Source organism: Natrinema sp. CGMCC1.2065 (genome assembly GCF_051225675.1).
Lineage (GTDB): Archaea > Halobacteriota > Halobacteria > Halobacteriales > Natrialbaceae > Natrinema > Natrinema thermotolerans.
Genome location: NZ_JBPJSJ010000001.1, coordinates 504,177 through 614,517 on the forward strand (window position 1 = coordinate 504,177; position 110,341 = coordinate 614,517).

The 110,341-nt window shown below is 65.9% G+C and carries 107 protein-coding genes, 3 tRNA genes and 1 pseudogene (2 of these 111 only partly in view); 60 read left to right on the top strand and 51 right to left on the bottom strand.

The annotated features are described in order from the left end of the window. Positions 1-135 carry the 5' end (the start) of an IclR family transcriptional regulator gene (locus tag ACSBP4_RS02510; protein WP_049965485.1) on the bottom strand. The gene continues 639 nt to the left of window position 1, outside the view, so the window shows 135 of its 774 coding nt (coding positions 1-135); the start codon lies at positions 133-135; its stop codon lies beyond the left edge, outside the window. A gap of 195 nt (positions 136-330) precedes the next feature. Here ACSBP4_RS02510 and ACSBP4_RS02515 point away from each other — a divergent pair, with 195 nt between their 5' ends. Together ACSBP4_RS02515 and ACSBP4_RS02520 are read left to right on the top strand one after the other, a co-directional pair. Next, the gene (locus ACSBP4_RS02515; RefSeq protein ID WP_006649838.1) at positions 331-1,527 is read left to right on the top strand and encodes an acyl-CoA dehydrogenase family protein; all 1,197 of its coding nucleotides are present in this window, start codon (positions 331-333) and stop codon (positions 1,525-1,527) included. A 1-nt stretch (position 1,528) separates the two neighbouring features. After that, on the top strand, positions 1,529-2,527 hold the full coding sequence (locus tag ACSBP4_RS02520; protein ID WP_435551276.1) for an MBL fold metallo-hydrolase: 999 nt from the start codon (positions 1,529-1,531) through the stop codon (positions 2,525-2,527). Here the strand turns inward: ACSBP4_RS02520 and ACSBP4_RS02525 are convergent. The 3 genes from ACSBP4_RS02525 to ACSBP4_RS02535 form a co-directional block, all read right to left on the bottom strand. Beyond that, entirely contained in the window at positions 2,500-3,489 is a 990-nt protein-coding gene (locus tag ACSBP4_RS02525) for a TIGR03617 family F420-dependent LLM class oxidoreductase (protein WP_435551277.1), read from the bottom strand. The genes ACSBP4_RS02520 and ACSBP4_RS02525 overlap by 28 nt on opposite strands. 66 nt (positions 3,490-3,555) lie before the next feature. Next, the gene (locus ACSBP4_RS02530) at positions 3,556-4,494 is read right to left on the bottom strand and encodes a D-2-hydroxyacid dehydrogenase (RefSeq protein WP_435551278.1); all 939 of its coding nucleotides are present in this window, start codon (positions 4,492-4,494) and stop codon (positions 3,556-3,558) included. A 3-nt stretch (positions 4,495-4,497) separates the two neighbouring features. Beyond that, positions 4,498-6,078, bottom strand: coding sequence for a class I adenylate-forming enzyme family protein (locus ACSBP4_RS02535; RefSeq protein ID WP_049965489.1), 1,581 nt, complete (start codon positions 6,076-6,078; stop codon positions 4,498-4,500). A 177-nt stretch (positions 6,079-6,255) separates the two neighbouring features. On the opposite strand from ACSBP4_RS02535, the gene ACSBP4_RS02540 reads away from it, so the two are divergent. Together ACSBP4_RS02540 and ACSBP4_RS02545 are read left to right on the top strand one after the other, a co-directional pair. Continuing rightward, positions 6,256-7,404, top strand: coding sequence for an acetyl-CoA acetyltransferase (locus ACSBP4_RS02540; protein ID WP_435551279.1), 1,149 nt, complete (start codon positions 6,256-6,258; stop codon positions 7,402-7,404). Further along, positions 7,401-7,826: a Zn-ribbon domain-containing OB-fold protein gene (locus ACSBP4_RS02545; RefSeq protein ID WP_435551280.1), complete on the top strand. Its 426-nt coding sequence runs from the start codon at positions 7,401-7,403 to the stop codon at positions 7,824-7,826. The genes ACSBP4_RS02540 and ACSBP4_RS02545 overlap by 4 nt, the downstream gene beginning before the upstream one ends. An 18-nt stretch (positions 7,827-7,844) precedes the next feature. Here ACSBP4_RS02545 and ACSBP4_RS02550 read toward each other — a convergent pair whose 3' ends face one another. Beyond that, positions 7,845-8,864: an FAS1-like dehydratase domain-containing protein gene (locus ACSBP4_RS02550; protein WP_435551281.1), complete on the bottom strand. Its 1,020-nt coding sequence runs from the start codon at positions 8,862-8,864 to the stop codon at positions 7,845-7,847. Positions 8,865-9,128: 264 nt separating this feature from the next. Here ACSBP4_RS02550 and ACSBP4_RS02555 point away from each other — a divergent pair, with 264 nt between their 5' ends. The 8 genes from ACSBP4_RS02555 to ACSBP4_RS02590 all read left to right on the top strand — a co-directional run bounded on the left by ACSBP4_RS02555 (position 9,129) and on the right by ACSBP4_RS02590 (position 19,293). After that, complete coding sequence (locus tag ACSBP4_RS02555; RefSeq protein ID WP_049965493.1) at positions 9,129-9,902, top strand: SDR family NAD(P)-dependent oxidoreductase; 774 nt, start codon at positions 9,129-9,131, stop codon at positions 9,900-9,902. Between the two features lie 140 nt (positions 9,903-10,042). Next, positions 10,043-11,620, top strand: a complete 1,578-nt coding sequence (locus ACSBP4_RS02560; RefSeq protein ID WP_435551282.1) for a class I adenylate-forming enzyme family protein — start codon at positions 10,043-10,045, stop codon at positions 11,618-11,620. Positions 11,621-11,662: 42 nt separating this feature from the next. After that, positions 11,663-12,958, top strand: a complete 1,296-nt coding sequence (locus tag ACSBP4_RS02565; RefSeq protein WP_435551283.1) for an MFS transporter — start codon at positions 11,663-11,665, stop codon at positions 12,956-12,958. Between the two features lie 91 nt (positions 12,959-13,049). Next, positions 13,050-14,594 (top strand): molybdopterin-dependent oxidoreductase, encoded by a 1,545-nt coding sequence (locus tag ACSBP4_RS02570; protein ID WP_435551284.1) that lies wholly within the window; start codon positions 13,050-13,052, stop codon positions 14,592-14,594. A 223-nt stretch (positions 14,595-14,817) separates the two neighbouring features. Further along, on the top strand, positions 14,818-16,236 hold the full coding sequence (locus ACSBP4_RS02575) for an ABC transporter substrate-binding protein (RefSeq protein ID WP_233274332.1): 1,419 nt from the start codon (positions 14,818-14,820) through the stop codon (positions 16,234-16,236). Positions 16,237-16,340: 104 nt separating this feature from the next. After that, a complete protein-coding gene (locus ACSBP4_RS02580) occupies positions 16,341-17,294 on the top strand; it encodes a carbohydrate ABC transporter permease (RefSeq protein ID WP_006649851.1) in 954 nt (317 codons plus the stop codon). Then, positions 17,291-18,163, top strand: a complete 873-nt coding sequence (locus tag ACSBP4_RS02585) for a carbohydrate ABC transporter permease (RefSeq protein WP_006649852.1) — start codon at positions 17,291-17,293, stop codon at positions 18,161-18,163. The genes ACSBP4_RS02580 and ACSBP4_RS02585 overlap by 4 nt, the downstream gene beginning before the upstream one ends. A gap of 44 nt (positions 18,164-18,207) precedes the next feature. After that, the gene (locus ACSBP4_RS02590; RefSeq protein ID WP_006182791.1) at positions 18,208-19,293 is read left to right on the top strand and encodes an ABC transporter ATP-binding protein; all 1,086 of its coding nucleotides are present in this window, start codon (positions 18,208-18,210) and stop codon (positions 19,291-19,293) included. A 6-nt stretch (positions 19,294-19,299) separates the two neighbouring features. On the opposite strand, the gene ACSBP4_RS02595 is transcribed toward ACSBP4_RS02590, so the two are convergent. From ACSBP4_RS02595 to ACSBP4_RS02610, 4 genes are all read right to left on the bottom strand, one after another. Next, entirely contained in the window at positions 19,300-19,875 is a 576-nt protein-coding gene (locus ACSBP4_RS02595) for an RDD family protein (protein WP_435551285.1), read from the bottom strand. 74 nt (positions 19,876-19,949) lie between these two features. Continuing rightward, positions 19,950-20,231 carry a hypothetical protein gene (locus ACSBP4_RS02600; protein ID WP_006182789.1) on the bottom strand — a complete coding sequence of 94 codons (282 nt, stop codon included), beginning with the start codon at positions 20,229-20,231 and terminating at the stop codon, positions 19,950-19,952. 203 nt (positions 20,232-20,434) lie between these two features. Beyond that, the gene (locus tag ACSBP4_RS02605; RefSeq protein ID WP_435551286.1) at positions 20,435-21,685 is read right to left on the bottom strand and encodes an acyl-CoA dehydrogenase family protein; all 1,251 of its coding nucleotides are present in this window, start codon (positions 21,683-21,685) and stop codon (positions 20,435-20,437) included. A 136-nt stretch (positions 21,686-21,821) separates the two neighbouring features. Then, positions 21,822-22,970, bottom strand: coding sequence for a thiolase family protein (locus ACSBP4_RS02610; RefSeq protein WP_049905777.1), 1,149 nt, complete (start codon positions 22,968-22,970; stop codon positions 21,822-21,824). A 161-nt stretch (positions 22,971-23,131) separates the two neighbouring features. On the opposite strand from ACSBP4_RS02610, the gene ACSBP4_RS02615 reads away from it, so the two are divergent. After that, positions 23,132-23,917 (top strand): SDR family NAD(P)-dependent oxidoreductase, encoded by a 786-nt coding sequence (locus ACSBP4_RS02615; RefSeq protein WP_049965500.1) that lies wholly within the window; start codon positions 23,132-23,134, stop codon positions 23,915-23,917. A gap of 34 nt (positions 23,918-23,951) precedes the next feature. Here ACSBP4_RS02615 and ACSBP4_RS02620 read toward each other — a convergent pair whose 3' ends face one another. From ACSBP4_RS02620 to ACSBP4_RS02650, 7 genes are all read right to left on the bottom strand, one after another. Next, the gene (locus ACSBP4_RS02620; RefSeq protein ID WP_435551287.1) at positions 23,952-25,388 is read right to left on the bottom strand and encodes an amidase; all 1,437 of its coding nucleotides are present in this window, start codon (positions 25,386-25,388) and stop codon (positions 23,952-23,954) included. Between the two features lie 136 nt (positions 25,389-25,524). Continuing rightward, a complete protein-coding gene (locus tag ACSBP4_RS02625; RefSeq protein ID WP_435551288.1) occupies positions 25,525-26,745 on the bottom strand; it encodes an acyl-CoA dehydrogenase family protein in 1,221 nt (406 codons plus the stop codon). A gap of 20 nt (positions 26,746-26,765) precedes the next feature. Beyond that, positions 26,766-28,403: a long-chain fatty acid--CoA ligase gene (locus ACSBP4_RS02630; RefSeq protein WP_435551289.1), complete on the bottom strand. Its 1,638-nt coding sequence runs from the start codon at positions 28,401-28,403 to the stop codon at positions 26,766-26,768. Between the two features lie 75 nt (positions 28,404-28,478). Continuing rightward, positions 28,479-29,642 carry a CaiB/BaiF CoA transferase family protein gene (locus tag ACSBP4_RS02635; protein WP_435551290.1) on the bottom strand — a complete coding sequence of 388 codons (1,164 nt, stop codon included), beginning with the start codon at positions 29,640-29,642 and terminating at the stop codon, positions 28,479-28,481. A gap of 83 nt (positions 29,643-29,725) precedes the next feature. After that, positions 29,726-30,658 carry a ribonucleoside-diphosphate reductase subunit beta 2 gene (locus ACSBP4_RS02640; protein WP_006649861.1) on the bottom strand — a complete coding sequence of 311 codons (933 nt, stop codon included), beginning with the start codon at positions 30,656-30,658 and terminating at the stop codon, positions 29,726-29,728. An 88-nt stretch (positions 30,659-30,746) separates the two neighbouring features. Continuing rightward, positions 30,747-32,183, bottom strand: a complete 1,437-nt coding sequence (locus ACSBP4_RS02645; RefSeq protein WP_006649862.1) for an APC family permease — start codon at positions 32,181-32,183, stop codon at positions 30,747-30,749. Continuing rightward, positions 32,180-32,431, bottom strand: a complete 252-nt coding sequence (locus tag ACSBP4_RS02650; protein WP_006649863.1) for a hypothetical protein — start codon at positions 32,429-32,431, stop codon at positions 32,180-32,182. The genes ACSBP4_RS02645 and ACSBP4_RS02650 overlap by 4 nt, the downstream gene beginning before the upstream one ends. Before the next feature lie 211 nt (positions 32,432-32,642). Here ACSBP4_RS02650 and ACSBP4_RS02655 point away from each other — a divergent pair, with 211 nt between their 5' ends. Continuing rightward, complete coding sequence (locus tag ACSBP4_RS02655) at positions 32,643-33,380, top strand: 3-hydroxyacyl-CoA dehydrogenase family protein (protein ID WP_006649864.1); 738 nt, start codon at positions 32,643-32,645, stop codon at positions 33,378-33,380. 431 nt (positions 33,381-33,811) lie between these two features. Here the strand turns inward: ACSBP4_RS02655 and ACSBP4_RS02660 are convergent, their stop codons facing one another. Both ACSBP4_RS02660 and ACSBP4_RS02665 read right to left on the bottom strand, forming a co-directional pair. Continuing rightward, the gene (locus ACSBP4_RS02660; RefSeq protein ID WP_049965508.1) at positions 33,812-34,609 is read right to left on the bottom strand and encodes an enoyl-CoA hydratase/isomerase family protein; all 798 of its coding nucleotides are present in this window, start codon (positions 34,607-34,609) and stop codon (positions 33,812-33,814) included. Between the two features lie 335 nt (positions 34,610-34,944). Further along, positions 34,945-36,012 carry an anthranilate phosphoribosyltransferase gene (locus ACSBP4_RS02665; protein ID WP_435551291.1) on the bottom strand — a complete coding sequence of 356 codons (1,068 nt, stop codon included), beginning with the start codon at positions 36,010-36,012 and terminating at the stop codon, positions 34,945-34,947. Positions 36,013-36,185: 173 nt separating this feature from the next. On the opposite strand from ACSBP4_RS02665, the gene ahbB reads away from it, so the two are divergent. From ahbB to ACSBP4_RS02680, 3 genes are all read left to right on the top strand, one after another. After that, positions 36,186-37,226: a siroheme decarboxylase subunit beta gene (gene ahbB, locus ACSBP4_RS02670; RefSeq protein WP_435551292.1), complete on the top strand. Its 1,041-nt coding sequence runs from the start codon at positions 36,186-36,188 to the stop codon at positions 37,224-37,226. A 96-nt stretch (positions 37,227-37,322) separates the two neighbouring features. Beyond that, positions 37,323-37,922 (top strand): hypothetical protein, encoded by a 600-nt coding sequence (locus tag ACSBP4_RS02675; RefSeq protein WP_006649868.1) that lies wholly within the window; start codon positions 37,323-37,325, stop codon positions 37,920-37,922. A 56-nt stretch (positions 37,923-37,978) separates the two neighbouring features. Then, positions 37,979-38,542, top strand: coding sequence for a hypothetical protein (locus ACSBP4_RS02680; protein ID WP_006649869.1), 564 nt, complete (start codon positions 37,979-37,981; stop codon positions 38,540-38,542). A gap of 47 nt (positions 38,543-38,589) precedes the next feature. Here the strand turns inward: ACSBP4_RS02680 and ACSBP4_RS02685 are convergent, their stop codons facing one another. The 5 genes from ACSBP4_RS02685 to ACSBP4_RS02705 all read right to left on the bottom strand — a co-directional run bounded on the left by ACSBP4_RS02685 (position 38,590) and on the right by ACSBP4_RS02705 (position 47,740). Beyond that, positions 38,590-41,715 carry an FAD-linked oxidase C-terminal domain-containing protein gene (locus ACSBP4_RS02685; RefSeq protein WP_435551293.1) on the bottom strand — a complete coding sequence of 1,042 codons (3,126 nt, stop codon included), beginning with the start codon at positions 41,713-41,715 and terminating at the stop codon, positions 38,590-38,592. 338 nt (positions 41,716-42,053) lie between these two features. Then, positions 42,054-42,935, bottom strand: a complete 882-nt coding sequence (locus ACSBP4_RS02690) for a 3-hydroxyacyl-CoA dehydrogenase family protein (protein ID WP_435551294.1) — start codon at positions 42,933-42,935, stop codon at positions 42,054-42,056. An 884-nt stretch (positions 42,936-43,819) separates the two neighbouring features. Next, positions 43,820-44,806 (bottom strand): asparaginase, encoded by a 987-nt coding sequence (locus ACSBP4_RS02695; RefSeq protein WP_049965514.1) that lies wholly within the window; start codon positions 44,804-44,806, stop codon positions 43,820-43,822. A gap of 201 nt (positions 44,807-45,007) precedes the next feature. Continuing rightward, the gene (locus ACSBP4_RS02700) at positions 45,008-46,777 is read right to left on the bottom strand and encodes a Na+/H+ antiporter NhaC family protein (protein WP_435551295.1); all 1,770 of its coding nucleotides are present in this window, start codon (positions 46,775-46,777) and stop codon (positions 45,008-45,010) included. A gap of 198 nt (positions 46,778-46,975) precedes the next feature. Continuing rightward, entirely contained in the window at positions 46,976-47,740 is a 765-nt protein-coding gene (locus ACSBP4_RS02705) for an IclR family transcriptional regulator (RefSeq protein ID WP_006649873.1), read from the bottom strand. A 1,098-nt stretch (positions 47,741-48,838) separates the two neighbouring features. Between ACSBP4_RS02705 and ACSBP4_RS02710 the strand changes: the two genes are divergently transcribed. After that, on the top strand, positions 48,839-49,981 hold the full coding sequence (locus ACSBP4_RS02710) for a thiolase family protein (protein WP_006649874.1): 1,143 nt from the start codon (positions 48,839-48,841) through the stop codon (positions 49,979-49,981). A 154-nt stretch (positions 49,982-50,135) separates the two neighbouring features. Here ACSBP4_RS02710 and ACSBP4_RS02715 read toward each other — a convergent pair whose 3' ends face one another. From ACSBP4_RS02715 to ACSBP4_RS02730, 4 genes are all read right to left on the bottom strand, one after another. Then, the gene (locus tag ACSBP4_RS02715) at positions 50,136-51,275 is read right to left on the bottom strand and encodes an acyl-CoA dehydrogenase family protein (protein WP_006182760.1); all 1,140 of its coding nucleotides are present in this window, start codon (positions 51,273-51,275) and stop codon (positions 50,136-50,138) included. A gap of 155 nt (positions 51,276-51,430) precedes the next feature. After that, the gene (locus tag ACSBP4_RS02720; RefSeq protein WP_435551296.1) at positions 51,431-52,999 is read right to left on the bottom strand and encodes a long-chain-fatty-acid--CoA ligase; all 1,569 of its coding nucleotides are present in this window, start codon (positions 52,997-52,999) and stop codon (positions 51,431-51,433) included. 106 nt (positions 53,000-53,105) lie between these two features. Next, a complete protein-coding gene (locus ACSBP4_RS02725) occupies positions 53,106-55,304 on the bottom strand; it encodes a TRAP transporter permease (protein ID WP_049965518.1) in 2,199 nt (732 codons plus the stop codon). 5 nt (positions 55,305-55,309) lie between these two features. Continuing rightward, positions 55,310-56,347, bottom strand: a complete 1,038-nt coding sequence (locus ACSBP4_RS02730; RefSeq protein ID WP_049965519.1) for a TAXI family TRAP transporter solute-binding subunit — start codon at positions 56,345-56,347, stop codon at positions 55,310-55,312. Positions 56,348-56,573: 226 nt separating this feature from the next. Between ACSBP4_RS02730 and ACSBP4_RS02735 the strand changes: the two genes are divergently transcribed. The 4 genes from ACSBP4_RS02735 to ACSBP4_RS02750 all read left to right on the top strand — a co-directional run bounded on the left by ACSBP4_RS02735 (position 56,574) and on the right by ACSBP4_RS02750 (position 59,910). Next, complete coding sequence (locus ACSBP4_RS02735; RefSeq protein WP_435551297.1) at positions 56,574-57,737, top strand: acyl-CoA dehydrogenase family protein; 1,164 nt, start codon at positions 56,574-56,576, stop codon at positions 57,735-57,737. A 179-nt stretch (positions 57,738-57,916) separates the two neighbouring features. Then, positions 57,917-58,681: an IclR family transcriptional regulator gene (locus tag ACSBP4_RS02740; RefSeq protein ID WP_435551298.1), complete on the top strand. Its 765-nt coding sequence runs from the start codon at positions 57,917-57,919 to the stop codon at positions 58,679-58,681. Positions 58,682-58,991: 310 nt separating this feature from the next. Further along, positions 58,992-59,417: a hypothetical protein gene (locus ACSBP4_RS02745; RefSeq protein WP_006649880.1), complete on the top strand. Its 426-nt coding sequence runs from the start codon at positions 58,992-58,994 to the stop codon at positions 59,415-59,417. Between the two features lie 130 nt (positions 59,418-59,547). After that, a complete protein-coding gene (locus tag ACSBP4_RS02750) occupies positions 59,548-59,910 on the top strand; it encodes a hypothetical protein (protein ID WP_006182752.1) in 363 nt (120 codons plus the stop codon). A gap of 1,366 nt (positions 59,911-61,276) precedes the next feature. On the opposite strand, the gene ACSBP4_RS02755 is transcribed toward ACSBP4_RS02750, so the two are convergent. Beyond that, positions 61,277-61,350, bottom strand: a tRNA-Ile gene (locus tag ACSBP4_RS02755). A 75-nt stretch (positions 61,351-61,425) separates the two neighbouring features. Then, complete coding sequence (locus ACSBP4_RS02760; RefSeq protein WP_006649881.1) at positions 61,426-62,010, bottom strand: FxsA family protein; 585 nt, start codon at positions 62,008-62,010, stop codon at positions 61,426-61,428. 125 nt (positions 62,011-62,135) lie between these two features. Between ACSBP4_RS02760 and ACSBP4_RS02765 the strand changes: the two genes are divergently transcribed. Further along, entirely contained in the window at positions 62,136-63,782 is a 1,647-nt protein-coding gene (locus ACSBP4_RS02765; RefSeq protein ID WP_435551299.1) for a DUF255 domain-containing protein, read from the top strand. Positions 63,783-63,864: 82 nt separating this feature from the next. Further along, a complete protein-coding gene (locus ACSBP4_RS02770) occupies positions 63,865-64,668 on the top strand; it encodes a TrmB family transcriptional regulator (protein WP_435551300.1) in 804 nt (267 codons plus the stop codon). On the opposite strand, the gene mptA is transcribed toward ACSBP4_RS02770, so the two are convergent. After that, positions 64,665-65,591 (bottom strand): GTP cyclohydrolase MptA, encoded by a 927-nt coding sequence (mptA, locus tag ACSBP4_RS02775; RefSeq protein WP_435551301.1) that lies wholly within the window; start codon positions 65,589-65,591, stop codon positions 64,665-64,667. The two genes, ACSBP4_RS02770 and mptA, sit on opposite strands and share 4 nt — an antisense overlap. A gap of 212 nt (positions 65,592-65,803) precedes the next feature. Further along, the gene (locus ACSBP4_RS02780; RefSeq protein ID WP_435551302.1) at positions 65,804-66,007 is read right to left on the bottom strand and encodes a hypothetical protein; all 204 of its coding nucleotides are present in this window, start codon (positions 66,005-66,007) and stop codon (positions 65,804-65,806) included. Positions 66,008-66,326: 319 nt separating this feature from the next. Here ACSBP4_RS02780 and ACSBP4_RS02785 point away from each other — a divergent pair, with 319 nt between their 5' ends. From ACSBP4_RS02785 to ACSBP4_RS02795, 3 genes are all read left to right on the top strand, one after another. Further along, positions 66,327-67,244, top strand: a complete 918-nt coding sequence (locus tag ACSBP4_RS02785) for a nucleotidyltransferase domain-containing protein (RefSeq protein ID WP_435551303.1) — start codon at positions 66,327-66,329, stop codon at positions 67,242-67,244. A 233-nt stretch (positions 67,245-67,477) separates the two neighbouring features. Beyond that, positions 67,478-68,236 (top strand): DNA-directed RNA polymerase subunit epsilon, encoded by a 759-nt coding sequence (locus ACSBP4_RS02790; RefSeq protein ID WP_435551304.1) that lies wholly within the window; start codon positions 67,478-67,480, stop codon positions 68,234-68,236. Positions 68,237-68,344: 108 nt separating this feature from the next. Beyond that, entirely contained in the window at positions 68,345-68,995 is a 651-nt protein-coding gene (locus ACSBP4_RS02795) for a DsbA family oxidoreductase (protein WP_435551305.1), read from the top strand. Here the strand turns inward: ACSBP4_RS02795 and ACSBP4_RS02800 are convergent, their stop codons facing one another. Further along, positions 68,996-69,832 (bottom strand): NAD(+)/NADH kinase, encoded by an 837-nt coding sequence (locus tag ACSBP4_RS02800; protein WP_006649888.1) that lies wholly within the window; start codon positions 69,830-69,832, stop codon positions 68,996-68,998. Positions 69,833-70,037: 205 nt separating this feature from the next. Between ACSBP4_RS02800 and ACSBP4_RS02805 the strand changes: the two genes are divergently transcribed. The 6 genes from ACSBP4_RS02805 to ACSBP4_RS02830 all read left to right on the top strand — a co-directional run bounded on the left by ACSBP4_RS02805 (position 70,038) and on the right by ACSBP4_RS02830 (position 74,967). After that, entirely contained in the window at positions 70,038-71,060 is a 1,023-nt protein-coding gene (locus ACSBP4_RS02805; RefSeq protein WP_435551306.1) for a KaiC domain-containing protein, read from the top strand. Between the two features lie 120 nt (positions 71,061-71,180). Further along, positions 71,181-71,420 carry an amphi-Trp domain-containing protein gene (locus ACSBP4_RS02810; RefSeq protein ID WP_006182742.1) on the top strand — a complete coding sequence of 80 codons (240 nt, stop codon included), beginning with the start codon at positions 71,181-71,183 and terminating at the stop codon, positions 71,418-71,420. Position 71,421: 1 nt separating this feature from the next. Next, positions 71,422-71,784, top strand: a complete 363-nt coding sequence (locus ACSBP4_RS02815) for a hypothetical protein (protein WP_435551307.1) — start codon at positions 71,422-71,424, stop codon at positions 71,782-71,784. A gap of 91 nt (positions 71,785-71,875) precedes the next feature. Beyond that, positions 71,876-72,304 carry a universal stress protein gene (locus ACSBP4_RS02820; RefSeq protein ID WP_435551308.1) on the top strand — a complete coding sequence of 143 codons (429 nt, stop codon included), beginning with the start codon at positions 71,876-71,878 and terminating at the stop codon, positions 72,302-72,304. 105 nt (positions 72,305-72,409) lie between these two features. Next, positions 72,410-73,894: a hypothetical protein gene (locus ACSBP4_RS02825; protein WP_435551309.1), complete on the top strand. Its 1,485-nt coding sequence runs from the start codon at positions 72,410-72,412 to the stop codon at positions 73,892-73,894. 107 nt (positions 73,895-74,001) lie between these two features. Next, positions 74,002-74,967 (top strand): transcription initiation factor IIB, encoded by a 966-nt coding sequence (locus ACSBP4_RS02830; protein ID WP_006649893.1) that lies wholly within the window; start codon positions 74,002-74,004, stop codon positions 74,965-74,967. 76 nt (positions 74,968-75,043) lie between these two features. Here ACSBP4_RS02830 and ACSBP4_RS02835 read toward each other — a convergent pair. Next, positions 75,044-75,114 (bottom strand) — tRNA-Gly (locus ACSBP4_RS02835). 422 nt (positions 75,115-75,536) lie between these two features. Here ACSBP4_RS02835 and ACSBP4_RS02840 point away from each other — a divergent pair. After that, complete coding sequence (locus ACSBP4_RS02840; RefSeq protein WP_435551310.1) at positions 75,537-76,331, top strand: NAD+ synthase; 795 nt, start codon at positions 75,537-75,539, stop codon at positions 76,329-76,331. On the opposite strand, the gene ACSBP4_RS02845 is transcribed toward ACSBP4_RS02840, so the two are convergent. Together ACSBP4_RS02845 and ACSBP4_RS02850 are read right to left on the bottom strand one after the other, a co-directional pair. Beyond that, the gene (locus ACSBP4_RS02845) at positions 76,332-76,871 is read right to left on the bottom strand and encodes a GNAT family N-acetyltransferase (protein WP_049965533.1); all 540 of its coding nucleotides are present in this window, start codon (positions 76,869-76,871) and stop codon (positions 76,332-76,334) included. A 54-nt stretch (positions 76,872-76,925) separates the two neighbouring features. Continuing rightward, positions 76,926-77,630: an enoyl-CoA hydratase/isomerase family protein gene (locus tag ACSBP4_RS02850; RefSeq protein WP_049965534.1), complete on the bottom strand. Its 705-nt coding sequence runs from the start codon at positions 77,628-77,630 to the stop codon at positions 76,926-76,928. A gap of 60 nt (positions 77,631-77,690) precedes the next feature. Here ACSBP4_RS02850 and ACSBP4_RS02855 point away from each other — a divergent pair, with 60 nt between their 5' ends. The 3 genes from ACSBP4_RS02855 to ACSBP4_RS02865 all read left to right on the top strand — a co-directional run bounded on the left by ACSBP4_RS02855 (position 77,691) and on the right by ACSBP4_RS02865 (position 78,947). After that, complete coding sequence (locus ACSBP4_RS02855; RefSeq protein ID WP_435551311.1) at positions 77,691-78,464, top strand: DUF7114 family protein; 774 nt, start codon at positions 77,691-77,693, stop codon at positions 78,462-78,464. 99 nt (positions 78,465-78,563) lie between these two features. Then, positions 78,564-78,635, top strand: a tRNA-Thr gene (locus ACSBP4_RS02860). A 207-nt stretch (positions 78,636-78,842) separates the two neighbouring features. Then, positions 78,843-78,947 (top strand): DUF7563 family protein, encoded by a 105-nt coding sequence (locus ACSBP4_RS02865; RefSeq protein WP_419894490.1) that lies wholly within the window; start codon positions 78,843-78,845, stop codon positions 78,945-78,947. 22 nt (positions 78,948-78,969) lie between these two features. Here the strand turns inward: ACSBP4_RS02865 and ACSBP4_RS02870 are convergent, their stop codons facing one another. The 3 genes from ACSBP4_RS02870 to ACSBP4_RS02880 form a co-directional block, all read right to left on the bottom strand. Beyond that, positions 78,970-80,592, bottom strand: a complete 1,623-nt coding sequence (locus ACSBP4_RS02870) for a preprotein translocase subunit SecD (RefSeq protein ID WP_049965536.1) — start codon at positions 80,590-80,592, stop codon at positions 78,970-78,972. Next, positions 80,589-81,464 carry a protein translocase subunit SecF gene (secF, locus tag ACSBP4_RS02875; RefSeq protein WP_006649899.1) on the bottom strand — a complete coding sequence of 292 codons (876 nt, stop codon included), beginning with the start codon at positions 81,462-81,464 and terminating at the stop codon, positions 80,589-80,591. The genes ACSBP4_RS02870 and secF overlap by 4 nt, the downstream gene beginning before the upstream one ends. Positions 81,465-81,538: 74 nt before the next feature. Then, complete coding sequence (locus ACSBP4_RS02880) at positions 81,539-82,012, bottom strand: DUF5812 family protein (protein ID WP_373632556.1); 474 nt, start codon at positions 82,010-82,012, stop codon at positions 81,539-81,541. A 194-nt stretch (positions 82,013-82,206) separates the two neighbouring features. On the opposite strand from ACSBP4_RS02880, the gene ACSBP4_RS02885 reads away from it, so the two are divergent. From ACSBP4_RS02885 to ACSBP4_RS02905, 5 genes are all read left to right on the top strand, one after another. After that, on the top strand, positions 82,207-83,214 hold the full coding sequence (locus ACSBP4_RS02885) for a ribose 1,5-bisphosphate isomerase (RefSeq protein WP_435551312.1): 1,008 nt from the start codon (positions 82,207-82,209) through the stop codon (positions 83,212-83,214). 194 nt (positions 83,215-83,408) lie between these two features. Continuing rightward, entirely contained in the window at positions 83,409-84,230 is an 822-nt protein-coding gene (locus ACSBP4_RS02890) for a DUF63 family protein (RefSeq protein ID WP_435551313.1), read from the top strand. A gap of 101 nt (positions 84,231-84,331) precedes the next feature. Beyond that, a complete protein-coding gene (locus tag ACSBP4_RS02895) occupies positions 84,332-85,216 on the top strand; it encodes a carbohydrate kinase family protein (protein WP_435551314.1) in 885 nt (294 codons plus the stop codon). A gap of 133 nt (positions 85,217-85,349) precedes the next feature. Further along, the gene (locus tag ACSBP4_RS02900; RefSeq protein ID WP_006649904.1) at positions 85,350-85,652 is read left to right on the top strand and encodes a HalOD1 output domain-containing protein; all 303 of its coding nucleotides are present in this window, start codon (positions 85,350-85,352) and stop codon (positions 85,650-85,652) included. A 103-nt stretch (positions 85,653-85,755) separates the two neighbouring features. Then, a complete protein-coding gene (locus ACSBP4_RS02905) occupies positions 85,756-86,484 on the top strand; it encodes a nucleoside phosphorylase (protein WP_006649905.1) in 729 nt (242 codons plus the stop codon). Between the two features lie 14 nt (positions 86,485-86,498). Here the strand turns inward: ACSBP4_RS02905 and ACSBP4_RS02910 are convergent, their stop codons facing one another. Both ACSBP4_RS02910 and ACSBP4_RS02915 read right to left on the bottom strand, forming a co-directional pair. After that, the gene (locus ACSBP4_RS02910) at positions 86,499-87,386 is read right to left on the bottom strand and encodes a universal stress protein (protein WP_435551315.1); all 888 of its coding nucleotides are present in this window, start codon (positions 87,384-87,386) and stop codon (positions 86,499-86,501) included. 42 nt (positions 87,387-87,428) lie between these two features. Continuing rightward, a complete protein-coding gene (locus tag ACSBP4_RS02915; protein WP_435551316.1) occupies positions 87,429-88,232 on the bottom strand; it encodes an HNH endonuclease in 804 nt (267 codons plus the stop codon). Positions 88,233-88,340: 108 nt separating this feature from the next. Here ACSBP4_RS02915 and ACSBP4_RS02920 point away from each other — a divergent pair, with 108 nt between their 5' ends. Beyond that, the gene (locus tag ACSBP4_RS02920; RefSeq protein ID WP_435551317.1) at positions 88,341-88,997 is read left to right on the top strand and encodes an amphi-Trp domain-containing protein; all 657 of its coding nucleotides are present in this window, start codon (positions 88,341-88,343) and stop codon (positions 88,995-88,997) included. 46 nt (positions 88,998-89,043) lie between these two features. On the opposite strand, the gene ACSBP4_RS02925 is transcribed toward ACSBP4_RS02920, so the two are convergent. Continuing rightward, entirely contained in the window at positions 89,044-89,781 is a 738-nt protein-coding gene (locus ACSBP4_RS02925) for a DUF547 domain-containing protein (RefSeq protein ID WP_435551318.1), read from the bottom strand. 111 nt (positions 89,782-89,892) lie between these two features. On the opposite strand from ACSBP4_RS02925, the gene ACSBP4_RS02930 reads away from it, so the two are divergent. After that, a complete protein-coding gene (locus ACSBP4_RS02930; RefSeq protein ID WP_435551319.1) occupies positions 89,893-90,918 on the top strand; it encodes an AI-2E family transporter in 1,026 nt (341 codons plus the stop codon). Positions 90,919-90,942: 24 nt separating this feature from the next. On the opposite strand, the gene ACSBP4_RS02935 is transcribed toward ACSBP4_RS02930, so the two are convergent. Continuing rightward, complete coding sequence (locus ACSBP4_RS02935; RefSeq protein WP_006649910.1) at positions 90,943-91,470, bottom strand: winged helix-turn-helix transcriptional regulator; 528 nt, start codon at positions 91,468-91,470, stop codon at positions 90,943-90,945. 170 nt (positions 91,471-91,640) lie between these two features. On the opposite strand from ACSBP4_RS02935, the gene ACSBP4_RS02940 reads away from it, so the two are divergent. The 5 genes from ACSBP4_RS02940 (at position 91,641) to ACSBP4_RS02960 (ending at position 94,536) form a co-directional block, all read left to right on the top strand. After that, a complete protein-coding gene (locus tag ACSBP4_RS02940; RefSeq protein WP_006182717.1) occupies positions 91,641-91,835 on the top strand; it encodes a cold-shock protein in 195 nt (64 codons plus the stop codon). A gap of 180 nt (positions 91,836-92,015) precedes the next feature. Further along, positions 92,016-92,363, top strand: coding sequence for a DUF7471 family protein (locus ACSBP4_RS02945; RefSeq protein WP_049905769.1), 348 nt, complete (start codon positions 92,016-92,018; stop codon positions 92,361-92,363). Positions 92,364-92,389: 26 nt separating this feature from the next. Continuing rightward, positions 92,390-92,728, top strand: coding sequence for a hypothetical protein (locus tag ACSBP4_RS02950; protein ID WP_435551320.1), 339 nt, complete (start codon positions 92,390-92,392; stop codon positions 92,726-92,728). A 95-nt stretch (positions 92,729-92,823) separates the two neighbouring features. Next, on the top strand, positions 92,824-94,077 hold the full coding sequence (locus ACSBP4_RS02955) for a tRNA (N(6)-L-threonylcarbamoyladenosine(37)-C(2))-methylthiotransferase (protein WP_435551321.1): 1,254 nt from the start codon (positions 92,824-92,826) through the stop codon (positions 94,075-94,077). A gap of 93 nt (positions 94,078-94,170) precedes the next feature. Continuing rightward, positions 94,171-94,536, top strand: a complete 366-nt coding sequence (locus tag ACSBP4_RS02960) for a winged helix-turn-helix domain-containing protein (protein ID WP_006182713.1) — start codon at positions 94,171-94,173, stop codon at positions 94,534-94,536. Positions 94,537-94,618: 82 nt separating this feature from the next. Here the strand turns inward: ACSBP4_RS02960 and ACSBP4_RS02965 are convergent, their stop codons facing one another. Continuing rightward, positions 94,619-95,098 carry a redoxin domain-containing protein gene (locus tag ACSBP4_RS02965; protein WP_006649914.1) on the bottom strand — a complete coding sequence of 160 codons (480 nt, stop codon included), beginning with the start codon at positions 95,096-95,098 and terminating at the stop codon, positions 94,619-94,621. A gap of 102 nt (positions 95,099-95,200) precedes the next feature. Between ACSBP4_RS02965 and ACSBP4_RS02970 the strand changes: the two genes are divergently transcribed. Then, positions 95,201-95,437, top strand: coding sequence for a glutathione S-transferase N-terminal domain-containing protein (locus ACSBP4_RS02970; protein WP_006649915.1), 237 nt, complete (start codon positions 95,201-95,203; stop codon positions 95,435-95,437). Positions 95,438-95,532: 95 nt separating this feature from the next. Here ACSBP4_RS02970 and ACSBP4_RS02975 read toward each other — a convergent pair whose 3' ends face one another. Together ACSBP4_RS02975 and ACSBP4_RS02980 are read right to left on the bottom strand one after the other, a co-directional pair. Further along, on the bottom strand, positions 95,533-95,937 hold the full coding sequence (locus ACSBP4_RS02975; protein WP_006649916.1) for a cupin domain-containing protein: 405 nt from the start codon (positions 95,935-95,937) through the stop codon (positions 95,533-95,535). Between the two features lie 102 nt (positions 95,938-96,039). After that, entirely contained in the window at positions 96,040-96,579 is a 540-nt protein-coding gene (locus ACSBP4_RS02980) for an HIT family protein (RefSeq protein ID WP_435551322.1), read from the bottom strand. Between the two features lie 253 nt (positions 96,580-96,832). Here ACSBP4_RS02980 and ACSBP4_RS02985 point away from each other — a divergent pair, with 253 nt between their 5' ends. Then, positions 96,833-97,033 (top strand): hypothetical protein, encoded by a 201-nt coding sequence (locus ACSBP4_RS02985; RefSeq protein ID WP_006182708.1) that lies wholly within the window; start codon positions 96,833-96,835, stop codon positions 97,031-97,033. 100 nt (positions 97,034-97,133) lie between these two features. Here the strand turns inward: ACSBP4_RS02985 and map are convergent, their stop codons facing one another. Both map and ACSBP4_RS02995 read right to left on the bottom strand, forming a co-directional pair. After that, positions 97,134-98,030 carry a type II methionyl aminopeptidase gene (gene map, locus ACSBP4_RS02990; protein ID WP_006182707.1) on the bottom strand — a complete coding sequence of 299 codons (897 nt, stop codon included), beginning with the start codon at positions 98,028-98,030 and terminating at the stop codon, positions 97,134-97,136. A gap of 64 nt (positions 98,031-98,094) precedes the next feature. Further along, a complete protein-coding gene (locus ACSBP4_RS02995) occupies positions 98,095-98,229 on the bottom strand; it encodes a hypothetical protein (RefSeq protein WP_006649918.1) in 135 nt (44 codons plus the stop codon). Between the two features lie 615 nt (positions 98,230-98,844). On the opposite strand from ACSBP4_RS02995, the gene icd reads away from it, so the two are divergent. From icd to ACSBP4_RS03010, 3 genes are all read left to right on the top strand, one after another. Then, a complete protein-coding gene (gene icd / locus ACSBP4_RS03000; protein WP_049965551.1) occupies positions 98,845-100,107 on the top strand; it encodes an isocitrate dehydrogenase (NADP(+)) in 1,263 nt (420 codons plus the stop codon). A 225-nt stretch (positions 100,108-100,332) separates the two neighbouring features. Then, positions 100,333-100,776 carry a GNAT family N-acetyltransferase gene (locus ACSBP4_RS03005; protein ID WP_049965552.1) on the top strand — a complete coding sequence of 148 codons (444 nt, stop codon included), beginning with the start codon at positions 100,333-100,335 and terminating at the stop codon, positions 100,774-100,776. A gap of 110 nt (positions 100,777-100,886) precedes the next feature. Beyond that, on the top strand, positions 100,887-101,045 hold the full coding sequence (locus tag ACSBP4_RS03010; protein ID WP_015299215.1) for a hypothetical protein: 159 nt from the start codon (positions 100,887-100,889) through the stop codon (positions 101,043-101,045). 120 nt (positions 101,046-101,165) lie between these two features. Here the strand turns inward: ACSBP4_RS03010 and ACSBP4_RS03015 are convergent, their stop codons facing one another. Next, positions 101,166-101,525 carry a cupin domain-containing protein gene (locus ACSBP4_RS03015; protein ID WP_006649921.1) on the bottom strand — a complete coding sequence of 120 codons (360 nt, stop codon included), beginning with the start codon at positions 101,523-101,525 and terminating at the stop codon, positions 101,166-101,168. 145 nt (positions 101,526-101,670) lie between these two features. Between ACSBP4_RS03015 and ACSBP4_RS03020 the strand changes: the two genes are divergently transcribed. Both ACSBP4_RS03020 and ACSBP4_RS03025 read left to right on the top strand, forming a co-directional pair. After that, the gene (locus ACSBP4_RS03020) at positions 101,671-102,003 is read left to right on the top strand and encodes a DMT family transporter (RefSeq protein ID WP_006182703.1); all 333 of its coding nucleotides are present in this window, start codon (positions 101,671-101,673) and stop codon (positions 102,001-102,003) included. Between the two features lie 86 nt (positions 102,004-102,089). Beyond that, entirely contained in the window at positions 102,090-102,614 is a 525-nt protein-coding gene (locus tag ACSBP4_RS03025; protein WP_049965553.1) for a DUF5817 domain-containing protein, read from the top strand. Positions 102,615-102,635: 21 nt separating this feature from the next. Here the strand turns inward: ACSBP4_RS03025 and hmgA are convergent, their stop codons facing one another. Next, positions 102,636-103,862 (bottom strand): hydroxymethylglutaryl-CoA reductase (NADPH), encoded by a 1,227-nt coding sequence (hmgA, locus tag ACSBP4_RS03030; RefSeq protein WP_435551323.1) that lies wholly within the window; start codon positions 103,860-103,862, stop codon positions 102,636-102,638. Positions 103,863-103,913: 51 nt separating this feature from the next. Continuing rightward, on the bottom strand, positions 103,914-104,306 hold the full coding sequence (locus ACSBP4_RS03035; protein ID WP_435551324.1) for a hypothetical protein: 393 nt from the start codon (positions 104,304-104,306) through the stop codon (positions 103,914-103,916). 157 nt (positions 104,307-104,463) lie between these two features. On the opposite strand from ACSBP4_RS03035, the gene ACSBP4_RS03040 reads away from it, so the two are divergent. Continuing rightward, positions 104,464-105,447 carry an LLM class flavin-dependent oxidoreductase gene (locus ACSBP4_RS03040; RefSeq protein WP_435551325.1) on the top strand — a complete coding sequence of 328 codons (984 nt, stop codon included), beginning with the start codon at positions 104,464-104,466 and terminating at the stop codon, positions 105,445-105,447. 119 nt (positions 105,448-105,566) lie between these two features. On the opposite strand, the pseudogene ACSBP4_RS03045 reads toward ACSBP4_RS03040, so the two are convergent. Continuing rightward, positions 105,567-106,560, bottom strand: a pseudogene (locus ACSBP4_RS03045) (Gfo/Idh/MocA family protein). 204 nt (positions 106,561-106,764) lie between these two features. On the opposite strand from ACSBP4_RS03045, the gene nadA reads away from it, so the two are divergent. The 3 genes from nadA to ACSBP4_RS03060 all read left to right on the top strand — a co-directional run. Then, entirely contained in the window at positions 106,765-107,898 is a 1,134-nt protein-coding gene (gene nadA / locus ACSBP4_RS03050) for a quinolinate synthase NadA (RefSeq protein ID WP_435551326.1), read from the top strand. Position 107,899: 1 nt separating this feature from the next. Then, entirely contained in the window at positions 107,900-109,420 is a 1,521-nt protein-coding gene (locus ACSBP4_RS03055; protein ID WP_435551327.1) for an L-aspartate oxidase, read from the top strand. A 72-nt stretch (positions 109,421-109,492) separates the two neighbouring features. Continuing rightward, positions 109,493-110,341 carry the 5' portion of an MFS transporter gene (locus ACSBP4_RS03060; protein WP_435551328.1) on the top strand. It continues 309 nt past the right edge of the window, so the window shows 849 of its 1,158 coding nt (coding positions 1-849); the start codon lies at positions 109,493-109,495; its stop codon lies beyond the right edge, outside the window.

The following is a 110,341-nucleotide window of genomic DNA, read 5'->3' on the forward strand; positions in this document are numbered from 1 at the left end:
ACTCTTTGCCACCCCCGTTCGCTCGGTGAGTTCGGTGACGCCGGCCCCTTCGGCCTGCCACAGTGCCTCGAGAATATCGAGGGTCTTCACCACCGCTTCGACCCGATTCCCTCCATCTACGCCCGGTGTTGTCATACACCACGTTCAACGATGGGAGCCAAAACTGTTCCGCTCTGCTGAACGCCAGTTACGGGCGAAAAAATCGATTCGGCTCCGAACCGACGCGGTTTTGGGCCCGAACCGGCGGATTCACGGCGATCGGCCCACTGCATGTCGACTGAAAACGAGTGTCATGGTAACGTTTATGTAGGGCGTCATGTGACGTAGATTATGGACTTCAGCGAACCGTCCGAAGCCGTCCAGATCAAGAAGGCACTCGACGAGTTCATCGATCAGGAGGTCGCCCCGCTCGAGAACGAGTACGACGAGTTCCTCGGCGCGGACTACGAGAAGGAGATCGTCGACGACGAGCATCGGCAGGTCCCCGAGTACCGCAATATCGTCGAGGAGATCCGTCAGAAATCCGTCGAGGCGGGCTTCTACGGCATGACGATGCCCGAGGAGGTCGGCGGCGGCGATGTCGACATCCTCACTCGCGCCATCGTCGGCGAACACATGTCCAATCGGCCGCCGGGCTTCCACAGCTCGATCTTCGGCGGTGCGGGCGGTCCGACGCCCATCCTGCTCGCCTGTGACGACCGACAGCGCGAGGAGTACCTCGAGCCGCTGATGGACGGCGAGATCACGACCTGTTTCGCGCTGACAGAGCCGGGCCACGGCAGCGACGCGCACTACATGGATACCACTGCGGAGAAAGACGGCGACGAGTGGGTCATCAGCGGGCAGAAGTGTTACATCACGAACGGACCGTACGCCGACTTCGCGATGGTGTTCGCTCGCACGAGCGGAGAGGACGGCGATCTGGGCGGGATCACCTGCTTCCTCGTCGACAAGGACAACCCGGGCTTCGAGGTGGGCAAGATCCACCGCGCGATGGGGATGACCCCCGGAACGCACTCGGAGTTGTACTTCAACGACTGTCGCGTCGGCGAGGAGCAGGTGCTGGGCGAGGTTGACAAGGGGTTCCAGTCCGCGATGGACTGGATCGGCGGCGGCCGGATCAACATCGCTGCCGGCTCCGTCGGGACGGCGCAGTTCCTGCTCGACATGTCGGTCGAGTACGCCCGGGAACGGGAGACGTTCGAGAAAAAGATCGGCCACCGACAGGGGATCTCCTTCCAGCTGGCCGAACTCGCGACCGACATCGAACAGGTCCGCCAGCTCTACCGCTACGCCGCCTGGAAGATGGACAACGGCGAGCGCGCTCGGAAAGAGGAGTCGATGGCGAAGCTCCGTGGCGCGAAACTGGCCAACGACGCCGCCGACATCGCGATGCAGGTCCACGGCGGGGCCGGCTTCATGAAGGACCTCCCGATCGAACGCAACTACCGCTCGGCGCGGGTCTTCCGCATCTTCGAGGGGACCGACGAGATCCAGAAACGGACGATCGCTCGCGAACTCATCTGAGATGGGTGAGTCGACGGAGCGGGGCGCAAGCGCCGCCACGGGGCAGGTGTCGCGCATCGACTTCGACATCGAGTGGCCGCCGAAACACGCCGCGGCCTACCTCATCGAGGAGCCCGAACCGATCCTGATCGACACCGGGGACCCCGAAGCGCGCGCCGAGGCGACGATCCGCGACGGGCTGGCGGCGGCGGGGTACGACCTCGAGGACGTCGCTGCGGTGGTCGTCACGCATCCCCACAGCGATCACATCGGGCAGGTCCCGCTGTTGCGCGAGGCCGGTGCGACCGTCTACGCGCCCCGGCCCGTCCTCGAGCAACTCGAGCGCGATCCGGCCGACCTCGCGGCGGGGATCCGCGAGATCGGCCGGTCGGCCGGCTACCACGGCGAGGCCATCGAACGCGAGACCGAACGCGCGAAGTCGTCGCTCGAGCGCAATCGCCGGCTGCTCGAGCCAGAGGCGGCAGTGCCGTTCGCGTTCGACGAGCCGGTCACCGTCGCGGGACGGGCGTTCGACCCGATCCACACGCCCGGCCACCAGGTTCACCACGCCAGTCTGGCGACCGAGGTCAACGGCGAGCGCGTCCTCTTCTCGGGGGACGCGCTCATCGAACCGTTCCGTCCGGGCGCGATCAACGTCGGCCTCGACTACGGTGCCTACGACGCCGTCGACGACTTCCACCGCGCGATGGAGCGGCTCGAGGGCCGCGCGGTCGATCGGGTCTTCCCCGGGCACGGTCCGGTCTTTACCGACTACGAGGGCGCCATCGAGAACACGCGGTCGGCCCTGGAGTCGCTCACGGCCGAAACCCTCGAGGCGGTCAGCGCCGTCGGACCGGCGACGCCCCTGGAGATCACCCGGCATCGCAGCGGCGAGGTCCGGCATCCCGCCCAGTTGCTCGATACGCTCGGGGCGCTCGGTACGCTCGAGGGGCGGGGCAGAATCGAGTACGAGGACCGCGACGGCGCTCGCTACTACTCGTTCAGGAAGGCTTCCCCGTGATCGAGCGGGAGGACGACTCGGTCGGCGATCCCGCCGTAGACCGCCCGCGCCTCCGCGAGTAGTTCTTCGGGCGGCGCTTCGATCGCGAACGTCGACACCATCTCGTCGGTCACGAGGTCGGCCATCTCCTCCCACTCGCCGTCTTTGGAGAGTTCGTGTAACTCCTCGCCGACGGACTTCCAGCCGTGGTGTTCGAGGACGTCGTGATAGGTCCGGGTGCTGCCGTAGAAGGCGATTCGCCGGCGCACCTCCCGGCGAGACTGCTCGCGTTCGTCCTCGGTCTCGCCCGTCACGACGAACGGACTCGCGGAGAGGGCGACGTCCTCGAGGGACCGCTCCCCGCGATCGGCCCCCTCGGCGACGGTCGGCGCGATGACGTCGTCGGTGTAGCCGGGGGTATTGAAGACGTGCATGTCCAGTCCGTCGCAGAGTTCGCCCGCGAGTCGGATGTTGTACTCGTTGACACCGGCGATGTAGATCGGGACGTCGGGATGGTCGATCGGCCCCGGATTGAAGTTGTCCGTCATGAGCGAGAACGAGTAGTGGTCGCCCTCGTAGTCGAGGTCGGCCTCGCCCTGGAATACGTCGAAGATGTGACGCAACGACTCGACGACCTCGCGCAGTCGCGGGCCGGGCGACTCCCAGTCGATGCTGAAGCGGCGTTCGTTGTGGCCTTTGACCTGCGTGCCGAGGCCGAGGACGAACCGGCCGTCGGTGTACTGTGCGAGGTCCCAGGCGGTGTAGGCGAGCGCCATCGGGCTGCGGGTGAACGAGAGTGCGATTCGCGTCCCCTGCTGGATCTCCTCGGTTCGGTTGGCGATCACCGGGTGCGGCAGGAACGCGTCGTTGTCCATCTCGGGGGTCCAGACGCCGTCGAACCCGAGTTCCTCGGCGCGGGCGGCGGCCTCGCCCGAATCGTTCGCCAGCTTCGGCACCATCGCGTCGATGCGAAGGTCTGACATACCCGATGGTCGACGGGTCGACCCTTCAATCTATGGACGGGTGCAGCCGCGAGCGGAGTGGAAAAATCAGACGACGCGGTTCTCGAGCGCCTCGCCGTCGCGGAACCGATCGTAGTTCCGGAGGAAGACGTCGGCACAGCGCTCCCAGTAGTGGGGCGTGCTGCCGGCCATATGCGGCGTCACGAGGACGTCGTCGCGGTCCCACAGCGGCGATTCCTCGGGGAGGGGTTCCTCCTCGAAAACGTCAAGCGCCGCGCCGCCGAGGTCCCCGGCCGCGAGCGCCTTGACGAGCGCTGACTGATCGACGACCTGCCCCCGAGCGATGTTGACCAACACGGCGTCGTCCGGGAGTGTCGCGAGCGCCTCGTCGTCGAGCAGCCCCCGCGTCTCGTCGGTCAGCGGACAGGCGACCACGAGGTAGTCGCTCTCGGCGAGGACGGACTCGAGGCCGTCGGGACCGTAAACCTCGTCGACGCTCTCGGGCGCGTCGGTCGGGTCCCGCTTCGTCCCGATCACGCGGGCTTCGAAGGTCCGGCAGTAGTCGGCCACGTTCGAGCCGATCGCGCCGACGCCGACGATCCCGACGGTTCGGTCGCCGAGTTCGCCGCCCATGTAGCGCTCCCACTCGCGGTCGTCCTGCTGGGCGATCGCGCGGTCGAACCCGCGCTCGAAGTGCAACAGATACCCCAGGACCTGCTGGCCGATCGGCTTCGCGTGGATTCCCGAGACGTTCGTCAGCGCCACGCCGCGGTCGGCCAGCGCGTCGCGATCGAAGCGGTCGGTCCCGGCGCTCAGTGCCTGTACCCACTCGAGGTCGGCGGCCGCCTCGAGAACCTCGTCGGGGAGCCGGTGGGTGACGAGGACCTCGGCATCGGCGACCGCCGCCGGGAGGTCGGCCTCGTCCTCGACGTACTCGAGGTCGATCCCCGGCCGACGCTCGCGGATCTCGGCGGTGACCAGCGGCCCGCCGCCCGCGAGGACGTGCGGGGAGACGACGACGCGCACGAGTTACCGGTCCTCCGTCCCCTCGCCGTCCTCGAGTTTGTACTTCTGGATCTTCCCCGAGGTCGTCCGGGGCAGTTCCTCGATGAACTCGACCTCGCGGGGGTGTTTGTAGGAGGCGACGTTGTCGAGGAAGTACTCCGTGATCTCCTCGCTCGTGATATCTTCGCCGGGCTCGACGCCCGGTGCGGTGACGACGTATGCCTTCGGCACCTCGTTGCGTCGTTCGTCGGGAATCCCGACCACAGCGCCCTCGGCGACGGCCTCGTGTTCGGCCAGCAACTCCTCGAGTTCGCTGGGGTAGATGTTGTAGCCGGCCGAGTTGATCATGTGCTTTTTCCGGTCGACGATCTCGTAGTAGTTGTCCGCGTCCCGTCGAGCGATGTCGCCGGTCCGGAAGAAGCCGTCCTCGGTGAAGGCCCGCTCGGTCGCCTCCGGCATCCCGTGGTACCCCTTCATTACCTGTGGGCCCCGAACGAGGAGTTCCCCCTCCTCGCCGATCCCGACCGTCTCCCCGCTCGAGTCGACGATCTTGGCCTCGGTCATGCGGGTCGGCTGTCCGATCGTCCCGTGGCGCAGGCCGAACGTCGAGTTGCGCTGGGAGTGGGTCGCGCCGTTGGTCTCGGTCAGCCCGTACCCTTCGGCCATCTCGACGCCCGCGGTCTCCTCGAACTCCTCCTGGACCGCGACGGACATCTTCGCACCACCCTCGCCGGCCGACTCGAGGCTGGTGAGGTCGTACTCGCCGAAGTCGTCGCTGTTGATCATGTCGACGTACATCGCGGTGACGCCGACGTAGTGGGTGATTCCTTCTTCCTCGATCAACCGCATCGCGGCGTCGCCGTCCCAGTTGGCCGCGCTGCGCAGATAGACGCTCCCGCCGCGGACGAGGGGCTGCCAGGCGGTGTGCGTGAAGCCGGTGATGTGATAGAGCGGCAGCCAGACGAGGCTCTTGACGGCCTCGCCCTCGAGGGTCTGCTCCTGTGCGAGGACGGAGAACGTCTGGGCGCGGAAGTTCCGGTGGGTGAGTTGAACGCCCTTCGGTTTCCCGGTCGTCCCCGACGTGTACGGCAGCAGCGCCACGTCGTCGTCGGCCCGCTCGACGAACCGCTCTTCGCCGCGGACGTCGTCGAAGGCGTGGACGCCATCGTCGTCGGTGTCGCTATCGACGGCGATGACGATCGGATCCCAGTCGATCGCCTCGAGTGCCTCCTCGAGGTGGGGTTCGAGGGCCTTGTGGGTGAGAACGGCCGCGGCCTCGGTGTCCTCGAGCTGGTAGGTCAGCTCGCGTTTGCGGTACTGAGGGTTGACCGGCGAGACGATCACGCCGGCCTTGAACGCGCCCAGCGCGCCGATCAGGTACGGCGGGCAGTTCGGCAGGTACTGGAGCATGACGTCGCCCGGCTCGAGCCCGAGGTCGGCCAGACCGCCGGCGAAGCGTGCGCTCTCGGCCCTGAGGTCGTCGTGGGTCAGTGTCTGCCCGTGGTACTCGATCGCCTGCGCGTCGCCGTGTAGCCGAGCCGTCTCGTCGTGGAGCCGCGCGACGTTCCCTTCCCTTGCACTCTCGCTAACGCTTGCCAAATCCATGTCACACGATATCACGGAATGGTATAAAATAGTATCTCTCGGTAGCCGACGACGGCGGGGTCCCACTGCTGTGTGACTCGATGGCCCACGACCTGTGGTATCTTCTACCACAACTTATTTGCGTTCGGTCGAGATATCGGGAGACGATGATACGACCGGTACGACGGAGGGACACCCGTGGCTGAACCGATTCTCGCGGGCGTCGCCGAGAGCGACCTCGGCGAGACGCCCGACCGGAACTGGCTGGACAACGCTGCGATCGCGACAGTGCGAGCCCTCGAGGACGCCGGCTGCCAGCTAGCGGACGTCGACGGCGTCGCGGTCGCGGGCGGCAACGACTACATGCCCGCACTGGTACTGTCCGAGTACCTCGACCTCGACGCACCCTCGTTTCTCGAGGGGACCGAGATCGGCGGCTCGTCGTTCGAACACTTCTGTGGCCACGTCCGCGACGCGATGGCCCGCGACGAGGCCGACGTGGTGGTCGTCGCCTACGGCTCGACGAGCAAGACCGGCCCCGGCAGGGACCAGTCGCTCGAGGAGACCCACCCGATCGACGGCTTCGTCCGGCCGACCGGTCTCTTCCGCCCGCCGGGGGCCTACGCGATGGCCGCGCGCCGGCACATGCACGAGTACGGCACCACCGAGGAACAGCTCGCGGAGGTCGCCGTCGCGACCCGCGAGTGGGCCGCGATGAACCCCAAGGCGGCCCAGCGCGAGCCGATCACCGTCGACGACGTCCTCGAGTCCCGGGAGATCGCCGAGCCGTTCAACCTGCTGGACTGCTGTCTCGTCTCGGACGGCGGGGGCGCGGTCGTCCTCGTCAGCGAGGCAAAGGCCGCGGAACTTGGCGTCCCGGAGATCGCCGTCGCGGGCGTCGCCTCGACGAGTACTCACCGTCAGGACATCAGCGAGATGCCCGACATGACGACCACCGGGGCCGCGGTGACCGGCCCGAAGGCGTTCGACCAAGCCGGGATTACCCACGACGACGTCGACGTCGCCGAGATTTACGACTCGTTTACCTACACCGCCCTCGTGACCCTCGAGGATCTGGGCTTCTGCGAGAAGGGCGAAGGCGGCGAGTTCGTCTCGGGCGGCACCACCGCGCCGGGCGGCGAGTTACCGATGAACACGCAGGGCGGCGGCCTCTCGTACTGTCACCCCGGTCACTTCGGGGTTTTCGTCCTCATCGAGGCCGCCCGGCAGCTCCGGGGCGACTACGAGGGCGACCGCCAGGTCGACGACGCCGAGGTGGCGGTCGCTCACGGTACCGGCGGCTTACTCTCCTCGAGTAGCACCGTCGTCCTTCGGAGGGAATCATGACGGGACGCGTCGAGGACCGCCGCGAGGACTGGGAGGGGCCGGTGCCGGTCCCGACCGGCGCGACGGTCCCGTTCTGGGACGGAACGCTTGAGGGCGAACTGCGCTATCAGGAATGTGAGTGCGGCCACCGCCAACTGTACCCGCGGGCGGTCTGTACCGCCTGCGGGGCCGAGGACCCGCCGTTCGAGGAAAGCGAGGGCGTCGGCACGATCTATACCTACACCATCTGTCACGTCCCCGGCGAACCCGGCTTCGGCGAGCGAACGCCCTACGTCGTCGGCGCGATCGACCTCGCCGAGGGACCACGCCTGCTCGCCCTGCTCGACGCCGATCCCGACGACCTCGAGATCGGCGCGGCCGTCGGGGTGGCGTTCTGGCAGGTCTCAGAGGAAGCCGCGATTCCGGTGTTCGTACCGGAGTAACGGTCCGAACGCGTCTTTTTACTCGAGGTTGGCCGTCGCCGTCCCGGTCAGCAGCGTCTCGCCCTCGGTTGTCCGGGCCTCGAGTGCCGCCTCGACCGTGCCGGCGTCGGGATCGACCTCGGCGACCTCGCCGCTCGCGACGACGGTGTCGCCGGGGAACACGCGGGACTGGAACCGGACGTCGAAGCTCGTCACGTCCCGCAGATCGAACCAGTTGGCGACGACCCGCGAGGTGACGCCGGCGGTGAACATCCCCTGGCCGAAGACGCTCTCGTTGCCCGCCCCGGTCGCGTACGGTTCGTCGTAGTGGATCGGGTTGAAGTCGCCGCTTGCCCCGGCGTATTTGACGAAGTGCTGGCGCTCGAGGTCCTCGACGACGACCGTCGGGCCGGCGTCGCCGGGCTCGAGGCCGTCGACGGTCCGGACGCGCTCGAACTCGTCGACGGTCGGCGAGGGCGTCGTGGGGTCCGCTTCGGCGGTGCCGCCGTCGGGTTCGGCCGGCTCGCCGTCGCTCGCGGAGTCCTCGGCCGCACTCTCGTCGCCGCCGTCGTCGATCGCGCCCTCGGTTTCGATCGCCGTCGAGCGGTCGGTCAGGACGAGTTCGCCCTCCGGGGTTCGGTACTCGGTCTCGAGGACGGCGAAGGTCATCGTCCCCGCCCGACCCCCTTCGCGCTGGAAGACGTCGGCAAGGGTGGTCGTCCCCTCGAGGACGTCGCCGACGTAGACGGGGCGTTCGTACTCGTGGGCCTGTTCGCCGTGGATGACGTACTCCGGCTGGAAGGCGAGGTCGAAGCCCTTGCCGTCGACGTCGGCGGGGGTGTATCGCGGGAATCGGGCGACCTGCGAGTAGGTCAGCGGCGCGGGAACGCGATCGTGGCCCCGCTCGGCGGCGACCGACTCGTCGCGGAAGACGGGATCCTCGGCGGTGATCGCCCGCGCGAACTCCTCGACTTTGCCCGGCTCGATCCGGAACGCCTCGGCCGTGACCGTGGTGTCGCCGACCATCGCCTCGAGTTCCTCGATAGGCTTATTCGGCATCGTGGTCCTCCGTGGCTCCTCCGGTCGTCGCGGGCTGGTCGATCGTCGCGTCGCGTCGCGCCTCGGTGCTGTGTCCGCGCTTCATTGCCGCCATGGTTTGCGGACGACTGACATAACAGTACCCCTCTCGGACGCCCTTCGTGGGGACCGGTCGAATAGCTTATACCGACGGTCGATGAACCCGCATACGATCATGGCAGTGACTGTCACACTCGGGTATGGAGACCGGTCAGTAGAACGAACACACATCGTGGAGGGCGACCGATGACGGTCGACCAGTTCAGCGTCGACGGTGAGACCGCGATCGTCACCGGCTCCTCGAGCGGGATCGGGAAAACCATCGTCGAGCGATTCGCCGACGACGGCGCGAACGTGGTCGTCACCTCGCGGGACATCGATAACGTCCAGCCGGTCGCCGACGACATCAACGAGAGCGAGCGGCCGGGCGAAGCGATCGCGATCGAGTGCGACGTGACCGACCGCGACGCGGTCGGGGACCTGATCGACGAGACGGTCGAGACGTTCGGCGGGCTCGACATCTTGATCAACAACGCGGGGGCGAGCTTCCAGGCCCCACCCTCGGAGATCAGCGAGAACGGCTGGAAGACCATCGTCGACATCAATCTCCACGGCACCTTCCACTGCTCGCAACTCGCCGTCGAGTACATGCGGGACAACGGCGGCGGCCGGATCGTCAACTTCGCCAGCGTCGCGGGCACCCGCGGCTCGAAGACGATGAGCCACTACGGCGCGGCCAAGGCCGGCGTCGTCAACTTCACCACATCGTCGGCGGCCGACTGGGCCGAGGACGGGATCTGGGTCAACTGCATCGCACCCGGACTCGTCGCCACGGAGGGCGTCCGTACCCAGATGGGGGTCGAGGACGACGCCGACGAAATCGCCCGCACCTCGCCGGATCGTACCATCGGCAAACCCGAGGAAGTCGCCGACCTCGCGCAGTTCCTCGCCAGCCCCGCCTCATCGTACATGGTCGGCGAAACCATCGAGATCAAGGGCATCCCTCGCCTCGGCGAGTAACGACGCGTCGCCGCGAGCGCCCGACTCGAGTTCACGGTGGCCTCGGAGCCGACGCCCGACCGTGCGAGACGGGGCCGAAACACGAACCGTGTTACCAGTACCCATATACTTTTCAGGTCGAACGACAAATCGGGTGAAACATGGAACTCGATATCGTTTCCGCGGAGACGCTCATGGAGCCGCCCTACGACGGCAACGTCGCCAACCTCCTCGAGCGAGCGGTCGCGGAGCATCCCGACACGATCGCGATCGAACACGCTGGCGAGACCATCACCTACCGTGAGTTCGGCGACCGCGTCGCACGCTTTGCCGACGGTCTGCGGGAACTCGGCCTCGCGGCCGGCGACCGCGTCGGCGTCTACATGCCCAACGGGATCGACTTCTGTACCGTCGTCTGGGCCTGCTGTCACGCCGGGATCATCGCCAGCCCGCTGAACCCCGAGTACCGCCGCCGCGAGATCGAATACCAGCTCGACCACGCCGACGCCGAGGCGGTCCTCGTGGAGGGGTCGGCCGACGAGTACGTCCGCGAGGCCGTCGCCGACCTCGAGACCGACATCGTCAGCGCGACGGCCGGCAGCGACCACCCCTCCCTGCCTGAACTGGGTACCGATACCGAGGCGGCGGTCGTCGACCGCGAGGACGAGGACGTCCTCCTCCAGCCCTACACCTCGGGGACGACCGGGAAACCGAAGGGCGTCCTGCTGACCCACCGCAACTTCCGGGTCCAGGTCGCTCAGGCCGTCTCGAGCTACAGCGCCGGCCCGATCAAGGGCGACGGCATCATCGTCCTGCCGATGTACCACATCACGGGGATGGTCGGCATGATGTCCTCGCTGTGTGCCGGCCGGACGCTGCACCTGCTGCGGCCCGATCAGTGGGACCCCGAACTCGTCCTCGAGAAACTCGACGAACACGACATCCCGGCCTTCGTCGGCGTCGCCGCGATGTTCGTCGACCTGCTCGAGGCCTACGATCCCGACGAGTACGACCTGTCGACGCTCGTCCGAGCAGGGCAAGGCGGCGACAAGCTCCCGCAGCCGACCCGGGAGGGGTTCGAGGAGGCACTCGACGTGCCCCTCACCGAGGGGTACGGGCTGACCGAGACGACCGCGACGAGCCACACCATCCGGTGGTCGTCGCTCGGCAACCGGCCCGGCAGCGTCGGCCAACCGGTGGGTCACACCCGCTCGAAGGTCGTCGACGAGGACGGCGAGGAGGTCGAGCCCGGCGAGGAAGGCGAGATCCTCATCGCCGGCTCGCAGGTGATGAAAGGCTACTACAAGAACCCCGAAGCGAACGAGGACGTCTTCACCGAGGACGGCTTCTTCCGGACCGGCGACATCGGGACCCGCGACGAGGACAACTACTACTACATCAGGGGTCGCGAGAAGGAGATGATCCTGACCGGCGGCTACAACGTCTATCCACGCGAGATCGAGGACCTGCTGTACGACCATCCTGAGATCCACGAGGCCGCGGTCTTCGGCGTCCCCGACGAGCGCCGGGGCGAGACCGTCGCCGCCGCGATCACGCCCGCCGAGGGAGCCGAGATCTCCGCCGAGGACGTCGAGTCGTACGTCCTCGACGAACTCGCGCCCTACAAACACCCCCGCATCGTCGAGGTGCGCTCGGACCTCCCGAAGACCGGCAGCGGGAAGATCCGCAAGACGAAGTTACGCGACGAGATCGTCGCGGACCGCGGGCTCGAATCGTGAGTCCCTTACACACGGGCGCTCGAGTCGTCGACCACTGCCAGCATGTCTGAGGAGGCCACCTACTCGACGGGGGAGATCCGGACGATCGCGCTCGCGGTTATCGCGGGGGTTTTCTTCGGCGGCGTCGCGACCGGGGTCGCGTTCCCGACGCTGCCGTTGCTCGACGAGAAGCTCGTCATCTCCGCGGTCATGCTGAGCGTGATCCTCTCGGCCAACCGGATCGGGCGGCTGTTCATGAACACGCCCGCCGGGACGATCATCGACCAGTACGGCGCGCGGACGCCGATGATCTTCGGGCTGTTCACGCAGGCGCTCGCCCCCTTCGGCTACGTCGTCGGGCTCAAGACGCCGCCGACCCACCTCGGGACGCTCCCCCTGCTTGGCGACGTGTCGCTGCCGGGGCTGGTCTTCGTGCTGGCGCGGCTGTTCTGGGGGATCGGCAGCGCGTTCGTCTTCATCGGCGCGTTCGCGACGATCACCTACGTCACCACGGCGGACAACCGCGGCCGCTGGGTCGGCTACATGCGCGGCGGGCAGTCGCTGGGCTTTCCCACCGGCCTCGTCGTCGGCGGCCTGTTGACCGACCTGGCCAGCATGCAGACCGCCTTTCTCACGGCGGGCGTCCTCGCGCTGGTCGCCGGCACCGTCGCGACGCTCGTCCTGCCCGACGTCCACGGCGGTGCCGACGGGGGCAGAGCCGCCAAGCTCCGGGAGGTCCCCGCCCTGCTCGCGGCCAACCCGACCGTCGTCCTGATCGGCTACGGCAACTTCGCCGTCCGCTTTCTCTGGGGCGGGATCATCCTCTCGACGCTGGCCCGCTACGCCAGCGACTACGGCCTCGAGCTGTCGGCGCTGGGCGCGGCCGGCATCAGCGGGATCGTGATGGGACTGGGCGTGATCACCTCGGGGTCCATGACGATCGTGACCGGCTGGATCTCGGACATGGTCAGCGATCGGACGCTGCTGACGGTGCCGGCCTTTCTCGCGATGGGCGCGGGCTTTCTGGTGATCGCCTACGTGCCGACCATCGAGGCGCTGCTCGGGGCGATCGTCCTCGTCGGTGCGGGGATGGGGTCGGCCGCGCCCGCGTTGCTCGCGATCATGGGCGATCTCACGCCCGGCGACGAACTCGGGCGGATGGGCGGCGTCTATCAGGTGATGGGCGACGTCGGGCTCAGTCTCGGCCCGCTCGTCGCCATCCCCGCGGTGGACCTCTGGTTCGGCTACCAGTTGACCTACGTCCTCTGTGCGGCGCTCGTCTTGAGTTGCCTGACGATCGTCTCGCTGCCGCTGCTTCGCAACCCCGACGTCTCGCGGACGGGCGTGAAAGCGGACTGAGGTCGCTGGGGGTTCCGACTCGACCGACTCGAACCCCTACTCACGTGCGCGAAGCTTTCATGTTCGGGCAGGCGTATTGCTACATGTTACCATGGTGGGTTCACGCGTACGGAGTGCGGTCGTTCGGGTCCGGCCGTGGCTGCCGGCGGTCGCGGTGGCGCTCGCTGCGGGACTGGCCGGCGTCGCGGGATCGTATCTGGCCGTCGGCCGGCGGCCGGCGTTCGTCGCGACGCCGTTCGACCGCCTCGTCGTCGCGCTCAGCCCCGACGCGCTCATCACCTTCGCGATCACGCAACTCGGGACGCTCGGGCATCAGCTGGCGTTTCTGCTGGCCATCGCGGTGGCCTGTCTCGCGTTCGGACTGGCCGCCCTCCCCGGGGTGGCGCTCCTGCTGGGACGCGGTCCCGCCGCCGGGCTACTGGACCGGGGACGTGGGAAAGCCGTCGTCGGCGTCCTCCTCGGGCAGGCCCTGCCGTCGGCGCTCGCGTTCGGACTCACGCGGTCCCGGCCGTCGGCGCTTGGCACCGCCGCCGGCGTGGGGATCGTCCTGCTCGTGGCCGCCGTGGCGACCGTCCTCGCCGCCGGTACGGATCGCCCACTCGGCTCGCTCGAGCGGCGACGCGTCCTCGGCTCCCTCGGGACGGCGATCGGCGTGAGCGCGCTCGCCGTCTTCGTCCACGGTACCGGCGAGGAGTCGTTCCCCTCGCCCCTCGAGATCCCCGAGGACGCCCGCCCCGCGGTCCGGGAATCGCTGACGCGCGCGAAAGAGCAATCGCTCGCAGTCGAGGGCCTCGAGCCGCTCGTCAGTACGGACTTCTATCAGGTCGACATCGGCAACGTCGACCCCGCCGTCGACCGCGACGAGTGGTCGCTTTCGATCACGGGGGCGGTCGCCGAGGAGCAGGAGTACGACTTCGCCGACATCGAGGCGATGGCGCTGGAAGACCGCTTCGTCACGCTGCGGTGTGTCGGCGATCGACTCAACGGCCGTCAGATGGACACCGCCCTCTGGAGCGGCGTGCCCGTCGCCGACCTGCTCGAGGCAGCGGAGCCGTCGGGCGATCGTGTCATCCTGCACGGTGCCGACGACTACTACAACGAGTTCCCGATCGACGCGCTGTGGCCGGGGCTGTTGGCCTATCGGATGAACGGGCGGCCGCTGCCCCGGGCACACGGGGCACCGTTGCGCGCGCTCGTTCCGGGCCACTGGGGCGAGATCAACGTGAAGTGGTTGACCGAGATCGAGGTCCGGGACGAGGACACCATGGGCTACTGGGAACACCGCGGCTGGCACGGCACCGGGCCGGTCGAGACGGTCGCCAAGCTCTGGCGGGTCAATCGCTTCGACGGCGGCCGGTACGAGGTCGCCGGGCACGCCTACGCCGGCACCAGGGGGATCGAGGCCGTCGAGGTGTCGACCGACGGCGGCGACACCTGGACCGAGGCCGACCTCTCCGAGCCCCTGCCCGGCGATGACGTCTGGCGGCAGTGGCGACACGAGTACGGGGCCGGCGGGCGCCACGAGGTGATCGTCCGGGCCCGCGATGGGGACGGGACCCTCCAGATCCCCGAGGAGGACGGCCCGAAGCCGGACGGCGCGACCGGCTGGGTGTCCGAAACCGTCGGCCCGCAATGACCGGCCATGACCGGGTGTTTCCCCGCCTGAACGTCGGCCGCCCGCCCCCGTGACCTGTCCGCGTCCACGTTTTATACCTATACGAGATATTATGATAACTCTCCGTCAGGACGGCTAACGGAGGTGCTTCGGGTGAATCCTCCGAGTAAACTGGTGGAAAAAACATGAACGTTTATATGGGAGTAGCAGGATGTTAGCAGTGGACAAGAGTGATTGTGAACCAATGACACGGGATTCCATCAACAGGCGACGGGTGCTTACGGGTGCAGGTGTAGGACTCGCGGGGGCAATGGCCGGTTGTCTCGGTGGCGGTGGCGGTGACGACGACGTCCAATTCCTGACGGACTACTACAACGACGCGTGGCAATCGGTCTGGGACGACCTCGAGCCCCAGTTCGAGGACGAGACCGACATCCCGGTCTCCATCGAGGAAGCGGGGATGTCCGGGAGTCAGGAGTCGCGGCTCTCCCAGCTGATTCAGTCGGGCAATCCGCCGGAAGCGAACACGTCTACGTTCGACCAGGTGGCCGACATCTGGGAGACGGACCAGCTCGAGACCGTCAACGACGTCGTCTCGTCGATCGAGGAGGTAAACGGGGAACTGAATGCTGGCGGCGCATTCCTCGGTGAGGGAGACGACATCTATCAGATCCCCCACGGCGTCTACGTCTCGAACTTCCAGTACCGCCAGGACGTCTACGACGAACTCGGACTGGACGAGCCCGAGACGTTCAGCGACGTCCTCGAGAACGCCGAGGTGATCGACGACGCCGGCGGTGATCTCGAGGGTATGCGCGGCTACGGGCTAGCCGGGGCGAAGACCGGCAAGAGTCAAGACGAAATGCTCGTCCTGCTCGCGAGCGCGGGCATCTCCGGCATCGGTCTCCGTTGGAAGGACCCGGACGCCCGCGACGAACTCGAGATCTGGTGGCCCGAAGACACGGTAATCGAGGTACTGGAGTACGTGGACGAACTCTCACAGTACTCGCCGGATCCGACCAATATCGGCTGGGCCAGCTCGCTCAGCAGCTGGGTACAGGGTGAATACGCCCAGTGTTACCACCTCAACGCGTGGCCGATCGGCGTCACCGCACAGGCCGCCGAGGCCAACGACAGCGACGGGCTGCGTTCGGTCGCCGAGAACACCGAGATCATCCCGTACCCGATGCAGGACGGCGTCGATCCGAGCGAGAACTGGCTGTCCTCGCCGGCCCCTGACGGCTACCACATCTTCGCGAACTCCGAGCGGCCGGGCGACGCCAAGGAGTGGTTCGAGTGGCTCTACGCCGATAGCATGGAGCGCACCGTGAGCTTCTACGAGACGGACCCCGGTCGGTTCCTGCCGACCTACTCCGACGTGCTGGAATCGGACGCGTTCCAGAACCAGGACATCTTCGAGAATCACGGCCACTTGCTCGAAAAACTCCAGTACGTCCAGGACGAGATCTGGGGCAACCACTACGGCAGCGTCGATGCGGCAAACACCTCTTCGCCGGTGTCACTGTACATGCAACGGCAGTGGTTCTACGGCGAGATGATCAACCGAGTGGTCACCGACTCGATGACGCCACAGGAGGCCTACGACTGGGGGTACGGGGAACTCGAGGACGCCTTCGCAGAGGCACAGGACACGTTCGGATAATCGGTGCCGGACAGCCGACCCTCTTTCGGCCGTGTGAGCGCCGGAGGGAATCGTTTATAGCCAACCGTGAGATTAACATACATGCACGCAGAGGAAATCTAGATATGGCCAGTGAAACCGGAGAATCGATACGGCCTGGCAGGGCGTACATTCCGTGGGACGACCTGCCGGTAAAGCGGGAGACGGTCGCGGGAATCGGGACCGTGCTTCCGGTCGTCGTCCTGTACTTGCTCATCGCGGTGTTGCCAGTCGCGTTCGCGTTCTGGGCATCGTTACACGAGATCCACACGCTCAATCCGGAGTGGCAGTGGGCCGGCCTCGCGAACTACCGGGAGGTCCTGAACATCTCCACGTTCTGGGGCTCGCTGTGGCGGGGGATCGTCTACATGGTCGGCAGTACCCTCCTCCAGCTCGCCGTCGGGCTCTGGATGGCGCTGGTGCTGAACCGCATCACCCGCGGACAGAAACTGCTCACTGCGGTGGTCTTTACGGCCTACCTGATCCCGACGATCATCGTCTCGCTGGTGGCGCTGCGGGTGTTCGATCCGGCCGGCGGCGTCTTCCAGATGATCGGCGCTGAGTGGCTCGGCCTATGGGGCGGACGGGAGGCCCCGCTGGGCTCGCGCGACTGGGCGATGCGGCTGCTGATCCTTGTCGGGACCTGGAAGTTCGCCGTCTTCGTCACCATCTTCACGCTCGCACAGTTGCGCGCGATTCCCGATCGGTTCTACGAGGCGGCGAAGGTCTGTGGCGCGAACCGCTGGCAGATGTTCCGCGACATCACGCTGCCGCGTCTCATGGGGATCGTGACGGTCGTCGTCCTGCTCCGTTCGGTCTTCATGTTCAACAAGTTCGACATCATCTGGCAGCTCACTGAGGGTGGCCCCGGTAACGCCACGACGACGCTTCCCGTGCTGGCCTACAAGACCGTGTACACGGACCAGGCCTACGGCCTCGCCAACGCGATCGCCGTGGTCATGTTCCTGTTCCTGCTAGCGTCGGCGATCATCTACTTCAAACTCTTCAACCCCAGCGAGGAGGTTGAGACGACGACATGAGCCAAAGCGAACCACCGGGAGGCGTCTTCGGCCTCTCATACGACCGCGAGACGCGTGTTATCGAATCACTGAAAGTCGTCAGCACCGCGATCATCGTCCTCGTCGGTGCCTGGCCGATCTACTGGATGACCCAGTTGGCCTTTACCGAGTACGAGACGGTCGAAGACACAGTCACCGTCTTCCCCACGCCGGACATCTTCACGCTGGACAACTTCAACGTCCTGACCGAACCGGAGATGTACACCTACATGTTCAACACGGTCGTGGTGGCTATCGGGACCATCGTGACGGTCGTCCTCGTCTCGCTGATCGCCGGCTATGGCCTCGCGCGACTGGACTTCCCGCAAAAGGAGAACTTCGCGCGGATCCTCCTGATCGGCTACCTCTTCAGCCCGATCGTCATCGGGATCCCGCTCTACCAGATCTGGCAGAACATCGGCCTGCTCGGGACCCGATTCGGGCTCATCATCGCCCTCTCGGCGATCTCGATGCCCTTCGCGGTCTGGCTGATGTGGAAGTACATCATGACGATCCCGGAAGCCCACGAGGAAGCCGCGTGGGTCGACGGCGCGTCGCGGTGGCGGGGCTTTCGTGACGTCGTCGTGCCGCAGTGCCGACCGGCGATCATCGCCGCGGCGCTGTTTGCCTTCGCGCTCGCGTGGAACGACTTCACGTTCGCGCAGATCCTCCTGCCCCAGACCGATACCACGACGTTCGCGCCCGGTATCCTCCGAGCGATGGGACAGGCACAGTTCCTGCCGCAGGCCTACCTGATGGCGATCTCGCTGGCCATGACGCTGCCACCGCTGCTGTTTGCCTACTTCATGCAGAGCTACCTGCTGAAGGGGTTCCAGGTCAGAGCCCTCTGAGCGTGCATCACCTTTACAACTAACACCACGAGACATACCAACATATGCCAGACATCGAGATCCGGAACCTGACGAAAGTGTACAACGAATCGGGTAACAGCATCGTCGCCGTCGACGACGTCGACCTCACCATCGAGGACGGCGAGTTCGTGACGCTGGTCGGCCCCTCGGGCTGTGGCAAGACCACGACCCTACGCTGTGTCGCGGGGCTGAACAAGCCGACCAGCGGGACGATCAAATTCGGCGACCGTGACGTAACACAGAAGCCGGTTCAGGAACGCAACATCGCGTTGCTGTTCCAGGACATCGCGCTCTACCCCCACATGAGCGTTCAGGAGAACATGGCCTACGGGCTCAAGATCTCCGGCTTCTCCCGGGAGGAACGCATGGCCCGCGTCGAGGAGGCCGCCGAGTTGCTCCAGATCACGGACCAGTTAAAGAAGATGCCCGCGGATCTCTCGGGCGGCCAGCAACAGCGCGTCGCACTCGGGCGATCGCTCGTGCGGGACCCGGAGATCTTCCTGTTCGACGAGCCGATGTCGGACTTGGACGCGAAGCTCAAGGCCGAACTGCGGCCGGTCATCGAGAAGGTGACCGACGAGATCGGCTGTCCGACGCTGTACGTGACCCACGACCAGGAGGAGGCGATGACCATGTCCGACCGCGTCGCCGTGATCAACGACGGCGAACTGGCACAGGTCGCTCCACCGAAGGAGGTCTACGACGAGCCGGCCTCGCAGTTCGTCAGCCAGTTCATCGGCCAGCCGTCGACGCAGTTCTTCGAGGGCAACGTCGGCGCGGTCAACGGGACCGCCGAACTCGACGTCGGTGGCTACGAGTACGCCCTCGCCCGCGACGGTCTCGAGGGCTGGGCCGGCGAGGACGTCCGCGTCGGCCTCCGGCCACAGTACATCCGGGTCAGCGACGATCCTGACGCCGGTATCCCGGCGACGCACCTGCTCGACGAGCCGCTGGGCGATGCGACCCACAGCTTCTTCGACACCGAGTTCGGCGAGATCGTCGTCGTCACCGATCCCGACTTCGAGGGCAACGGTGGGGAGTACGGCCTCGTCTTCGAGGACGACTACATCCAGCTGTACGACAACGACTCCGGCGTACGGATCGCCTGATTCCGGTCAGTTCTTTTCGTCGCGGCTCGCTCGAGCGGCCGCGCTCGCGTCCGCGTCGGCAGCGACCGCCGTCTCGAGATCCGCCGGTGCCGTCGAGCGAACGACGATCGTGCCGGCGGCGAGATCCCCGACGCGTCGGCCGTCGGCCACCAGCGCCGAGACGAGCCCGAGTACCAGCGGCGGGACGCCGAGTAGATCGACGTACCGACAGAGGTTTCGGACGGCGCTTGCCCGGAGCGTACACTCGCGACCGTCGGCCATGACGACCAGCAGGCCGCGGTTGACTTTCCCCGGCGTCCGCCCGTAGCGCCACTCACAGACGAAGGAGTAGGTAACATAGAGCGGCAAGAGCGCGACCAGCGACAGGAAGACGACGTACCCACCCAGCGCCTCGTAGGGCCCGCTGAGGACCACGCTCGCGGCGTAGATCAGCGGGAACTCGAGCAGGACGTAACAGAGAACCAGGTCGATCGCCGCCGCCGCCACGCGGGCGAGCAGCACGTCTCGGTCGGCCGCAGTTTCGACTCTTGGGGCCGGTTGTCGCCGGGTCGGGAGGAACCCGTCCAGCGTCCAGTCGATCACGGTGCGACCGCCTCGGCGTTCATGCGGGAGTCATTCAGTAGCGGACGGGAAATAGCTGCCGTCGTCCGACGGCGTTACTCCATCCGGATGTCCGTTCGCAGCGTCACGAGGAAGTAGGCGAAAAGAGCGAGCGTGATGCCGCCGAACACCTGCGAGTCGATCGAAAGGTAGCCGTCGATCTGGTACAGCAAGACGCTAGTGATCGCCAGCACGACGATGGCACCGAGCGTCCGCCAGCGTTCGATCGTTTTCTCGACGGCGATCCCCGCCGTGGACTTCTCGACCGCATCCGACGCCTTGCGGATGTTCTCGAGCCCCGCGCTATCGGATTTGCGTGATGTGGTATCTCCACTCATATAGTGTCGTTATTCCCACCGAGGAGTAAATATCTATGGGTGCAGGTGACACGATTTCGCCGACGGGGTTACACGGGCAGACAGGCCAGCGGCTCGGCAATGGCAATCTGCCCCGACAAAACCGGCCGACGGCGACAGCCGTCGAGTCGGCGACGATGGGGCACGTGAAACCCGGCGGCGAGGCCGGGGACTCGAGGCGAGCGTTACTCCTTGAGTTCGTCGTTTCGCAGCTCTTCGTCGAACTGGAGGGTGTTCTCGATCTCGGTCTCGTCGACGTCCTCGAACGCCCAGCGGGCGATCGAGCGACGGTGGACTTCGTCGGCCCCGTCGACGATACGGAACGCGCGGACGTTCTCGTAGAAGTGTGCGATCGGGATGTCCTTCCCGATCCCGTTGCCGCCACAACACTGCAGCGCGAGGTCGATCGTATCGTTGGTGACGTTCGCGGTGAACATCTTCGACATCGCGACCTCGATGCGCGCGTCGCTGCGATCGAGTTCCCGCGCGGCGTGGCGAACCATGGTTCGCGCGGCGTGCAGGCGGGTTTCGGCGTCGGCGATGCGGTGGCGCAGCGCCTGCTTGTCCTCGAGTTTCGAGCCGAAGGCCTCCCGTTCCTGAAGGTAGGCCTTCGCGATCTCGAGCGAGCGCTGAGCCATTCCGGAGTAGCGCATACAGTGGGTGAGCCGACCGCCGCCGAGGCGCATCTGGGCGATGCGGAACCCGTCGCCTTCCTCGCCGAGGGTGTTCTCGACGGGGACGCGGACGTTGTCGAATTTCATCTCGGCGTGCCCGCCCTCGCGCTCGGTGATCCCGTGGCCGCCCAGGTGATCGACGTTGCGGACGACCTCGACGCCGTCGGCGTCACGCGGCACGAGAATGATCGAGGCCCCCTCGTAGGGATGGGCGTCCAGATCGGTCCGGACCATCGTCAGATAGTAGTCCGCACCCAGCCCGTCGGAGGTCCACCACTTGTGGCCGTTGATGACCCACTCGTCGCCGTCCTTGACGGCGGTACTCTGGAGCATCTTCGGGTCCGAGCCGGCACCCACCTTGGGCTCGGTCATCGCGAAGGCAGTGGAGATCTCGCCCTGGACGAGCGGGCGCAGGTACTCCTCTTTCTGCTCGTCCGTGCCGACCATCTCGAGGGTGTGCATGTTCCCTTCCTGGGGCGCGTTGGCCCGGATCGCGATCGCGCCGATCAGCGAGCGGCCGACCTGCTCGAACGACGGCAGCATGTCGCTGAAGTCCAGTCCCTGCCCGCCGTACTCCTCGGGGACCTGGGGCGCGAACAGGTCGCGCTCCTTGGCCATCTCCCACATCTCGTGGATCTCGTCCATGGAGATCGTCTCACCCGTCGCGAGTGCCTCTCGCTCGCGTGGAATGACGACTTCGTCCATGAAGTCCTCTACGCGGCCCGCAACCTCTTTTGCTTTCTCGGAGTCGTGGTACTCCATATCACCCATAACCGCATACAGCATTGTAAAGCTATAGGTAAGGAAACGCATACATTGGCAACGAACGGGTGGCGAATCGACTACGCGTTCCGAAGCGATGCCCGCTTCCAGTCGGCTCCCGACGGCGGTCGTCCGCTCAGACCCGTTCGAGGATCGTCGCGACGCCCTGGCCGAAGCCGATACACATCGTCGAAAGCGCGGTGTCCTGGCCGGTGCGCTCGAGTTCGTGGGCCAGTTTGGTCAACAACATTGCGCCGGTCGCGCCCAGCGGGTGACCGTGGGCGATCGCCCCGCCGTTGACGTTGACGTCCTCCCAGGACGCGCCGGTCTCCTCGAGCCAGGCCGCGACGACCGAGGCGAAGGCCTCGTTGACCTCGAAGAGATCGATATCGCCGACGCCCATGTCGGCTTTCTCGAGGACGTTCTCGGTCGCCGGGATGGGGCCGCGAAGCATCGTGACGGGGTCGACGCCGACGACCTCGGTCTGGACGATGCGGGCCATCGGCTCCCAGCCGTGTTCTTCGGCGGCCGCCTCGCTGGTGATCAACAGCGCACAGGAGCCGTCGACGATCCCCGAGGAGTTGCCGGGGTGGTGAACGCCCTCGCCTTCTTCGCGGAACGACAGCGGGAGTTCGGCGAGCGTTTCCTCGTCCGTGCCCGGCCGCGGGTGTTCGTCCTGTTCGACGACGATCTCCTCGCCGTCGAGTTCGGTCTCGACGGGCGTGATCTGGTCGTCGTAGCGGCCCTCGTCCCAGGCCCGCTTCCAGCGCCGTTGGGAGTCGGCGGCGATCTCGTCGAGTTCCGAGCGCGTGAGGCCGTAGTTCTCGGCGATGCGTTCGGCCCCTTCGCCCTGCGTGGTCAGCTCGTCGAAGTACTCGAAATACGTGTCGGTCGGTGCGTCGCCGTCCGACCCCATCGGCACGCGGGTCATGTGTTCGACCCCGCCGGCGATGAGGACGTCGTGCTGGCCGGCCATGACGTTCGCGGCGGCGAAGTTCGCGGCCTGCTGGCCCGACCCGCACATTCGGTTCAACTGGACGCCGGGGACGACATCGCCCCAGCCGGCGACCATCGGCGCGAGCCGCCCGATGTTCAGCCCCTGTTCGTCGACGGGCGTGACACAGCCGTAGATGACGTCCTCGATCGTCTCCGGCTCGAATCCGTTGCGCTCGCGCAGAGCCTCGAGCGGTTCGGCGGCTAGGTCCTGCGGGTGCGTGTCGCTGAACGACCCGTCGCGTTTCCCGAACGGTGTCCGGACGGCGTCGACGATGACTGCGGAGTTCATGACGTGGACTTGAGTATTCCGCGATCCGTCATAGAAGTTGTGCATATATTCGTGATCGACCGTGCTGGACTCTTTTCGGGGTACTCAGGATCGTCGGCCGGCATGACGAGTGCTACCCCTCCACAACGATTAAATCAGATCGTGTAGTATTCGCTCGGGCGATGGATTTCGGACTACAGGACCGGACCGCCGTCGTCACCGGCGGGGCCGGACGCATCGGAAGCGCAGACTGTCGACTGCTCGCCGAGGAAGGCGCGGACGTCGTCGTCCTCGACGTGGACGCCGACGGCGCAGGGGAGACCGCCGCGGCAATCAACGAGACCGCCGGGGGCGGCGAGGCGATGGCCCTCGAGTGCGATCTGACCGACCGCGCGGACGTCGCCGACTCGATGGCCGAGGTCCGCGACGCGTTCGGTGGCGTAGACGTCCTCGTGAACAACGCCGCGATGGTCGACGCCCGCTCGCGCGTCGGCGACTACGACGACGACGTCTGGGACCGCGACATCGAGATCAACCTCACCGGCACCTACAACATCAGCAAGGAGCTGTTCCCGCGGATGTGCGAACGCGGCTGGGGCCGGATCGTCAACATGTCCTCGATGGCCGGCTGGTACGGCGGTTTCGGCCAGTTTTCCTACTCCGCGACGAAGGCCGCCATGATCGGCGTCGGCCGGACGATGGCGCTCGAGGGGGCCCAGTCGGGGGTCACCTCGAACGTCATCGCGCCAAACATCGTCGTCGGCGACTGGGCCGACATGGATCCCGACGAACTCCGGGAGAACGTCGACGAATACTACGCCCGCATCGCCGACGCGACGCCGATGCGCCACCTCGGGACCGAGGAGGACGTCGCCAATATGGTCACGTACCTCTGCTCGGAACAGGCGAGCTACGTGACCGGGCAGGTGATCGGCGTCACGGGTGGGATCGACCTCTTTAGCTTCTGACGGCGACCACGAACCGACTGCGGACAGTTCTCTCCTACTCGGGATACGCGTCGTGCCACGGCCGCTGTCGTTCGACGGCGGCGCTGGCCGCGATGACCGCGTCGTCGTCGTGTCGCTGCCCCGCGATTTGCATCCCGACGGGGAGCCCGTCGACGAGGCCGGCCGGGACCGAGGCCGCCGGCTGGCCGGTGAGGTTGAACGGCTGGGTGAGGACCCAGCCCCGATACGGTTCGATCTCGACGCCGTCGATCTCTTCCGGTTCTTGGTCGTGGGGGAACGGCGTCGTTCCCGCCGTCGCCGTCACGAGGAGGTCGTACTCCGCGAACAGGTCGACCAGCCCGTCGAGAACGTGGGTCCGGACCACGTCAGCGCGCTTGTACTCCCGCGTCGTCGGCTCCTCGGCGTCGACGATCAGTTCGACGAGATACGGCCGCAGGCGGTCGCGGTCCTCGCCGAGCGGGTCGAACCCCTCCGCCCGGAGGTTCTCGAGCAGCGACCCCCACCGCACGGTCGCCATGGTGTAATAGGCCTCCAGTATCTCCTCGTTGTCGTGTCCCAGGTCCGGATCGACCCGATCGACCGTCGCGCCGGCGCGCTCGAGCGCCGAGACGGCGTCCTCGAGGACCTCGCGGACGGTGGGAGCGACGGGATAGATCCCCATATCGGGACTGAAGGCGATCTCCATCCCGTCGATCGGCCGGTCGACGGCGTCGCGGTACTCGTCCCCCTTCGGGACCGAGAACGGGTCCCGCGGGTGGGATCCCGCCATTACGTCCAGCGAGAGCGCCGCGTCCTCGACGGTTCGGGCCAGCGGCCCGTGCGTGGAGAAGGGAGTGTGGCTCGCGAACCCGTTCGGTCGACTGACGTTCGGGATCACGCCCTGCGTGGGCTTGAGCCCGTAGACGCCGCAGAAGCTCGCCGGAACGCGAACCGAGCCGCCGGCGTCGGAGCCGGGTGCGAGCGGGACGAGCCGGTCGGCAAGCGCCGCGCCGGCCCCGCCGGAGGAGCCCCCCGAGACGCGGTCGGGGTCGAACGGCGTCCCCGTCGGCCCGACGACGCGGTTGTCGGTGGTCGTCCCGAGCCCGAACTCGGGCGTGTTGGTCTTGCCGACGACGATCGCGCCCGCCGCTTTCAGCCGGGCGACGAAGGGCGAGTCCGACTCGGCGACGCGATCATCGAAGAGCAGCGATCCCGAGGTCGTCCGAACCCCCTCGACATCGTCTAAGTCCTTGATCGCGACCGGGACGCCGTGGAGCGGCCCGAGCGGCTCGCCCTCGTCGATCGCCCGCTCCGCGTCCGCGGCCATCTCGCGGGCGAGGTCGTCGGTCACCGTGACGAAGGCGTTCGTCCGCTCGTTTCGTTCGTGTATTCGCTCGAGGACGGCGTCGACGACCGCGGTCGGCGAGAGCTCGCCGTCGCGGATCGCCCGCGCGAGCCCGGCAGCAGTCCGGTCTGTGGGTCCCGTTACCATGATACAAGTCATAACCGTACCGAGTGAAAAGCGTTCGTCTCGGCGAACCGCAGTTGCGACCGCGAGCTGGGACGCGAAAACCCCTCACCCGACAAGCGAGCGGGGCCATCCCCTCGAGCGGAGCAGTGGAAGGCAGTTACTCCGTGATGCCCATCGTCTTCGCGATCGTGTTGAGCTGGATCTCGTCGGTTCCCTCGACGATCCGCAGGATCCGCGCCTGGTGGACCAGATCCATGTAGGGGCTCTCCTCGGCCAGCCCGTTCGCGCCGTTGACCTGCACCGCCGCATCGGCGACCTCCCAGAGGACGTTCGTGGCGAACCACTTCAGCACCGACGAGTCCATGATCGTCCGTTCGTTCTGGGCCATCTTCCAGGCGAGTTTCAGTCCCGCCGCGTCGGCCGCGTAGGTCTTCGCCTTCCCCTTCGCGAGCTTCGCGGAGACCTGCTGGAAGTTCCCGATCGGCTCGCCGAAGGCCTCGCGCTCGGTGACGTACTCGCCGGCCTCTTCGAGCAGGTACTCGCTGTACCCCACGGCTTCGGCACCCAGCTCGAGTCGCCCGAGCGAGAGGAACTCCATCGCGGCGTAGAAGGCCTCGTCGACCTCGCCGAGGACGCGGTCCTCGGGGACGCGAACGCCGTCGAGAACGATTTCGGCCTGTGACCCCTCCGCGCCGACGGCGTTGTTGTACGACCCGATCTCGTACTCGTCTTCCTCGACGATGAAGCAGGTGATACCGCCGTAGCGACCGCCCTCGTCCTGTGGCGTGGTCCGGGCGAACAGTTGGACGAAGTCGGCGTAGGGCGCGTTGGTGATCCACTGCTTGCGCCCGTTGATGAGCCACTCGTCGCCGTCTCTCTCCGCGGTGGCCTCCATATTCGGCGAATCCGACCCCACGCCGGGCTCGGTCTGGCCGAACGCCGTCGACTTCTCGCCCCGGACCACGGGCTCGAGATATTTCTCGCGTTGGTCGCCCTCGGCCTGTAACAGCAGTGGCTTCGGTCCCTCGGGGCCGGCGAGGACGTACCGCTCGAGGCCGCCGCCGTGGCTCGCGAGGTGTTTCTTCGCCCGATACCAGGTGACCGGTGAGATGCCGTCGCCGCCCGCGTCCTCGGGCAGGTTCATCGCGTAGAACCCCGCCTCGGCCGACTTCCGCCGGATCTCCTCGCGGGCCTCGAGCAGCTCGTCGGTCCACCGGCCGTTCTCGTGATGGCCCTTTCGGGGGTTGGTGTAGGTGTCGCCCAACTCCTCGACGATCGGCTCGACCTCCCGATCGATGAACTCGTCGATGCTCTCGAGGATCAGTTCGGTCTCGTCGTCGGTGTCGAAACTCACGCCGTCTGTGGTGTTTGCTACCATATGAGATTTCGTGAGGTCGCTTACTGCTGTGGTGCCTGTTCGTCGTCTTCCGCCTCGAGGACCACGTCGAACTGGTCTCGGAGCGTCTTCTTGTCGAACTTGCCCGTCGAGGTCTTCGGGATCTCGTCGACGATCTCGTAGACGTCGGGCAGCCACCACGAGGGGAACGTCTCGGCGAGGTGGGCCTCGAGGTCGTCCGCGTCGACGGTCACGCCGTCCCGCGGGACGACGACCGCCATGGGCCGTTCCTGCCAACGCTCGTGGTCGACGGCGATGACCGTCGCCTCGCTGACGGCCTCGTGGCCGATCAGTTCGTTCTCGAGTTGGACCGAGGAGATCCACTCGCCGCCGGACTTGATGACGTCCTTGTCGCGGTCGACGACGTCGATGTACCCCATCTCGTCGCGGGTGGCGATGTCGCCGGTCCGCAGGTAGCCGTCGTCGGTAAACGCCTGCTCGTTCTCCTCGGGCCGATTGTGGTAGCCGTCGGTCACCCACGGGCTGCGGACCTGCAGTTCGCCCATCGTCTCCCCGTCGGCGGGGACCTCCTCGCCGTCGTCGTCGATCACCCGGGTCTGCATCCCCGGGACGGGGAGGCCGGCCTTCGCGCGGTACTCGTATTGCTCGTCGCTGGGCAGTGCCGCCGTCTCCTTCCGGAGCGTACTGAGCGTGCCAAGCGGCGAAGTCTCGGTCATCCCCCAGCCCTGGAGGATCGGCGCGTCGTACTCCTCGTCGTACTTCCGGATGAGCGACTCCGGTGGCGCCGACCCGCCGACCGTCAGCCGGTCGATGTTCGAGATGTCGACCTCGGGGTTCTCGTCCAAGAACTCCGCCATCTCGAGCCAGATCGTCGGTACGGCCGCGGAGAAGGTCACGCCCTCCTCGTCGATCAGCCGGGCGATCGTCTCGGGATCGGTGTGGACCGAGGGAAAGACCTGCTTTGCTCCCACGAGCGTCGCGCCGTAGGGGAGCCCCCAGCCGTTGGCGTGGAACATCGGCACGACGGGGAGAATCGTGTCGCGCTCGCCGATCCCGTTGGCGTCGACGTGGCCGCCCATGATGCTGTGGAGGTACATCGCCCGGTGGGAGTAGGCGACGCCCTTGGGCAGCCCCGTCGTTCCCGAGGTGTGACACATGCCGTACTCCGCGTCCTCGTCGATGTCCGGCCACTCGTAGTCGGTCGGCTGGCCCTCGAGCAACGACTCGTAGTCGGTCACCGGCTCGAGGTCGGTATCGGGGACCTCGTCGTCGAGGACGACGTACTGCTCGACGGTATCGAGGTCGTCGGCGTTGGCTTCGACCTTCTCGATGAGGCCGGGATCGACGAAGATCACGCGGTCTTCGGCGTCGTCGATCGTGTGGACGAAGTGGTGATCGGGCAGCCGCATGTTGCACATGTGAATCGACCGTCCCGAACACGCCGGCCCGAAGTACAGTTCGTAGTGGCGGTAGTGGTTCGTCGCGACGACGCCGACCCGATCGCCCCGGTCGAGTCCGAGGTCGTCGAGCGCGGACGCGAGTTGATTGATCCGGTCGTACGCGTCGCCGTACGTGTACCGATGGACGCTCCCGTCGGGCAGTTTCGTCACCAGTTCCCGATCGGGGTAGAGGTCGACCGCCCGCTCGAGTACCTTGTCAAGTGTTAACTGGACACCCATCATGGTCGTCGCCACTATTCTGTCCAGTACCTTATGATTTGGGGCGAGACGGCGGTTGCGCCGTCGACGCGGCGATTAACGGATCGCACCGCGGTCGCGAAGCGCGGCACGTTCGTCCGCGTCGTATCCCGCGGCGGCGAGCAGTTCGTCCGTATGCTCGCCGTGGCCGGGGACCGATTCGTCGCGGCCCTCGGGGGCGTTCGACCCCAGCGCCGGGAACCCGACCCGCGGCGGCGCGTCGTCGGGCCGTTCGACCAGCCCGCGGGCCTCGAGTTGCGGATGCTCGAGCGCCTCGGCGGGCGTACAGACCGGCCCGGTCATCGTCTCGTCGCTCAGTTCGTCGAGCCAGTCGTCCCGCGTGCGGGTCGCGAACAGGGCCTCGAGTTCCTCGCGGACGGCTTCGAGTTCGGCCGGATCGTCCGTTCCGTGTAGGTCCGTCAGGTCCTCGCGGCCGATCTCCTCGCAGAAGGCCGTCCAGAACTTCGGCTCGAGGGCTGCCAGTGTCAGGTAGCGGCCGTCGGCGGTCTCGTAGACGTCGTACCAGGGGAACTGGCCAGTAAGCGCCGTCTCACCCGGTCGAGGATTGTCGCCGGTCAGTGCCTCGTGACTGATCGCCTGCGAGAAGGAGGCGACCACGTCGGTCATGGCCACGTCGACGTACTCGCCGCCGTTGCCCAGTTCCCGCGAGAGCAGGCCGCCGACGATCGAAAACGCCGCGAACAGCCCGCCGCCGAGGTCGCCGATCTGATAGCCCGGGATCTGTGGGGCCATTTCCTCGTCCTCCCGGGTCATATCGAGTAAGCCGGCCACCCCGACGTAGTTGAGGTCGTGGCCCGCGCGCTCGGCGTAGGGTCCGGTCCCCCCGTAGCCCGACAGCGAGCAGTAGACCAGCTCCTCGTTGTACTCGACGAGCGTCTCGTAGTCGATCTCGAGCCGGTCGGCGACGCCGGGGCGGAACTGTTCGAAGACGACGTCGGCGTCAGCGACGAGGTCGTAGAACGCCTCGCGACCGGCCTCCGATTTCAGGTCGAGCGCGACGCTTCGCTTGCCGCGGTTGACGCCGTCGAACAGCGCGCCGACGTCACGCTCCGTCGTCGGCGGCGTATAGCGGGCGTAGTCGCCCGCGTCGGTGTCCTCGATCTTGATCACGTCGGCGCCCGCGTCGGCGAGCAGTTGCGTCGCGTACGGGCCCGGCAACAGGCGCGACAGGTCGAGTATCCGAACGGAATCGAGCTGCATGGTACCACGTTTCGATCCGGTCCCAAAAGTCTACTGTCGGTCGGGGCCGCGGCCCCGCAGCCACGACCGGACGCGGATCGCCCTCAATCGTCGCCCTCGAGCGCCACCAGGTCGTCGACGTCCGGAATGTCGGCCGCGGCGTCGGTGATCTGTTGCATCCGGTCGGTGTGTTTCTCGATCGCGTACTCGGCCAGTTCGCCGGACTCGAGGCCGCGGCGATCCGCGGGGTCGTCGGGCTGGAACCGCTCGTCCTCGGTGATCCCCTGGACGAGCGGGAGCAGCTCCTCGACGGTCTCCTCGATGAGGTGGGGGTCGACCCCCTCGGCGATGAGCTTCTTGAGCTGGTTCATCCCGAAGCCGACGTGGCGGCCCTCGTCGCTGCGGATCTTGGTAAAGCCCTGGACGAGCCCCGGCAGGTGCGGCAGCCCCTCGAACTCGCCGCCGTAGGAGGTCTGCATCCCGTAATAGCCCGTCTGTGCAAGGATGCCCTCTACCGTGAGGTGATAGTGACAGTACGCTTTCGCCCTGTTTTCGGGTGTGTCCTCCTCGAGCAGTCGGAACTGCGCTTTCCGGTTACGGTCGAACAGCTCGATGTAGGGGTCGTTGAACCACCGCTCGTGGCGCGGGTTCGATCGCTCCCAGCCTAGTTCGTCCTCGACCGTCCAGATGACCTCTCGCCAGTAGCGATCGAAGAAGTCCGCGTGCTTGGCCTCCTCGTACAGTTGGGTCGTCAGGAACAGTTGGTCGTCGATGTCGTCGAGGACGGCCCCCAACGGCGCGAGATCCTCGGTGACGGCGTCTTCCCCGGCGCCGAACTTCGCGATGCCGTTGAGGGTGCCATACCACGACTCCCGGTCGTAGCCGTCCGTCTCCTCCATGAACGCGAGTAAGTTCTCGACGTCTCGCTCGAGGGCGATCTCGCCGGGGTCCCAGTGGCGCTCGACCGCGTTGCGGTAGTAGCGGTTCGATCGGGACTCCCGGTCCATCATCTCGGTTGGCGTGTACTCAGTTGCCATACCACATACTACTCGTCGCGGCTATTAAATGTGCAGTCCCTGTCACGCGGATCGAGTCCGTCGGGGTACCCGGACGCCGCTCGAGCGGTCAGTCGCCGCCCTCGCCGGCGTCCGCTCGCGGGGTATCCCCGCTCGCGTCACCCGAGGCGTGGTGTGCCTCGCTCTCCTCGACGCGCTCGTGGCGGTCGAGGGAGGTCATCGTCCGGTAAGTCTCGGCCCGGTCGGTCTTCGCGAGCCGGTAGCGGTAGTAGCCGTAGGCGACGACGAACCAGCCCACGAGGACGACGCCGACGATCGGCCGCTGGAGCAGCGTGACGATCCAGAACGCGCCGGTCGCGACGGCCCCGCCGAGGACCGCGAGGAGGAGCCCCCGGTATCGCCGGAGTCGGAACGGGGCGTTGGCGTAGTGGGCGGGGAACTCCCGGGGCAGGTTCCAGAGCCCGATCGCACAGAAGAAGTACGCGGTGAGGCTGGCCAGGCCGATGAACACCGAGAGCCCCACGATCTCGTCCGCGATCGGCACGAGTACGAACGGCGGGAGGCCAAGCAGCGCAACGGCGTAGTGGGGCGTCTCGAACCGCGGGTGGATCCGGGCGAGCGACGCCGGGAGAATGCCGTCGCGGCTCGCGCGCATGAGCGTCCGGGAGAATACCAAAAGCGTCGTGTTCACGGTCGTGACGACCGCGAAGACGGCACCGGCAGCGACGACGTACTCGCCCCACCACGGGAGAAATTGCGCGGCAGCCATCGCGAGATCGGCTTCGGCCCCCAGTTCGGTGTAGGGAACGACGCCGACGAGGACGGCGATCAGCGCCACGTAAAACAGGGCGACGATCCCGATGCCCAGCCCCAGCACCAGCGGGATCGTCCGGCCGGGGTTCTCGATCTCTTCGCCCAGTTCGACCAGCAGTCCGAAGCCAAGGAACGGGTAGAACAGGGCGACCACTGCGAGCCCGAACGCGCCGTAGTCCGGGAAAAACGGCGCGTAGTTGGCGGCGTCGACCGCGGTCGCACCGGGGACGATAAAGGTCAGGAGCGCGATCACGAGCCCGGCGAAGAAGACGAGTTGGACCTGTGCGACGACCCTGAGCCCGATCAGGTTGACCAGCAGGACGAACGCCAGCAGGACGTAAATCAGCGGTGTCGACGGGACGTCGACGAATATCCGGGTGTACTCCGCGAAGCCCGTCGCCGTGATGAGCAGCGACGCCCACGCGACCAGCGGGATGGTAAACGGGACCAGAAAGCCCCAGTACGGCGCAGTCAGACGAGAGATATAGACGTACAGCCCACCGGCGACGGGCATCGCCGACCCGAGCAGGGCGTTGTAGAGGACGACGAACGACGCCGGGATCGCCGCCAGGAGGATTGCCACCACGAGCGACGGGCCCGCGGTCCCCGCCAGCGGCCCCGGCAGGACGAATATCGGCACCGAGATCGCGTTCCCGACCAACAGCGCGAGGACGCCGACGATCCCGATGCTCGAGGACAGCGTCGCCGCGTCGGCGTCGCCGGAGGCACTCATTCTGCCGTCGTTCGATCGGCCCGCCGGCGTCGGACGGCGGCGTCGCGGACCCGTCGACCGAGGGCAAACCCGACGACGCCACCGAGAAACGGTGTCACAGCGAGCAGCGCCGGGGCCGTAACCAGCGGGAGGACGATTCCGAGCCCGAGGCCGACCACCAGCCCGCCCTCGGGATACTGCGCCGCGGCGACCTCGCGCTCGACGTCGTCCATCTCCGCCGGCTCGTCGCGGTACTCTCCGATTGCCATGTAATGCCCCACCATACCACGGGTAAAATAGCTTCTGGACGTTGACACCAGCTGAACGTCGGTCGGCGGTGTCGGGACCGCGTCCGCCTCGCAGCGTCGCGTCGCGCCAGCGATCCCGTCGGCGGGTCGGTGAGCGGCTCGAGCCGGCGAACGACACCGGCCTCCACGCACGTTGATAAGAACTAAGTCGGTACCCGTGAAGGTTGGTGCCATGGCACAAAAGAGTGCTGCCGTCGTCGGTGGCGGCATCATGGGCGCCGGTATCGCACAGGTACTCGCACGGAACGGCTACGACGTGACCGTCCGCGAGATCAACGAGGAGTTGGCCGACGAGGCTCGCGAACGCGTAATATCGGGCAATTACGGGCTCGAGGACGCCGTCGAGGGCGGGTATCTCTCCGCGGACGAGAAAGACGCTGTCCTCGAGCGGATGACGTTCACGACGGATCTCGACGCGGCGACCGACGGGACCGACTTCACGATCGAGGCGGTTACCGAAGACCTGGCGATCAAGGGGCAGGTCTTCCGCGATCTGGACGAGGTCACGGACGATCAGCCGCTGTACTCGAACACGAGCGGGTTCGCCGTCACGTCGATCGCCAACGCCGTCTCCGACCCCTCTCGGGTCGCGGTGACGCACTTTTTCAACCCGGTCGCGGTCATGGACATGGTCGAAATCGTCCAGGCACCGGAGACTGACGAAGCCGTCGTCGAGCGCGCCGAGGAACTGGTCGACGAACTCGGGAAGACGCGGGTCACCATCGACGACGATCCCGGCTCCTACGGCTTCCTCGCCAACCGCTGTCACGCAGCGATGCGCGAGGAGGCCAAGAAGATCGTCGACGAGGGGATCGCCACGGAGGAACAGGTCGACAAGGCGCTCGAGGACGGCTACAACCTCCCCGTCGGCCCGTTCTCGCTGACCGGCATCGGTGAGGAGTGGGACTGACGATCGGTTTCGGTCCCGGACGGACTCGGTCCTATCCAGATCGACGAACCGGTTGCAGTGGCGTGCGCTGTCGATCGGTCGGAGCGGTAGCGACGGCCGATCGATGACCCCGCGCGAGGGATGAGCGAGTGTACCGAGCGAATCGGCTGGGGAGGGTGTGGTTATTCCGTGTAGCCACGATAGCAGCGCACTCTCTCGGTCGAAGATATATAATGACCGGTCGTTAGAATTGACAATCGAGTACGTCCTGCTATCGTGGCAACTAGGGATTCCACGTCCTCCCCAGCCGATTCGCTCACGCCCTTCGGCGCTCGCTCATCCCTCGCACAACGTCGTGTCGCGGTTCGTTCGCCCTCACCGCGACACAGCGCGCGCCACTGCAGATCGTGAACTCAATCCGAAGTGGAACGCCGTCCGTTCGTCCGTCGCCGTTACTTCCCGTCGAACTCGGGCTCGCGGTCCTCGGCAAACGCCGCCGCGCCCTCCGCGTGGTCCTCGGTCTTGAGCAGTTCCTGAAAGAGCTGGTTGTCGTAGGCCAGCCCTTCCTCGAGCCCGCTGTGAACTGCCATGTCCGCGGACTTCTTGATCGCCTGGATCGCAAGCGGTGCCTGCCCGGCAAGATCGTCGACGAACGCGTCGACTTCGTCCTCGAACTCGTCGTCGGCGTAGACGTGGTTGACGATGCCTTCCTCGCCCGCCCGTTCCGCGGAAATATGCTCGCCAGTCATCGCGAGTTCCTTCGCGACGGCGGGGCCGGCGATCTTCGTGACGTACTGGACGCCGCCGGCACCCGGCAGGATACCGAGGTTCACTTCGGGGAAGCCGAACGTACTGCCCTCGCTGGCCAGTCGGAAGTCACAGGCCAGCGCGGTCTCTAAGCCGCCGCCCAGACAGTAGCCGTCGATCTTCGCGATGACCGGCGCGGGGAAGTCCCGAATGAAATCGTAGTGGCTCCGGGCCGAGGTGCCGCCGGCCGACGCGTCGGAGAAGCCGCCGATATCCGCGCCGGCACAGAAGGCCTTCTCGCCGGCCCCCTCGAGGACCACGGCACGTAAGGCGACGCCGTCGGCACCCTCGTTTTGCTCCTCGAGCAGTTCGAGGCCCGCGACGATGTCGTCCCTGAGCTGGGCGCTCAGCGCGTTCAGCGCGTCCGGCCGGTTCATCGTCAGCGTACCGACGCCGCTGTCTTCGTCGAACTCCACTAGGACTGTCTCGAGTGATTCGTCCATGGGTGACGGTCACGGCCACCGATCAAAAAGGTGTCCCGTTTCACACCCCGGCCGGCGGACGACCGCAGTCACTGGCCGGCACGTACCATCCTGCTGTCGTCGCCGTCGGTTTCGGGATCGAGTCCGCGCCGGGAGCGACCGCTCGAGCGCTTGTAGTCGCTGAAAACATACTGAAACTAGTCTTTCGGACGATGGGTGTCGGAGTTACCCGAATACGCGTTCCGATCCGATTGCACAACTGAGAGACGATCCGTCTTTTCCGAACGCGGCCGAGAGGTCGGCCCGGCAACCCGTTCCCATCGGACCGATCGATCGGCGAGCGGACCGGCGCTCGGTCAGAACGCCTGCAGGTCCTCGAGGACGGCCTGTGCGCTGCCGTCGTCGATGACGTCACGAGCCCGCTCGAGGCCCGCGTCCAGGCTCTCGACGTCCTGGCGGGCGTACATCCGGAACGCGCCGTTGAGCGCGATGGCGTCGGCGAAGTGGTCCTCGCGGTCGCCGGACAGTACCTCCGCGGTGATCGTCGCGGAATCGACCGCGATGTCGTCGACCGCGAGGTCCTCGCGTTCCATGTCCATCCCGTACTCGGCGGTCTCGATCTCGTAGTCCTCGAGGTCCTCGCCCTCGTCCCACTCCGCGACTTTGGTGTAGCCGGGTCGGATATCGTCGTAGCCTTCCATTCCTTGGAAGAAGATGGCCCGCGAGTAGTCCAGCCGATCGCTCTCGCGGACCAGGTCGATCATCTTCTTCGCGAACGCGAGGTGGTAGAACGACCCCAGGTGGACGTCCGCGTTCGCCGGGTTGGCGACGGTCTCGATCGTGTTGACGAACGTTCGGACGCCCATCTCGTCGCGACGGTCGAAGAGGTCGTCGATGACGGGGTTGAACGCGGGCTGGTAGTAGAAGCCGAAGCCGATCTCGTCGACCATGTCGGCGCTCTCGCCCGGCTCGAGTTCGGTCCGAACGCCGAGTTCCTCGAGGACGTGTTTGTAGGGGGTCGCCTTCTGGGAGGGAACACGGTCCCCGGAGTGGACGACGACCGGCGTGCCCGCGGCGGCGGCGACGACGCCGGCACCGACGCCGAGGATGGCGGAGGTGTCCTTGCCGTCGTAGTTCGCGCCGCAGTCGACCGGATCTGCCTCGGGTTCGGCGGTCACGACCGACTCCTCGCGCATGACGTCCGTGTAGGCCGCCAGCTCCTCGGGGTTGTTGCGCTTCCAGCGATTCGCCAGCCAGAACGCGCCGAGGGTGGTCTGATCGGGCTCGCCGGCCAGGATCCGCTGGAAGGCCTCGCGGGCCTGCTCGCGGTCCATGTCGTCGGCCGATTTGGGGCCGGAACCGACTACCTCCGTCATCAGGCGTTTCAACGGCCAATCGCCGAACTCCTGGGATGCCTGCGCCATGGGCGAAGCTTCGGACGGCCACCGCAAAAACCCCGCGTTTCCGGGATTCCCACGGCCGTCAAACGACGGGTTCGATGTCGCTCGAGCGACGCGGCGCCACGGCGATCGTCCGCCGTTCCCGACCGCCGAGACGACCCGAAAACGATACGGTCCCCTTCTCCCTAGGACGACCAATGAGTGCCCTGTCGGGGAACTGGCGCGACGCCATCGACGACGTGGACGCGGCGCTGATCGACGGCTATCAGAGCGGGTTCCCGATCGAGGAACGCCCGTTCGACCGCGTCGGTGCCGACCTCGGGATCGACGAGTCCGCCGCGGTCGACCGCGTTCGAGCCCTGCGAGAGGCGGGGATCGCCCGCCGGTTCGGAGCCGTCCTCAACCCGCCCGTGATCGGCTCTTCGACGCTTGCCGCGATCCAGGCCCCCGCGGACCGCTTCGACGAGATCGCGGCGATCGTCAACGAGTACCGGCAGGTCAACCACAACTACGCCCGCGACCACGAGTGGAACATGTGGTTCGTCGTCACCGCCGGCTCCCGCGAGGCCCGTGACGAGATCCTCGCCGAGATCGAGACCCGAACCGGCTGTGACGTGTTGAACCTGCCGATGCTGACCGACTACTACATCGACCTCGAGTTCCCCGTCGTCAACGCCGACCGCTTTGCGCGCGAATCGCTCGAGGCCGGCACCGACTCCTCGGCGACCCGGATCAGCGAGGCGGCGACGGGCGATCTCTCCGCGCTCGAGGCCGACCTCCTGCTCGAGATTCAGGACGGCTTCCCCCTCTCGGCGACGCCGTACCGGGACATCGCCACGGCGCTCGACGCCCCCGTCGACGACGTCCTCGCGGCCGTCGAACGCCTGCTCGCGACCGGCTGTATCAAGCGGATCGGCTGCGTGATCAACCACGTCGCTACGGGCTTCGACGCCAACTGCATGGTCGTCTGGGACGTTCCCGACGAGGACCTCGACGCGTGGGGCGAGCGGGCTGGCGGGTTGCCCTACGTCACCCTCTGCTATCATCGGCCCCGCCGGCCCGAGCAGGACTGGCCGTACAACCTGTTCACGATGATCCACGGCCGCGATCCCGACGCCGTCGACGAGAAGATCGACGAACTCGCCGCCGATTACCTCCCCGTCGACCACGAACGACTCTACTCCACCGAGACGCTGAAACAGACCGGCGCGCGCTACGACGCCCTGCTCGGTACGTAGCCGGGACGACCGCTCTCGTCGGTGTCGACGCCGCTACTCGAGCAAGTCGGGAGGCGGGAAACGTATTTCCCTTCTCGTCGCTTACGAGGGGACACAATGATGGCGACGACCCACGCGCTGCTGGGACTGCTCCTGGCGTTGCCCCTGCTAGCGGTCGCTCCGGACCTCGCGCCGGCCGCGTTCCTCGCGGGACTGGTCGGTGGGGTGGCTCCCGATCTCGACCTCTACACCGGCCATCGGAAGACGCTTCATTACCCCGTGTACGGCTCGATCGCGACGGTGCCGGCGGTCGTCATCGCGGCGCTCGTCCCCACGACCGTGACGGTCGCGATCGCCGTCGGTCTCGCGGCCGCGGCGCTTCACGCCGTCGCCGACGCGGCCGGGAGCGGCCTCGAGTTGCGGCCCTGGCAGGGGACCTCCGAGCGGGCGGTCTACAGCCACTATCACGGTCGCTGGGTTCGCCCGCGACGGTGGGTCCGATACGACGGCGCTCCCGAGGACCTCTTCGTCGCCGGGGTCGTTGCGGTGCCGCTCGTCATGCTCGGCGACGGCCCCGTGACTGCTCTCGCAGTCGGCCTCGTCGCGGTGTCGGCCGTCTACGTCCTGTTGCGCAAGCCGCTCGCGACCGTCGCCGAGCGACTCGTTCCGTTGCTCCCGGCGGCGGTTCGCCCTTACGTCCCCGCGCGGTATCTGTGACGGGTCGGCACGACTGAACGGTATTTTTATCAGTCAGCGCTCCAACCGATCCCGCAATGAACGGAGAGCGGACGGCCGAACGCGGCGTCCGAGCGGCACTCGTCGCTGTCCTCGTCGCGGGCGTACGCCAACGCGATCCGGGTGCGGTCGTCAACGCCATCGTCGCGTTCGCGGCGACCTACACTCCCGACGTCGTCGAACGCGTCTTCGGACTCGAGTTTCGCCCGTGGCAACGCGCGTACGTCGACGGTGCGATGCTTACCCACGCCATCGGCATGCTTGGCCCCTACGACGACGTCTGGTGGTGGGACCACCTGACTCACGCCTACTCGTCGACGCTCGTGGGCAGCGCCGCCTTCGCGGCCGCCCGTCGCCGCGGTGACGATCCCTCCCCGCGCGTCGTCGCCGCCGTCGCCGTCGCCGGCTGCTGCTGGGAACTCCTCGAGTACGTCATCCATGCGACCGCGAACCGGCTCGGTCTCGAACCGGTACTGGTCACCTACGGCAAACGTGATACCGCGCTGGATCTCGTCTTCAATCTCGTCGGGGCCGCCGTCGTCCTCTTGCTGGGCGACCACGCCCTCGAGAACTTCGCCCGAGCGCCCGCAACCGACGACTGATCGGCCGCTTCGGAATACGGACTTCGAAGTCGTTCCAGCGGACCGTCTCACTCGAGCGCGTCGGCGACGACTTCGATCGGCGTCGGCGGTTCCTCGGTGGCGTCCGGCCGGTTCTCGAGTTGCGTGCGACAGGACGCGCCGGGAGCGACGACCCGGCCCCCGGGACTGTCCTCGACCTGCTCGTAGAGGATCTCGGCGATGGCGTCGCTCATCGAGGCGTGTTCGGACTCGTAGCCGAAACTGCCGGCCATCCCGCAACAGCCCGAATCGAGCGGATCGACGGCGTAGCCCGCTCGGCGAAGGATGCCGACGGCGTGGTGGTCCTTCGCGACCGACTGCTGGTGGCAGTGGCCGTGATAGACCAGTTCGTCGGTGGCCGCTCGCTCGTCGAAGGCGATCCCCTCGTCCAGTCGGAAGGTGTCGAGGTACTCGCAGACGCCGTACGTACCCCCCGCCAGCCGCTCGGTGGCGTCCGAGCCGAGCAGGTCGAGGTAATCGGACTGGAACATGACCGCGTCGGAGGGCTCGATGACGACCACGTCCCAGCCGTCGGCGACTCGCGGCGCGAGCGCAGTGACGTTCTCCCGGGCCGTCTCTCTGGCTTTCTCGAGGAACCCCTTCGAGAACGCGGGCCGGCCGGTGTCGCCGAGGTCGTCCGGGACCGCGACGTGAACGCCCGCAGCCTCGAGGACGCGGACGGCTGCCTTCCCGGCCTCGGGGTTGCTGTAGTTCGTGTAGGTGTCGGGGTAGAGGACGGCTCTACGGGTGGCCTCGGCCTCGCTCGCGCGGCACCCTCCGCGCTCTGCTCGCGCCTTCGACGCTCGCTTTTTCGAGGCGGCTTCGCCGCCTCGCTCGTGGAACCAGTCCCGGAACGTCTTCGCGCGGAACGTCGGCAGCGGCCGGTCCGAATCGATCCCGACGACGGCCTCGAGGGCCGTCCGGGCACCCGGCAGTTTCGGGAGGACGTTCGACAGCGGCGCGAGCCGGCTCCCCCACTTCGAGAGGGTCCCGACGTTGGCGAAGAGTCGATCGCGCAGCGTCGCGCCGTTTCGCTCGTGGTACTCGTGGGTGACTTCGGCCTTGAGCTTCGCCATGTCGACCTCGCTGGGGCAGTCGATGGCACAGCCCTTGCAGCCGATACAGAGGTGCATCACCTCCTCGACGAACTCGTCGGAGACCGCCTCGTCCGGATCGGGATCGCCGCTCATCGCCCCCCGGAGCGCGTTGGCCCGGCCGCGGGTGGCCGTGATCTCCTCGTGGCTCGCGCGGTAGGTCGGACACATCACGCCGCCGGTCGTCGACTGCTCGCCCCGACAGCCGCCACAGCCGTGACAGAGTTCGACCATCCCCTGCATCCCGTTGTCGTTGTCCCACTCGAGTGTCGGCTCGAAGCCGGCGTCGAACTCGTAGTCGGGATCGAACCGCAGCTTCTCCCGGAGGTCGGTCGGTTCCGCCTCGCGGAAGACGACCTGTCCCGGGTTCAGGATCCAATCGGGATCGAACGCCGTCTTGAGGTCCTGAAAGGTCTCCCAGAGGTCGTCGCCGTAGCGCTTGCGATTCCACTGGGTACGGGCGCGGCCGTCGCCGTGTTCGCCCGAGACCGATCCCCCGAGTTCGACCACGAGGTCCGTCACGTCGTCCGCGATGCCGTGGAGTTGCTCGAGGCCGATCTCGGTCTTCGTGTTCACCAGTGGCCGGACGTGAAGCACGCCGGGCCCGGCGTGGGCGTAGAAGCTCGCGTAGGTGTCGTGGGCCTCGAGGATCGCCTCGAAGCGCTCGACGAACTCGGGGAGCTTCGCCGGCGGGATCGCGGTGTCCTCGATGAAGGAGATGTGCTTCGCGTCGGTGGTCCGCGAGAACAGGATCGGGAGGCCGGACTTCCGGAGCTTCCACAGCTTGGCGCGCTCGGGTGCGTCGTAGGCCTCGAGCGCTGCGAGAGCGGGGGTTTCGGTATCGCTTCTCGGTGCGTCGTCGGCCGGCTCCCCCGCCGGCGTCGCCGACGGGACGCGGTCGGCCAGCAGGCCCGCGACCTGCGCTTTCCCGTGGTCGGCGTCCGCGGCGTAGAACTCCACGAGCAACACGGCGTTGGTCCCTTCGGGGAGGGTCTCGGTGACGGGGCCGAACTCCGCCGTGTCGCGGGCCAGATCGAGCAACACGTCGTCCAATACCTCGACCGCCGCGGGATCGTGTGCGAGGATCGGCTCGACGTCTTCCATCGCCTCGTGGAGGTCACGGTAGCAAAGCAGGGAGACGGCCTTCGTCTCGGGGACCGGCTCGAGCGAGACCGTCGCCTCGGTGATGATCGCCAGCGTGCCCTCGCTGCCGGCCAGTAGCCGCGCGAGGTTGACAGTGCCCGGCTCGCCGGTGTCCTCGCCGCCCGGCAACGTCTCGCCGCGGGCCTCGGCGACGAGCCGGTCCAGATTGTACCCCGAGACGTTGCGCTTGAGGTCGGGGTAGGTGTCCGCGATGCGGTCCGCGTCCTCCTCGAGGATCCGCTCGACTTCGGCGTAGATCCGCGCCTCGAGATCCCCGTTGGGATCGGCCCGCTCGCCGATCTCCTCGCGAGTACTCTCGCCAAAGCGCGTCACGGTGCCGTCCGCGAGGACGGCCTCGACCCCCTCGATGTAGGCATCGGTCTTGCCGTATTGCAGCGAGTGAGCGCCCGTCGAGTTGTTCCCGATCGCGCCGCCGAGCGCGCTCTTGTCGCCCCACGCCGGATCGGGGGCGAACTTGAGATCGTGTGGCTCGAGGGCTTCGTTCAGCGTCCCGAGGATCGTCCCCGGCCGGACCGTCGCGGTCCGGTCCTCGGGATCGATCTCGCGGATCCCGTCCATGTGCCGGGTGAAATCGAGGACGACGGCCCGGTTGACCGTCTGTCCGGCGAGGCTCGTTCCCCCGCCCCGCGGGAGGACCGGGATCTCCCGCGCCTCACAGTACTCGAGGATCCCCGCGACGTCGGCCGTCGACTCCGGGAAGGCGACGGCGATCGGCGTCAGCTCGTAGGCGCTCGCGTCGGTCGCGTACAGCTGCCGGGAGTAGGAGTCGCCCCGCACTTCGCAGTCGACGACGGCCTCGAGGTCCGCGACCAGCGCCGGGCGGTCGACGTCGTCGCTCCGGTAGTCGTAGTTCGCGCGCCGGTCGGCGGCCGGGTCAGCGCTCGGCTCGAGGGACATGCGTTATCCTTCCACAGGCGCGGCTAAAAGCGCCCGCATTGCCGACAGTACTGGGGCTCGCTGGCGTCCGGTCACTCACGAGTCAATGGGAAGCGACCGGACGGCCGCTCTCGAACCGTCCGGTCCGCACGTGGGGGCGAGGTGCTGGGAGTGGTGACCGAGCGAAAAGTGGCCCCGTCGTTTTCCCACGTGCGCCCCCGGGGCCGCCGTCCGATCTCGCGGACGGTACCCGTCTCTATGGGGGACGCCGCAACAAACGATCTGCCTAACTAGTTGGGGGTTGTGCGCGCTCGAGCGGCGACGACTGCGGCTGTTACACCACGGCCGTCATGTCGCCGTTACTCGTCCCAGTCACCGCTCGTGCCGACGCGTTCGCCGTCCTCCCAGACGTAGTAGCCCTCGCCGGTCTTCTTGCCGAGCTTGCCGGCCCGAACCTTCCGGCGCAGCGACTGCGGTGGCTTGAACCGCTCGCCGAGTTCCTCGCGGAGGTATTCGGCGATGTGCAGGCGGACGTCCAGTCCGACGTGGTCGGTCAGCTCGATCGGGCCCATCGGATGGCCGTAGCCAATCTCCATTCCTTCGTCGATGTCCGCCGGGCTGGCGACGCCCTGTTCGACCATCCGGATCGCCTCGAGCCCCAGCGCCAGTCCCAGCCGCGAGGTGGCGAAACCGGCCGTGTCCCGGACGACCACGTCCTCCTTCTCGATGTCCCGGACGTAGTCGATCGCGAACTCCTCGGTTTGCTCGTCGGTCTGCTCGGCGATAATGATCTCGACGAGATCCATGATATGCGGCGGGTTGAAAAAGTGCAGGCCGACGGCCCGTTCCGGGTTCTCGAGGGCGCTTGCCATCTCGGTCACCGACAGCGAGGAGGTGTTCGACGCGATGACCGTGTCCTCGCCGGTCGCGTCCTCGACGGCCGAGAACACCTGCTGTTTGAGGTCCATGTCCTCCGGTACCGCCTCGATGACCAAGTCGGCGTCCGCGACCGCCGCCTCGAGGTCGGTCGTCCCCTCGATGCGCTCTAAGGCCGCCGCCATCTCGTCTTCGGTAAGCTTGTCCCGGTCGACCCCGCCCTGGAGGTTCTCCCGGATCCCCTCGAGGCCGTCCTCGACGAGGTCGTCCTCGACGTCACGCAGAACCACGTCGTGGCCCGCCGTCGCGGAGACCTGCGCGATGCCGTGTCCCATACTCCCGGCTCCGAGAACTGCGATTTGCATGTGCGAACCCACAGACGATGCGATCAAAAGCGTTCCTATCACTCCCCAGCGGCCGGCTGCCGACGCCTTCCTGTGGACGACTTCTGGCGATGTCAATAATATCAGTATGATGGCCAAAAAGAGATCCTATATTATTTCTTTGATTATGCAGTCAATACGTCGGGCCATCCATCGAACGTAGTATACTCCCTTAGTTGGCCGCGTTCGCCAACAACTGCCGGTCTGCAGCCGTACTGTACTCCGGGCGGTCCACAGTGACTCGGTCGACGATTCGAGACCGTTTCAACTCGAGGTGATCGATAGTCCGACGATAGCGCCTCGAACGGTCGTTTCGCCACGAGGCGTTCGTCCCGTCGCGTGAGTCGGGCCCTCGGTCGCCTCGAGTTATCTCCGATGACATGTCTGAACCATATGTATTATGAATAGATTACAGCTTAGTTCATCGACGACCATCGAATGCGTTCGTTGCCACTGGCGGTCGGGTTTGCCGGCGTTCGCCTTGGGTCGCCGGTCACCGGCCGTTATCTGTCTCCGTACACGTGCTTTCGGTTTTACAGGCTCTGTTCGGACCCTTTGCTGACGCGCGATCAATTGGCGCCCGATAACAGCCACAGTTCGTACGCTACAAAGAGAGGTGACCGGATCCGGAATGTACGAAACAGTGAGCGGTTTTCGACGTCGTTCTGATATCGACCGGTATCCCTGTCAACTGGACACTGCTTCGATGTTCGAGAGGCAGTCTGCTGCGTATTTCGCCGAATTACCGACGTATCGAGTCAGGTCCGGTTCCACTCTCCGTATCACGGAACCCCGTCGCCGCGGAGCGATTGGCTACACGAATCCGTTCTGGCAAACAACTGCATCTCACTATTCGAAAACTTCCGTCACGCATACCCATGCCCGTCGATTTGGCTGGCATCAAACGCCTCTCCAACCGTCTCGTCTGATTGCTGTGACAGAGCGACCAGGAGTTTGATTCGGGCCTTGTGGGCGGGAAGGTTCGATGCGAACAGCACGCCCTCTTCCTCGAGAGCTGCGCCACCGCCTTTGGACCCGTACACTGGCGAGACGACACCGTTGCGACACCGCGTCGCAATAACGACGACAACGTCGTTGTCAACGGCGTCACCGATGGCATCTGCAACGTTTGCGGGAACATTTCCGAGTCCGAGCGCGTCGACGACGATTCCATCGACGCCGCGATCGATGGCGTGACTGATCTGTCTTCCGTCGGTGTCCGTCGACGTCGGTACGACCTCGACGGTCGCCGTGATATCTCGTGTGGGGAGCGTCACCGATAGACTCTCGGGTCGCCGGTAGAACCAAAGACCGTTCGGTGTCCGATCGGCGACCGGTCCGTAGTTGCCCGAACCGTACGCGTCGGGATTGCTGCTATGTTCTTTCGTTACTGGTCGCGCTGCGTGAAGACGATCGTTGAAGAAGACGTAGGCACCCGTCCGAACGTGATCGTGACTCGCTGCCGCGAGGGCCCCGTGAATGTTCGCCGGCCCGTCGGGACTACGGCTATCGTACGGTCGTTGTGCGCCAGTGAGGACGACTGGGACGTCGACGTCGAGTACGAGATCGAGGTAGTACGCGGTCTCTTCGATCGTATCGGTTCCGTGGAGGACGACGACTCCATCGATATCGTCGGCAACGGCTCGCACACGATCACTCAGTGTCACGAGATCGTCGATTGTCAACTCCGAACTCGGGGCTTGCGTGAGTTGCTCCAGTTCGATCTCGACGTGTTCGAACGTCTCCGGATAGGCCTGCACTAACTCCTGTACTGACTCGGTCGGGACCGTCCCGGTGTCGCTCGAGGTACTCACGATCGTGCCGCCGGTAGCAATGACGTACACAGTCGACATACGTCGTACTGCCCGAACAAAACCTATATCGGTTATGATTGACATTGGTCACGACGATCCCCGCTCGGTAAGAGAACCCTGCCGGTTACCGCACGGAGAATATCTCGACGAATCGGTCGTGCTGTCTCTGGTACCCGGACGATGCGTAGCCGGATACACTTTCGTCACCAAAAACGCTGCGACGGAAGTCCCGATCCTCGCCTAGAAGCCGAGGGTCATAAACCCGAATACCAGGCAGAGATAGGCGATAACGATCCCGACTGCGGTCAGCGGAATCGATTCGACGAAACTGTACCGTCCGTTGATCCGGGTTCCGTCGGTTTTGCTTCCGTTCTCGATCGCATCGACGTCGATTTCACCGTTGTCGATGGCGTCGGTCGTCGGCATGACTTCGGGCAGATTCTTGCGGCGAGCATCGAACTTGTTCAGTGCGATGACAGCGCCCGCAGTGAGGACGACTGCTAGCGGGAGCAACACCAGCGGCGACGTCACACCGACTGCGTACAGGAGCAACATGAGGACCGTCACGCCGGCTGCGGTCATCGCGAACGGAATCTGTGTCGTCACGTGATCGATGTGGTCCGAACCGGCGAAGATCGACGACATGACGGTCGTATCACTGATCGGTGAGACGTGATCGCCCCAGATCGCGCCGCCGAACAGCACTCCCATGAGAACCGGCAGGATCGACAGTCCGGACATTTCGTAGCCAAGCGGAACCGCCAGCGGGGTCAGAATAGCCATGGTCCCCCACGACGTTCCCGTCGTAAACGCGATGAACATCGCCGCAAGGAAGATCAGCAGCGGTAGGAACGAGCCGGGGATGCTACTGTCGACCATGACGTCAACGATATACTGGGCGGTTCCGACCTGCTCAGCGGCGTGACCGATACTCCACGCGAGGACGATGATCGCAGCCGCGATCATCATCGTCTTGAATCCGCTAATCACGGTATCGCTCGCTTCCTCGAGGTCCATGGTTCCGAATCCGACGGCACCGAGCATGCCGACGGCCATGAACGCGAACGAACCGTATAGGAGACCGAGTGCGACATCGGTTTCCTGGAACGCAGTCGCGATATCGACACCGGACTGGTGGCCGCCACCGAGCCACCACATCGAGACGAGTCCGACGACCAGCAGCGACAGAATCGGTGCGAAGAAATTGATCAGCGTCGGGTTCTTTTCGCTCGGCTCACCGACGTCGGTCGTGATGTCCGAGAGCGGCGTCGCGTCGTCCCGTCGAGTTTTCTTTTCTTTGCGCGCCCGCCACTCCGCGTTCAGCATCGGCCCGTAGAATCGTTGCGTAATCGAAATGAATCCGACCATAAAGAACGCTAGGAAACAGTAGATATTCCATGGAATGCTCTGCAGGAAGAGTCCGAATGCGGTGATACCGACTTCCTCGGCGGTGAACCGGGCAGCTTCGAACCCAACGATGATCATCGATACTTGGTACCCGATCCAGTTCGAGACGGGTCCGAAGGTCGTCACCGGCGATGTCGTCGAGTCCAGCACGTAGGCGTGCATCTCTCGAGAGGTGTTATTTTCCTGAGACAGCTCACGAGTCGCGTTTCCAGTCACGATGGTACTCGTATACGAGTCGAAGAAAATGAAAATCCCAATGAGCCATGTGAGGATCTGCGAGTCTCGTGCCGTGTTCACCCGATGACCGATCCAGTTCTGGAGTGCGATGATCCCGCCTGACTTGTAAATAAACGCGGCACCAGCGCCCATGAACATAATCAGAATTAGAAACTTGGTGTCAAACGGTGATCTGACGACCTCGACGATCCAGTCCATTGACAACGCTGTTGCTGCGATCGGATTCCAGTCGGCGATCATCAACGCCCCGATCCATACCCCGGCGAACAACGACACGAGTACTTGGCGCGTATACATCGCGAGTGCGATCGCGATAATCGGCGGTGCCAGCGCTAGTGCCGCAATCGGAAGGGATTCGTATGACATACACACCCACTGTCTGAGTTGTACTATTTTAATCTTTTGAAGGAAAATCGGGAGAGCGCGCGGATGGGTGCCTGTAGTGCCGTTCTTTGCGGGATATTCAACGGATATCGCGGCAAAATCTATACGGACACCATTCGAGTTGCCCGTATAGCGGCTACAATCGATCGATCATCTCCTCTCTCGTCGATCCCGGGTCGATTACAGGAGTCCCTGTGAGACCAGTTCCGTCTCGAAATTCGGGACGACTCGCTGCAGGATGTCGGGAAATTCCTGGTGAAGATCGGCGTCTTCGATCCGGTACGCCGGACCGGAGACGGTGAATCCGCCGATGACGGCCCCATTGGGGCCCTCGGCGACGACACCGGCAACGCGTTTGCCCGGAATCGACTCTTGATCGTTGATCGCGTAGCCCCGTTCCCGGATGCGCTCGAGTTCGGCATCGAGTTCCGCCCGTGACGTGATCGTCTCCTCGGTGAGTTCCGGGAGGCCCCACCGGTCGTCGATTTCGTCGATGCGTGACTCCGGCAATCGAGCGAGGATCGCCTTCCCGATGGCCGTCGTATGCATGTACTCGTAGTTGTTGAGCCGGGAACTTGGCTTGGCGGAACTACCGACCGAATCGAATAGCGTCACGATGCGACCATTCTCCTCGATTCCGAAATCGGATTCCTCGTTCGATTGCTCGGCGAGTTCGATGACGTACTTGCCCGCCAGTTCGTATACTTTGCTGCGGTTTCGAACGTACATCCCGATGTGATAGAACCGCGCCCCGAGTCGGTATTCGTCGCCTTCGGAGGCGACATAGCCGTGTTTCGCGAGGGTATAGAGGTGTTTGTAGACCGCACTCTCGGATAACTCGAGGGCCGCCGCGAGTTCGGCTGGCGTCGCCCCGTCGAGTTCCTGAATCGCCTCGATCACTGCTAACGATGTTTCGGTCGTCGTCAGCAGTTGGCTGTCAGTCATACTTTCTCCGTCCGTTCGAGTCCCTATAAATCCATGTATCATGGAACCGCTGTCATTCAGTACAGCGACAACCCCACGATGACGTCGATAGTTGGGCCCCCTCCCTTGCTCAATACGAGCAGCCTGGTAACCGTGTGTCGTGATTTGTCGCTTTCCGCTTCTTGGGAGAAATCGGCCGTCTTCGGTATCCTACCTGAATCGCTGAACCGGAAGATGGGTACTCCATCCTCCCTGTCCCATCGCTTCGATCCACCACTGCTATTACATTCATATATGTGTAAATACGATCTCCCGATCCATCGCAAAACTGCGCCGGAAGCAATCCATGTATGGTAGAACGAACCCGCGATCGGCGTGGACACAGCCCGAAATCAGGTCTCACCCTGATTTGTATTTATGTGTATCCAGCAACCTCTCTCATTATCGATGGTTGGGAACTATCTAGTTCTGTACCCCCTCGACTATCACTTTTCAACCAAGAGTTCAATGTGGTCATTGATGGTGGCAGTATTGTATAAAAACTTCAAGAATGGGGCCCGATGCTTATCCGATTTCCCACTGACGACGTATAGGCGCGGTCAACTCACTGTGATAGCCACATCGACCGACGAGAAATCTGTCCTCGGAACGATCGTTCTTTCGCGGAGGTTCTGTGGAAATTCAGCTGCCGATCCGTCCCATACCGACCAGCTAATACAACATCGAAAATCAACTTTGTCTCGAGGTGTGTTGTAACATGCAACCAAGACCATCTTTCGTTGATATTGTCAACAATTCGCTAATAGGGGCCTACAATGGTGTCGCTGTCCTCAGACTGACCAATGTCATTTTATATATTATACTACTTTGGGAATATTTCGTATCGAGTGGCGAGCGAACCGCAGCGATGATGGCAATCGACAATACTGTCGTCACCGGAGTATCTATCGGATGGCCAAACGGGGTCGCTCGAGGGCGGAGATGGCCGGTATTCTCTGCCGGTTGTGCGAGCAGGTGCGCAATGACTTCCAGTTGCCACTTAGCGGTTCGCCGTTCAGGCCACTGATGCGGCACAGAACGGTGCGTCTTTACCGCTGTAGCGAGAGGGAACAGTTACCAATGAGCGACCGCCAGCCAGTCGTCGTGCAGGCAGTCAGAACTCCACAGGGGAAACACGGTGGCGTCTTCGCCGAGACCGGCAGCGAGGAGTTGTCGGTCCCGCTCGTCGACGAGATGCTCGAGCGGACGGGCCTTACCGGTGAGGACGTCGACGACATCCGGTGGGGCTGTGCCAAACAGGTCAACGAGCAGAGCAACAACATCGCGCGGGTGATCGCTCTCCTGTCCGATCTCGGTGAGGGCGTTCCCGGCACGACGATCGACCGGCTCTGTGCCTCCTCGGCGGAGGCGATCATGAGCGCCAGCGACGCCGTCCGGGCGGGCCAGCGCGACGTCATCGTCGCCGGCGGCGTCGAGAACATGTCTCGCAACGAGCGCCGGAAGGGGATCGACTCCTACGCGGGCATCGCCGAGCAGTACGACGCGGCCGGGCTCGCGATGGGCCAGACCGCCGAGAAAGTCGCTGAAGAGTTCGACATCGGACGGGATCAGCAAGACGAGTACGGTGCCCGGAGCCAGCAGCGCGCGGTCGAGGCGACCGAGGACGGGAAGTTCGACGAGGAGATCGTCCCGATCGAAACCGAAGACGGCACGATCACCGAGGACGAGGGGCTCCGTCCCGGCACGACCAAAGAGAAGATCGCCGGCCTTCCGCCAGCGTTCCGCGAGGAGGGTACCGTCACCGCCGCCAACGCCTCGCAGGTCTCCGACGGCGCTGCCGGCGTCCTCATCACGAGCAAGGCGTTCGCCGAGGAGCAGGGCCTCGAGATCATGGCCGAGATCGAGGACCACAACGTCGCGGGCGTCGATCCGACGATCATGGGTGTCGGCCCGGTCCCCGCGGTACGGGGAATCTGGGAGCGCAACGGCCGCTCGGCCGACGACTACGACCTCGTGGAACTCAACGAGGCCTTCGCGAGCCAGACGATCTACTGCCGAGACGAACTCGGCTTCGACGACGATCGGTTCAACGTCAACGGCGGGGCGATCGCCATCGGCCATCCGCTCGGCGCGTCGGGTGCCCGCTTGCCCGTCACGCTGATTCACGAACTCCAGCGCCGGGGCGGCGGGCTGGGGCTCTCGACGATGTGTGTCGGCTACGGGCAGGGTGCGGCCGTCGAGTTCCGCGTTCCGGAGCAGTAACGACGCCGTTCCGTCTGCGGTCCTTCTCCGGGTTCCGTGCCGGAAAACCCGTTTCAACTCGGTTGATCGCTCCTCGAGAGCCGTGGGACGGCCCTCTCGGCGGGCGGCAACCACCGCGAAAAAGACGGCGTGGATCCGTGATCGTCGTGCCGGTCTAGAGGATCTGGTCGGCGATGATGTTCTTCTGGATCTCGCTGGTGCCCTCGTATATCTTCGTAATGCGGGCGTCGCGGTAGTAGCGCTCGGCGGGGTAGTCCGTGACGTAGCCCGAGCCGCCGTGGACCTGAATGCCCTCGTCGGCGACCTCGACCGAGATCTCGCTCGCGAAGTACTTCGCCATGCTCGAGTACTGCGCGGCGACGTCCTGGTTGTTCTGCTCGACCTGGGTCGCGGCGCGGTAGGTCAGCGAGCGGGCGGCCTCGACCTTGGTGGCCATCTCGGCGATCTTGTGCTGGATGGCCTGGAACTCGGAGATCTTCTGGTCGAACTGCTCGCGCTGGTTGGCGTACTCGATGGCGGCGTCGAGTGCGCCCTGAGCGGCACCGACGGCCTGTGCGGCGACGCTGGTGCGGCCGGAGGCGAAGAACTCCATCAGCTGGTAGAAGCCCTTGTCGACCTCGCCGATGACGTTCTTCTCGGGGATGCGGACGTCGTCGATGACGACTTCCGCGAGGTCCGAGGCACGGATCCCGAGCTTGTTGTTGATCTTGTCGGTCGAGACGCCGTCGCGGTCCATCTCGACGAGGAAGGCGGTGATGCCCTTGTGGCCCTCGCCGGGGCTGGTCTTGGCCATGCAGACGCCGACGTCGGCGACGGTCCCGTTGGTGATCCACATCTTGTTGCCGTTGAGGACGTACTCGTCGCCGTCCTTCTCGGCGACCGTCTCGATGCCGGCGACGTTCGAGCCGTGGGCGGGCTCGGAGATCATCGAACAGGAGGCGGTCTCGCCGTTGGCGATCTGGGGCAGCCACTCCTCTTTCATCCACTCGTCACCGAACTCGACGATCATGTCCGTCCCGAAGCCGGCCGAGCCGACGGCGGAGCCGATCCCGGGGTCGGCACGCCAGAGTTCCTCGGTGACGATCGTCGAGGAGATCTTGTCCATCCCGGCCCCGTCGTACTCGAGCGGGATGTTCGGCGCGACGAAGTCGTACTCGGCGGCCTTCTTGCGGAGTTCCTCGGGGTATTTCCCCTCCTGATCGTGTTCCTCCGCGACCGGCTTCATCTCGTTTTCCCCGAACTCGCGGACGGCCTCACGGATCGCTTCGTGTTCGGCTGACAGCTGGAACGTCATAATAGATTGCTTGGGTTCGTCTTACAAAGTAGCTTCGGATACAATCCCCGGTTGGTGTTGTTAACCCGACTGCCGGATCGTCGGTCACGATGGAAACCGGCGACGGCCGGCGGCGGGCCGATCGGGATCAGGCTGTCGGGGCGGGGTTCAGCCGTCTATTGCTCGTTTTCGCCTTCGCCACGGAGTTCGAACTTCTGGACCTTCCCGGTCGTGGTCCGGGGCAGTGCCTGCACGAACTCGACCTCGCGGGGGTGTTTGTACTCCGCGAGGTTCTCGAGGCAGTACTGCTTGATGTCTTCCGGCGTCGCCTCGGCGTCGGGCGTCGTCACGACGAACGCCTTCACGGTCTCGCCGCGGCGCTCGTCCGGTACCCCAACGACGGCGGCGTCGGCGATGTCCTCGTGTTCGAAGAGGAGTTCCTCGACTTCGCGCGGGTAGACGTTGTACCCGCCCGTGACGATCATGTGTTTCTCGCGGTCGACGACGTAGAAGAAGTCGTCCTCGTCCCAGTAGCCGATGTCGCCGGTGTGGAACCAGCGCTTGCCGTCCTCGTTAGTGAAGGCCTCCTCGTTGGCCTCCGGCAGGCCGTAATACTCCTTCATCACGTTGGGGCCGTGGATGACGAGTTCGCCGGTGATGTCGTGGATCGCGGCCTCCTCCTCGTCGATCGGGCCCTCCGCAACGCGGGGGACCTCCTCGAAGTCCTCGTCGACGATCTTCGCCTCGACGCCCTCGAGGGGCTGGCCGATGCTGCCCTTCCGACGGCTCTCGTTGGTGTTGGCGTGGGTGACCGGACTCGTTTCGGTCAGACCGTAGCCCTCGTTGAGCTGGACGTCCCAGAGGTCCTCGAACCGTTCGAGGACTTCCAGCGGGAGACTCGAGCCGCCGGAGTTGGCAAAGCGCAGGGACTCGAACTCGTAGCTCTCGGCGTCCGGGTGGTTGATCATGTCGTTGAACATCGCGGGGACGGCGAACATGATGGTGATCTCGTCGTCCTCGAGCTGGTTCATCACCTCGGTGGCGTCCCACTCCGGCACCGGGTAGTAGGTGCCGCCGCTGTACATCGCGCCGTTCATCACGACGGACATGCCGTAGATGTGAAACAGCGGGAGCGTCCCGATGAGTCGGTCGGAGGCCTGGAAGCCGCCCGGCGGGATGACGGCGTTGGCCCGGGTCGTAAAGGCCAGGTTGTGGTGGGTCAGCAGGACGCCTTTCGGCGTGCCCGTCGTCCCGGAGGTGTAGGGCTGGACCGCGACGTCGTCGTCCGCACGATCGACGACGGCTTTGGTGTCCTCGGCGAGGAAGTCGTCGAACTCGGTCGCGCCATCGACGTCGGCTCCGACGCTGACGACCTGCTCGACGTCCGTATCGTCCTGTACCTCGAGGACGTTGGGGACGAGGTCGGCAAGCGCCACGACGGCTTTCGCCCCGCTGTCGCCCAGCATGTGGCTGATCTCACGGGACTTGTACTGGGGGTTCATCGGGACGATGATCCCGCCGGCACGCAGGGTGCCGTAGAAGGCCGTGACGAACTGCGGCAGGTTCGGCAGGTAGATGCCGACGCGGTCGCCCTCGCCGATGCCACGATTCTCGAGGGCCTGTGCGAACTGTCCGGCTCGCTGCCAGAACGCCTCGTAGCTCAGTTCGGTCCCTTCGTACGCGATCGCGGGCGATTCCGGGTTCGCATCGACGGTCTCGACGACCTCCGTCACGAGGTTTGTCATACCTTGTGTATGGTTACCCCGGTCGCAAAAGGGTTGTCACTCGGCGCTTCCATTTACTTCGGTTGTTTTCGAGAAAGCGCGACTCGAGTGCCCTGTCGGGCCTCGATCAGTCGAGCGTCGTCGGATCCACGCCGGACTCGGTGCCGGTGTCGTTCGGCAGGTCGTAGCCGACGACGTATCGGGCGTGTAGCAACGCGGCGACGATCGCTGCTGCGGCGACGAGTTGGACGGCGATGTGGACGATCGAGCCGAACATCGCGATTAACGCTAGGACGAGATAGAGCGCGCGAGTGATCGCGGAGAGACTCTGCGCTCCGTCGAATCCGATCGTCGTGACGATCAGACCGACCGTGCCGGCCAGCACGACGGGAAACGCGAGCAGCGTCTCGCTCGACCAGTAGATGAGACTCTCGTTCGCGATGAACGCGTAGGGGATGACGAACCCGGGCGCACCGAGCCGGAGCGCCTGCTTACACGACTGGAGGAAGCTCGCGCCCGCGATCCGTGCGCCAACCGCGACCGAGATCGCGACCGGCGGCGTGATCGCCGACAGCATCGCGAAGTAGAACACGAACATGTGCGTCGCGATGACCGGCGTCCCGAGATCAGTGATCGGCTTCGCGACCAGGATCGCCACGAGGATGTACGCCGCGGGCGTCGGCATCCCGAGCCCGAACAGGATGCTCGCGATCATCGCGAGGAACAACACGACGAACAGCCCGCCGCCGAACCCGAGGAGGCTCACTTCGCTCATCCCGATGATGCTCGTCGCGACGCGGGCCGTCAACCCGGTCCCCTCGAGGAGCTTGATAATCACACCCATGGCTGCAAGGACGCCGACGAGCGGTGCCATGTCGATGCCGCCCTGTTTGAACCCGTCGAGCGTCTGTTTGGTCGTCCGGGCTACACTTGCGGCGATTTCGTAGCCCGAGACGTCTTTCGTCTCGAGTTCGACTCCGTCCTCGAGATCGACTTCGAGGAATCTGACGACGAGGTTCCGGACGTACATCACACCGATGGTCGTGAAGATGGTGTACATCCCCGCCGCGAACGGTGAGTATCGGAGTACTACGAGCGTCACCAGAAGCACACCCATCGGGATGGTAAAGTGCAAGCCCCGGAGGAGGAGCCGCCAGTTGAACGACGTCAGGTCGCTCGAGATCCAGCCGAATTTGAGTATCGTGAAGTGAACGGCGAGACAGACGCTGAAGTAGAACAGCGCCGCCGGAATGACGCCTGCCTGCACGATGTCCAGATACGGGACCTGAATGATGTCGGCCATCAGGAACGCCGCGACGCCCATCACCGGGGGCAGCATCTGCCCGCCCGCGGAGGCGACCGCCTCGATCGAGGCGGCGACGTCGTCGCCGACGCCCTGGTCCTTGATCATCGGGATGGTGAAGCTGCCGGTCGTCGCGGTGTTGGCCGCCGCGCTACCGGTGATCGAACCCATGATCATGCTCGAGATGACGGCGATCTGGACGACGCCAGTCCGGAGACTCGTCCCGAGTTCCTCGCCGATCTCACGGACGAAGTCCATCAGACCGTAGGTCTTCGCGAGGCCGGCGAACATGATGAAGATCGCGACCCACGTCGACCCGACTCGCATGAGCGTGGGGTCGTAGACGCCACTGATCCCGACCGCGCCGTTCTCGGCGATCTGTTGCCAACTCATCCCCGAGTGGCGAAACACGCCGAACAGCTGCGTGCCGACCATCGAGTGAGCGTACAGGACAGAGAGGACGGCGACGGCCGCGATGACCGTCCCGAACGCTCGGCGAGTCACGTCGATCGCGAGTGCGATCAGTATCCCGCCGATGATGTGATCTGTCGTGTTGTATCCGAGGATGAACGCGTCTCCCTGAAGCCGGGTGAAGTTGAAGTAGACGTAGGCCGTCGCTGCAACGGCTGTCACGGCTAACGCGACGGCGACGTAGGGGTCGATCACCGCATAGATGCGACGGAGTCTCGCTTTGGCGTCCAAATCCGGCGATTGCGATGGCGATTCGACCGTTACATCGTCACCGGCTCCGTCGTCAGCGCTCTTCCCCGTCACGCCGAACCGATCCCCGGCGTAATCGAGATAGTACAGCGCCGTCCCCATCCCGAAGAACAGGATCATGTACCGTTCGACCCGCGTCACCCACGCCGGCTCGCCGACGATTCCCTCTAGCGGCCATCCGAACACGAGCGAGACGGCGTACAACAGAGTGAACAGCGTCAGACTGGCCCCTAACGCGTAGGTGGTGAGGTCGAATGCGCGCAGGGGAACCCCTCGTTCGGAACGCCGATTCGTTGGAGACATCGATACTACTTCTCGTCGGCTCGCTCGAAGTCCTCGTTCCAGACGCCGAGTTCGTCCTTGTAGAAGTCTGCCGCGGCGGGGTGGAACGGAACTCCGTCGTACATGTTCTTGACCCAGAAGTCGTTGCTCTCGAAGGTTCCTAGGAGACCGTGGTAGTCTGCGAGTTCCGCCTTCTTCTCGTGCATCGCCGTGAGGAAGTCGTAGACGGTATCATAGTCGAGGTCGTTACGCGCGACGAAGTTGTATGCGAACGTCGGAGCGGACACCTCGCCCGGCGTCGTCGCGTTCTCGATCTGGCCGGTGTCGACCGTCTGGGACAGCAACCGTTCGTCGTCCTCCCACGACTGCGCGGTCGAGTCTTCAACGTCGAGGACCTTCATGTCGACCTCGCTCGCGATCTGCTGGAGCCAGCTCGGGGTTATCGAGAAGTTCATCAGCGTCCCCACTCCGACGTCGAGTTGGTTCTCGTTCATCGCACCGCCCTGGCTACCGTAGCTCACGCTCGCGCGCTTGTAGCCGTCCGTAGCGTAGCCGAGCGCCTTCTCGAGGGCAGGTGCGGTCCCGGACCCCTCCGGCGTCGGCGAGACGTTCGTACCGGACCCGATGTCCGACAGCGTCTCGAGATCCGAGTCGTTGGTGATGAAGAACCACGGTAGGTCGTAGTAGTGGAAAATCTGGACCATGTCGAAGTTGAGCTGGCCGTACGGGTCGTTGCCCTGCTGAACGTCGTAGGCCGACCAGTTCTGGATGTAGACCATCTCGGCGTCCTCGCTCTGGAGAGCGCCGATGTTCGCTTCGGTCCCCTGGCTCGTTTGCGCTTCGACGAAGAGGTCGTCGGTCTGATCGTTAACCGCACTCGCGAGACCCTGGTTCGCACCGTAAGCCGTCGTATTCGAGGTCGAAGTTCGCATCCGGACGGTCTGCTCGTCGCTGTTTCCGCTCCCGGAACAGCCAGCCAGTGCCGTCGCCGCACCGACGCCTGCAGCTGCGAGAACTGATCGTCGAGTCGAATGCCTATCCGTGTGCTTGTGTTCCTTCGCCATGGGGCATCTCTTCATAGTTACCTGTTATAGTCCTTCCGCTATCTGTTGGAATTGGATCCTTATTGATGGCGCCGGATTGCAGTCATCCAGCCGACAGTATTGCTGACGGACGGGCTCCCTGTTCGGTCAGTGACGGTTCTGAGCGGCCGTCCGCCGTCGTTTCGGTGATCGCTAACGTGGCAAGCGGTATCGCAATACCTATTGTGCCATTCCCGTAGGTCTAGGTATGCTGGATTTCGTTCAGCTCGAAGAAGACCTCGATCAAGAAGAACGGATGATCCGGGACACGGCCCGGGAGTTCGTCGAAGAACACGTCAAGCCCGACATCGGCGACCACTTCGAGGCGGGGACGTTCCCGAAGGAACTCATCCCGAAGATGGGGGAACTCGGCTTCTACGCCCCCAATCTCGAGGGCTATGGCTCGCCGAACGTCTCCGAGACGGCCTATGGCCTGTTGATGCAGGAACTCGAGGCCGGTGACTCCGGGCTGCGTTCGATGGCGTCGGTCCAGGGTGCGTTGGTCATGTACCCGATCCATGCTTACGGGAGCGAGGAACAGAAAGAGGAGTGGCTGCCGGAGATGGGACGGGGCGAGGCGATCGGTTGCTTCGGCCTCACCGAACCCGAACACGGCTCGAACCCGTCGGCGATGGAGACCCGCGCCGAGCGCGACGGCGACGGCTACGTCCTCAACGGCTCCAAAACCTGGATCACGAACTCGCCGATCGCCGACGTCGCTATCGTCTGGGCGCGTGATCAGTCGGCCGAGGACGACCCCGTTCGCGGGTTCCTCGTCGAGACCGACCGCGACGGCGTCACGACCAACAAGATCGACGACAAGCTCTCGCTGCGGGCCTCGATCACGGGCGAGATCGGCCTGAACGACGTCCACGTGCCCGAGGAGAACGTCCTCCCCGGCGTCGCCGGGATGAAGGGGCCGCTGTCCTGTCTCACGCAGGCCCGCTACGGCATCGCCTGGGGCGCGGTCGGGGCCGCCCGCGACTGTTTCGAGGAGGCCCGACAGTACGCGAAGGATCGCGACCAGTTCGGCGGCCCGATCGGTCGGTTCCAGCTCCAACAGCGCAAGCTCGCGGAGATGGGCACCCAGATCACGCTGGCACAGTTGCTGGCTCACCGGCTCGCTGAACTCAAAGAGCGCGGCGAGATGCGGCCACAGCACGTCTCGATGTCGAAGCGAAACAACGTCCGCATGGCCCGCAACCAGGCCCGCATCGCCCGCGAGATGCTCGGCGGCAACGGCATCACCACCGACTACTCGCCGATGCGACACATGTCCAACCTCGAGACGGTCTACACCTACGAGGGCACCCACGACATCCACACGCTCGTCCTCGGCGAGGAGTTCACCGGCATCCCCGCCTACCAGTAACGCCGCGTCGCTGGTTCGCGTTCTCTCCCGTTTTCTCTCCTCCGTCCCAACCACTGATTCTGCTCCGGCGGGGATCTCTCCGACCGAACCGACTCGGCTTCGGAAACGGCCGTCCCGCTCGCCAGTACTCCCGTTCCAGTATCCGAAATATTAATTGCGCTGTCCGAACAGTATCCCACATGGGCATGGATCGAGATGGGGACGACGGGGCCGGGGTTTCCACGACGCGGAAGACGTTCCGGCTCCTCGAGGCACTCAAAGACGAGGAGGGGGTCACCATCGCCGACCTCACCGAGCGGACGGATCTTCCCAAAAGCACCGTCTACCGCCACCTTCGGACGCTGACGGAGTTAGGGTACGTGATCGAACGCGACGGTCGCTACTACGTCGGGTTTCGGTTCGTCGAACTCGGGGAACAGGCCCGGTCCCGGAAGACGGGATACTCGGCCGCGAAGCGAGCGGTGTTCGAACTCGGCACGGAGACCGACGAACGCGCGGTGTTCATCGTCGAAGAGGACGACGACGCGGTCTACGTCCACCGCTACGGCAGCCTCTCGAATTCGATGATCGGCCAGCGTCGACCGTTGCACTCGATGGCCTCCGGCAAAGTGATTCTCGCGGAGTGGGACGACGACGCCGTCGCGGCCTACGCCGAGCGGAGCGGCCTCGAGGCACACACGGAGAACACGATCACCGATCCCGACGCGCTCTTCGACGAACTCGAGCGGGTTCGGGACCGCGGCTACGCGGTGAACGAGCAGGAACATATGGACGGCCTTCGCGGGATCGCTGTGCCCGTCTATACCCCTGCCGACGAATTCCTCGGCTCGCTGGCCGTCTTCGGGCCGACGAGTCGGTTCACCGACGCCTACGTTCACGACGAACTGGTGACCCGGCTCCGGGACAAGGCGGGCGAGATCAAAGTCACGCTCGCGTACGGGTGATTGTGCCATCTCGCTGCCCGACTACCGTTCGGTTCCCCTGTTCCGCTGGCTGGAACGTGATCGATTCTTTCGTCTCGAACGACCAACAATCCGTCACGCGACCCGATTCTCGGGTTGAGTGTTCCGCTATGTAAAACACGTCTTTCGAAATGTTCGAAGGCCGCCGTCGGCACCGATACGCTTTTCCTCGCTCCGCAATCGGTCGCACGATGACCGAGACGACGGATCCCGGGCCCAACGGTGTCTACCGGACGGGTAGGCGGTGGCCCCCAGCCGAGAGTTTATACGACATTCCGCGGCCAAGCGGGGTATGTCGGACCACACCCGACGACCGCGACGCACGATCCTTCAAACGCTCAGTGCCCTCGGCATCGGGGCAGCCGCCACAGTGACGACTGCCAGTGCGGCTGACGACTCTCACCCCGATGCTTCCCCAGCTCGTGGACGGCCGCCAGTCGACGACGCGGCGACCGGCGATGGAATCGACGGCAGCGATCTGTACGTCGGCGTCGTGGATCGGATCGTCGACGGTGACCACGTCGTCCTCCTGCTCGAGGACGGTGAGGCGGTCGTCGACCAACTCGTGTTGCCGGCCGAACGATTCGACGGCATGGAACCGGACGACGTTTTCCTGACTGCCGTCATCGACGGCGAGTTACGCGCCCGCCGACGCCTGCCGTCGAAACCGACTGACTGTCACGACGACAGATTCGACCGCATTTCGGAGGAGTTGTAAGCCGGTTTCACGGTCGCTCCGATCCGATCGTCCCGGAACAGTCTCGCCGGCTGAGCGGTGTGAACTGCCCACATGGCCGGAATCAGCAAGTCCAAGGCGTAATGCTTGGCGCCCCTTCGATCCGAACACGATGGTGGACACAGCGGACGCGTTCGGAATCGGATTGGATCGACCCGGGACCACCAGCCTCCGTACCGCTTTCTTTGCCGTCTGGTTCGTCGACCTCGTCGCGACAGTGGGCTTTTTCACCGTCCCGTACGCCTACGAACTCAACCCCGTGACGGTCTTCCTCCACGATCTCTTCGGGCTCGCCGGTGTCGTCCTCGCCGCCGTCATCTACGCCGGTGCCGTGATCGCGATCGGCTACGTCCTCTCGAGGCCGTTCGACGTCGGCTTCGTCGTGGCCATCGTCTGCTGCTACGCCCTCTTCGCGAGCAACAACGTCGTCCTGTTGGTCTCCCGGGAACCGCTACTGACGCCGTTGATGCCGTGATCGGCATCGACTGTGGCGACCGGCCGTCACTCCGTTTCGGTTCCCCTCGAGTCGCGGCCAGCCTCGGGAAACGCATATCCCCTGTCGCGCAGGCGGATCCAGTCCGGTGTTGCCGGTCGAGACAGTCGCCCGACCGTCACTCAAACTATTACAGATATATGCCTGTATAACTCGGCTGGCCGGGCGTCCCTTTTCGATGACCGCTCGATCGTCCGTACCGTACGCGTAGTCGGCGAATCCGATCGATTTCGCCGCTGTTGGCCGCTGTTTCACGGTGGGCAGATACACTGGCGATCGGTTCTGGAGAACCGATCGATACCTGCCTCCGTTCGCCGTACTGCCCCACGTTGGTCCCGGGTCGTAACGGGGACTAATACTGTCCACCGACTCGGTACGGCCGATTCGGCGAACACAGTTTGAATGTCTTATATCCGACTATACATAGATACTACCAGAATTAATATACTAAAGACTCTCTATCGCTCTGGCGATTCGTGCGTGACTAAGATGCTGATAAAAGTCTCAAAACGGCAGTATTCAGTGCTTGACGTAACCAGTGTTTCTCATTGATGTGAGTCAACTCGTTTCGAGATCGGCAACCTATAACCGGCAGAGCGTACGCTATTTAGCTTTTGGCATCCATAGGACCTTCTTCGGCTCCTGGGCCCTCGAGATCGGTGCCTCCTTCTATCTACTCTTTCGTAATTATCTCTAAATCTGGTATGATTATGTCACTCACGTGGTTCGGACTACGGATTGTCGCGTTCGCGTGAGTGGTGCCCTGTGTTTTAAGCGGCCACAGCTGTCGCTCAGCGACAATTGGATCTTCCGCCGGCTCACGTCCGTCGCCTCGAGACGCGGTCCGGTCGCGCTCTCTGTGTGGCTCGAGGAATCGCTCCCCGCAACCGTCTAGATCGACTCGGCGTCATATCGGAGACGGATGGTCCGGTCACCAACTGCGGCTGCTATGGCACAGGTCCTCGTGGTAGCGTACGCATGACTTCCGAGGTCGATCGTCGCGAGAAGTGGGTCGATTGTCGTTCCGCCGCTCACAGCTCTCTACGTTCGCGTTGTTCGCAGTAGAAATAGGCCAACTCGGATTTGAACTACGCGAAGACGGTCCTGCTCGCCTCGCTACGCTCGGCTGTGCGAGCGTGCGACTTCTCTACTTCAAATCCTCGCGGCAGCACGTACTCGCGACTCACGAATTAGTTCGTCGCGAGAAGTGGGCCAACTCGGATTTGAACCACCGGAAGACGGTCTCACTCGCTTCGCTCGTGAGCGTGCGACTTCCGTAATTCAAATCCGAGTTGATTGTATTTCCGCTGCTCACGGCTCACTACGTTCGCGTTGTTCGCAGCAGAAATGGGCCAACTCGGATTTGAACCGAGAGCCTCCACCTTATCAGAGTGGCGCTCAACCTAATTGAGCTATTGGCCCGCGTCCGTCCTTCGCACTCAGTAGTTGCTCGGTGGGACGTTTAAGCGTTTCTTTCTTCCCGACCCGTGCGAACCGCTACCGAGCGAGGGGATCGTCCTCGTCGTCGCCGTCGTCCGGCCGCTCGTCCTCGAAGTCGATCGTGTAGGCGTCCTCATCGTCGACGCTGTAGGCGTCCTCACCGAGATCATAGGTTTCGCCGTCGCTCGAGTCGCCGACGTCTCGAGTCGGGTCCTCGTCGGGGAAGCCGAACGTCCAGACCCCGCCGCTGGCGAACCCGCCGGTCTTCTTGTCCGCGTAGGGGACGACCACGTAGCGTTTGAGCGCCATTCGGATCGGGACTCGGGTCAGCGGAACGGCCAGTAGGAACCCGAGCAGGTCGGTCACCAGTCCGGGGGTCAGCAGAAAGGCTCCGGCGGCGATCAGCAGGCCCCCGTCGAGCAGTTCGTTCGTCGGGGGCTGTCCCTGAGCCATCGACCGCTGCATCTTCCGGATCGTCCGCCGGCCTTCGGCGCGGACGAGGAGCATCCCGACGAGGCCGGTCAGGACGACGAGCAGTATCATCCCGACCCAGTTCAGGAACCCGAACTGGGTGACGATCACCGCGAGCAACACGGCGTCGAGAAACGGGATGAGCAACAGCGCGAAGATCCACCGGAGCATACCACGATCTAGCCGCCGACGGGTGAAAATCTTTTACTCTCAGCCTGGCAACGGAACCGAGCCGCGTCGGGCCGACTGCGATACGCGAACGAAGGGCTTACGCCCGCGACTCCCGTCGCCCCGGTATGGACGATACGACCCGCGTCGAGTGGCGCGAGTGGGGACAGGCGGCCTTCGACGAGGCCGCCGAGGCCGACCGCCCCGTCTTGCTCTCGCTGACCGCGACGTGGTGTGACCACTGCCACGAGATGGACGAGGAGACCTACGCCGAGCCCCGGATCGCGGCCAACCTCAACGACAGTTTCGTCCCCGTCCGGGTCGACGTCGACCGGTACCCGCGGGTCCGCGACCGGTACAACATGGGCGGCTTTCCGTCGACGGTCTTTCTCGCCCCGAACGGCGAGGTCCTGACCGGCGCGGGCTATCTCGGCCCCGACGGGATGCGTCAGGTCTTAGACAGCGTCCGGACCATGTGGGAGACGAAAGGGGACGGCGCAGCCCGCGTTCCCCGGCCGCTGCGGGAGGACAACCCGCCGGCCGGCGAGCTGACCGCCGAGATCGAACAGGGGATGCTCGGCCATCTCACCGACACCTACGACGAGACCGCCGGCGGCTGGGGCCAGAGCCCGAAGTTCCCCCTGCCCGACGCCCTCGAGTTCGCGCTCAAACGCGACCGCGAGATGGCGCTGCGGTCCTACGACGCGGTCAGTGCGAACCTGTTAGACGAGTACGACGGCGGGTTCTACCGGTTCGCGACCGACCGGGACTGGTCGGGACTCCAGCGCGAGAAACTGCTCGATTCCAACGGCGCGTTGGTGCGGGCCTTCGCCAACGCCTACCTGCTGACCGGGAAAGACGAGTACCGCGACCCCGCCGCCGACACCATCGACTACCTGACGACGACGCTGTGGAACGACGAGGTCGACGCCTTCGCCAACAGTCAGGCCCCGGGCGACGCCGACGCCCACAGCCTCGACGCGACCGATCGCGCGGCCGCCGACGAGCCGCCGGTCGATTCGGGCGTCTTCGCCGGGCCGAACGCGCTGGCGATCGACGGCCTGTTGACCTACTACGCCTACACCGACGACGAGCGGGCCCGCCGATATGCCGAACGCGCGCTCGAGACCCTCCGGACGGACCTGCTCGCCGACGGCGTGGTCGCGCACGCACGCGAGGACGCGATCGAACGCGACGGGGACGGCGACGCGCTTCCATTGCTCACCAACCAGGCCCGCACGCTGGCGGCCCTGACGACGGTCGCGAGTACCATCGAGACGGATGCGCTCACGGACGCGACCGCGGTCGCCGACGCGACGATCGACCGACTCCACGACGGGGACTCGTTCCTCGACGGCCCTGCCGAGGGTGTCGGACTCTGTGATCGCCCGCTGCGGCCGCTGGACGCCAACGTCGCCCTCGCGGACGCGTTGATCGATCTGGCGGCGCTGTCCGGCGAGGACCGCTACCGCGAGTACGCACGGAACACGCTCGAGGCCTTCGCAGGGGCCAGCGAGCGCTTCGGCGTCCAGATCGCCGGGTACGCGACGGCGACCTCCCGACTGCTCGAGGGACCGTTGGTGATCCGGATCGGCGACGACCCCGGCTCCGACCTCCATCGGGCGGCGCTGCGGATGGCCGACCACGAGAAGGTGGTCGTCCCCGATGCCGACCGCGAGTCGGGGACGGCGCGGGCCGAACTGGGCGAAGCCGTGTCAGCCACTGCCGAAACTCCAGCCGAGTTGAGCGACGCGGTCCAGCAGCTTCTCGACTGACGTTCGGTCCCCTCACGGCCGACGTCGTCGAAACGCCAAACTACCACAGTGTTTATGTCTCTTCAGCGGGTTGCTCTCGGACATGGCCAGTCTCAGGGATCTCGGGCTCTCCGAGTACGAAGCTCGAGCTTACCGATCGCTACTCAACACCGGCCCCACAACGGCCAAAGAGTTGTCCCGGGCGAGCGACGTCCCGATGGGGCGGATCTACGACGTGTTGAACAGCATCGAACAGTACAATCTCGTCCGCAGCCAGACCGCCAGCCGGCCGAAGAAGTACGTCGCCGTCGAGCCCTCGACGGCGCTGGACCGACTGCTCGAGGACAAGAAACGCGAACTCGAGGAGAAGGCCGACCAGTACGAGTCGATCGTCGACGACCTGGCCGACGAACTCGACGCCGCCGAGCCCGTCGAGGAGCAGTTCTGGACCGCTGCGGTCGGCCCCGAGGAGACGAAGGACCTGCTTCTGGAGCGGTTGGCGGCCGCCGACCGTGACATCGTGATGGTTTCGTCTCACCCGTCGCCCCAGTGGGACATGCAGGCCGCCAGCGAGGAGATCAACGCCCAGCTCGAGGACGCCCTCGATCGAGGCGTCTCGATCGACCTGTTGATGACGCGGGAAATGGTCGGCTCGATGTCGGAGGAAGTGGGGCGGCGCTACCGGGAAACCCTCCAGCAGCGAGACGACTTCGACGTCCGTACGAACGACGACATTACGGGCTCGTTCAACATCATCGACGGCGTCGAGGTCTGTATTCAGGTCCCTAACCCGCTGTCCTCGGGCGAGGCCTTCGCCATGATCGATCTGAAGGATCCGGAGTTCGCCGCGAACGTTCACGAGGAGTTCGTCCCGCGGTGGGAAGAGGCCGACCCGCTCGAATTCTAACTCTCGATCTCGTCGCGCAGCGTTCCCAGCTTGACGACCCGCTCGGCGTGGGCGTTGTGCTGGTGGATCGACTCGTCGTTGGACTGACTCATCGTGATCACCGCGTCGTCGTCGAGGTGGTCGAACTCGTCGACGACGCCCTCCGCCAGCGCGCGCACGCAGTCCTCGACGAACTTCGCGTCGGCGTGGGCCGCGTAGGTCATGTGGTCCTCGTCGGGCCGTTTCGCGAGGTTGTAGATCCGCGCGCTCATCGAGTCCCGGGCGATGTCGATGATGTCGTTCAGATCGACCTCGGGGTCGCCGCTGGCCTCGACGGTCAGCGTCGCGTGCCCTCGCTGGGAGTGGCCCGGCTGCGGGACTTCATCTAAGAACTCCGTGATCGTCCCCTCCTCGACGCCTAAGTCCTCGAGGGTCTCCTTCGCGCGGGCGGCGGACATCCCCTGCGAGCAGGGACAGACGGTCATCCCGGTGACCGTCGCGCCGATCTCCTCGCGGGTCCCCTCGTCGGTCGCCGTCGCCGAAGCGACGATGTCGACGGTGTGTTGGGTCTCGCGGTCGCTCGCGGGGGTCTGCTCCCGGCGCATGAACTCGGCTTCCATCGAAACCTCGGTCTTCGAGGTGTAGTCGTGTTTCTCGAGCAGCCGTTCGGCGGCTTCGCCACAGACCTCCTCGACGCCGTAGGCCTCCTCGCGGGTCGCGTCCTCGAGGATCTCGTCGATGACCTCCATATTGCGGCTCATGTCGGCCCCTTTGCGCCAGCCCGGAAGGTCGACGAAGACCTCGAACTCGGCGGTGAGGACGATCGGTCGTTTGCCCTCGCGGGCGATCTTGACGAGCTTGTCGACGCCGGTGACGCCGACCTGACTCAGGCCGACGGTGACGTCGGGTGACGTGGCCTGCACGTCCGGCAACTGATGACTCATTGACCGCATTCAGGGTAGCGGGCGATTCAACCTTTCGGAACCGGGGGTCGCTTGCGCCCCGGTGCCGACGGCGGCTCGAGCCGTCGTCTCTTTAAGTATCTCTGGTCACAAGGTGGAGCTATGACGGGAGGTCGTGGTTCTCCGGGATTTCGTTCGACAGTCACGACGCCGTTCTCGGCCGGCGTCGGACGGGGTGGCGCCGACATCGCTACTCACGAGTCGCGTGACCGATTTGCGAGACGCTCCGCTATGTTCCACGGGATCGAGAGGGCGACCAGAAAGACCACCATTGCACCGAGGCCGATGAGGACGTCGTCCGTGACGCGTCGTGCGAGAAAGACGGCCAACGCGGAGCAGCCGATCCTCGCCACCCGGTTCAGGTCCCACTCGAACAGTGCGGCCCGGAGCGCGGACATCGATATAGCTAGCACGGCACGAGTTATAACGCTTCTTGACTGTCCGACATGTTTCCGCCGGGACGCAGGGCTCGTCTCCGCAGTCTCTCACTCACAGCCGTCGTTTCTTTAAGTATCTCTGGTCACAAGGTAGGGATATGACGGGAAGACGACGGCCGTTCTCCGGGTGTTCCGTTCGGCAGTTGCAACGCTCCCTCCGAGCTATCGCGACGGCCGGGGGTCGGCCCTTAAGTGCCTCTGGTCACAAGGTGAAGCTACGAAGGGCATTCGTCACCCGGTCTTCTCGCGGTGTCGTTCTCACCGGCCTCGAGCGACAGCTATGACTACCGTCTCGGCAGTCGTCCGTACGACCGTCGACGACCACTTGACGACGATCGAGCGCGCCCGCAACGTCGCGGTCCCGTTGGCGGTCGCCCGCGGCAGCCACGCGTGGGGTGCGGCCAGTCCCGACAGCGACTACGACGTGGGGTTCGTCTTCGTTCCGACCGACCTGCGTCGGTACGCCCACCTCGAGAGCCCGCCGGAGACGATCGTCGAGGACCGCGGCGAATTCGAGTATCAGGGCTGGGACGTGCGGACGTTCGCGGGGTTGCTCGCGGACTCGAACGACGGCGCGATCGATCTGTTGCGGAGTCCGATTCGATACCGTCGCGCGTACGACCCCGCCCCGCTTTGGCAGTACATCGAGCGGACGTACAACCCGATCGACCTCTATCACGCGTGGCGCGGCATCGCGACGAGCAACTACCGGAAGTACATCTCGCACCATCTGGTCCGAAGCGACGACGAACTGTTTCCCATTCTGGAAGCGCGCGACGAATACGTCGTCGAGACCGACGACGGGACGACGGCGGTCGCGGCTGCCGACGAACGCTTTCGGGAAACCCAGACGAAGCCCACAGTGAAGCGAAACCTGACCATCTACAGGGCGGCGATGGCCGCGCGGTACCTCAAGGCGACCGGGGACCACGGCGACCACGACCTGCCCGCGCTCGACTTCGGGTCGTTCCTCTCCGAGCAGGCCCCGGCCGTCTTCGACGCCGATCGGATCGAACGGGCTCGCGAACTGCTCGAGCGAAAACGAGCCGGCGAGGGCGGCGAGCGAGTTGGCGACGCCGTGGGTCGGCCGTTCGCCCAGCCGCCGCGGGAGATCGATCCGGACGTTCACGCGCGGGCTGGCCCCGACCCGGCCCGACTCGACGGGTTCGTCGACGACCTGATCGCGGCGGTCCGATAGCTCGCGCCGGCGTCGTTCTTTAAGTGGTTCTGGTCACAAGGTGAAGCTACGAAGGGCTTTTCGCGAACCGCCAACACCCTCGAGCGGCGGCGTTGCTCTCCGAACCGGCAGTGAACCGTCCGCTCGAGTTTCCGCCCGCCCCGGGAAAACCTGTTAGCGGACCTGTCAGTCCGTCCAGCCGATCGATCCCACGGAGCGAGCCTTTTTCACGCTCCCTCTCCGAGCGACAGACGATGCAAGACGACGGTGCCGACTCCGGTCCAGCTACCGAGCCAGTCGCGGCCGAGACCGACGGCTCCCGCGCCGATCCGGACGGCGAGCGCCGCCTCGAGACCCGACCCGGCTCCGGCTCGCTCTCGCGGGCGGACGTCCAGCGCGACTCGACGGTCCGCCAGTGGGGCGTCGTCACGCCGAGTGCGACGGTCATCGGGCGGGCGGAGTCACCCGACGCCGACCTCTCCGAGAGCGTGCGCCGTCTCCACGACGAACAGCACGCGGCCACGCCGGGCTACAGCGAGCGTGCCCACCACCTCGATCGACTTCGGACCACGCAAGCGCTGTGTAACGCCTTAGAGGTGACGCCGTGGCAGCGCGATCTGGCACTCGGCGTCATGGACGAGATCGATCTCACCGAGTTCGGTAGTCAGCGCGCCATCGAGAAGGTCGCGCTGGTGGTGATCCGCCACGTGGTCGACGTCGACCGGAAGCAGTACTTCGGGCTCGAGGAGATCGACGCGCAGGCGCTGTCGGCCGACCGCATGGAGGAGCTGTTCGCCCAGTACCGGGCCCACGACATCACTGACGAGGAGACGTTCGAGCGGCTCGCAGCCGACTACGGGCTGGATACGACGAGCCTGAACCGGCTCCGTCGCGTCCTGAAGGAGCAACTCGAGGACGAGTTGCCGGCCTACGGCCGCAATCCCTACCGCGATCCGAACCTGCCGGACGCGACCGAGACCGGTGACGCATCGCCGTCCGAATCGGAGTCGTAGGCGGCGTCCGCTGGACTCCGTTCGCACCGTCTCTCCGGCCGCGGCTCGAGCCGCGGGCGACGCTGCCGGGGACCGGCGACTTTTCCCTCGCAGAACCCTACCGGTGTTATGACCGACGCTGACACCGGCTCGACTCCCGAGGCGACCGACCGCATCGAGATCTACGCCGACTACGTCTGTCCGTTCTGTTATCTGGGGACCCGCTCGCTCGCCCAGTACCGCGAGGGCCGCGACGAGCCCCTGACCGTCGACTGGCACCCCTTCGACCTGCGCAGCGGGAAGCGAAACCCCGACGGATCGATCGATCACGACGTCGACGACGGCAAGGGCGACGAGTACTACGAGCAGGCCAGACAGAACGTCCGCCGACTGCAGGAGGAATACGACGCCGAGATGGCCCAGGAGATCGCGACCGACGTCGACTCCTTCGACGCGCAGGTCGCCTCGTGGTACGTCAAGGGGGAGTACCCCGAGCAGTGGGGGGCATTCGACGAGGCGATCTACACCGCACTGTGGCAGGACGGGCGTGACATCGGTGACGTCGACGTGCTGGCCGATCTCGCCGACGACTGCGGGCTACCGGTCGATGAGATCCGCGACGCGGTCGCCGACGACGGCATCCGGGCGGAACTCGAGGACCTGTTTGCGGAGGCCCAACAGACGGGCGTCACCGGCGTTCCGACGTTCGTCTCGGACGGCCACGTCGCCCGCGGCGCGGTGCCGCCGGAACACGTAGAGCGACTCGTCGACGGCCAGTAGTCACTCGAGTTTGTCGAGGCCGTCGAAGAAGTTGGCCTGCGGGCCGACGAGCGTGACCGGGTCGGCCGCCAGCGAGACCGTCACCGTCGCGGGCGGCTCGAGTTGCTGTCTGTTGCGGCCGTCGCTGATCGCGTAGGCGGTGTCGGCATCGGTGACCGTGAGGCTGATTTCGGTGTCCGGTTCGACGACCAGCGGCGGCATCGACTCGGTCGCGGCCATCTGCGTGACGATGACGGCGTTCGTCGCGGGGTGGACCAGCGGCCCGCCCTCGCTCAAGTTGTAGGCGGTCGAGCCCGTCGGGGTCGCGACGAGGACGCCGTCGGCGTGACTCTCCGCGTACGACTGGCCGTCGACCCGGACCTCGATCGTCGCACCGCCGCCGTGGCCGCGTCGCCGCCCGTGGACGACGATCTCGTTGAGCGCGGGCGCGAGCGTCCAGTCCTCGTCGACGCCGGTCGCCCGGAGCCGCGCCAGTTCCCGGCCCTCGACGCGGCCCGTCCGCGCGATGTCCGCGACGACATCGGTGACGACGTCGACGGCGTTTTCGGGGGCGACGGCGTTGAGAAAGCCGACCTCACCGAGGTTGACTCCCATGATCGGCACGGGGCTGACCTCGCGGGCAACGAACAGCAGGGTCCCGTCGCCGCCGATGCTTACGACGAGATCGCGATCGTCCATCGAGTCGACCGGTACGGGGGTCGCCGCGATCGCCGCGCCCGTGGCCTCGTCGACGACTGCGCTCGCGCCGGCCGCCTCGAGTGCGTCGACGAGGGCGGCGGCGAGGTCCTGTGCACGCTCGTTGTCGCGCTGGGCGACGATTCCGACGGCGACGTCCATCGGCGGCGGCTACCCGCCGCTACGTCAAAAACCCACGCTTGTCCGGCCAGCGGCAACAAGCTTAATCCGGATGGAACGATTCCGGTCAGGTGAACCCCTGCGACGACCCCGTCGCAGTGTCCAGTATGGCGTCGGCTTTCCCGTCTCCCACCGGCGATCGCAGTCGACACCAGCGACCGCTTTCTCCGAGGGCCGCGCTCGACAGGTGGTCCCCGTGAGCGACGACGCGGACGATCCGGACGACGACTGGTTCGAGCGCGCACTCGACGACGAGGCCGATGCCGCGGGCGACCCGGACTCGAGCGCGGGCGACGATCCGGCGGCCGTGGACGACGACACCGGCGACCCCACTCCCGAGGACGGCGACGAGTCCCTCTTCGAGGAGGACTTCGGCTCTGCCCTCCACGATACTGACGCCCCGGCCATCGACACCGACGTCGGCCCCGGGACCGACGGCCCCGAGGGGTTCGACGACCTCGATTTCGTCCTCGGCGGCGACGAACCCGACTTCGACGAGGCGGTCGACTCGGATCTCCCGCGACTCGACCTCGGGATCGAGGGACTCGACCGGATGATTCAGGGCGGCATCCCGGAGCGGTCACTGCTCGTCGCAATGGGCAGCGCCGGCACCGGGAAGACCACCTTCGGCCTGCAGTTTCTCACCCACGGCCTCGAGCAGGGCGAACGCGCGGTCTTCATCACGCTCGAGGAGAGCCGCGAACGCGTGATCAACAGCGCGACCGAGAAGGGGTACGGCTTCGACGAGTACGTCGCTGACGGCCAGCTAGCCGTCGTCGACGTCGACCCCATCGAGATGGCAAACAGCCTCGCCTCGATCCGCAACGAACTCCCCGCGCTCGTCGAGGAGTTCGACGCCTCGCGGCTCGTCCTGGACTCGGTCTCCCTGCTCGAGATGATGTACGAGGACCGCGCGAAACGCCGCAACGAAATCTACGACTTCGCCCGGAGCCTGAAGGAGGCGGGCGTCACCGCCATGTTAACCAGCGAGGCCTCCGCGGAGACCGCCTACGCCTCGCGGTACGGGATCGTCGAATATCTCACCGACGCCGTCTTCGTCCTGCAGTACGTCCGTCCCGACGACTTCCGGGAGACGCGGATGGCGATCGAGATCCAGAAGATCCGCGACGCGAACCACTCCCGGGAGAAAAAGCCCTACGAGATCACCGGCGAGGGGATCTCGGTCTACCAGCAAGCGAACCTGTTCTAATGACAGTTCACATATCGGTACATTCAATCTGGGCGGTACAGGCGTTCATGGCCCGGTAAGTGCCACTTATCGATGTGTTCAAGCCCCATACTTTTGCGGGCGGGAACCGGATATGCCCGTATGGCGCAACGGACGACGGCCGACGAAACACTGCCACGAGAGGAACTCGCGGCCTACCTCGAGGAACTCGCCGCGGAGTTCGAGGGCGAGAGCGAGGCGGTCTCGATACGGGTTGGCAACAAGAACGTGTCGCTCAATCCGCCACACAACATCGACGTCTCGGTCGAGACGGTCGAGCGGTCCTCGATGCTGCGGGGCGACCGCGAGACGGTCGAGATCGAACTGAGCTGGAAACCCTAACATGGCTGCCGCAGACTCGATCCTGATCTTCGTCCTGAGCCTGCTGGTCGGGACGATCGGTATCCTCGCTGGCGCGCGGTTGGTGCTTGACAGGGACGCGAGCTTCGTGAACGCGGCGATCACCGCCCTCATCGGGGCGGCCGCCTGGGGGATCACGAGCTTCTTCGTCGGCTGGGCCCCCATCCTCGGCGTGTTGCTGATGCTGGTCATCTGGGTCGGCGTCATCAACTGGCGCTACCCCGGCGGCTGGGGGTCGGCGGCCGCGATCGGCTTCGTCGCCTGGATCGTCGCCGTCGGCATCCTCTATGCGCTGGCTGCCGTCGGCTTCGTCACCCCCGACGCGCTCGGCATTCCGGGCATCTAGGACGTCCGCCCGGATCGCGTCGGTGTTCCCGTCGCCGGAGACGGAGGGAAACCCCTTTTTCCGTTCGGGCGAGTGGTCCACCTAGACAGCAATGTACGAGACGATCCTGCTTCCGACGGACGGCAGCGACCACGCGGCGACCGTCGCGGCCCACGCCATCGACGTCGCGGCCACCCGTGACGCAACCCTCCACGTCCTCTCGGTCGTCGACGACCGTGCCTTTCTCGTCCTCGATGACAACCGCGTCAAGCAGGTCCGCGACGACCTCGAGGCGACCGCCCGCGAAGCCGTCGACGAGGCGGCGACCCGTGCCGCCGACCGCGGCGTCGAGACGACGACGGCCGTCGACACCGGAAACCCCGCCGAGTGCATCGTCGACTACGCCGCGAGCGAGCCCGTCGACCTGATCGTCATGGGGACCAGCGGCGACGAGTACGAACGGAACGTCGTCGGTAGCGTCTCCCAGCGGGTCGTCCGCGAGGCCCCGGTCCCGGTCACTACGGTCGGCCCCGACGTCTGAGTCCCGGCCCGCCGATGGTCGTCCGGGGGCGGTCCGAACCGTGTCCGAAACGGTCGGCATAATAACACACGGTTTGATATATACCCCGTCGCTAGTCCTTGAGAGATGCGTCGCTCGATCGTCATCGGAGCGGTACTAATCGTCCTCGCGTTCGTGTTCGTCGGCGGCCCCTCGGTGTTGCTGTCGCTGTCATCCGACCAGACCGCGGCCGGCGGACCCACGGACGGGGAATCGAAGCCGACGCCGGAGTTGGTCACGCCCGAGGACTCCGAGAGCAGCTTCTGGGAGTATCTCAGCCCGCGAAAAGGCTTCCAGAAGCGCAGTCCGATCAACGTGATCGTCCGCGGCGATACCGAAGACGTCGAGCGAGTCCTGATCGAATCCGACGGCGGCGACTGGTCCGAAGTGAACGAGTCGGAGGAGGTGGCTCTCCCCGATACGTACGCGATTACCGCCGGCAACGAATCCGACAACGAGACGGACCCGATCGCGGAGTCGGGAGCGAACGACACCGCGGGTAACGTGACCGCCAACGACACCGAGAACGCGACCGCCAACGACACCGAGAACGACTCGTCCGGTCGCTCGGGCGTCCTGCCGAACCTCAACTGGGGCCAGGCCGACGGCGGCACCCGCTACGCCTACGTCGATCCCGGCGGGAACGAGAGCGGCTACTGGACGACCGAGACGCGCCAACTCGAGGACGGCACCTACTACGGCCAGCGCTATCACATCAGGCTCTACGAGAGCCCCAACGAGGACGACGACTGGGTCATCATGCAGACCCACTCCGAACACTTCGACTGGTTCACGCTCAGACACCGGGTCCACGGCTCACAGGACGCCCAGACGAAACTCGAGCAGGAGTTCATGGAGCATCCGGGCGTCGACGTCCAAGACGACGTCCGACGGATCTACCTCGACAACAGCAACTCCTCGGACGCCGACGGCTGGGCGACGCTCGTCGAACTCGCCGGGCTGATCGTCGTCCCCACGCTGGTCGGCGTCGGAACCGGACGCTGCCGCCTCGAGGCCGGCGGGAGCGCCGAGGGATCGACCGAAGAGCGGGTCGAGCGGCATACCCCCCATGCGATCGACGATCACCTGACCGACGTCGACCGCCAGCGACTCGCCGCCGCCTACGACCGCCTCGAGACCGGACACGTCCTGTTGGTCCTGGCTATCCTTGCGCTGTTCCTGGGGGTCCGGATGGGCGGCCTCGTCCTCGAGCGCCGAGCCGCGTCGCTGACGCCCCACCAGATCGCCGCGATCCTCTATCCGGTGATCGCGATCGGGATCCCGACCGCGACGTACCTGATCGCACGCGGGCTTACGCGGCGACTCGACGCCGCCGTCATCGCCGCGGGCTCGCTCGCGGCCGCCATCTGGATCGATTACGGCTGGCTCGGCATCACCGCCCTGCCCGTCGACGTCGTCCTCCAGCGGATGCTCGTCGTCGTCGCGCTCGGATTGATCGCCGGCGGCGCGGCCAAACGCGCCGCGCGCAGTTCGAAGTTCAACGACATGCTGCTGGTCGGCTCGGCGATGTGGGTGCTGGTACTGGCCGGCACGCTGTTTGGCTACTTCTGAGCCCGCTTCCGGTCGTTTTTCGACCCGACAGTGACCCTCTCACCCGTTCGAGGGGGTGCGTCCTGTGCCGAGACCTTAAGTCCTTCCGCCGTCGTTACCAACATGACATGGCAAGCCCCACCCGCCAGCGCGAACGCGATCCTGAAACGACAGAAAAAACGCAGGAACCGGAGCGCGAGCGGGTGTGTGACGAGTGCGACGGCGGGACACTCGTCAAAAGCGAGGACCAGGGCGAACTCGTCTGTGACCAGTGCGGCCTGATCGTCGAGGGGAGCAACATCGACCACGGTCCCGAGTGGCGCGCGTTCAACCACTCCGAGCGCCAGAACAAGTCCCGGGTGGGCGCGCCGACGACCCAGACGATGCACGACAAGGGCCTGACGACCGCCATCGACTGGAAGAACCAGGACGCCTACGGCCGCTCGATCTCCTCTGACAAACGCAGCCAGATGCGCCGCCTGCGCAAGTGGCAGGAACGCATCCGCACCAAAGACGCCGGCGAACGGAACCTCCAGTTCGCCCTCTCCGAGACCGACCGGATGGCCTCCTCGCTGGCCATCCCCCGCTCGGTCCGGGAAGTCGCCTGCGTAATCTACCGTCGAGCCCTCGACGAGGACCTCATCCGCGGACGCTCGATCGAGGGCGTCGCCACCAGCACCCTCTATGCCGCCTGCCGGATGGAGGGCATCCCCCGCTCGCTCGAGGAAGTCGCCGCCGTCTCCCGCGTCGAGCGCAAGGAGATCGGCCGCACGTATCGGTACATCGCCCAGGAACTCGGCCTCGAGATGGAACCGGTCAACCCCAAGAAGTACGTCCCGCGCTTTTGCTCGGAACTCGAACTCTCAGAGGAGGTCCAGGTGAAGGCCAACGAGATCATCGACGTCACGACCGAGAAGGGGCTGCTCTCGGGCAAGTCACCGACGGGCTACGCCGCGGCCGCGATCTACGCCGCCTCACTGCTCTGTAACGAGAAAAAGACCCAGCGCGAGGTCTCCGACGTCGCGCAGGTGACCGAAGTGACGATCCGGAACCGGTACCAGGAGCAGATCGAAGCGATGGGGATCCACGAGTAAGTCGGCGCTCCTCCGTTTCTCACACGGGCATCGACGACACAGATAGCTGCTATCGAATCCCGATGTCCTCGAGAAATGCGCCGGCCGGGAATTGAACCCGGGCCGCGAGCTTGGGAAGCTCGAGTCCTACCACTGGACCACCGGCGCTCACTTCGTTCGCGCCGTGGATCGCAGTTCCGTCGGAACTGCTCACCACCGGCGCACTGTACTCGCCCGATTCTACCCACCGATCACACTTGAACGTAGCGCTCTCGAGCGAGTCCGACGACCCGCGAAAAGAACCCGGTCTCGAGTTGCGGGTTCTGCGGACGGTCCGTGCCCTTACCGATCGGCCGTGGTAGCGAGGAACGGCGAGACAGTGTGTCCGGGTTGGGGTAGTGGCCATCCTTCATCCCGTCTCGGCTGCGACGCGCAGTTCGTTTCTCGCACCCGGACCTCCCCTGTTCGATCGGCACAACCGTCACACAAGCCGTTCAGTGACGACAGAACCGTTCCATCGAAACCGAACGCCCGGTCACTTTTTTCCGGTTAGGCGAGCCTATTAGGTCACCGCAGCCGTACCCTCATGTATGATCGATCTTCGGTTTTCGGAGTCGGAACTCGAGCGGCAGCGCGAACACATCACGTCCTTCATCGACGAGCGGGTCGCGGCCGCGGGGGCCGACGGTGCCGTGCTGGGCCTTTCGGGCGGAATCGACAGTACGCTGACGGCCTATCTCGCCGTCGAGGCGATCGGCACCGAGAACGTTCACGGGCTCGTCCTCCCGGCGACGGTCAGCAGCGAGGAGAACATGAGCGACGCCGAACGGGTCGCCCAGGATCTGGGGATCAGCTACGACGTCCTCGAGGTCGAGCCGATCGTCGACGCCGTGCTGGCGGCCTACCCCGAGGCCGAGGGCGACCGCGAGGCGGTGGGCAACGCTCGTGCGCGCGTTCGGGCGGTTCTGAACTACCTCGTCGCGAACCACGAGGAGCGACTCGTTCTCGGGACGGGCAACCGGAGCGAGGCCGCGGTGGGCTACTTCACCAAGTACGGTGACGGCGCGGTCGACTGTCATCCCATCGGCAACCTGTATAAGGGGCAGGTCCGTCAACTGGCCCGCCACGTCGGCGTCCCCGAGGAACTCGCCGCCAAGACCGCTACCGCGGAGCTGTGGGCCGACCAGACCGACGAGGACGAACTCGGGATCGGCTACGATACCCTCGACTCGATCCTCGCGACCCACATCGACGGCCCGCTGTCGGTCGCGGCGACTGCTCGACTGCTCGAGGTCGACGAGGACACGGTCGAACGGGTTCGCGGCATGTACGAGCGCAGTGCCCACAAACGCACCGTCCCGCCGGCTCCCGAGCAGCTGGACTGACTACGACTGCCGGTCTCGCCACTCGTCCTCGAGCAGCCCGTACCAGTGAGTGTCATGGTACTCCCCGTCGACGAACTCGGACTCCCGGCTGGTCCCTTCGCGGGCGAACCCGACCGACTCGAGGAGCCGCTGCGAGGCCTCGTTGAACTCGAACACGTGGGCCTCGATCCGGTGGAGGCCCAGCTGGTCGAAAGCGTACGCGACCATCAGTTCGGTCGCCTCGGTGCCGTACCCCTGCCCGTGTTCGTCGGGGTCGATCCAGTAGCCGATCTCGCCGCGTCCGGCCTCCCAGTCGATCTCGCGGAGGCCGATCGTCCCGACCGGCTCGCCGTCGGCGGTGATCAGCAGGTGGACGCCGTCGTCGGCACAGACGACGTTCTCGAAGAACTCCTGTTCCTGTGTGCGGTTGATCGGACGAGAGCCGCCGATCGGTCGCCAGATCGCCGGATCGTTGATCGCATCCCGTAAGTACTCGAGGTCGTCTTCCTCGATCGGTCGGAGATCAACCCTGTCGCCGGGGAGGAACGTCGAATCGGGCATGGTCCCGGATCTCGTCACATGGAGAAAAAGATTATGGACAGCTCACATGTCTCGTCACTCGAGCAGCGCGTCGACGTCGTCGGCGTGGGCGGCCACGAGGTCGGCGAAGGCCGCGGCCTCGCGTCGCTCCTGGGTCGCGCGCTCGCCGTCGTCTCGGAGCCGGCGTTTGAGGACTGCCAGCGCGTCCGTCGCGTTGTCAGCGATTTCCGCGGCGACCGCACGGGGCTCGTCCTCGATTCGCGAGATCAGTCCCATCCGCAGGGCCGCCTCGGCGTCGATCGCCCGTCCCGAGAGGGCAAACTCGAGGGCGTCGCCCTCGCCGAGGACGCGGGGCAGCCGGACGGTCCCGCCCCAGGCCCCGAACAGGCCGAAGCTGACGCCGGGTTCGCCGTAGGTCGACTCGGGGGTTCCAACGCGGACGTCACAGGCCAGCGCGAGTTCGAGGCCGCCGCCCCGTGCGGGGCCGTCGATCCCCGCAACGACGACTGCGGGCGAATCCTCGATCGTTCGGGCGACCCGCTGTCCCAGCCGCGCGAACTCGGCCGCGCGGTCCCGATCCCCATCGAGGGCGGCAACCTCGTTGAGATCGGCACCGGCGGAAAAGGCCGGTCCGCGCCCGCGCAGGTAGATTACGGGTTCGTCGGCATCGGCGACCGCCGCTTCGAGGGCCTCGAGCCCGTCGACGGTGAGTGCGTTGCGGGCCTCGGGGCGGTCGATCGTCACGGTACGAATCCGTCCGTCGGCGTCGATGTCGATCATGCCAGCAGTCGATCCGGCGTTTCCAAAGGTCTTTGGCTCCCCCGTCGTAACCCCCCGCTAATGGACAAGGCCGACAGCTGTCGGCGTGCCGCCGCCGAGGCCGTCGCGGACGTCGAACCACCACAGCTACACGAGTATCTCGGATCCGTTCTCGATCGAGCGTCGATGATACCCGCGGCGCTCACGCTCGAGAGCGCCGCCGCGATGGCGACCGAGGGCCACGGTTTCGACGAACAGCACGACCACGGGTTGGCCGACGGGACGACCCCCGACCGGGACCACTCGTCCAGCGGTGACCACGACGTCGTCACCCACGCAGCCGGCGTCCAGCTCATCTACGAGGGGCTGCGACTGACGCGGGCACTCGCCCACGACGAACCCTGGACGGCAAGCGACGCCGACGCGGGCGACGGCGACCTCGCGATCCTGGCCGCCGACATCCTCGTCGCGCGGGGCTTTTACCTGCTGGCTCGCACCGAGGCCGCCGGTACAGCCGTTCGCACCGTCCAGTCGTTCGGCCGCGATCAGACTCGGCGGGCCGACCTCCTAACGGATGACGATCCCGACCCGACCGGCGCGATCGACGACGACCCCACGGCGATCGACGCCAACCTCGAGCGCGACGTCCTCGAACTCGCGGTCCGCACCGGAGCCGTCGCCGTCGGCGAGACGCCCTCGCCGCGGCTGCTGGCCGTCGCCGAGGACCTCGCCGACGCCGCCGGCACCTCGTTTCCCGCCGTCGAGGACTGTCTCACCGATCTCGGGCCGTCGGTCTCCGACCGCTCGCTCGAGGACCACGCGACCGACCGGGCCACGTCGGCGACCGATCCCTGATCCGGCCTCGAGACTCCGAGACGGCACCGCGACACACCGCCGCATGGCTCCCGTGGATCGAAACGCATAAAGACATCTCCGATCAACGAAGAAGTACGCGCCTGGGTAGCTTAGCGGTAAAGCGCGTCCTTGGTAAGGACGAGAGCCCGGGTTCAAATCCCGGCCTAGGCTTTTCGTTTTCGTCGCCTCGAGTCACCGAGCCCTAGCTATCGGGTTCGAGTCCTGATCAGTGCGGGATCGGACGTTCCTCCTCGAGGAGCATCGTCGACATCGGGCCGTTCTCGGCGAACTACAGTTGCACGGCGCTTACGAGTACGGTTGCGATCGCAGGCAGTTCGGTAGTGATCGTTCCGCCGGTGTCTCGTGTTGGTGTCTCGAATGCCCGTTTGTACGTCCTGTCAGCAGCCGGTTTCGTACGACTTCGTGCGCGCACACGGCGATAGCAACAGTGTCGACTGGTGTCCGCGCTGTCGGACGGCATAAAACGAACGCGATCGGACGGCGATCAGTGGTCGGTCAGCAGGCGGCGCAGGATGTCCCCGTAGGCGGGTCGGGTGATGAGGACGCCGATGAACACCCCGAGGATGGTGATGATAGCGAACCCGCGGAGATCACCGAGGCTCAGCACCGCGAGCGGCGAGAGGGCGACGACGGTCGTCGCGGCGGCGGCCCCGATGACCCAGAACGCCTTGCGGAACCGCGATTGGAAGACGCGTTCGGAGCTGACGTCGCCCTCGTCCATCACCTCGTCGGCGATGATCACGAGGTCGTCGACCCCGGTCCCCACGACGGCGATGAACCCGGCGACGTGGGAGAGATCCAGCGGCATGCGTATCAGCGCCGCGAAGCCAAGCAGGATGACCACCTCGGCGATGGCCGTGACGATCATCGGGAGGGCGACGCGGGTGTCGGTGTATCGGGCGTAGACAACGCCGCTGACGGTGAGGACCGAGAGCAGCCCGATCAGCAGCGAGTACTGTTTGAACTGGTCGGCGTGGCCGGGCTCGATCGAGTAGACCTGTTCCTCACTGAAGTCAAGCGGTGCGCGCAGGCTCCCCGCCCGGAGGTTGACCGACAGGCTCTGTGCGTCCTGTTGGTTCTGTGCGCCCATCTGGAACGTCGGGTCGTTCACCCACGTCTCCTCTCGCATATCGGTCGCGAGTCCGTTACCGCCCCGGTCGCCCATACTGTGTGCGTCGACGACCTCTCCGTCGACGACGGTCAGGAGGCAGTAGTGTTCTCCCTCCTGGTCGAAGTCGATGCTCTCACCGTCGCCGCGGAGGCCACACCGCCCGACCCCTTCGCTGGTGAACCCGAGGTCGTTCATCTGCTGTTGGAATCCCGGCGCGGCCTCGTCGCTGACGAGTACCGGCACCGCGTAGCTGTCCTCGCCTTGCTGTTCCGGTGGGTCGACGTCGACGATGTCGCCGCCCCGCAGGACTGTGTCGTTCGTCTGTGTCCCGTTCTCCGGATGGTAGGCGACGACCTCGACCTGGCCGCGTTCCGAGAGGATGGTCCGGAGTTCGTCGGCGTCCATGTTGGGGACCTCGACGACGATGTAGTGGTCACCACTTACCGTCGTCGACTCGTAGGCCGTCCCGCCCGAGAGGCCCGCGGCGTTGATCTTCGTCTGGATCGTCCTGATCATATTGTCGCGGGTACTCTGGGTGACGCCGTCGCGGATGTCGTCCTCGGTGGCGTCGACGTCAGCCGTCTGCAACGCCGCGGCGAACTCCGACTGGCTGACGTTGTCGTTGAACACTTCGGCGGTGACGGTCCCGTCGTCTTGGACGTCGACGCTGACGTCCGCCTGATCGAGCTCGAGTTCGCTCTGGAGCGTCGACTCGACGCCGTCGAGCCGCTCCTGATCGACTGTCCCGTCGTCGCTGACCGCGCCGGTGTCGATGTCCTCCGCGGTCATACCGGCGACCGGGACCCGGATCCGGGTCCCGCCCTCGAGCCCGAGCCCGAACTCGAGGTTCGTCGGGCCGCTGTCGACGCTGTCACTGGCCAGACCGTCGTCGGCGACGATCCCGCCGGGGATAAAGAGCGCGACGACGGCGAACACGAGAAACGCCCCGAGCAGGAGGACGCGCCAGTTGCCCTTGATGGCGCCGATCGGACTCATGAGCGGACCCCCTCGAACTTGTACCAGCGAAGCAGGCTCAGGTTCAACATGTAGGTGTTCAGCAGGTCGGCGGCGAGACCGACGAACAGGATGATCCCGATCGATGCCAGCAGGCTGATCCCGAAGACGTACGCGGAGACGCCCATGACGAGCATCGCGACCATCGACGTGACCGTCATCGTGACGCCGGTCCGCATCGCACGGTGAGTACTCTCGTAGAAGTCACCGCTCCGGCGCAGGACGTGGTTGTTCAACAGGATGTCGGAGTCGACGGAGTACCCGATGAGCATCAGCAGGCCGGCAACGGTGCCAAGCGAGAGCGGGATGCCTGCCAGCCGCATGAACGCGAGCGGGATCACGAGGTCGGAGAACGCGGAGATGACGATCGCGATCGAGGGCACGAACGTCCGAAAGAGCAGGAAGGCGATCGCGCTCATGCCGACGAACGCGATGACGAGCCCGAGCATGGCCGTCTGCTGACTGTTCTGGCCGAAGCTCGCTGACGTCGACGACACCGACTGGACGACCTCGGCGCTGCCGTCTTGCTCGAGATTGCCCTCGGCCTGATCGCTCAGGGCCTGCGAGTCAGTCGACGAGAACTGGACGATGTACTGGTTCTCGGTGCCCGTCCCGGTCACCGACTCGGGCTGTTCGTCGAACGCCGCGCCGATGTTGCCTTCCGCCGTCGTCGTCTGGACGGTCAGTTCCGTCCCGCCGGCGAAGTCCATGCCAAGCGGCACCGGCGTTCCGTACGCGAGGAACGCGCCGCTTAACACGAGCAGTGCGACCGCGAGAACCGCCAGCGGAACCGCTGCGAGCTGGCGATTACTGTACCGGGTGTAATCGATCTCCGGTACGTCGAAATACCCCATATACCGGACTACTTACAGCCCCTCGAAGTAAGCCTTCTCAATTCGGCACGGGCGAGCGGCCGATCGGACCGTGGTCAGTCCGGCAGGTAGCGGACGCTCAACACGCCCTCGTCGGCGGCCGACCGGACCTCGACCCGGACCGCCTCGAGCCGGGCGGCCCGGGCGATCGTCTCCTCGTCTTCGAGGACGTCGTCGGCGGCGGCCGCGACCTCGTCGCCGGGAACTCGGAAGACGTGGATCTCGCCGGTGCCGGCCCGCTCCTCTTGGACGAGGTCGCCGATCTCGGCGTCGGCCGCCAACTCCTTCTCGTAGGTGGTCGGTTCGAGGTCGCTGTCGACCAGTTCGATCGAGCGCCGATCGTCGACCTCGATCACCTCCCAGGTGACTTCCATCGGCGGCTCGGGAGCGACTGTCGCCTCGAGGACGTCGTGGACCTCGAGGTCAGGGTTGGACGCGAGGGTGTGTACCTGTGCGGTCTGGACGTCGCGGACGACCGCCGAGTCGGGCTCGGCGTGGGTCACGACGAACGTGCCGGTTCGTTCGGTCATGGACGCTCGTAGCCGACGGATCGGTTTCCGGGTTTCGGCTTTCGATCACCGGTCGACTCTCGGTTCGGTGGCCGATCCGGTTCGACAGTCGCTCGAGCGGTGTTCGGACCAGGGCTCGAGCCATCGAACGGGTCGTCAGAGGACCGCCCGGAACCGACGGCAGTCTTTTCAGCGCTGTCGTGTAACTCGCTCGCATGGGTGATGCCGAACCGGAGGTGGTGCCGGCCGTCGAGTCCACTGCCGACGCCATCGCTGCGATGGAGATTCGCGGGGCGGCGACGATCGCCGACGCGGCTGCGGCGGCGCTGGCGACCCAAGCCGAGGGGAGTCCGGCCGAGACGCCGGCGGCGTTTCGCCGCGGGCTTCGAGCCGCCGCCCGAACCCTCTATGAAACCCGGCCGACAGCGGTCAGCCTGCCGAACGCGCTCCGATACGTGTTTCGGGGCGTCGACGGCGATACCGTCACCGAGTTACGGGCGTCGACGATCGACCGCGCCGCGTCCTTCCGGCGCGATCTCGAACACGCCCGGGAGACCCTCGGTGGGATCGGTGCCAACCGGTTGCGGGACGGCGATGTCGTCCTGACTCACTGCCACTCGACGGACGCGCTGGCCTGTGTAGAGGCCGCCCTCAAGGACGGGAAAGCCCTCGAGGCGATCGTCAAGGAGACCCGGCCCCGCAAGCAGGGTCACATCACGGCCGCACAATTGCGCGAGTGGGGGGTGCCAGTGACGCTGATCGTCGACGGGGCGGCCCGGCGGTACCTGGACGCGGCGGACCACGTGCTGGTCGGGGCCGACAGCATCGCGGCCGACGGCAGCGTGATCAACAAGATCGGCACCAGCGGACTGGCCGTCGTCGCTCGCGAGCGCGGCGTGCCGGTGATGGTCGCTGCCCAGACGATCAAACTGCATCCGGATACCCTGACGGGCCACACCGTCGCGATCGAGACCCGGGACGAACGCGAGGTGCTGTCCGACGAGGAGCGCGCGTCGATCCGCTCGAGTGACGCGCCGGACGGGTCGGCCGGCGAACCCGGAAGCGAGGACGGGCTGACCGTCGAGAACCCCGCGTTCGACGTGACACCGCCGCGGTACGTCGACGCGATCGTCACCGAGCGCGGTCAGTTCCCACCCGAGAGCATCGTGACACTCATGCGAGAACTGTTCGGCGACACGACCGACGAGCCTTGGGCGGAGTGACGGCCTCTCGATGGTCTGGCCGTCGACGCGGCTCTCGAGATCTCACCACCGTTCGCACGGTCGATACGCCGGTTCTCGGACGTCTAGTGGTCCGAACCGCGTTCCGGGACGACGCGACAGCGGCCGAAACCTTCAACACTGTGAATCGTCCGGGATCGGAAAGTGTTAGTCACTGGTGACAGCCATTGCCCCGTATGGTGTTACCCGAGGGGTTCGTCGTTCCGCCGTGGTACATGGTGGTGCCGGCCGCCGTGATTCTCGGGGGGGTGATCGCGCTGCTGTGGGCGATCGAACCACCCGTGACCGACCGGACCGTGCTGGCCTTCGCTCCGTGGATGATGTTCGGCGCGACGTTACACGTCCTCTACAAGATGGGGGCGTTTCCGTCGACCATCGAGCCCCTGTTTACCGCGCCGATGGTCTACGTCGTGACGGCGATCATCGCGGGACTGGCCTGGGTCGTCGGCGTCTTCCTCCACGTCGGCGGCCTCCAGCCGACGATCCCCCGTTTCGTCGGCGTTGCCGGGACGGCCTTCTTTACCGTTTTCACGATGTTCGCGCTCTTCCGGAGTATCCAGACGGGGACGTTCGACCCCTTCTGGCCGGTCATCTCGGTCGTCATCGCCGGCATCGTCACTGCACTCGCCTGGCTCGTCCTGAGCCTCTGGTTTACCGACGTCGCGGCGACCACGGGTACGACCGGCGCGCTCGTCGTCTTCGCACACACGCTAGACGGCGTCACGACCGCCGTCGGCTACGACGTCCTCGGGGCCGGCGAGAACGTCCCGCTGTCGCTGCTGTTGCTCGAGGCGGGGGAGGCGCTGCCGACCGCGGAGTACGTCGGTGCCGGCTGGCTGTTCGTGCTGGTCAAGGTCGCGCTCGCGCTGGTCATCGTCGGGCTGTTCCGCGAGTACGTCGCGGACCGGCCACAGCAGGGCCGGACGATACTCGCCCTCGTCGCCGCGGTCGGGCTCGGTCCGGCCGTCCACAACGTCCTGTTGTTCACCGTGATGTAACCGGGGCCCGTTCCGCCCCGCGTCGTTCGCGTCCGCACCTCAGCGTCTGCCACCGAAACCTAGGTTTTTGCCGGCCGGTCCCGTCCCTTTACTATCGGCGAATGGATTCGATCACCGTACTCACGGCCGGCCACGTCAACTGGGACGTGACCCTCCGTGTCGACAGACTGCCCGAGAGCGACGGCGAGGCGGCGATCCGCTCGCAACGCCAGTCGGGCGGCGGCAGTGCGGCCAACGTCGCCGCGGCGCTTGCCGGCCTCGGCGTCGACGTCGGCCTGATCGGCAGCGTCGGCGACGACGACAACGGCCTGCTCGCCCGCCGCGAACTCGAGGCCGCCGGCGTCTCCCTCGCGGGGGTCCGCGTCGTCGAGGACGCCGCAACGGCGGTGAAGTACCTGCTGGTCGACGACGACGGCGAAGTCGCGATCCTCGGCAACGACGGCGTCAACGAGGCCGTCGGGCCGGCGGCCCTCGAGCCGTCGCGGATCCGGGCGGCCGATCACGTCCATCTCACGGGACAGCGACCGGCGACGGCCGCCGCGATCGCACGGATCGCCGACGAGGCCGGTATCGGGATCAGCTTCGACCCCGGTCGGCGGCTCGCCGACCGCGAGTACGGCGAGCCGCTCGCGCTGGCTGACGTCGTCTTCGTGACCGACCGGGAGGCCGCCGCCCTGTTCGACGACGACCCCGACGGGGCCGCCGACGACCGGATCGTCGTCGTCACCTGCGGGGCCGACGGCGCGGAAGCGTACGCGCCGTCGGGAACCGTCGTTCACGCGGGGTTCGACATCGACCCCGTCGATACCGCCGGTGCGGGCGATGCCTTCGCCGCCGGCTTTCTCACGAGGTGGCTCGCGGACCGCGATCTCGAGCGGGCGCTTGCGACCGGCAACGCCTGCGGGGCCGTGACCGCGAGCCGCGAGGGGGCCCGGAGCGCACCGACCGGCGGGGAACTCGAGGCGCTCCTCGAGCGCCGCCCCTGAAAAGGCGTAACGATCGGTCGCGCACCGTCACGTCGCCGCCGTGTGGTTCTCACCCGGTGTCGTCTGACGGTAGGTATATGGGCCGGGCCGTTGGCCACTCGACTGAACAGTCACGATCCCGTGACTGAGAGACATGACGGAAGGAAGGGTAACCGAGTCCCACGGATGCGGCCTCAGACGGCGCATCCAGTACGACCGAGACGCTGACGAACCGCCGAGTATCGCCGCTGCGACCGCCCTGGCCCGCTATCACGGTCACGATGTCACGGCGGCCAGCACGCAACTGTACGACTACGTCGACCCCGACGCGCTCGACGCACTGTTCGCCGACACCAACCGTGGCGACGCTCGAGCGACGGGGATCGTCGAGTTCGAGGCCGACGGCGCGATGGTCACGATTCGGCCCGATTGCGTCGAAGTGCGTCCGACGGGCTGATCGGGGACGGGAAGGGGGTGGCGTCGAGAGTTGCCGAGCCGAACCGGTCGCTTCTCGACCCTTCCTCGAACCTTTTTTCTCACCGCCCGCGGAATCCGAGGGTATGGCGACGCAGCCACACCTGCTGGTCGACGACGGCGACCTGACGGACATCGCATTGCTCCCGGGCGATCCCGGCCGGGTCGATCGCATCGCCGACCACTGCGACGAGTCGGAGACGATCGCGCGCAACCGCGAGTACAAGGTCGTCAACGCCACCTACGAGGGACGGGAGCTGACGATCTGTTCGACGGGGATCGGCTGTCCCTCCGCGGCGATCGCGATCGAGGAACTGGCGAACGTCGGCGTCGAGACGTTCCTCCGGGTCGGGACGACCGGGGCACTCCAGTCGGGGATCGAGATCGGCGACATGATCGTCGCGACCGGCGCGGCGAAAAACGAGGGGACGAGCAAACGGTACGAGGCCGTCGAGTACCCCGCAGTACCCGACTACGACGCGCTGTCGGCGCTGGTCGACTCGGCGGAAGCCAACGGCGAAGCGGTCCACGTCGGCCCGATCGCCTCCGACGACGCCTACTACGCCGAGACCGACGACGCCGTCGACGACTGGGAGGCCGCGGGCCTGCTGGCGGTCGAGATGGAGGCCGCCGCCGTCTTCTCACTGGCCCGCCGCAAGGGACTGGCCGCCGGCGCGATCTGTACCGTCGACGGCAACCTCGTCGAGGGCACCCAGAAGGGCACCGACACCGAGGACGACGAACTCCCGGACAAGGCCAAAAACAACGTCGGCCGCGCGATCGACATCGCGCTCGAGGCCGCGACCCAACTGTAACGGCCGCGACGACGCTATTCTTCGTCGCTCGAGCGACCGAACAGCCGTTCGCGTAGCGACCGCTCGGTCGGGCGCTCGGCCAGTAGCACGGAACACTCGAGGTCGTCGACGACGTCGGAGACGAGCGAGCCGCGGACGAGCCGCGAGAGTAGCCCGCGCTCGGTCGCGCCGACGATCACGAGCGTCTCGTCGGCGGCCTCGCGGGCGATCGCGCCCTCGACGTCGCCCGAGGTGTCGACGGTCAACACGGCGTCGCCGATGTCGTGGTCGGCGGCCCACTCGGTGAGGAACCGTTCGCCGGCCTCGCGCTCGCTCTCGCCGTCGACGACGTGGAGCAGGTCGATCGAGGCTCCCGTCGCCGAGCGCAGCGTCCGCGCGACCTCCACGCCGAGATCGGAGTCGGGCCCGCCGGCGGTCGGCAGGAGGATCCGACTGGGGTCGTACCCGCGGTCTTTCAGCACGAGGAAGTCACACGGGAGGTCGCGGGCGACTTCGTCGAGCGGCCCTTCGGCGCGGCCCGCCGTCCACGGTCGGTCGCCGCCCCAACCCATGACGACCAGATCGACGTCGTGGGTTCGTGCGGCGTCGAACACCTCCTCGAACGAACGGTGCGAGACGATCGTCGTCGTCTCGAGCGGTGCGTCGTACTCCGCGGCGTGGTCGCGGGCCCGCTCGAGCAGTTTTTCCGAGTCGGCGTCGATCCGTTCGAGTCGCTCGGCACCGCGGTCCAGCGGCGTCTGGTCGGGGACCTGCACGATGTGGACCGCGTGGACGACGCCGCCGCGGTCGGCCGCGAGCGTGCTGGCCAGTTCGATCAGGTGTTGTTCCGTTCGTGGGTTGGCCAGCGGGACCAGCACGTGGTACTCGCTCGAGCCGTCGGGCTCGACCGTCGACTCGGTCATTCAACTACCTCTAGGCTCGAGACGGCAAAAAGAACGAGGGACCTACGCCGCCGTTAGCCGTTCGGCCAGCGTCGTCGTCCGATCGGTCAGCGTTTCCGTCGTCGCCGAGGCCTCCTGCAGGCGGTCGTTGATCGTCGCGAACAGCCGGTCGAACGCGAGGGTCCCGTCGTCGTCCTCCCAGTCGGCCGTCTCGCGGACCGCGAGCCCGCAGGTGTCACAGGTCGGCCCCGACTCGAGCGCGTCGAAACAGCCGTGACAGCGATCGAGCCCGGTCGCGACGGTTTCGCTCAGCGTCACGACCTCGCGAAGCGCCGACTGGAGGTCGGTCGCGGTCTCGGAAAACGCCTCGAGGGCGTCCGCGGCCGCCGGCTCGTCGGCGTCGTAGTCGAGCGCGGCCAGTCGCTCGAGGCGGGCGTCGACGACGGCGATCGCGAGCAACACGTCGCGTCGGTGTCGCCGGTACTGTGCGATCGATTCCTCGAGGGCGGCGTCTTCCCCCTCATCGTCGAGTGCGGACTCGAGGTCGCCGGGGAGTGCGGTCGCGACGGAAGCGAATGAGGCGACCGTCGAGATCGTCTCCCCCTGGATGCGGGTCGTCTCGCGGACGTGGTGAAACAGCTCTTCGGCGCCGGTCGGCGTCGCTGACGGCGAGTCCGACAGCGTCCCGAAACAATCCGCACAGACGGTTACGAGCGCGCTCTCGTGGACCTCCCCCTCGAGCGCCACGTCGCCGACGGGGTAGGCTCGAAGCGCCTCGGTGTCGTCGGCAGTCCCGCAGTGTCGACAGGTCCGCGCGTCGCGGTCGAAGACGACCTCCCGGTCGGCGTGCCAGTCGCGTGCAGTCACGAGCGAGCGAAGGAAGGGCGTCGCCAAAAACGCACCGACAGGGTGCCCGGCACGAATCGAGGCCAGCGCGTGGGAAACACTAACCCGTCGCCTCCAGTACACGTCGGTATGGTGGCTTCCGACGAACCCGACGACGAGTTCGAACTCGAGCGCGCACACGACCGAACGGAACTCGCGGCCGTCTTCCGCGAGTTCGCGACCGCCTTCGAGTCCGGCCGCCCGGTCCGGCTGAACGGCGAGGGACGAAGCGTCAGGGTTGCCGTCCCCGAGCGGGTCGTCGCGGCGTTCGAGGCCGGACTCGGGGCCGACGAGCCCCCGGTCGGTGAACTCGCGATCGAACTCGAGTGGGACGATCCGGCCGGCTCGAGCGTACGGATCACCGACCGCCCGGCTGACGGCGACGCTGCGGGTGGTGATCGGGACGAGACGTCGGCTGCGGCCGACGTCGACCCCGCGGCAGCGGTGATGCCGCTCGAGGGACTCGCCGGCGACGACTCGACGGGGGATAGCGGGACGGACGAGACGCCGGTGACGGCCGAGGGGGACGACACGGCAGAGGCCGACGAGACGAGCGAGACCGGCCGGACGAGCCGGTTCGAGGTCTACGAGGACAGGGGCGGCGAGTGGCGCTGGCGGCTCGTCCACTGGAACGGCAACATCGTCGCCGACAGCGGCGAGGGGTACGCCTCGCGGTCAAACGCCGAACGCGCGGCCAGAAGCGTGATGCGAATCGCGCCGAACGCGACGATCGAACGCCTCGAGTGAGGGCCGGACCGTCTGCCGACTCGAGCGTCGACCTGCGGGGTCTAGGCTACCGCCGGACCTCGTCGCTCTCGAGATCGACGTCCAACTCGGCGGAGTGGTCGACCCGTTCGTATTCGAGCGAGGGGCCGGCGTCGGCCGGGACTGCGTTGTACTCACGGAGGAACGCCACGATGCCGCGGCGGCCGCCGAAGTCGCCGCGATAGCGTCGGAAGAGTCGGGGGATCGTCGCCGTCTCGGTTTCCCGGTCGTAGCTGACGTTTTCCTCTAAGAACCACTCGATGGCGATGTCGAGTTCCTCGTCGACGTCCTGGGGAGAGTAGACCGCGATCGGCGGACAGTGATCCGTCGCGTGACTGATCGCGAAGTGGATCCGGGGATCGCAGTCGTCGAGGCGAAACTGCCGTTCGAACGAGGAGGGAAACGGGCGCGGGAGATAGCCCATTCCCCACGGCAGCTTCGAACTCCGGAGCAGCCCGTGTTCGATGTCGTTGAGACTCAGCCAGACGCCGCCGACGGGGACCCGATCGCGGGCGAAGAACTTCCACGCCTCGAGCAGCCCACCCTCGTGGAGGTCCGGCTCCTCCGACTCCAGCAGGAGCTGGGCGTAGGCGTTGTAACAGTTGAGCCAGAAGGCGAGTTTCCCCTCGCGGCTGGACAGCGCCCGCTCCAACCGCGACCGATCGATCGTCGCGAGGTGGTCTCGCAACGGCTCGGCGTCGCCCTCGGTCTTGACCGTATACAGGAGATCGGCCGAGAGGGAAAGGGGATCGAGCTGAGTCGACATTCGGCTAGAAATACACGTACCAGCCTCTTGAAGCCGTGTGACGCCTTGCTACGACAGTCCAGAGTGGCGATACGTTCATGCCGTGGTTTTATGCCAGCGAACGGAGAAATAATGGGCGTGAATATCAGCAAGGGATTTCTGCTCGTTCTCGTCGGGCTCTTCGCCTATCTCTCCCTGTTGCTCGTGTTGCCGTTCTCCCAGTACGTCCTCGGCGCTATCCTCATCGCGTACGTTCTGTATCCGCTCCAGCAACGCCTCGAGGAGCGGGTCGCGCCCCCGACCGCCGCGTTCGCGCTCGTCGGGCTCGCAGTCGCCGGTTTCGTCGTTCCGCTGGTCGTCATCGTCGCCGCGATCGCCAGCGATGCCCGGCGGCTCCTCGAGCAGGTCAACACCGACTCCATTCAACTCGGCGAACTCGAGCGTGCCATCGAGGAACAGACCGGGCAGTCGGTCGATCTCCCGTCGGCGCTGGCCGACGCGGCACAGAACGTCGGGACGATGGTTCTCGAGAGTTCGACCGAGTGGTTCAGCGCGATCACCCACACGCTGATCGGGCTCGGGCTCGCGATCTTCCTGCTGTACTACCTGCTCAAGGACGGCAGCAACCTGCTGACGTGGATGCGGGAACTGACGCCGCTACCTGACGACGTACAGGACGACTTTTATCAGGAACTGGACGAGGTCATGTGGGCCGTCCTCGCCGGTCACGTCATGATCGCGATCATTCAGGGGACCCTCGCTGGACTGGGACTGCTGGCGACCGGCGTCCCGAACGCGGCGTTCTGGACCGCGATCATGATCGTCCTATCGCTGATCCCGCTGATCGGGTCGTTCATGGTCTGGGGGCCCGCCGTGATCTATCTCTTCCTGATCGAGGAGCCGCTGCTTGCGGTCGCGCTGTTCGTCTACAGCATGATCGTCGTGGGCCTGTCCGACGACTATCTCCGCCCCATCCTCGTCGATCGGTACGCGGAACTCAACCCCGCCGTCATCATCCTCGGGGTCCTCGGCGGCGTCTACGCGTTCGGCGTCATGGGACTGTTCTACGGGCCCGTCGTCCTCGGCGCGCTGATCGCCGTCCTCGACGTGATGAACGACCACTACGACCGGCTCGAGGACGAGCCCGGGATGCGGTGATCGGCGACCGACTCGAGCGAGCCGCTACGACGAGTCACCGGTCCCTGCAAGCAGTTCGTCGACGAGCCGCGTGAACCGGTCGACGAGCCGATCGGGAACCGTCGGCGTCACCGTCGTCAGGAGCCGTCCCGTCGCCTCGGGATCGGCGAGGTCGAGGACGACGCGGTTCCGGTCGTCGTAGCGTTTCTCGACGATGTCGTGTGCGACGAGCCGATCGACGTGGTACTCGAGGGTGCTGCGTGCGATCCCGAGGTCGTCGGCGATATCGGCCGGCGCGGCGTCTTCGGTCTCCGCCAGTGCGACGACGATCTCGCGGGCCGTCTCCCGGCGAAACAGTGCCAGCGCGGCCCGCTCCCACTCGTCGTAGGTCGGCGGATAGTAGTGGGTCCGGCCGTAGAACTCCTCGCGGACGAGCCGGCCGTCCTCGAGCAGCCGCCGGATGTGGTACTGTATCTGTCCCGGCGCGAACGCCGACTCCCTGACGAGTTCGTTGAAGTGGACGCCGGCGTTGTCGTCGACGTGTGCCCGAATTCGCTGTCGCGTGTCGGTCATATGAGTCCCCGCAAACCCTGGCGTCGGCTAGCGCCGGGGGGCATATAACGGGTGGCTCGCGTTCCCGGCCGCCGAGAACCGCGGCCCGATCCCGGTCCGATCGGGCCGACGGTCGTGGTATCACGACTCTCGGAAGGGTTATCCGTGTATTGCTCCTCTCTTTGGTTGTAATGGCGAAAGGCAACGTTGATTTCTTCAACGACACAGGCGGCTACGGTTTCATTTCGACTGAGGATGCGGACGATGACGTGTTCTTCCACATGGAAGACGTCGGCGGCCCGGACCTCGAGGAAGGCACCGAGATCGAGTTCGACATCGAACAGGCCCCCAAGGGTCCCCGCGCGACGAACGTCGTCCGCAACTAACGTCGCCGTCAGTGTCGGTTCGACGGCGCTGTACGACGATTCGATTTTTCGAGACGCTCCGTATCGAGCCGCGGCTCCCGACTCCGGTGAGTGAGAGCCGAGCCCAACGGTGCGGGGGCGACTCGAGCCCGACACCGAAGCGAATAGGTAGCCACCGGTCCGAGTAGCGGTATCGATCGCATGGTGCCCGCAATGTCGGTCGCCGAGGGGTGGCTCGACCCGCAACTCGCGCCCGTCCTCGTCGCGATCATCGTGCTGGCCGCGCTCGGGACGACCGCGCTGTTCGTCGTCGGCGTCGCCGCCTACGCCCGGCGTCGAACGGCTCGCTACTGTTTGATCGCGGTCGTACTGGGTGTGCTTGTCGTCCGGTCGATAACCGGACTGGGAACCGTCCTCGGGCTCGTCCCGATGACGGTCCATCACCTCGTCGAACACGGCTTCGACTTCCTGATCGCACTCTTGCTTCTCTATGCGGTCTATCGGAGCGGCACGGCCGGCGACGGCCGAGCCGCCGAGTTCGACGACTAGAAACCCGTCGGGTCCGTACCGCGACCATGCGCGTCCGTCGTTACATCTACGACTCCGATCGCGCCGCCGACCACGTCGACGACGTCCTCGAGCGGCTCGCCGCCCGCGAGGAATCGATCGACCGACAGGACGTCGCCGCGGCCGCAGACCGGGACGACGCGATCCGGGAGGCGATGCTCGCGGTCCGTGAGTCGGTCCGGATCGGTTCGAACCCCGACGAGATCTACGACGAGAACGGCGACCCCGACTTCTCGGCTGGCGTCCTCATCACCCAGGCACCGACGGGCCGGCGACACCTCTATACCGGTCGGGACGCGCTCGAGGCGCTGTCCGAAGCGACGGGGACCGATTCCGACGACGCGTGATCGTCGTGTCGACACCGCGTGAACCGATCCCGGAGCCGTGACGACCGGGATCCGTCGGGCTTTTGGCCTCCCGCGCCCGATGGATCATCGAACGGATGGCCCGGTATCACATCGAAACCTACGGCTGCACGTCCAACCGCGGGGAGAGCCGCGAGATCGAGCGGCGACTCCGAGACGCGGGCCACTACCGGGTCGACGGCCCCGAACAGGCCGACGTCGCCATCCTCAACACCTGTACCGTCGTCGAGAAGACCGAGCGCAACATGCTCCGGCGGGCCGAGGAACTGGCCGACGAGACGGCGGATCTCTTCATCACGGGGTGTATGGCCCTGGCCCAGGGCGAGGAGTTCGCGCGGGCCGACGTGGACGGACAGGTACTGCACTGGGACGAGGTCCCCGAGGCCGTCACCAACGGCGAGTGTCCGACGACGACCCCCGACGCCGAACCGATCCTGGACGGCGTCGTGGGTATTCTCCCGATCGCGCGGGGCTGTATGTCCGACTGTTCGTACTGCATCACCAAGCAGGCCACCGGCAAGATCGACTCCCCCCCGATCGAGGAAAACGTCGAGAAGGCCCGCGCGCTGATCCACGCCGGCGCGAAGGAGATCCGCATCACCGGCCAGGACACCGGCGTCTACGGCTGGGACGAGGGCGAGCGCAAGCTTCACCGCCTGCTCGAGCGGATCTGTGCGATCGAGGGCGACTTCCGCGTGCGAGTGGGGATGGCCAACCCGAAGGGCGTCCACGGCATCCGCGAGGACCTCGCCGACGTCTTCGCCGAAAACGACGAACTCTACGACTTCCTGCACGCGCCCGTCCAGTCGGGCAGCGACGACGTCCTCGGGGACATGCGCCGCCAGCATCAGGTCGAGGAGTATCTCGAGGTCGTCGAGGCCTTCGACGAGCGACTGGACTACTGGACGCTGTCGACGGACTTCATCGTCGGCTTCCCGACCGAGACCGATCACGACCACGCGCAGTCGATGGCCCTGCTTCGCGAGACCCGGCCGGAAAAGATCAACGTCACGCGCTTTTCGAAGCGGCCCGGCACCGATGCCGCCGAGCTGAAGGGGCTTGGCGGGACGATCAAGAAGGAACGCTCGAAGGAGATGAGCGAAGTCAAGCGCGAGATCGTCGGCGAGGCCTACGCCGACATGGTCGGCGAGGTCCGCGCGGACTGTCTCGTCGTCGAGGACGGCACCGCCGACTCCGTGAAGTGTCGCGACTCGGCCTACCGGCAGATAATCGTCCAAAACGCCGACGACTACGGCATAGCGCCCGGCGACTTCGTCGACCTCGAGATCACGGCCCACGAGACGATGTACGCCTTCGGCGAGCCCGTGTAGCGAGTCGGTAGCCGACCCGACTCGTACAGACCAATCCTCAGTTGCCGGGAACCGGCTCTGGGAGCAAAGTGGCTCCGGTGCGTATCAACGAATATGAACGAGTCAGCCGACCGGCCGACCCGCTGTCCGCGGGAGAAACGGGACGGCGAGATGGGCTGTGATCCCTATCGGGTCATGGACCTGCTCAACGACGACGACGCGCGAGCGGTGTATCTGTACGCCGAGGAGCCGACGACGGTAAACGAGATCGCCGAGGCGCTGGATCTCCCGCAGTCGACGGCCTATCGGAAGGTCGAGAACTTGGAGGAAGCGGGACTGCTCTCACAGCTCAACGAGCGGTCGCGGACCGGCATGCCCGCCCATTACACGCAGGCCATGGATCACGTGTCCGTGACCTACGACGATCCGCTCCGGATCGAGTGTGAGTGCAACGGCAGGACGCTGTACTGTGAACACTGAGACGGTCGCCTGTCCGTCAGTGTCGGTGGGATCGGCTCGTCCTGGGCCCACCGGGAACGGGACAGCAACCCGTCTGCCGTCCCTACAGCTCCGCGACGGCGGCCTCGATCTCCTCGCGGGGGAGCGGCGAGATCCAGTCGTCCGCGACGAAGGCGTACTGGACCTCGCGATCCGCGTCGAGGACGAACGCCGACCGCCACGGCGTCGAGACGTTCGCCATATGGTCGCGGTCGGCCAGCAACTCGAGCGACTCGCTGACCTCACCGTCGACGTCGGCGAAAAAGCGGAACCCGGGCTCGTCCAGCCAGCGCAGGAACTCGTTTTGTGCGTACGGGCCGTCCCGACTGATCCCGAGGACGGCGACGTCCTCGAACTCGCCCCAGCCGGCCCGAACGAACTGTTTCCACCAGTTCTGTGCGATCGCGCTGAACGCGAAGCCGGTCGCGATCACGACGCCGCCACGCTCGCCAAGCGCCGCGGACAGCGCCGTCGACCGGAACGTCTCGCCGTCACACAACAGCGCCTCGAACGCCGGCACCGTCTCGCCCTCGATCGGTGGCATACCCCGAATCGACCGTCGACCGACTAAAACCTCCGTGCCGCGGCAGCCTCCCACTCGCGACGGGCACCCACGCTTTTGTCGCCGCGACCCGAACGGGCAGGTATGGTTACCCTGTACCAACTCGAGGGCTGTCCGTACTGCGAACTCGTCGCCGACCGCCTCGACGAACTCGACGTCGAGTACGACAGCGTCTGGGTCGAAGGACTCCACTCGAAACGCAACGAGGTCAAGCGCGTCTCCGGCCAGCGGCAGGTCCCGGTCATCGTCGACGAGGACCGTGGGATCACGATGGCCGAGTCCGAGCGGATCGTCGACTATCTCGACGCGACCTACGCCTGAGACGGGTTGCTGTACCGATTTACCGGCGCAACTGCGACCGCTCTACAGTTGCACCGGTACTGACATACAGGAGACCGTATGGGAACCCCGCCTCGCTACTCCTCGTCGAGTCCGTGGGGATCCAACCCCGGGTCCTCGACCGCAGGTGCGCCGATCGCGAGGACGACGCCTTCCTCGTCGCCGACGTTGCGGTGGCCGTGGCCGACCTCCGGCTTGGCGACCCAGAACGTTCCGGGGCCCGCGTCGACGTACTCCGCCTCGCCCGAGCGACCGAGTTTCAGCGAGAACTCCCCCTCGAGGACGTAGTATAACTCCTCCTGCTCGGCGTGGGCGTGATACTGGATCTCCTCGCCGGGCTCGAAGTACCACAGCTTCAGGTTGACCGCGTCGGTGTCGAAGAAGTCATCGAGCGCGCGGATCCGCAGGTCCGGCGGGATTTCCTCGACCTCGGAGAGATCGGTCATCGGGACATCGTCGGTGTGGACAACGTCGTAGTCCATGCTACTGTATGGCACTACCGGGACCAAAAGCGTCCGGTCGTCCCGCACGGATTGCTGGCTCTCCGGAAGCGCCCGTTCGCGACCGCCCTCGAGCCGTCGTCGCTACTCGAAGCTGATCGCGTCGTCTTCGTCGGCGACGGTCGCCCCCTCCTGTGCGGCGAAGGCCTCGCGCACGCGCTCGTACGTTTCGTCGAGCGCTTCGACGATCACCGAAGTGTCGCCGATGACCGGCATGAAGTTGGTATCCCCCTCCCATCGCGGGACGATATGGGTGTGGAGGTGGTCGTCGATGGAGCCGCCGGCCCCGTCACCGAGGTTCAAGCCGGCGTTGAACCCGTTCGGCTCCAGTGCAGCCTCGAGCGCGTCGAAGGTTCGCTGTTTCAAGCGGGCGTGATCGAGCAGGATCGGGTCTTCAAGGGCCGCGTACTCGCCGGTGTGGGTGTGAGGGATCACCATCGCGTGACCCGGGTTGTAGGGGTAGTTGTTCAGCATGACGAACGCGTGTTCGCTCCGCGCAACGATCAAATTCTCTTGATCTGAGCCTTGCTCCGGCAGTTCACAGAAAACGCAGTCCTCGATGTCGGCGTTTTTGTCCTCGCGTTCGATCCACTCGATCCGCCACGGTGCGAACACCTGCTCCATGTCGGCTACCACGCGAGGCGCGCCTAAAGCGTTTCAGTCCCGCCGCTCGGGGCGACCGTAACGGAGGATATTGCCTCTTTCCGACCGCCAGCGCAGGAATAAACACTCATAACGCGACGAGAGTTGTCGATAAACGAAATAGGACCCTCTCGTCCAGTCTCTCAGCGAAGGTAACGCCGTCTTGCGATTTTTACGACTCCCCCCTCAAAATGAAGCGTGGGTTTAAGATGGGACTACTGCAAGTAATCAGGTAATGGCAACGACTGACGACTCCTTTAACGGGATGACCGAACACTGCGAGGAGTGCGAGTTGGAAACGCTTCACGAGGTGTCGGTCCAGATCAGAACCGAGAGCATCAAACAGGAGAACGCCCAGTTCTCCCGCGAACCGTACCGCGTGAGCGAGTGCCAGCGCTGTGGCAACCGCTCGAGCCAGCGGATGAACAACGCCTGAGAACGCCGCACTGACCGCGGCCGGTCGGTCTCCCGTTTTCTCCCCCTCCGCGGATCCCTCGTTTCGGTCCAGTGCCGATTTCGGTTCGAAACCGACTGCGTTATTCAGTCGTTACTTCGCAGCCGTCCTCGGTGACGATGATCGTGTGTTCCTTCTGGCTGACGAGGAAGCCGTCGTCTTCCTTGAGAACCGGATAGCTGTGGACGATGTCGTTGCGCTTGAGCCGCCGCAGCGCCATCTCCGGCCGGTCCGTCTCGAGCCAGCGGGTCGCAAACGGCAGCGTCCGGAACTCCTCGGTGATCTGCTCCAGGGCGTCGCGGGCCTGCCGGTTGCGGACGGTGCCCTCGCGCTCGAGCGAGAAGATCTCCTCGCTCGCGCCCTCCGAGACCTTGCCGCCGCCGTCGGTCGCGAACGGTTCGATCGCGACGACATCGCCGACCTCCAGCGTCGTCCCCTGCGAGACGGCGCGGTTGGGGATGTTCGGACTGGTGTGTTGCTCCCAGTGGCCCAGCCCGTGTCCGGTGAGGTTGACGACGGGGTTGTAGCCGTAGCCGTCGATGACGTCTTCGATCTCGGCTCCGATCTCGCCGGTCCCGACGCCGGGTTCGACGATGTCGAGCGCGGCCTCCAAGGCCTGTTCGGAGGCCTCGGCGAGTTCCGGATTGCCGGAGAGGTCGACGGTGACGGCGGTGTCGGCCAGCCAGCCGTCGACGTGGACGCCGATGTCTAAGTTGATCATCTCCTCGCCGAATGTCGTCTCGTCGTCGATCGACGGCGTCGCGTGGGCCGCCTCCTCGTCGACGGAGATATTGACGGGGAAGGCGGGTTCGCCGCCCAGTTCGCGGATGCGATCCTCGGCCCACGTCGCGACCTCGAGGTGGCTCGTGCCGACCTCGACGCGCTCGGCGGCCTCCGCGCGTACCTGCGCGAGGATCTCGCCCGCCTCGCGGTGTTTCTCGTACTTTTCGGACTCGAGGTCCACGTCGGATTCGGCCATGCACCGGGGTTGTACCGGTCGACAAAAAGAGGTTCCGTCTCTCCGACGGCCTCGGTCGGACCGATCAGTCACAACGCGGCCGATCCGGTCGGTCGGTGATCCACTGACAGTCGGGACAGGCGTCGATCCCCTGGACGTTCGCCAGCGGTAACCCACACTGCGGACACCGCCGGATCGCGTGCTGTGGTACTCGGAGCATGGTTCCCCAGATGAATACGTCGATAATAAAACTACTTCACGACGATCGTCGAAACGCAGGCGATAGCGTCCCGCTCGTCGGGAGAGCAGTCGAGACGGTCCGGTCGCGAATCCGACTGTTTGGGGAAGAAACGACGTGTATACGGCGTGTGGCAACGATAGAGACTGCGCCGTTAGGTGCTTTCCGGCCGGAAATCCCGCGACTGGGAATCTCGCTTCCGGTAACCCCGAAACGGCCGCCACGCGTTATACCGATCGGCGGACTCGTCCCGAGTGGCGTGAGAGGCGCCAGCCGGGCGCGTCACTGGCACGCTGATTCGTCCGAAACGCTCGCCGTCCCGAGGCCGGCAGCGAGGACGACCTCGGCGGGTGAATCCCGGGTTCGGGACGGCACCCACGGCCGGTTCGCGGTGAAGTGCTGGTTTTGCGGCGAACGCACCCATCATTTAGTGGATTTTTATCCCGTGGTGGACAGTCATCGAGAGCGATTCCCCGCTCGTCGGCCGTTCTCCGTCGGTTTCGGGCCCAGTAAGTCGACTGCGCATCGGTCAAGTTTTGCCGGCCCGCGATGGAAATGGTAGACCTTTTACCCCCATCGAAGAACCGTATAGACGAGATGAGCTACGACAAGATCGAAGTCCCCGAAGACGGGGCGCAGATCACGCTGAAAGAGGGTACCGACGACGAACTCGAGGTACCTGACAACCCGATCATCCCGATTATTTACGGCGACGGCGTCGGCAGCGACGTCGGCCCCGCCGCACAGAAGGTCCTCGAGGCCGCCGCGGAGGAGACCGGCCGCGAGATCAACTGGATGCGTCTCTACGCGGGCGAGTCCGCACGCGAAAAGTACGACGAGAACCTGCCCGACGAGACCGTCGAGGCGATCAAGGAACACCGCGTCGCGATCAAGGGCCCCCTGACGACGCCCGTCGGTGCCGGATTCCGCTCGCTGAACGTCGCGCTGCGGAAGAAACTCGACCTCTACGCGAACGTCCGACCGACCTACCACCTCGACGGCGTCCCGTCGCCGGTCAAGAACCCCGGCGAGATGGACATGGTCACGTTCCGTGAGAACACGGAAGACGTCTACGCCGGCATCGAGTGGGAGGCCGGTACCGACGAGGTCCAGGAGGTCAAGGAGTTCGTCGAGAACGACATGGGCTTCGACAGCACCATCCACGACGGCCCCGTCGGCATCGGCGTCAAGCCGATCACGGAGTTCGGGACGAAGCGACTCGTCCGCCGCGCCATCGACTACGCCCTCGAACACGACCGCGACTCGGTCACGCTGGTCCACAAGGGCAACATCATGAAGTTCACCGAGGGCCAGTTCCGCGACTGGGGCTACGAGGTTGCAGAAGAAGAGTACGGTGACGAGGTCATCACCGAGGACACGCTCTGGGAGGAGAAAGACGGCGAAGCGCCCGACGACGCAGTCGTCGTCAACGACCGCATCGCGGACAACATGCTCCAGCAGATCCTGACCCGGACCGACGAGTACGACGTCGTCGCGACGATGAACCTGAACGGGGACTACATGTCCGACGCCTGCGGTGCCCAGATCGGTGGCCTCGGCATCGCCCCCGGTTCGAACTTCGGCGACGGCCTCCTGCTGGCCGAACCCGTCCACGGCTCCGCGCCCAAGTACGAGGGCCAGGACAAGGTCAACCCGACCGCCATGATCCTCTCGGGCCGCATGATGCTCGAGTACCTCGGCTGGTCCGACGCCGCCGACCTCGTCCGCGACGCCGTCGAGGAGACCATCTCCTCGGGCAAGGTCACCTACGACTTAGAGCGCCAGCTCGAGGACGCCGAGAAGCTCGCCACCAGCGAGTTCGCCGAGGAAGTCGTCGCGAACATCGAGAAGCTTTCGTAGAAAGCTTCTCGCGCAGTCAGAACGCCGTCGCGTTCTGACGATATCGAGAAACTCTCGTAACGGGTTTCTCTCACTCACGCGGCATCTCTCTGTCTCGATTTCTTTTGCCATCGCCATCGACCAGCGATGGCCGACTCGGTCCGTTCACCCGTCGAATCCGCTCGAGCGACGGCCGCTCCGTTCGCTTCGTAACGCTCTCACGGGCGGCCGTCGTAGCCCCCGTCGATGGACGAACGCGACCTCGCGGTCCGGATCGCCGACACCGACCGAAAACGAACGGACGCCTTCGACGTTCGCCACGCGGTCTTCGTCGCGGAACAGGGCGTCGACGAAGAACTCGAGTACGACGACCACGACGAGACGGCGACCCACTTCGTCGCCTACGACGGCGCGGAGCCGATCGGCGCGGCCCGGCTGCGCGAACCCGAGGACGGCGTCGGCAAGGTCGAACGCGTCGCCGTCCTCGAGTCCCGCCGCGAGGAGGGCGTGGGACGGGCGCTGATGGCGACGCTCGAGCGTCGGGCCGCCGACGAGGGACTCACGGCGCTGAAACTCCACTCCCAGACTCACGCCGCCGACTTCTACCGCGAACTCGGCTACGAGCGCCACGGCTCGGAATTCGAAGAGGCGGGGATTCCTCACGTGGAGATGCGTAAGTCGCTAGCGTGATCCGTCGGGGCCGCGGTCGTCCGTCGGCGCTCGAGCGAGTGCCGTCCCGCCGCCGGCGTCGGCCGCCCGTCTGACTGACTTTCAAGAGTGCGGCCGTGGGCATCGGAGCTATGCAACAGGACAGCTACGTCCCCCTGACCGTCCCCGAAACGACGCTGACGAGGCTGCGAACGACCGGCCGAATCGTCCTCCCGCTCGCGGTCGCGGCCGCCATCACCTGGCTCGGGGTCGTCGTCTTCCTCGAGGTCGTGACGACGTTGCTGACGTAGGGGACGGTGGACTGGCGAGGCACGCTCGAGGCGGTTCGTCGAACCGCTCTCGAGTACGACGTGGGAGCCGCTGGAGCGACCGACGGCGGTTCCGCGTCGAGACGGCGGTGATCGACGGCGTCATTCCCCGCGCCAGCTCGGGTCCTTCCGCGGCGGGCTGAAGACGTCGATGCCGCGGACGACTTCGTCGCCACGGTTTTCCGCGGCATGGGGCTGGTCGCCCGGAATCGCGTAGGAGTCGCCCGGACCGCAGACGATCTCCGTTCGCCCGTCGCGGTCGTCGCCACCGACGAGAAAGGTCAGTTCTCCCGAGCAGATGTACCCGGTCTGTTCGTGTGGGTGGCTGTGTTCCTCGACGACCGCGCCCGGTTCGATCTCGAAGTGCTGGACGTTCATCGAGTCGGTACCGGCAAGCAGCGCCAGATGGACGCCATCGGCGGCCTCGGCCGGCTCGCGGTCGGTCAGGGAGACGCGTTCCATACGACCGTCGAACGATGATCGCCGATATAATTCCACGGGTTCCGATCGATTCTGGCACCCACCGATCGACCCGGGCCGGGACGTGGGTCGCCGACGACGGATCGCGACCGGAAAGCGTATCAACTACATGTGATAACGGAATAACATGAATCCGTACGTACTGCTCGCCGGGGCGATCCTGTCGGAACTCGTCGGTACGACGGCGCTCAAACTCTCCGAGGGGTTCTCTCGGCCGCTCCCGAGTCTCGTCGTCTTGCTCGGCTACGGCGTCGCCTTCTACCTCCTCTCGTTGACTCTCGAGGAACTGCCGGTCGGACTCGTCTACGCGACGTGGGCCGCGCTCGGAATCGTCGGCGTCGCGTCGATCGGCGTCGTCGTCTTCGGCGAGCGCCTCGATCCGGCGGCCGTCGTCGGGCTGGGACTCGTCCTCGCTGGCGTCTACTGTCTCAACGTCGTCTCGGACGTGGCCGCCCACTGACGCCCGCGGGGGAGTAGCGAACCGCCGGCGATCACGTTCGCCGTGCGTGGCGAAGGTTGAACTGTCCCGAGGAGCCATCTCGAGGCATGTACGCCGTCGTCGGCTGTAGCGAGTGTTCGAACCTCTGGATCATCGAGGGCCGTTCGGAGACGACCCAGTGTCCCCGCTGTGGCGCGCGCAAGGCCTACGAGAAACGCAAGAAGTTCGTCGAGACCGACGATGCGGCTCACGCCCGCGACGTGCGCGCCTCGATGCTCGCGAACCGACAGGGCGAGGGCGAGGCCTTCGCCGAACTCGATTCCTTCGACGCCCTCGAGGACGAGGTCGCCGACGGCGTTGTCGACGACGAGGAGTACCTCGCGGAGTCCGGACTGGACGTCGACGCGGTCGACGCCGCCGGCGAGCGCGACCCGCGCGGCCCGACCCGAAGCGGGAGCAAGCGAGAGATCGTGGAGGCGGCCCTCGAAGCCCTCGAGGAGCCGACTGAGGGCGAAATCATCGATTACGCTGCCGAACGCGGCGTCAAACCCGAGTACGTTCGGGACGCTCTCGAGAAGCTGACGCGCCGGGGCGTCGTCAGCGAGAGTCGCGGCCGGTATCGGCTGCTGTGAGTCTCCCGTCGCGGTGCCGGCCTACCGACCGAGGTCCTCGTGGGCACTCGCGAGGTGGTTCGACGCCAGCGCACCGAGCAGGGAGAGTTCGCCGGCGAGCGCGCCGACGGCGATGATTTCGGCCAGCGCGTCGGCGTTCGAGCCGGGCGGATCGCCCCCGCCTCGCAGCCCCAGAACGTCCAGCGCCTCGGCCTGGGTCGGGAGTTTCGTGCCGCCGCCGACGGTCCCGACCTCGAGCGAGGCCAGCGAGACGCTGGCGTAGAGGTCGGTCGTGCCGTCCTCGCGCTCGCGGGCGTCCATCGTCGTGATGGTGTTGGCGGCCTCGACGACCTGGGCCTCGTCCTGTCCGGTCGCGAGGAAGGCCGCGCCGACGACGTTGGCGGCGTGGGCGTTGAACCCCAGACTGCCGGCCTTGGCGCTGCCGACGAGGTTCTTGCGGGCGTTGGCCTCGGCGATGGCGTCGGCGGTCGTGTGGAGGCGCTCCTCGACCAGTTCGCCGGGGATCACGGCGTCGGCGGTGACCGAGCGGCCCCGCCCCTCGACGGCGTTGATGGCGGCGGGTTTCTTGTCCGAACAGAGGTTGCCCGAGAGCGCGACGAGGGAGGCGGGGGTCTCGGCCTCGACGACCTCGCAGGCCTCGCCGGTGGCGATCGTGGCCATGTTCATGCCCATCGCGTCCTTGGTGTCGTAGGCGAAACGTAGGTAAACGGAGTCACCGACGACGTAGGGCTCGACGTCGAGCAGTTCGCCGTGGCTGGTGGTGGACTCGGCGGCCTCGGCCAGCGCCGCGACGTTCTGGGAGACCCAGTCGACCGTCTCGGCCGCCTCGGCGACGCCCGCGACCCGAAACACCGGCGCGCGGGTCATCCCGTTTTTCGTCACGCGGGCATCGGCACCGCCCGCGGACCGGATCACGCCCAGCCCGCGGTTGACCGACGCCAGCAGTGCCCCCTCGGTCGTCGCCAGCGGCAGGTAGTGATCGCCGTCGGCCGCACCGCCGTCTACCGGGACCGGCCCCACGACGCCCATCGGCACCTGTGCCGCGCCGATCATGTTCTCGATGTTGGGCTCCGCTCGCTCGGCGTCGAAGGCGTAGTCGCCGATCGCCTCGAGGTCGGTCCCCGACTCGCGTTCGACCAGCAGCCGCCGGGCCGCGGCCGCGGTGTCGTGGTCGGCGTGGTCCTCGAGTTCGTGAATGCGGAGGTCCCCCTCCTGAACCCGGTCAGCGAGGGTCTCGGGATCTGTCATGGGTAGGCCGAGACGGGGCCGGCCCCTAACAGTTGCTGATTGGCCGCGGCTTCAGTCGGAGCCGAGGTCGAGCGAGAGGTCGCCGCCGACGGCGCGATACCCCGCGACCCCCTCGTAACAGACCAGCGCCAACAGCGCGCCGGTCCCGATCGTGGCGATGACGAGTTCCCGGAGTCCCTCGGCCTCGGCGGCGAACGCGACCGCGAACACGGCCGTCGCGAGCGCGGCGAACCGGAGCCTGCTTCGGGGGCTGATCGCCGCGTCGGTGACCGCGAGATACAGCTGCGGGACGGCGACGGCGACGCCGGCAAACAGCAGTACCGCGACCACCGGGCCGTCCCGAAGCGAAACCCCGAACTGTCCCTCGAGGACGACCGAGACGGCGACCGCGAGGACGAACACCAGCAGCGAGCCGAAGAGGACGCGACCTTCGCGATCGATCATACTGGCCGGTCAACGCGGGGCCGGGTCAACGTTGCGCTCGGTTGCAGTCTCGGCGACTGTCGGCGTCGCAGTCGCGGGCGGGGGCGGTCCCGTGTCACCGATCCACGGGACCGCTCGAGGGGGTCGATTTTTGCCGCTGGATCGAGAGGACGGGAGCATGGACGTCGGACTCATGGTGACGGACTTCGGCGACACCGATCTCGCGGACGTGGCCGTCCGCGCGGAGGACAGCGGCTACGACGCCGTCTGGCTCGGCGAACTCTGGGGGGCAAGCAGCATCGTACAGGCGACCGAGATCGCCTGCCGGACCGACGAGATCGGTATTGGCACCGCGATCGTGAACGTCTACTCGCGGACGCCGGCCGTCCTCGCGATGACCGCCGCCTCGCTCCAGGACGTCTCGGACGGCCGGTTCACGCTCGGCCTCGGAACGAGTACCGCCACCGCGGTCGAGGGGCTCCACGGGATGGCGTTCGACCGGCCGGTGCGACGAGCCCACGAGACGATCGAACTGGTCCGCGAACTGACCGCGGGCACCGGCGACCCGGTCGACTACGAGGGCGAACTGCTCGAGTCGTCGGCGTTCCCGTCGATCGAGGTCCCGGTGTCGATCTACCACGCCGGGCTCGGCCCGGCTAACCGCCGGGTCGTCGGCCGGCTGGCCGACGGCTGGATTCCGCACAACGTCCCGTTCTCGCGGCTCGAGACTGCCTTCGAGGAGGTCGCGGCGGCCGCACGAGAGCGCGACCGCGACCCCGACGCGATCGAGATCGCGCCGTACGTGCCGGCGGCGGTCAGCGACGACCCCGAGGAGGCCCGCGAGACGCTGCGTCGGCACGTCGCCTACTACGTCGGGAGCGGCGAGGGGTACCACCGGGCGGTCGCGACCGAGTTCCCCGACGAAGCCGATCGGATCGCCGAAGCCTGGCGGGCGGGCGAGAAGGGCGAGGCGGCGGCCGCGGTGACCGACGCGATGATCGCGGATCTGGGCGTAGCCGGCACTCCTGAGGCGGCTCGCGAGCGGCTCCGGACCCTCGTTGCCGAGACCGGGATCGACCATCCGATCGTCGTCGTCCCCGAGCCCGCTTCCGATGACGTCGCCGAGGCGACGATCCGGGAACTCGCGCCCGACCGGCTGTAGGCGGACCGAGTGGCGGGACGGATCGGCACGCCCGCGGTCGTGCGATCCGGCAGCCGACGCCGCGACCGATCACGTGGATCTCGCTCTCGAGACCGACTCCGAGACGTCCGTCGCCGGCGCTACTCGAGCCCGACTCGGCACCCGGTCTCGGCCGATTCGTAGGCGGCCTCGATCGTCCGCAGGTCCGCCAGCCCGTCCGCGCCGTCGGGTTCGGGTGTGGTACCGGTCAGTACGCAGTAGCCGAAGTAGTCGAACTCCTCGCAGACCTCGTCGACGGACGGGCCGGTGTACTCCATACAGACGTCCCCACTCTCGACGACCATCTCCTGTGGAACGACGCCGCCGAACGGCGACTCGATGTGGACCTTTCCGTCGGTGCCGACCAGCTCGAGCTGGCTATTGGCGTGGGCGTCGAAACTGGCGGTACACGAGGCCGTCGCGTCCGTCCCGAACTCGAGTTGGACGGCGACGTGTTCGTCGACGGCCGCGAAGGGGCCGCCGCTCGAGTGTGTGGTCGCGTACACGCCCGTCGGCTCGCGATCGAGCAGAAACCGGATCGTGTTGAGCGGATAGATCCCGAGATCGACCAGCGCGCCGCCGCCGGCGAGGGCGGGATCGAGCCGCCAGCTGTCGGGCCCCGCGGTCTCGAGCAGCGGGTTGGAGAAGCAGCCGTGGAGCTGGACGACGTCGCCGATGGCGCGCTCGCGGACGAGGTCCCGCGTGCGCCGAACCGTCGGCTCGGTCTGGAGCCGGTAGGCCGTCATCAGGGTCACGCCGGCGTCGGCACACGCGTCGACGATCTCGCGGGCGCGGTCGACGGTCGTCTCGAGCGGTTTTTCGCAGATAACGTGCTTGCCGCGGTCGGCGGCCGCGATCGCGTACCGTCCGTGGGTCGCGTTCGGCGTCGTACGTCTCGGCGACGTCCGTCGCCCGATCGGGGGAACTCGTCACCAGCGTCGTCGTCTCGCAGTAGGCCCCCGCGTCGATCGCCGGCAGCGCGCGCTGGCGTGCGAAGCCGCCGATTCCGACGACGGCGAGGCGAACCGTGCCCGCCGCCGATTCGCGCTCCCAGTCCCGTCGGGTGAAGTCCGCGAAGGCGTCCTCGAGTGCCATACCGTCGCTAGGGCGGCGAACGGAAAGGATCCAGTGTCCAGATCACGAACTGTCTCGGCTACGGACCGGTCGGTTCGCCCGAACAACTGATAGCTGGTTTTCGATCGTTCTACCAGCCGATGGTATTCCCCCGGAACGCAGTATCGAAGGAAAAAATTATTCAATATGCGTCTCTGAGTTGTAGTCACTCACAGGTGACGTCCAATGGCTAACATGGAAACGGCGGAGCTGGAAACCGACCTAAGTCTGTTCAAATACGACAACCTAGAGCAGTTGCCCCCCCAGTACCGGGATCTCGAGGAGTCGGAACGAACGGACCGCATCGAGGCGGCCCTCGAGGAGTTGGGCGACGACGTCGTCATCCTCGGGCACAACTACCAGCGACGCGAGATCGTTGAACACGCCGACTTCATCGGGGACTCCTACCAGCTCTCGACGGAGGCGGCCGAGGCCGACGCCGAGTACGTGATCTTCGGCGGCGTGACGTTCATGGCCGAGAGCGCGGACATCATCACCGACGACGACCAGTCCGTGATCCTCCCGAGCATGGAGGCCTCGTGTCCGATGGCGGGGATGGCCGAGGCCCTGCAGGTCGACAGCGCGTGGGCCGAGATCACGGCCGCCGCGCCCGACGACGACATCATCCCGATCACCTACATGAACTCCTACGCGGACCTGAAGGCTTTCTGTGCGAGCCAGGGTGGGCTCGTCTGTACCTCCTCGAACGCCCACAAGGCCTTCGAGTACGCCTTCGACAAGGGCGATAAAGTCCTCTTTCTCCCGGACAAACACCTCGGGGAGAACACGGCCCACCGGCTCGGTATGGAAGACGAGATCGCCCAGTGGGACCCCTGGGATCCGGCGGGGAAAGACGCCGATGAGGTCGCCGAGAGCGACATCATCCTCTGGGACGGCTACTGTCAGGTCCACGAGCGGTTCACCGCCGACCACATCGCCAAGATCCGTGCGGACCACCCCGACGCGAAGGTGGTCGTCCACCCCGAGTGTCGCCGCGAGGTCGTCGAGGCCGCCGACCGGGTCGGTTCGACCAGCACGATCTGCGAGACGGTCGAAAACGCCGATCCCGGCGAGACGTGGGCCATCGGCACCGAGATCCACCTCACGAACCACCTCCAGCGCTGGCACCCCGAGGTGAACGTCCTTCCGCTCTGTGGCGAGGCCTGCATGGACTGCAACGCCATGCGACAGATCGACCCCAACTATCTCACCTGGGTCCTCGAGGAACTCGTCGCGGGCCGGGAACACAACGTGATCGAGGTCGCCCCCGAGGAGAAGGAACTCGCGGAAGTGGCCCTCGACCGCATGCTCGAGATCTGAGATGACCGAAACCGACACCAGCACGGCGACGACGACCGACGGCGAAGTTACGGACGTTCTCGTCGTCGGCAGCGGCATCGCGGGCTGTGCGGCCGCCCTGTCGGCCGCCCGGGAGGGCGCGGAGGTTCTCCTCCTGACGAAAGCGACCAAACCCGACGACGCCAGCACCGACTGGGCCCAAGGTGGTATCTCCACGACGCGGGGCGACCCCGACTCGCTCAAATCGGATATCATCGACGCTAGCGACGGTACCGCCGATCCCGATGCCGTCGAGACGCTCGTCGCGAACGCCGACGACGCCGTCGAAGACGTTCTCGTCGACACCCTCGAGGTCGCGTTCGACGAGAGCGAGGACGGCGAGTTCGACTACACCCGCGAGGCGGCCCACTCCGAGTACCGGATCCTCCACGTCGACGCCGCGACCGGCTCGCACATCCTGCGCCCGTTCCTCAACTACGTCGACGCCCACGAACACATTGAGGTCCGTCAGGACACGGCGGCGCTCGAGTTGATCACCGCCGAGGGGCGGGTCCACGGCGTGGTAAGCGACGAACGGCCGGAAGGCCACCCGATCTACGCCGGCGCGACGGTGTTGGCGACCGGCGGCGTCGGCGCGCTCTACGGCCGGTCGACCAACCCCGACGGCGCGACCGGCGACGGCATCGCCATGGCAGCACTCGCCGGAGCCGACGTCGAGGACATGGAGTACGTCCAGTTCCACCCGACCGCCTATGCTGGCGACGACCCCTTCTTGCTCTCGGAAGCCCTGCGTGGCGAGGGCGCAGTGCTTCGCAACGGGGACGGCGAGCGGTTCATGACCGAGTACCACCCGCAGGGCGATCTCGCGCCGCGGGACGTGGTCGCTCGCGCCGTCGAAACGGAACGCGAGGAAACCAGCGCGGTCGTCCTCGACGTGAGCCCCCTCGAGTTCGAGGCGGAGTACCCCGCCATCGCCGAGAAGTGCCGCGACCGCGGCATCGAGGGCGACGAGATCCCCGTCGCGCCCTGCGAACACTTCCTGTGTGGCGGCATCGCCGTCGACGACCGCGGTCGCACCTCGCTCGATCGGCTCTACGCCGCCGGGGAGTGTGCCCGCACCGGCGTCCACGGCGCGAACCGGCTGGCGAGTACCAGCCTGCTCGAGGGGCTCGTTTGGGGACTGCGCGCGGGTGAGGACGCTGTCGGGTTCGATCCGGAGCCCGTCGAGGCCCCCGAACTCCGAAACCGCGACCCCGACCTGCCCGACCGGTTCGCCGCCGAGAAATTCACTCGTCTCACGCGGACGATGGACGAGTACCTCGGCCTCGAGCGCGACCCCGCGGAGATCGCCCGCGCGGGTTCGGTCCTCCGGCGGCTCAAGGGCGAGGTCGACGCCTACGTCCGCACGCGGACGACACGCAGCCTCTACGAACTGCGCAACGCCAGCGTCGTCGCGCTGTTGATCGCGCGTGCGGCGAGCGAGAACACCGAGTCGATCGGCTGTCACTACGTCGTCGACGCGGAACGTCCGCCTCGAGCCTGACCGGACGACTCCTGGTCGCAGTTCCCGTTCCGCTTTCGGAACGCTTGAAGTCACCTGTGGAGAATGTCGAGCGTGGCCCGCGCTCGCCTCTTCGCCTCCCTCTGTGGACTCGTCTTCTTCATCAACCTCGCCAGAATCGTCTTCGCACCGCTGCTCGACGTGTTCATCGGCGAGTTCGCGATCGGCGAGGCGACGGCCGGACTCATCGTGACGCTCGCGTGGGTCGGGAGCGCGTCGCCCCGATTGCCCACCGGCTGGCTGCTCACGAAGGTCCCGAGACACTACGTCGTGATCGGTGCGGGCACGATCCTCGCGGTTGCGTCCGGCCTCGCCGCGACCGCGACGACGGTCCGTCATCTCATGATCGGCGCGTTCCTCATGGGAATCGCTTCCGGGGTGTACTTCGTCTCGGCGAACCCGCTGTTGAGCGAACTGTACCCGACGCGGATCGGCCGCGTCATGGGGATCCACGGGGCCGCCAGCCAGCTCGCCGCGGTGGTCGCCGCCCCGTTCGTCGCGCTCGCCCTTCTCGTCGACTGGCGGCTCTCGCTGTGGGCGATCGCCGTCGGTGCGGCGGTCGTCACGGCCTACGCGTGGTACGCCGCGAGCGGGACCGAGATGCCGGCGGCGGGACGGGACGACCGCGAGTTCGTCGCCGGCGCGCTCTCGGAGTGGCGGATCATCGTGACGGCGCTCGCCATCGTCGGTGCCGCGTCGTTCGTCTGGCAGGGCGTGTTCAACTTCTACGAACTCTACATGCAGTCGAAGGGGCTCTCCGACCGCGCCGCGGGGGCGATGCTCACGGTCGTCTTCGCCGCCGGGGTGCCCGCGTTCTTCTTCGGCGGCGACCTGGCCGACAGGCTCCCGAAGATCCCGCTTCTGCTCGGAATCGTCGGTTCCTTCGCCGCCTGCCTGCTCGCG

Bases quoted from the DNA above. Each gene is read 5' to 3' on its own strand.
- ACSBP4_RS02515 (WP_006649838.1), top strand. From the start codon at position 331: ATGGACTTCAGCGAACCGTCCGAAGCCGTCCAGATCAAGAAGGCACTC.
- ACSBP4_RS02520 (WP_435551276.1), top strand. From the start codon at position 1,529: ATGGGTGAGTCGACGGAGCGGGGCGCAAGCGCCGCCACGGGGCAGGTG.
- ACSBP4_RS02525 (WP_435551277.1), bottom strand. From the start codon at position 3,489: ATGTCAGACCTTCGCATCGACGCGATGGTGCCGAAGCTGGCGAACGAT.
- ACSBP4_RS02535 (WP_049965489.1), bottom strand. From the start codon at position 6,078: ATGGATTTGGCAAGCGTTAGCGAGAGTGCAAGGGAAGGGAACGTCGCG.
- ACSBP4_RS02545 (WP_435551280.1), top strand. From the start codon at position 7,401: ATGACGGGACGCGTCGAGGACCGCCGCGAGGACTGGGAGGGGCCGGTG.
- ACSBP4_RS02550 (WP_435551281.1), bottom strand. From the start codon at position 8,864: ATGCCGAATAAGCCTATCGAGGAACTCGAGGCGATGGTCGGCGACACC.
- ACSBP4_RS02555 (WP_049965493.1), top strand. From the start codon at position 9,129: ATGACGGTCGACCAGTTCAGCGTCGACGGTGAGACCGCGATCGTCACC.
- ACSBP4_RS02560 (WP_435551282.1), top strand. From the start codon at position 10,043: ATGGAACTCGATATCGTTTCCGCGGAGACGCTCATGGAGCCGCCCTAC.
- ACSBP4_RS02565 (WP_435551283.1), top strand. From the start codon at position 11,663: ATGTCTGAGGAGGCCACCTACTCGACGGGGGAGATCCGGACGATCGCG.
- ACSBP4_RS02570 (WP_435551284.1), top strand. From the start codon at position 13,050: ATGGTGGGTTCACGCGTACGGAGTGCGGTCGTTCGGGTCCGGCCGTGG.
- ACSBP4_RS02575 (WP_233274332.1), top strand. From the start codon at position 14,818: ATGACACGGGATTCCATCAACAGGCGACGGGTGCTTACGGGTGCAGGT.
- ACSBP4_RS02580 (WP_006649851.1), top strand. From the start codon at position 16,341: ATGGCCAGTGAAACCGGAGAATCGATACGGCCTGGCAGGGCGTACATT.
- ACSBP4_RS02585 (WP_006649852.1), top strand. From the start codon at position 17,291: ATGAGCCAAAGCGAACCACCGGGAGGCGTCTTCGGCCTCTCATACGAC.
- ACSBP4_RS02590 (WP_006182791.1), top strand. From the start codon at position 18,208: ATGCCAGACATCGAGATCCGGAACCTGACGAAAGTGTACAACGAATCG.
- ACSBP4_RS02600 (WP_006182789.1), bottom strand. From the start codon at position 20,231: ATGAGTGGAGATACCACATCACGCAAATCCGATAGCGCGGGGCTCGAG.
- ACSBP4_RS02605 (WP_435551286.1), bottom strand. From the start codon at position 21,685: ATGGAGTACCACGACTCCGAGAAAGCAAAAGAGGTTGCGGGCCGCGTA.
- ACSBP4_RS02610 (WP_049905777.1), bottom strand. From the start codon at position 22,970: ATGAACTCCGCAGTCATCGTCGACGCCGTCCGGACACCGTTCGGGAAA.
- ACSBP4_RS02615 (WP_049965500.1), top strand. From the start codon at position 23,132: ATGGATTTCGGACTACAGGACCGGACCGCCGTCGTCACCGGCGGGGCC.
- ACSBP4_RS02620 (WP_435551287.1), bottom strand. From the start codon at position 25,388: ATGGTAACGGGACCCACAGACCGGACTGCTGCCGGGCTCGCGCGGGCG.
- ACSBP4_RS02625 (WP_435551288.1), bottom strand. From the start codon at position 26,745: ATGGTAGCAAACACCACAGACGGCGTGAGTTTCGACACCGACGACGAG.
- ACSBP4_RS02630 (WP_435551289.1), bottom strand. From the start codon at position 28,403: ATGGGTGTCCAGTTAACACTTGACAAGGTACTCGAGCGGGCGGTCGAC.
- ACSBP4_RS02635 (WP_435551290.1), bottom strand. From the start codon at position 29,642: ATGCAGCTCGATTCCGTTCGGATACTCGACCTGTCGCGCCTGTTGCCG.
- ACSBP4_RS02640 (WP_006649861.1), bottom strand. From the start codon at position 30,658: ATGGCAACTGAGTACACGCCAACCGAGATGATGGACCGGGAGTCCCGA.
- ACSBP4_RS02645 (WP_006649862.1), bottom strand. From the start codon at position 32,183: ATGAGTGCCTCCGGCGACGCCGACGCGGCGACGCTGTCCTCGAGCATC.
- ACSBP4_RS02650 (WP_006649863.1), bottom strand. From the start codon at position 32,431: ATGGCAATCGGAGAGTACCGCGACGAGCCGGCGGAGATGGACGACGTC.
- ACSBP4_RS02655 (WP_006649864.1), top strand. From the start codon at position 32,643: ATGGCACAAAAGAGTGCTGCCGTCGTCGGTGGCGGCATCATGGGCGCC.
- ACSBP4_RS02660 (WP_049965508.1), bottom strand. From the start codon at position 34,609: ATGGACGAATCACTCGAGACAGTCCTAGTGGAGTTCGACGAAGACAGC.
- ACSBP4_RS02665 (WP_435551291.1), bottom strand. From the start codon at position 36,012: ATGGCGCAGGCATCCCAGGAGTTCGGCGATTGGCCGTTGAAACGCCTG.
- ahbB (WP_435551292.1), top strand. From the start codon at position 36,186: ATGAGTGCCCTGTCGGGGAACTGGCGCGACGCCATCGACGACGTGGAC.
- ACSBP4_RS02675 (WP_006649868.1), top strand. From the start codon at position 37,323: ATGATGGCGACGACCCACGCGCTGCTGGGACTGCTCCTGGCGTTGCCC.
- ACSBP4_RS02680 (WP_006649869.1), top strand. From the start codon at position 37,979: ATGAACGGAGAGCGGACGGCCGAACGCGGCGTCCGAGCGGCACTCGTC.
- ACSBP4_RS02685 (WP_435551293.1), bottom strand. From the start codon at position 41,715: ATGTCCCTCGAGCCGAGCGCTGACCCGGCCGCCGACCGGCGCGCGAAC.
- ACSBP4_RS02690 (WP_435551294.1), bottom strand. From the start codon at position 42,935: ATGCAAATCGCAGTTCTCGGAGCCGGGAGTATGGGACACGGCATCGCG.
- ACSBP4_RS02695 (WP_049965514.1), bottom strand. From the start codon at position 44,806: ATGTCGACTGTGTACGTCATTGCTACCGGCGGCACGATCGTGAGTACC.
- ACSBP4_RS02700 (WP_435551295.1), bottom strand. From the start codon at position 46,777: ATGTCATACGAATCCCTTCCGATTGCGGCACTAGCGCTGGCACCGCCG.
- ACSBP4_RS02705 (WP_006649873.1), bottom strand. From the start codon at position 47,740: ATGACTGACAGCCAACTGCTGACGACGACCGAAACATCGTTAGCAGTG.
- ACSBP4_RS02710 (WP_006649874.1), top strand. From the start codon at position 48,839: ATGAGCGACCGCCAGCCAGTCGTCGTGCAGGCAGTCAGAACTCCACAG.
- ACSBP4_RS02715 (WP_006182760.1), bottom strand. From the start codon at position 51,275: ATGACGTTCCAGCTGTCAGCCGAACACGAAGCGATCCGTGAGGCCGTC.
- ACSBP4_RS02720 (WP_435551296.1), bottom strand. From the start codon at position 52,999: ATGACAAACCTCGTGACGGAGGTCGTCGAGACCGTCGATGCGAACCCG.
- ACSBP4_RS02725 (WP_049965518.1), bottom strand. From the start codon at position 55,304: ATGTCTCCAACGAATCGGCGTTCCGAACGAGGGGTTCCCCTGCGCGCA.
- ACSBP4_RS02730 (WP_049965519.1), bottom strand. From the start codon at position 56,347: ATGGCGAAGGAACACAAGCACACGGATAGGCATTCGACTCGACGATCA.
- ACSBP4_RS02735 (WP_435551297.1), top strand. From the start codon at position 56,574: ATGCTGGATTTCGTTCAGCTCGAAGAAGACCTCGATCAAGAAGAACGG.
- ACSBP4_RS02740 (WP_435551298.1), top strand. From the start codon at position 57,917: ATGGGCATGGATCGAGATGGGGACGACGGGGCCGGGGTTTCCACGACG.
- ACSBP4_RS02745 (WP_006649880.1), top strand. From the start codon at position 58,992: ATGTCGGACCACACCCGACGACCGCGACGCACGATCCTTCAAACGCTC.
- ACSBP4_RS02750 (WP_006182752.1), top strand. From the start codon at position 59,548: ATGGTGGACACAGCGGACGCGTTCGGAATCGGATTGGATCGACCCGGG.
- ACSBP4_RS02760 (WP_006649881.1), bottom strand. From the start codon at position 62,010: ATGCTCCGGTGGATCTTCGCGCTGTTGCTCATCCCGTTTCTCGACGCC.
- ACSBP4_RS02765 (WP_435551299.1), top strand. From the start codon at position 62,136: ATGGACGATACGACCCGCGTCGAGTGGCGCGAGTGGGGACAGGCGGCC.
- ACSBP4_RS02770 (WP_435551300.1), top strand. From the start codon at position 63,865: ATGGCCAGTCTCAGGGATCTCGGGCTCTCCGAGTACGAAGCTCGAGCT.
- mptA (WP_435551301.1), bottom strand. From the start codon at position 65,591: ATGAGTCATCAGTTGCCGGACGTGCAGGCCACGTCACCCGACGTCACC.
- ACSBP4_RS02780 (WP_435551302.1), bottom strand. From the start codon at position 66,007: ATGTCCGCGCTCCGGGCCGCACTGTTCGAGTGGGACCTGAACCGGGTG.
- ACSBP4_RS02785 (WP_435551303.1), top strand. From the start codon at position 66,327: ATGACTACCGTCTCGGCAGTCGTCCGTACGACCGTCGACGACCACTTG.
- ACSBP4_RS02790 (WP_435551304.1), top strand. From the start codon at position 67,478: ATGCAAGACGACGGTGCCGACTCCGGTCCAGCTACCGAGCCAGTCGCG.
- ACSBP4_RS02795 (WP_435551305.1), top strand. From the start codon at position 68,345: ATGACCGACGCTGACACCGGCTCGACTCCCGAGGCGACCGACCGCATC.
- ACSBP4_RS02800 (WP_006649888.1), bottom strand. From the start codon at position 69,832: ATGGACGTCGCCGTCGGAATCGTCGCCCAGCGCGACAACGAGCGTGCA.
- ACSBP4_RS02810 (WP_006182742.1), top strand. From the start codon at position 71,181: ATGGCGCAACGGACGACGGCCGACGAAACACTGCCACGAGAGGAACTC.
- ACSBP4_RS02815 (WP_435551307.1), top strand. From the start codon at position 71,422: ATGGCTGCCGCAGACTCGATCCTGATCTTCGTCCTGAGCCTGCTGGTC.
- ACSBP4_RS02820 (WP_435551308.1), top strand. From the start codon at position 71,876: ATGTACGAGACGATCCTGCTTCCGACGGACGGCAGCGACCACGCGGCG.
- ACSBP4_RS02825 (WP_435551309.1), top strand. From the start codon at position 72,410: ATGCGTCGCTCGATCGTCATCGGAGCGGTACTAATCGTCCTCGCGTTC.
- ACSBP4_RS02830 (WP_006649893.1), top strand. From the start codon at position 74,002: ATGGCAAGCCCCACCCGCCAGCGCGAACGCGATCCTGAAACGACAGAA.
- ACSBP4_RS02840 (WP_435551310.1), top strand. From the start codon at position 75,537: ATGATCGATCTTCGGTTTTCGGAGTCGGAACTCGAGCGGCAGCGCGAA.
- ACSBP4_RS02845 (WP_049965533.1), bottom strand. From the start codon at position 76,871: ATGCCCGATTCGACGTTCCTCCCCGGCGACAGGGTTGATCTCCGACCG.
- ACSBP4_RS02850 (WP_049965534.1), bottom strand. From the start codon at position 77,630: ATGATCGACATCGACGCCGACGGACGGATTCGTACCGTGACGATCGAC.
- ACSBP4_RS02855 (WP_435551311.1), top strand. From the start codon at position 77,691: ATGGACAAGGCCGACAGCTGTCGGCGTGCCGCCGCCGAGGCCGTCGCG.
- ACSBP4_RS02865 (WP_419894490.1), top strand. From the start codon at position 78,843: ATGCCCGTTTGTACGTCCTGTCAGCAGCCGGTTTCGTACGACTTCGTG.
- ACSBP4_RS02870 (WP_049965536.1), bottom strand. From the start codon at position 80,592: ATGAGTCCGATCGGCGCCATCAAGGGCAACTGGCGCGTCCTCCTGCTC.
- secF (WP_006649899.1), bottom strand. From the start codon at position 81,464: ATGGGGTATTTCGACGTACCGGAGATCGATTACACCCGGTACAGTAAT.
- ACSBP4_RS02880 (WP_373632556.1), bottom strand. From the start codon at position 82,012: ATGACCGAACGAACCGGCACGTTCGTCGTGACCCACGCCGAGCCCGAC.
- ACSBP4_RS02885 (WP_435551312.1), top strand. From the start codon at position 82,207: ATGGGTGATGCCGAACCGGAGGTGGTGCCGGCCGTCGAGTCCACTGCC.
- ACSBP4_RS02890 (WP_435551313.1), top strand. From the start codon at position 83,409: ATGGTGTTACCCGAGGGGTTCGTCGTTCCGCCGTGGTACATGGTGGTG.
- ACSBP4_RS02895 (WP_435551314.1), top strand. From the start codon at position 84,332: ATGGATTCGATCACCGTACTCACGGCCGGCCACGTCAACTGGGACGTG.
- ACSBP4_RS02900 (WP_006649904.1), top strand. From the start codon at position 85,350: ATGACGGAAGGAAGGGTAACCGAGTCCCACGGATGCGGCCTCAGACGG.
- ACSBP4_RS02905 (WP_006649905.1), top strand. From the start codon at position 85,756: ATGGCGACGCAGCCACACCTGCTGGTCGACGACGGCGACCTGACGGAC.
- ACSBP4_RS02910 (WP_435551315.1), bottom strand. From the start codon at position 87,386: ATGACCGAGTCGACGGTCGAGCCCGACGGCTCGAGCGAGTACCACGTG.
- ACSBP4_RS02920 (WP_435551317.1), top strand. From the start codon at position 88,341: ATGGTGGCTTCCGACGAACCCGACGACGAGTTCGAACTCGAGCGCGCA.
- ACSBP4_RS02925 (WP_435551318.1), bottom strand. From the start codon at position 89,781: ATGTCGACTCAGCTCGATCCCCTTTCCCTCTCGGCCGATCTCCTGTAT.
- ACSBP4_RS02930 (WP_435551319.1), top strand. From the start codon at position 89,893: ATGGGCGTGAATATCAGCAAGGGATTTCTGCTCGTTCTCGTCGGGCTC.
- ACSBP4_RS02935 (WP_006649910.1), bottom strand. From the start codon at position 91,470: ATGACCGACACGCGACAGCGAATTCGGGCACACGTCGACGACAACGCC.
- ACSBP4_RS02940 (WP_006182717.1), top strand. From the start codon at position 91,641: ATGGCGAAAGGCAACGTTGATTTCTTCAACGACACAGGCGGCTACGGT.
- ACSBP4_RS02945 (WP_049905769.1), top strand. From the start codon at position 92,016: ATGGTGCCCGCAATGTCGGTCGCCGAGGGGTGGCTCGACCCGCAACTC.
- ACSBP4_RS02950 (WP_435551320.1), top strand. From the start codon at position 92,390: ATGCGCGTCCGTCGTTACATCTACGACTCCGATCGCGCCGCCGACCAC.
- ACSBP4_RS02955 (WP_435551321.1), top strand. From the start codon at position 92,824: ATGGCCCGGTATCACATCGAAACCTACGGCTGCACGTCCAACCGCGGG.
- ACSBP4_RS02960 (WP_006182713.1), top strand. From the start codon at position 94,171: ATGAACGAGTCAGCCGACCGGCCGACCCGCTGTCCGCGGGAGAAACGG.
- ACSBP4_RS02965 (WP_006649914.1), bottom strand. From the start codon at position 95,098: ATGCCACCGATCGAGGGCGAGACGGTGCCGGCGTTCGAGGCGCTGTTG.
- ACSBP4_RS02970 (WP_006649915.1), top strand. From the start codon at position 95,201: ATGGTTACCCTGTACCAACTCGAGGGCTGTCCGTACTGCGAACTCGTC.
- ACSBP4_RS02975 (WP_006649916.1), bottom strand. From the start codon at position 95,937: ATGGACTACGACGTTGTCCACACCGACGATGTCCCGATGACCGATCTC.
- ACSBP4_RS02980 (WP_435551322.1), bottom strand. From the start codon at position 96,579: ATGGAGCAGGTGTTCGCACCGTGGCGGATCGAGTGGATCGAACGCGAG.
- ACSBP4_RS02985 (WP_006182708.1), top strand. From the start codon at position 96,833: ATGGCAACGACTGACGACTCCTTTAACGGGATGACCGAACACTGCGAG.
- map (WP_006182707.1), bottom strand. From the start codon at position 98,030: ATGGCCGAATCCGACGTGGACCTCGAGTCCGAAAAGTACGAGAAACAC.
- ACSBP4_RS02995 (WP_006649918.1), bottom strand. From the start codon at position 98,229: ATGCTCCGAGTACCACAGCACGCGATCCGGCGGTGTCCGCAGTGTGGG.
- icd (WP_049965551.1), top strand. From the start codon at position 98,845: ATGAGCTACGACAAGATCGAAGTCCCCGAAGACGGGGCGCAGATCACG.
- ACSBP4_RS03005 (WP_049965552.1), top strand. From the start codon at position 100,333: ATGGACGAACGCGACCTCGCGGTCCGGATCGCCGACACCGACCGAAAA.
- ACSBP4_RS03010 (WP_015299215.1), top strand. From the start codon at position 100,887: ATGCAACAGGACAGCTACGTCCCCCTGACCGTCCCCGAAACGACGCTG.
- ACSBP4_RS03015 (WP_006649921.1), bottom strand. From the start codon at position 101,525: ATGGAACGCGTCTCCCTGACCGACCGCGAGCCGGCCGAGGCCGCCGAT.
- ACSBP4_RS03020 (WP_006182703.1), top strand. From the start codon at position 101,671: ATGAATCCGTACGTACTGCTCGCCGGGGCGATCCTGTCGGAACTCGTC.
- ACSBP4_RS03025 (WP_049965553.1), top strand. From the start codon at position 102,090: ATGTACGCCGTCGTCGGCTGTAGCGAGTGTTCGAACCTCTGGATCATC.
- hmgA (WP_435551323.1), bottom strand. From the start codon at position 103,862: ATGACAGATCCCGAGACCCTCGCTGACCGGGTTCAGGAGGGGGACCTC.
- ACSBP4_RS03035 (WP_435551324.1), bottom strand. From the start codon at position 104,306: ATGATCGATCGCGAAGGTCGCGTCCTCTTCGGCTCGCTGCTGGTGTTC.
- ACSBP4_RS03040 (WP_435551325.1), top strand. From the start codon at position 104,464: ATGGACGTCGGACTCATGGTGACGGACTTCGGCGACACCGATCTCGCG.
- nadA (WP_435551326.1), top strand. From the start codon at position 106,765: ATGGCTAACATGGAAACGGCGGAGCTGGAAACCGACCTAAGTCTGTTC.
- ACSBP4_RS03055 (WP_435551327.1), top strand. From the start codon at position 107,900: ATGACCGAAACCGACACCAGCACGGCGACGACGACCGACGGCGAAGTT.